Annotated in this window: 97 protein-coding genes and 1 pseudogene; 58 read left to right on the top strand and 40 right to left on the bottom strand. The window is 40.8% G+C overall.

The annotated features are described in order from the left end of the window. The 4 genes and pseudogenes from L1272_RS23215 to L1272_RS08175 form a co-directional block, all read left to right on the top strand. Positions 1-109: pseudogene (locus L1272_RS23215) on the top strand (bifunctional 4-hydroxy-2-oxoglutarate aldolase/2-dehydro-3-deoxy-phosphogluconate aldolase); the annotation flags it as partial. Positions 110-120: 11 nt separating this feature from the next. Continuing rightward, complete coding sequence (gene fbaA / locus L1272_RS08185) at positions 121-1,212, top strand: class II fructose-bisphosphate aldolase (protein WP_138618292.1); 1,092 nt, start codon at positions 121-123, stop codon at positions 1,210-1,212. Further along, on the top strand, positions 1,200-2,165 hold the full coding sequence (locus L1272_RS08180) for a class 1 fructose-bisphosphatase (RefSeq protein WP_235373178.1): 966 nt from the start codon (positions 1,200-1,202) through the stop codon (positions 2,163-2,165). Before fbaA ends, L1272_RS08180 begins: the two co-directional genes overlap by 13 nt. A 763-nt stretch (positions 2,166-2,928) precedes the next feature. Beyond that, complete coding sequence (locus tag L1272_RS08175; RefSeq protein WP_235373177.1) at positions 2,929-5,889, top strand: TonB-dependent receptor; 2,961 nt, start codon at positions 2,929-2,931, stop codon at positions 5,887-5,889. A 104-nt stretch (positions 5,890-5,993) separates the two neighbouring features. Here L1272_RS08175 and L1272_RS08170 read toward each other — a convergent pair whose 3' ends face one another. After that, complete coding sequence (locus L1272_RS08170) at positions 5,994-6,725, bottom strand: FadR/GntR family transcriptional regulator (RefSeq protein WP_054553975.1); 732 nt, start codon at positions 6,723-6,725, stop codon at positions 5,994-5,996. A gap of 255 nt (positions 6,726-6,980) precedes the next feature. Here L1272_RS08170 and L1272_RS08165 point away from each other — a divergent pair, with 255 nt between their 5' ends. Continuing rightward, complete coding sequence (locus L1272_RS08165; RefSeq protein WP_235373176.1) at positions 6,981-7,625, top strand: HAD family hydrolase; 645 nt, start codon at positions 6,981-6,983, stop codon at positions 7,623-7,625. Between the two features lie 41 nt (positions 7,626-7,666). Here L1272_RS08165 and L1272_RS08160 read toward each other — a convergent pair whose 3' ends face one another. The 5 genes from L1272_RS08160 to L1272_RS08140 all read right to left on the bottom strand — a co-directional run bounded on the left by L1272_RS08160 (position 7,667) and on the right by L1272_RS08140 (position 14,681). After that, positions 7,667-9,745 carry a TonB-dependent siderophore receptor gene (locus L1272_RS08160; RefSeq protein ID WP_235373175.1) on the bottom strand — a complete coding sequence of 693 codons (2,079 nt, stop codon included), beginning with the start codon at positions 9,743-9,745 and terminating at the stop codon, positions 7,667-7,669. Positions 9,746-9,980: 235 nt separating this feature from the next. Continuing rightward, positions 9,981-11,627 carry a hypothetical protein gene (locus L1272_RS08155; RefSeq protein WP_235373174.1) on the bottom strand — a complete coding sequence of 549 codons (1,647 nt, stop codon included), beginning with the start codon at positions 11,625-11,627 and terminating at the stop codon, positions 9,981-9,983. A 166-nt stretch (positions 11,628-11,793) separates the two neighbouring features. After that, positions 11,794-12,675 (bottom strand): EamA family transporter, encoded by an 882-nt coding sequence (locus L1272_RS08150; protein WP_138599398.1) that lies wholly within the window; start codon positions 12,673-12,675, stop codon positions 11,794-11,796. Between the two features lie 150 nt (positions 12,676-12,825). Further along, entirely contained in the window at positions 12,826-14,394 is a 1,569-nt protein-coding gene (locus L1272_RS08145; RefSeq protein ID WP_235373173.1) for a PepSY-associated TM helix domain-containing protein, read from the bottom strand. Continuing rightward, on the bottom strand, positions 14,391-14,681 hold the full coding sequence (locus L1272_RS08140; RefSeq protein ID WP_054553967.1) for a hypothetical protein: 291 nt from the start codon (positions 14,679-14,681) through the stop codon (positions 14,391-14,393). The genes L1272_RS08145 and L1272_RS08140 overlap by 4 nt, the downstream gene beginning before the upstream one ends. 444 nt (positions 14,682-15,125) lie before the next feature. On the opposite strand from L1272_RS08140, the gene L1272_RS08135 reads away from it, so the two are divergent. Next, positions 15,126-17,141 (top strand): TonB-dependent receptor, encoded by a 2,016-nt coding sequence (locus tag L1272_RS08135; protein ID WP_054554083.1) that lies wholly within the window; start codon positions 15,126-15,128, stop codon positions 17,139-17,141. A 36-nt stretch (positions 17,142-17,177) separates the two neighbouring features. Here the strand turns inward: L1272_RS08135 and L1272_RS08130 are convergent, their stop codons facing one another. From L1272_RS08130 to L1272_RS08100, 7 genes are all read right to left on the bottom strand, one after another. Next, positions 17,178-18,854 carry a methyl-accepting chemotaxis protein gene (locus L1272_RS08130; RefSeq protein ID WP_171041530.1) on the bottom strand — a complete coding sequence of 559 codons (1,677 nt, stop codon included), beginning with the start codon at positions 18,852-18,854 and terminating at the stop codon, positions 17,178-17,180. Between the two features lie 151 nt (positions 18,855-19,005). After that, on the bottom strand, positions 19,006-19,992 hold the full coding sequence (locus L1272_RS08125; protein WP_054553965.1) for a Gfo/Idh/MocA family protein: 987 nt from the start codon (positions 19,990-19,992) through the stop codon (positions 19,006-19,008). A 2-nt stretch (positions 19,993-19,994) separates the two neighbouring features. Continuing rightward, positions 19,995-20,795 carry a class I SAM-dependent methyltransferase gene (locus tag L1272_RS08120; protein ID WP_235373172.1) on the bottom strand — a complete coding sequence of 267 codons (801 nt, stop codon included), beginning with the start codon at positions 20,793-20,795 and terminating at the stop codon, positions 19,995-19,997. A 4-nt stretch (positions 20,796-20,799) separates the two neighbouring features. Then, the gene (locus tag L1272_RS08115) at positions 20,800-21,171 is read right to left on the bottom strand and encodes a hypothetical protein (RefSeq protein WP_235373171.1); all 372 of its coding nucleotides are present in this window, start codon (positions 21,169-21,171) and stop codon (positions 20,800-20,802) included. A gap of 54 nt (positions 21,172-21,225) precedes the next feature. Further along, positions 21,226-21,645 (bottom strand): DUF3429 domain-containing protein, encoded by a 420-nt coding sequence (locus L1272_RS08110; RefSeq protein ID WP_138618328.1) that lies wholly within the window; start codon positions 21,643-21,645, stop codon positions 21,226-21,228. 78 nt (positions 21,646-21,723) lie between these two features. Continuing rightward, positions 21,724-23,262: an AMP-binding protein gene (locus L1272_RS08105; protein ID WP_235373170.1), complete on the bottom strand. Its 1,539-nt coding sequence runs from the start codon at positions 23,260-23,262 to the stop codon at positions 21,724-21,726. Positions 23,263-23,354: 92 nt separating this feature from the next. Beyond that, complete coding sequence (locus L1272_RS08100; RefSeq protein WP_235373169.1) at positions 23,355-24,374, bottom strand: AraC family transcriptional regulator; 1,020 nt, start codon at positions 24,372-24,374, stop codon at positions 23,355-23,357. 141 nt (positions 24,375-24,515) lie between these two features. Here L1272_RS08100 and L1272_RS08095 point away from each other — a divergent pair, with 141 nt between their 5' ends. The 3 genes from L1272_RS08095 (at position 24,516) to ahpF (ending at position 27,532) form a co-directional block, all read left to right on the top strand. Further along, complete coding sequence (locus L1272_RS08095; protein ID WP_054553959.1) at positions 24,516-25,019, top strand: 2,4'-dihydroxyacetophenone dioxygenase family protein; 504 nt, start codon at positions 24,516-24,518, stop codon at positions 25,017-25,019. A gap of 207 nt (positions 25,020-25,226) precedes the next feature. Next, a complete protein-coding gene (gene ahpC, locus L1272_RS08090; protein WP_235373168.1) occupies positions 25,227-25,796 on the top strand; it encodes an alkyl hydroperoxide reductase subunit C in 570 nt (189 codons plus the stop codon). Positions 25,797-25,951: 155 nt separating this feature from the next. Next, a complete protein-coding gene (ahpF, locus tag L1272_RS08085; RefSeq protein WP_235373167.1) occupies positions 25,952-27,532 on the top strand; it encodes an alkyl hydroperoxide reductase subunit F in 1,581 nt (526 codons plus the stop codon). 88 nt (positions 27,533-27,620) lie between these two features. On the opposite strand, the gene L1272_RS08080 is transcribed toward ahpF, so the two are convergent. The 12 genes from L1272_RS08080 to L1272_RS08025 form a co-directional block, all read right to left on the bottom strand. Further along, a complete protein-coding gene (locus L1272_RS08080) occupies positions 27,621-28,091 on the bottom strand; it encodes a DM13 domain-containing protein (protein WP_138618337.1) in 471 nt (156 codons plus the stop codon). 2 nt (positions 28,092-28,093) lie between these two features. Further along, positions 28,094-28,900: a substrate-binding periplasmic protein gene (locus L1272_RS08075; protein ID WP_054553955.1), complete on the bottom strand. Its 807-nt coding sequence runs from the start codon at positions 28,898-28,900 to the stop codon at positions 28,094-28,096. Positions 28,901-28,938: 38 nt separating this feature from the next. Further along, the gene (locus L1272_RS08070; protein WP_054553954.1) at positions 28,939-30,564 is read right to left on the bottom strand and encodes a methyl-accepting chemotaxis protein; all 1,626 of its coding nucleotides are present in this window, start codon (positions 30,562-30,564) and stop codon (positions 28,939-28,941) included. Positions 30,565-30,758: 194 nt separating this feature from the next. After that, positions 30,759-32,957, bottom strand: coding sequence for a carbohydrate-binding family V/XII (locus L1272_RS08065; protein ID WP_235373166.1), 2,199 nt, complete (start codon positions 32,955-32,957; stop codon positions 30,759-30,761). A gap of 88 nt (positions 32,958-33,045) precedes the next feature. Next, positions 33,046-33,882, bottom strand: coding sequence for a patatin-like phospholipase family protein (locus L1272_RS08060; RefSeq protein ID WP_054553952.1), 837 nt, complete (start codon positions 33,880-33,882; stop codon positions 33,046-33,048). A 103-nt stretch (positions 33,883-33,985) separates the two neighbouring features. Beyond that, entirely contained in the window at positions 33,986-34,438 is a 453-nt protein-coding gene (locus L1272_RS08055) for an NfeD family protein (RefSeq protein WP_235373165.1), read from the bottom strand. 8 nt (positions 34,439-34,446) lie between these two features. Beyond that, positions 34,447-35,400 carry an SPFH domain-containing protein gene (locus L1272_RS08050; RefSeq protein WP_130052753.1) on the bottom strand — a complete coding sequence of 318 codons (954 nt, stop codon included), beginning with the start codon at positions 35,398-35,400 and terminating at the stop codon, positions 34,447-34,449. 171 nt (positions 35,401-35,571) lie between these two features. After that, positions 35,572-35,991 (bottom strand): DUF1801 domain-containing protein, encoded by a 420-nt coding sequence (locus L1272_RS08045; RefSeq protein WP_235373164.1) that lies wholly within the window; start codon positions 35,989-35,991, stop codon positions 35,572-35,574. A 19-nt stretch (positions 35,992-36,010) separates the two neighbouring features. Further along, the gene (locus tag L1272_RS08040) at positions 36,011-36,928 is read right to left on the bottom strand and encodes a sensor domain-containing protein (protein ID WP_138599411.1); all 918 of its coding nucleotides are present in this window, start codon (positions 36,926-36,928) and stop codon (positions 36,011-36,013) included. A gap of 222 nt (positions 36,929-37,150) precedes the next feature. Then, the gene (locus tag L1272_RS08035; protein WP_235373163.1) at positions 37,151-38,038 is read right to left on the bottom strand and encodes a bile acid:sodium symporter family protein; all 888 of its coding nucleotides are present in this window, start codon (positions 38,036-38,038) and stop codon (positions 37,151-37,153) included. Positions 38,039-38,047: 9 nt separating this feature from the next. Further along, positions 38,048-38,797, bottom strand: coding sequence for a class II aldolase/adducin family protein (locus L1272_RS08030; protein WP_206004254.1), 750 nt, complete (start codon positions 38,795-38,797; stop codon positions 38,048-38,050). 9 nt (positions 38,798-38,806) lie between these two features. Beyond that, entirely contained in the window at positions 38,807-39,127 is a 321-nt protein-coding gene (locus tag L1272_RS08025; RefSeq protein WP_054553946.1) for a DUF962 domain-containing protein, read from the bottom strand. 97 nt (positions 39,128-39,224) lie between these two features. Between L1272_RS08025 and L1272_RS08020 the strand changes: the two genes are divergently transcribed. Further along, a complete protein-coding gene (locus tag L1272_RS08020; RefSeq protein WP_235373162.1) occupies positions 39,225-40,160 on the top strand; it encodes an AraC family transcriptional regulator in 936 nt (311 codons plus the stop codon). A gap of 49 nt (positions 40,161-40,209) precedes the next feature. Here the strand turns inward: L1272_RS08020 and L1272_RS08015 are convergent, their stop codons facing one another. After that, on the bottom strand, positions 40,210-42,390 hold the full coding sequence (locus L1272_RS08015) for a TonB-dependent hemoglobin/transferrin/lactoferrin family receptor (RefSeq protein ID WP_235373161.1): 2,181 nt from the start codon (positions 42,388-42,390) through the stop codon (positions 40,210-40,212). 179 nt (positions 42,391-42,569) lie between these two features. Between L1272_RS08015 and L1272_RS08010 the strand changes: the two genes are divergently transcribed. From L1272_RS08010 to L1272_RS07990, 5 genes are all read left to right on the top strand, one after another. Continuing rightward, positions 42,570-43,097, top strand: a complete 528-nt coding sequence (locus tag L1272_RS08010; RefSeq protein ID WP_235373160.1) for a MotA/TolQ/ExbB proton channel family protein — start codon at positions 42,570-42,572, stop codon at positions 43,095-43,097. A gap of 1 nt (position 43,098) precedes the next feature. Continuing rightward, positions 43,099-43,443, top strand: coding sequence for a DUF2149 domain-containing protein (locus L1272_RS08005; RefSeq protein WP_054554591.1), 345 nt, complete (start codon positions 43,099-43,101; stop codon positions 43,441-43,443). Next, positions 43,440-47,342: a cobaltochelatase subunit CobN gene (gene cobN, locus L1272_RS08000; protein WP_235373159.1), complete on the top strand. Its 3,903-nt coding sequence runs from the start codon at positions 43,440-43,442 to the stop codon at positions 47,340-47,342. The genes L1272_RS08005 and cobN overlap by 4 nt, the downstream gene beginning before the upstream one ends. Positions 47,343-47,479: 137 nt before the next feature. Then, complete coding sequence (locus L1272_RS07995; RefSeq protein ID WP_187489459.1) at positions 47,480-48,373, top strand: cation diffusion facilitator family transporter; 894 nt, start codon at positions 47,480-47,482, stop codon at positions 48,371-48,373. Positions 48,374-48,952: 579 nt separating this feature from the next. Beyond that, on the top strand, positions 48,953-51,226 hold the full coding sequence (locus tag L1272_RS07990; protein WP_235373180.1) for a response regulator: 2,274 nt from the start codon (positions 48,953-48,955) through the stop codon (positions 51,224-51,226). Here the strand turns inward: L1272_RS07990 and L1272_RS07985 are convergent. Continuing rightward, positions 51,198-55,733: an EAL domain-containing protein gene (locus L1272_RS07985; protein WP_235373158.1), complete on the bottom strand. Its 4,536-nt coding sequence runs from the start codon at positions 55,731-55,733 to the stop codon at positions 51,198-51,200. The genes L1272_RS07990 and L1272_RS07985 overlap by 29 nt on opposite strands. A gap of 168 nt (positions 55,734-55,901) precedes the next feature. Here L1272_RS07985 and L1272_RS07980 point away from each other — a divergent pair, with 168 nt between their 5' ends. From L1272_RS07980 to L1272_RS07970, 3 genes are all read left to right on the top strand, one after another. Further along, positions 55,902-56,456, top strand: coding sequence for an isochorismatase family protein (locus tag L1272_RS07980; RefSeq protein ID WP_235373157.1), 555 nt, complete (start codon positions 55,902-55,904; stop codon positions 56,454-56,456). A 76-nt stretch (positions 56,457-56,532) separates the two neighbouring features. Beyond that, positions 56,533-57,999: a methyl-accepting chemotaxis protein gene (locus tag L1272_RS07975; protein WP_235373156.1), complete on the top strand. Its 1,467-nt coding sequence runs from the start codon at positions 56,533-56,535 to the stop codon at positions 57,997-57,999. Between the two features lie 13 nt (positions 58,000-58,012). After that, positions 58,013-58,498: a DUF6436 domain-containing protein gene (locus L1272_RS07970; protein ID WP_138599419.1), complete on the top strand. Its 486-nt coding sequence runs from the start codon at positions 58,013-58,015 to the stop codon at positions 58,496-58,498. Positions 58,499-58,551: 53 nt separating this feature from the next. On the opposite strand, the gene L1272_RS07965 is transcribed toward L1272_RS07970, so the two are convergent. Beyond that, positions 58,552-60,825, bottom strand: a complete 2,274-nt coding sequence (locus L1272_RS07965; RefSeq protein ID WP_235373155.1) for a CHRD domain-containing protein — start codon at positions 60,823-60,825, stop codon at positions 58,552-58,554. Between the two features lie 299 nt (positions 60,826-61,124). Between L1272_RS07965 and L1272_RS07960 the strand changes: the two genes are divergently transcribed. Beyond that, positions 61,125-61,541, top strand: a complete 417-nt coding sequence (locus tag L1272_RS07960; RefSeq protein ID WP_054554584.1) for a hypothetical protein — start codon at positions 61,125-61,127, stop codon at positions 61,539-61,541. Between the two features lie 57 nt (positions 61,542-61,598). Here L1272_RS07960 and L1272_RS07955 read toward each other — a convergent pair whose 3' ends face one another. After that, positions 61,599-62,297, bottom strand: coding sequence for a hypothetical protein (locus L1272_RS07955; protein ID WP_054554583.1), 699 nt, complete (start codon positions 62,295-62,297; stop codon positions 61,599-61,601). A 431-nt stretch (positions 62,298-62,728) separates the two neighbouring features. Here L1272_RS07955 and L1272_RS07950 point away from each other — a divergent pair, with 431 nt between their 5' ends. From L1272_RS07950 to L1272_RS07920, 7 genes are all read left to right on the top strand, one after another. Continuing rightward, positions 62,729-63,058: a type II toxin-antitoxin system PrlF family antitoxin gene (locus L1272_RS07950; protein ID WP_062565737.1), complete on the top strand. Its 330-nt coding sequence runs from the start codon at positions 62,729-62,731 to the stop codon at positions 63,056-63,058. A 20-nt stretch (positions 63,059-63,078) separates the two neighbouring features. Beyond that, positions 63,079-63,534, top strand: coding sequence for a type II toxin-antitoxin system YhaV family toxin (locus tag L1272_RS07945; protein ID WP_054554597.1), 456 nt, complete (start codon positions 63,079-63,081; stop codon positions 63,532-63,534). 310 nt (positions 63,535-63,844) lie between these two features. Then, complete coding sequence (locus tag L1272_RS07940; RefSeq protein WP_054554573.1) at positions 63,845-64,039, top strand: (2Fe-2S)-binding protein; 195 nt, start codon at positions 63,845-63,847, stop codon at positions 64,037-64,039. Between the two features lie 158 nt (positions 64,040-64,197). Continuing rightward, positions 64,198-65,730: a phospholipase D family protein gene (locus L1272_RS07935; protein ID WP_166340764.1), complete on the top strand. Its 1,533-nt coding sequence runs from the start codon at positions 64,198-64,200 to the stop codon at positions 65,728-65,730. A gap of 253 nt (positions 65,731-65,983) precedes the next feature. Beyond that, positions 65,984-68,239: an acyl-CoA dehydrogenase gene (locus tag L1272_RS07930; protein ID WP_235373154.1), complete on the top strand. Its 2,256-nt coding sequence runs from the start codon at positions 65,984-65,986 to the stop codon at positions 68,237-68,239. Between the two features lie 161 nt (positions 68,240-68,400). Next, a complete protein-coding gene (locus L1272_RS07925) occupies positions 68,401-69,192 on the top strand; it encodes an aminoglycoside phosphotransferase family protein (protein WP_235373153.1) in 792 nt (263 codons plus the stop codon). Between the two features lie 2 nt (positions 69,193-69,194). Continuing rightward, positions 69,195-70,166: a Gfo/Idh/MocA family protein gene (locus L1272_RS07920; RefSeq protein WP_235373152.1), complete on the top strand. Its 972-nt coding sequence runs from the start codon at positions 69,195-69,197 to the stop codon at positions 70,164-70,166. Here the strand turns inward: L1272_RS07920 and L1272_RS07915 are convergent. Continuing rightward, complete coding sequence (locus L1272_RS07915) at positions 70,163-70,981, bottom strand: ABC transporter substrate-binding protein (RefSeq protein WP_235373151.1); 819 nt, start codon at positions 70,979-70,981, stop codon at positions 70,163-70,165. The two genes, L1272_RS07920 and L1272_RS07915, sit on opposite strands and share 4 nt — an antisense overlap. 192 nt (positions 70,982-71,173) lie before the next feature. On the opposite strand from L1272_RS07915, the gene upp reads away from it, so the two are divergent. The 5 genes from upp to L1272_RS07890 all read left to right on the top strand — a co-directional run bounded on the left by upp (position 71,174) and on the right by L1272_RS07890 (position 77,927). Further along, on the top strand, positions 71,174-71,803 hold the full coding sequence (gene upp, locus L1272_RS07910) for a uracil phosphoribosyltransferase (RefSeq protein ID WP_054562437.1): 630 nt from the start codon (positions 71,174-71,176) through the stop codon (positions 71,801-71,803). A gap of 9 nt (positions 71,804-71,812) precedes the next feature. Continuing rightward, a complete protein-coding gene (locus L1272_RS07905; protein ID WP_235373150.1) occupies positions 71,813-73,051 on the top strand; it encodes a uracil-xanthine permease family protein in 1,239 nt (412 codons plus the stop codon). Between the two features lie 138 nt (positions 73,052-73,189). Continuing rightward, complete coding sequence (locus L1272_RS07900) at positions 73,190-74,932, top strand: HAD-IIB family hydrolase (RefSeq protein WP_235373149.1); 1,743 nt, start codon at positions 73,190-73,192, stop codon at positions 74,930-74,932. After that, positions 74,925-76,145 (top strand): glycosyl transferase, encoded by a 1,221-nt coding sequence (locus L1272_RS07895; protein WP_235373148.1) that lies wholly within the window; start codon positions 74,925-74,927, stop codon positions 76,143-76,145. The genes L1272_RS07900 and L1272_RS07895 overlap by 8 nt, the downstream gene beginning before the upstream one ends. 12 nt (positions 76,146-76,157) lie before the next feature. Further along, the gene (locus L1272_RS07890) at positions 76,158-77,927 is read left to right on the top strand and encodes a sugar phosphorylase (protein WP_235373147.1); all 1,770 of its coding nucleotides are present in this window, start codon (positions 76,158-76,160) and stop codon (positions 77,925-77,927) included. Positions 77,928-77,939: 12 nt separating this feature from the next. Here L1272_RS07890 and L1272_RS07885 read toward each other — a convergent pair whose 3' ends face one another. Next, positions 77,940-78,983, bottom strand: coding sequence for an ABC transporter substrate-binding protein (locus L1272_RS07885; RefSeq protein WP_235373146.1), 1,044 nt, complete (start codon positions 78,981-78,983; stop codon positions 77,940-77,942). Between the two features lie 170 nt (positions 78,984-79,153). Then, positions 79,154-82,084, bottom strand: a complete 2,931-nt coding sequence (locus L1272_RS07880) for a TonB-dependent receptor domain-containing protein (protein ID WP_235373145.1) — start codon at positions 82,082-82,084, stop codon at positions 79,154-79,156. A 300-nt stretch (positions 82,085-82,384) separates the two neighbouring features. Between L1272_RS07880 and L1272_RS07875 the strand changes: the two genes are divergently transcribed. Beyond that, positions 82,385-82,771, top strand: a complete 387-nt coding sequence (locus L1272_RS07875; protein ID WP_054554562.1) for a cytochrome b562 — start codon at positions 82,385-82,387, stop codon at positions 82,769-82,771. Between the two features lie 53 nt (positions 82,772-82,824). Here L1272_RS07875 and ykgO read toward each other — a convergent pair whose 3' ends face one another. Together ykgO and L1272_RS07865 are read right to left on the bottom strand one after the other, a co-directional pair. Then, positions 82,825-82,962: a type B 50S ribosomal protein L36 gene (gene ykgO, locus L1272_RS07870; RefSeq protein WP_054554561.1), complete on the bottom strand. Its 138-nt coding sequence runs from the start codon at positions 82,960-82,962 to the stop codon at positions 82,825-82,827. An 18-nt stretch (positions 82,963-82,980) separates the two neighbouring features. After that, entirely contained in the window at positions 82,981-83,232 is a 252-nt protein-coding gene (locus L1272_RS07865) for a type B 50S ribosomal protein L31 (protein WP_054554560.1), read from the bottom strand. A gap of 249 nt (positions 83,233-83,481) precedes the next feature. Here L1272_RS07865 and L1272_RS07860 point away from each other — a divergent pair, with 249 nt between their 5' ends. After that, positions 83,482-83,709 (top strand): hypothetical protein, encoded by a 228-nt coding sequence (locus L1272_RS07860; protein WP_220095044.1) that lies wholly within the window; start codon positions 83,482-83,484, stop codon positions 83,707-83,709. Between the two features lie 69 nt (positions 83,710-83,778). Here the strand turns inward: L1272_RS07860 and L1272_RS07855 are convergent, their stop codons facing one another. Together L1272_RS07855 and L1272_RS07850 are read right to left on the bottom strand one after the other, a co-directional pair. Next, entirely contained in the window at positions 83,779-87,558 is a 3,780-nt protein-coding gene (locus L1272_RS07855; RefSeq protein ID WP_235373144.1) for a S8 family serine peptidase, read from the bottom strand. A gap of 236 nt (positions 87,559-87,794) precedes the next feature. Further along, complete coding sequence (locus L1272_RS07850) at positions 87,795-88,448, bottom strand: DUF6058 family natural product biosynthesis protein (protein WP_138616485.1); 654 nt, start codon at positions 88,446-88,448, stop codon at positions 87,795-87,797. A gap of 160 nt (positions 88,449-88,608) precedes the next feature. On the opposite strand from L1272_RS07850, the gene dapA reads away from it, so the two are divergent. The 25 genes from dapA to L1272_RS07725 all read left to right on the top strand — a co-directional run bounded on the left by dapA (position 88,609) and on the right by L1272_RS07725 (position 111,270). Beyond that, entirely contained in the window at positions 88,609-89,523 is a 915-nt protein-coding gene (gene dapA, locus L1272_RS07845; RefSeq protein ID WP_187490015.1) for a 4-hydroxy-tetrahydrodipicolinate synthase, read from the top strand. A 105-nt stretch (positions 89,524-89,628) separates the two neighbouring features. Then, positions 89,629-90,339, top strand: coding sequence for a beta-ketoacyl synthase chain length factor (locus tag L1272_RS07840; RefSeq protein ID WP_235373143.1), 711 nt, complete (start codon positions 89,629-89,631; stop codon positions 90,337-90,339). Further along, positions 90,329-91,114, top strand: a complete 786-nt coding sequence (locus L1272_RS07835; RefSeq protein ID WP_235373142.1) for a lysophospholipid acyltransferase family protein — start codon at positions 90,329-90,331, stop codon at positions 91,112-91,114. The genes L1272_RS07840 and L1272_RS07835 overlap by 11 nt, the downstream gene beginning before the upstream one ends. Continuing rightward, on the top strand, positions 91,111-91,368 hold the full coding sequence (locus tag L1272_RS07830; protein WP_054554555.1) for a phosphopantetheine-binding protein: 258 nt from the start codon (positions 91,111-91,113) through the stop codon (positions 91,366-91,368). The genes L1272_RS07835 and L1272_RS07830 overlap by 4 nt, the downstream gene beginning before the upstream one ends. 25 nt (positions 91,369-91,393) lie before the next feature. Then, positions 91,394-91,639 (top strand): acyl carrier protein, encoded by a 246-nt coding sequence (locus tag L1272_RS07825; protein WP_054554554.1) that lies wholly within the window; start codon positions 91,394-91,396, stop codon positions 91,637-91,639. Positions 91,640-91,758: 119 nt separating this feature from the next. Continuing rightward, positions 91,759-92,214, top strand: a complete 456-nt coding sequence (locus L1272_RS07820; protein ID WP_235373179.1) for a hypothetical protein — start codon at positions 91,759-91,761, stop codon at positions 92,212-92,214. Beyond that, positions 92,201-93,559, top strand: coding sequence for an AMP-binding protein (locus L1272_RS07815; protein WP_235373141.1), 1,359 nt, complete (start codon positions 92,201-92,203; stop codon positions 93,557-93,559). The genes L1272_RS07820 and L1272_RS07815 overlap by 14 nt, the downstream gene beginning before the upstream one ends. After that, the gene (locus L1272_RS07810) at positions 93,543-93,896 is read left to right on the top strand and encodes an ApeI family dehydratase (RefSeq protein ID WP_119853021.1); all 354 of its coding nucleotides are present in this window, start codon (positions 93,543-93,545) and stop codon (positions 93,894-93,896) included. Before L1272_RS07815 ends, L1272_RS07810 begins: the two co-directional genes overlap by 17 nt. 3 nt (positions 93,897-93,899) lie before the next feature. Further along, on the top strand, positions 93,900-94,637 hold the full coding sequence (locus tag L1272_RS07805) for a glycosyltransferase family 2 protein (protein ID WP_235373140.1): 738 nt from the start codon (positions 93,900-93,902) through the stop codon (positions 94,635-94,637). Then, complete coding sequence (locus L1272_RS07800; RefSeq protein WP_235373139.1) at positions 94,637-95,605, top strand: LpxL/LpxP family acyltransferase; 969 nt, start codon at positions 94,637-94,639, stop codon at positions 95,603-95,605. Before L1272_RS07805 ends, L1272_RS07800 begins: the two co-directional genes overlap by 1 nt. A 1-nt stretch (position 95,606) precedes the next feature. Next, positions 95,607-97,151: an HAL/PAL/TAL family ammonia-lyase gene (locus L1272_RS07795; protein ID WP_235373138.1), complete on the top strand. Its 1,545-nt coding sequence runs from the start codon at positions 95,607-95,609 to the stop codon at positions 97,149-97,151. After that, positions 97,144-97,569 carry an acyl-CoA thioesterase gene (locus tag L1272_RS07790; RefSeq protein WP_138616499.1) on the top strand — a complete coding sequence of 142 codons (426 nt, stop codon included), beginning with the start codon at positions 97,144-97,146 and terminating at the stop codon, positions 97,567-97,569. The genes L1272_RS07795 and L1272_RS07790 overlap by 8 nt, the downstream gene beginning before the upstream one ends. Beyond that, positions 97,569-98,087 (top strand): outer membrane lipoprotein carrier protein LolA, encoded by a 519-nt coding sequence (locus L1272_RS07785; protein ID WP_138616501.1) that lies wholly within the window; start codon positions 97,569-97,571, stop codon positions 98,085-98,087. The genes L1272_RS07790 and L1272_RS07785 overlap by 1 nt, the downstream gene beginning before the upstream one ends. Continuing rightward, positions 98,084-100,303: an MMPL family transporter gene (locus tag L1272_RS07780; RefSeq protein ID WP_235373137.1), complete on the top strand. Its 2,220-nt coding sequence runs from the start codon at positions 98,084-98,086 to the stop codon at positions 100,301-100,303. The genes L1272_RS07785 and L1272_RS07780 overlap by 4 nt, the downstream gene beginning before the upstream one ends. A gap of 3 nt (positions 100,304-100,306) precedes the next feature. Continuing rightward, positions 100,307-101,548 carry an NAD(P)/FAD-dependent oxidoreductase gene (locus tag L1272_RS07775; RefSeq protein WP_235373136.1) on the top strand — a complete coding sequence of 414 codons (1,242 nt, stop codon included), beginning with the start codon at positions 100,307-100,309 and terminating at the stop codon, positions 101,546-101,548. Continuing rightward, positions 101,536-102,087, top strand: coding sequence for a DUF3261 domain-containing protein (locus L1272_RS07770; protein WP_235373135.1), 552 nt, complete (start codon positions 101,536-101,538; stop codon positions 102,085-102,087). The genes L1272_RS07775 and L1272_RS07770 overlap by 13 nt, the downstream gene beginning before the upstream one ends. A 2-nt stretch (positions 102,088-102,089) precedes the next feature. Beyond that, a complete protein-coding gene (locus tag L1272_RS07765; RefSeq protein WP_138616509.1) occupies positions 102,090-103,253 on the top strand; it encodes a beta-ketoacyl-ACP synthase in 1,164 nt (387 codons plus the stop codon). Next, positions 103,240-103,695: an ApeP family dehydratase gene (locus L1272_RS07760; protein ID WP_054554542.1), complete on the top strand. Its 456-nt coding sequence runs from the start codon at positions 103,240-103,242 to the stop codon at positions 103,693-103,695. Before L1272_RS07765 ends, L1272_RS07760 begins: the two co-directional genes overlap by 14 nt. Beyond that, positions 103,692-104,417, top strand: a complete 726-nt coding sequence (fabG, locus tag L1272_RS07755) for a 3-oxoacyl-ACP reductase FabG (RefSeq protein WP_063707666.1) — start codon at positions 103,692-103,694, stop codon at positions 104,415-104,417. The genes L1272_RS07760 and fabG overlap by 4 nt, the downstream gene beginning before the upstream one ends. After that, entirely contained in the window at positions 104,417-105,643 is a 1,227-nt protein-coding gene (locus L1272_RS07750; RefSeq protein ID WP_194441363.1) for a beta-ketoacyl-ACP synthase, read from the top strand. The genes fabG and L1272_RS07750 overlap by 1 nt, the downstream gene beginning before the upstream one ends. Further along, positions 105,640-106,470: a MipA/OmpV family protein gene (locus tag L1272_RS07745; RefSeq protein ID WP_194441364.1), complete on the top strand. Its 831-nt coding sequence runs from the start codon at positions 105,640-105,642 to the stop codon at positions 106,468-106,470. The genes L1272_RS07750 and L1272_RS07745 overlap by 4 nt, the downstream gene beginning before the upstream one ends. Beyond that, positions 106,471-106,902: a hypothetical protein gene (locus L1272_RS07740; RefSeq protein WP_054554538.1), complete on the top strand. Its 432-nt coding sequence runs from the start codon at positions 106,471-106,473 to the stop codon at positions 106,900-106,902. It begins immediately after the preceding gene. 67 nt (positions 106,903-106,969) lie between these two features. Beyond that, positions 106,970-108,271, top strand: coding sequence for a DEAD/DEAH box helicase (locus L1272_RS07735; protein ID WP_194441365.1), 1,302 nt, complete (start codon positions 106,970-106,972; stop codon positions 108,269-108,271). Between the two features lie 220 nt (positions 108,272-108,491). Next, the gene (locus L1272_RS07730) at positions 108,492-110,738 is read left to right on the top strand and encodes a carbohydrate binding family 9 domain-containing protein (RefSeq protein ID WP_235373134.1); all 2,247 of its coding nucleotides are present in this window, start codon (positions 108,492-108,494) and stop codon (positions 110,736-110,738) included. 25 nt (positions 110,739-110,763) lie between these two features. Continuing rightward, the gene (locus L1272_RS07725; RefSeq protein WP_138599449.1) at positions 110,764-111,270 is read left to right on the top strand and encodes an Sbal_3080 family lipoprotein; all 507 of its coding nucleotides are present in this window, start codon (positions 110,764-110,766) and stop codon (positions 111,268-111,270) included. 18 nt (positions 111,271-111,288) lie between these two features. Here L1272_RS07725 and L1272_RS07720 read toward each other — a convergent pair whose 3' ends face one another. The 4 genes from L1272_RS07720 to L1272_RS07705 all read right to left on the bottom strand — a co-directional run. Beyond that, a complete protein-coding gene (locus tag L1272_RS07720) occupies positions 111,289-111,807 on the bottom strand; it encodes a protein tyrosine phosphatase family protein (protein WP_235373133.1) in 519 nt (172 codons plus the stop codon). 19 nt (positions 111,808-111,826) lie between these two features. Beyond that, positions 111,827-113,563 carry an amidohydrolase gene (locus L1272_RS07715; RefSeq protein ID WP_235373132.1) on the bottom strand — a complete coding sequence of 579 codons (1,737 nt, stop codon included), beginning with the start codon at positions 113,561-113,563 and terminating at the stop codon, positions 111,827-111,829. 72 nt (positions 113,564-113,635) lie between these two features. Continuing rightward, positions 113,636-114,559, bottom strand: coding sequence for a Solitary outer membrane autotransporter beta-barrel domain (locus L1272_RS07710; RefSeq protein ID WP_328249988.1), 924 nt, complete (start codon positions 114,557-114,559; stop codon positions 113,636-113,638). Between the two features lie 52 nt (positions 114,560-114,611). Further along, the coding region (locus tag L1272_RS07705; RefSeq protein ID WP_235373130.1) for an IS30 family transposase at positions 114,612-115,068 on the bottom strand (457 nt) is incomplete at its 5' end.

Raw genomic sequence — 115,068 nt, 5'->3', positions numbered from 1 at the left:
AGATAATGTAATTGCAGTAGGAGGCACGTGGGTCGCTAAACAACAATGGGTTGAGCAACAAAACTGGCAAGCGATTACCGATGCATGTATTGCAGCGAATAAAGCATAACGGAGGCTGAAATGTCGTTGTTAGATACAGCTGTTAAAGCAGGGGTGGTTGTTGGTAGGGATGTTGCAAAACTATACGATGATGCTAGAGAGAACCACTATGCCTTACCGGCAGTGAATGTGGTGGGGACATCATCAATCAATGCAACACTGGCAGCTGCAAAAAAGGTGCAGTCTCCGGTTATTATTCAGTTATCAAATGGGGGCGCACAATTTTTCTGTGGTAAAGACTGTGGCTTGGAACCGCAACATGCTGCGGTTGTAGGTGCTGTCAGTGCCGCGCACTATGTGCATGGTGTTGCAGCGCATTATGGTGTGCCAGTTATGTTGCACACAGATCATGCCGCAAAATCATTACTACCTTGGATAGATGGCTTACTAGATGAGGGAGAACGTTACTTTGCAAAAACGGGCAAACCTTTGTTTAGCTCTCATATGATTGATTTATCTGAACAGTCCTTAGAGGAAAATATCGAAACATGTGAACGTTACTTAGTTCGTATGGCAAAAATAGGAATGACACTTGAAATCGAGCTGGGCTGTACTGGGGGCGAAGAAGATGGGGTTGATAATAGTCACCTTGATAGTTCAGCGCTTTACACCCAACCAGAAGATGTTGCTTATGCCTATGAAAGACTCAGTAAAATTAGTCCTAATTTTATAATTGCCGCCTCGTTTGGCAATGTGCACGGCGTGTATAAACCGGGTAATGTAGTATTGACCCCGCTTATTTTAAAACAATCTCAGCAGTTTGTAGCCAAGAAATTTAATTTGCCACATAACAGTTTGAACTTTGTTTTTCATGGCGGTAGCGGTTCAGAACCAGCAAAAATTACTGAGTCGCTAGGCTATGGTGTGGTAAAGATGAATATCGATACTGATACACAATGGGCATGTTGGGATGGGGTGTTAAATTATTACCGCCAACATAGTGCCTATCTGCAAGGTCAAATTGGCAATCCAGACGGCGACGATAAACCAAACAAAAAGTATTATGATCCAAGAGTTTGGTTGTACCAAGGCGAGCAAGCAATGACAACGCGGTTATTGCAGTGTTTTAGTGATTTAAATTGTATCAATAGGTACTTACCATGCAACGATTGATCCCTGTATTAAAAGAAGATGCTGTCGAGACTGAGCTGATCATGCTGATCAGAACTATTTTAGCGGCATGTAAAGAAATTGCTTTTCGCGTGAGTCAGGGAGAGTTGGCAGGGGTACTTGGCTCCACCTTGGATGAAAATATCCAAGGTGAGGTGCAAAAGAAGCTCGATGTAATCGCAAACCAATTACTTAAAGACATGTTACTTGAAGAAGCATCGGTTGCGGCTATTGCATCTGAAGAAGAAGATCATGCCGTAGCTGGTAACGCTAAAGGCCAATATATCGTTGCTTTTGACCCCCTTGATGGCTCTTCAAATATTGATGTTAATGGCCAAATTGGCACTATTTTTACTATTTATCGCAAACGTGATGATGTTCCCTTTGATAGCGATGAACAATTCTTACAGGCTGGTGAAAGTCAGGTATGCGCAGGTTATGTTTTATATGGAGCATCGACGTTATTGGTTATGAGTACGGGCGGACCAACTCGCTGCTATACCTTGGATTTAACCCATGGAGGCTTTTTGCTAACAAAACAGCAGATGCAGGTTGCAAATACACGTAATGAGTTTGCTGTAAACATGGCTAATTATCGCTATTGGCATGCTACGGTACAGCATTACTTTGACCAGCTTCTATACGCTGATGAGCAATTTGACAAAAGCGCTATGCGTTGGAATGCAGCCATGGTAGGAGATGTACACCGGATTTTAACGCGAGGTGGCGTTTTTATGTACCCAGCAGATCGCCGAGTGGGTAATGAGAATGGTAAAATACGACTACTTTATGAGGCAAACCCATTGGCAATGTTAATTGAAAATGCACAGGGACAAGCCACTACTCAAGGGCAGAGAATTATGTCGATAATGCCAACTAATTTACATCAACGAGTACCCGTAATTATTGGCTCACCTGAGCAAGTAAAAGGGTTTAATCAGACTGTTTTTGAATAAACTAATTTAGAGAGTAGGTTATGTTAGGATTCATTCGCGGATTAGCATTAGGGGCTTGTTAGTCTATTCGAACTGACTAAACCACCAAATGATAAAAGCGCTTTGTATTTTTTGGAAACATTCATTATTTATCGTTGGGATAACTGAAGTTGAATTAACTTAGGCTACTTTTACGCTGATGCAAACATTGAGTTTGAAGGTAGCACTTGTATTTATACTTATAATACCGATGAGAATGGAGACACAATTAACTAAGGCAACCATGGTGTCGTAAATAAATATGGTCCTCACTTATTTACTGGAGTGATATTTAAGTATTAACCTATTATTTATGGATAATACCAGCCTACACTAAGACATGTTATTTTGAGGTATAAAACTAGTCGCTTCTTGCGTTAAAAATACTATTTACGACCGCATAGGTATAAAAAGAGCGTATATTCGCTCTTTTTTTGTTTTAACTTATTGGTTAACCAATTTTTAGGTGTTTTTACACGAAGATCACATGTGAATTGTTATTGATATGTGTTTTTACGTACACCTAAACCATTTAAGTTTATGTTTTTTATCTGCTTGTTTGTTTTTGTTAGTTGTAAAAAATATTGGTAATAATTTTTATTGAATATTTTTTAAATAAAGTTATTACCAAAAGGTTGATCTTTTTTGTGGTGAGTGTAATTATTTGGTTAACCTTTTGTGGGGTAGTTAGCAATTTTACAACAACAATTATTTACATCATGCGTTTGAATACACAGGAAACACTATGAAACACACACTCTCTAGTATTACGTTAGCGATACTCTCAGCAAGTACACTCAATGTTGCATTTGCGCAGCAAGAACCAAGTCAAACAAAAACGGAAGAAGAATTTGAAGTGATTGAAGTCTCAGGTATTAGACAGTCACTTACTAACGCACTAGCGGAAAAGCGCTCAGCGGACAGTTTAGTTGAAGTTATTCAAGCCGTAGACATAGGTAAATTACCAGATCAGAACTTAGCTGAAGTACTAGAAAATGTTACTGGTGTTCAAATTACTCGCCAAGCAGGTGTTGGTACAGGTGTTCAAATTAGGGGAACTAATGCTAATAGAACAGAGATAAATGGTGTCTCTACTGTTGGCTCAGGTTCAGGTCGCACGGGCATTAGCTTTGAAGATGTGTCTGCCTCAATGATTTCTGCTGTTGAAGTTATTAAGTCACCGGAGGCGAAGACCATCGAAGGCTCGGTAGGTGGAACAATTAATCTACGTACAATTCGCCCTCTACAACTCAATGAAACACTTGCTGCAATTCGTGTTCAAGGTGAAGATAGTAGTTTATCTACCGATGGTATGAAGCCTAGAGTCTCAGCATCATGGGGCGATAATTGGGAACTATCTTCTGGTGGTGAGTTTGGTGCTGTTTTTAGTGCAAGTTATGCGGAGCAGGATGTCACGGCTTTTAGACCTCGTGCAGATAGAGATAACTCTGTAGCTGCCGAGAGTGGAGCTCAAAGCGCTCAATCATTTGACTTTCTACCAATTCAGTTCTTGATCCAAGATTACGATAATTACGAGTCCGAAACCGTAAACTTTGCAGGTACACTCGAATGGGCGCCAAATGATAGTACAAAATTTTTCTTTGATGCTGTTGTAAATGATCAAGATCGCCGTCAAGAAAGCTCTCGTGTTCAGGCTTCTGGTGTGAGTGATCTTAGGAATGTATCTGTTCCGACGGAATTTGAAACGATTCATTTTGGCACCTTAGACGGTCAAGACCTTGGTAGTATTGAGGCTGCTCTAAAGGGCGTTATTCCAGTAGAAGATGGCGGAGCAGATCCAAATCTTCGATTCTCAAGTGATACAAACTCACGTCAAACTGATAGTCAGATTTTCCGTTTAGGCGGCCAGTGGCAAGGAGATGATCTATTTGTTAGCGTTGAAGCATCTACATCTCGTTCAGATTCAACGACTCCAAGTTTCAATACAACATTGAATTTTATTAACCCGAATGTTGCTACAAATGACTCTAATGAAAATGGAACCCCCTTTGAGTATGACTTAAGTGGTGGTGCTTTATCCTTTGGTATTGCCCAAAGTGAAGCAAATGCGCCAACCAGCTCACAGTTACTCGACCCTGCAAATGTCGTCTTACGCGATGTAAACCAAGGTCGTGACACAACTGAAAATCAAGAAGATGCATTTCGCACTGATTTTGTTTATTACCTCGACGGTATCGTTACATCAGTTGATTTTGGTTATCGTTACAACAAATCTACAAGTACTTCAGACCAAATTCGCAACAATGTTGGTCTTCGTAAAATGGCTGACAGCCCATCGGGTGACCTATTCGCAGAACTTTTAGTTGCAGGCCCAGATAATTTTAATGCGGCAGATGGCCGCAAGCTATACATTAAAGATTTTTTACTTATTAACCCTGAATTAGCAGGTTCAAATCCAGACTACGTATTAAGCGTTTTAAATGATGCAATTGCGGCTAATAATGCCATTACCGGTTCTGATCGCGCACCAATCAGCTCGCCAACTTCACAAGTAAGTGCGTTTTTTGATATTGAAGAAGTTACTCATGCTTTGTATGCACAAGCTAATTTTGAGTATGAAATGTTTAGAGGTAATATCGGTGTTCGATATTTACAGACAGATATTACCTCTGTAGGTAATTCTGTCACTGTCGATGATGAAGGGAACCAAGTAGTATCGCAAATTGTTTCTGAAGCAGATTATGATTTTATTTTACCGCGTCTTAACCTAAGCGCGAATGTCTCTGAGGATGTGATTGTTCGTTTAGGGTGGTCAAAGGATATTCGTCGTCCAGATTACGATGACCTATCGACTTCAGTTTCATATAGCACAAGTCCGAACAGCGCGGTGTCAATTGGCAACCCAGGTCTTGAGCCAGAGGAAGTAACTTCGTTTGACATCTCTACTGAGTGGTATTTTGCCCCTTCAGCATTAGTGAGTGTTGGCTACTTTCATAAAAAACGAAAAGATTTACATGTAACTCGACAAGTTGACCCTTATGAAGACCCAGCTACAGGCTACCGTGATACCACAGGACCTGTTTGTGAAGAAGGTGGTACTTTTAATCCGATCGCCGATATTAATGTATTTGGCCCGGAACCAGGGGTTAGGCTTTGTGTGCCAACACAAACTACGATTAATGATTCAGATACGCGAACTCAGCAAGGTGTAGAACTGGCATTTCAATATGACTTGTCAGAGTTTGAGAATGATTTAGGTTGGGCTTCAGGCTTTGGCGTCATGGCTAACTATACCTATCAAAAGTCTTCTGGAGGAGAGGCTATAGATACGGCTACGAGTAGAGCTAATGCCATTTTCGCATTAACAACGGGTATTGAAGATATTACCGTTTCTGCTAAGCAGCCATTAATTGACCTTTCTGAAAACGCGTATAATTTTACTTTATATTATGAAAAATATGGGTTTTCAGCTCGTGCCCGCTACACGTGGCGTGAAGGTTATCGTTCAGAAGACTTTGGTAGTACATCAAGCTATCCATGGGGTTTCCCGGTTGTTCAAGAAGATCGTGGACAATTAAATGCGAGTGTTAGCTATGATGTGACAGAACAACTTAATTTAGCTGTTGAAGCGGTGAATTTAACTGAGTCAGAAGTTAGCCAGTCATGTGTCAATGAAGGGGCTTTACTTTGTTATCAAGGTTTAACTGACCGTCGTATTACATTTGGGGTAAGTTATAAATTCTAACAGTTCTATTTAGAAAAAAAGCAAGCTGAGTAGCTTGCTTTTTTTATATTTAATTAGGGGTGCTTGAAACTTCTAAAGAATCCGCCTTAAAGTTCTGCTTATCTTTATTGAGTTAAATGTGAGATCGAATACAAACCACGAGTCTCATTCGTTTTTCTTCTGATCTCTTCAAGTGCTTTCTTTTCACTTGCCGCAAATAGTGAGTTAATTAAACGATTAAAGTGGTTGTGCATTGCTTTACGAGCCGCAGATGAATCCTTATTCGCAATTGCCTCGTAAATACTTGTGTGCTCTTGAAGGCGTTGCTCATCACTTTGCGAACAAACATCTTCATAGGCAGCGATTATTTGCGGCTCAGAACGCCTTAATTTCCATAAGTTCTGAATAGACATCACAATGGCATTATTTCGAGTCGATTTAGCAATAATTTCATGAAAACGCTGATCAGCTTCAATTGCCATATCGGGCACTTTCATATCTTCTAAACTTTGCTTTAGCGCAGCAAGTTCTGGTTCTTGAATTGTCGCAGCTGCTAATGCTGCTGCTTCAGCTTCAACCAAAGCACGAGCTTGGGTTAGCTCAAATGCACTGATTGGTTGATCTACAGTCTCTACTTTGCAGTTATCGGTAACAAATACACCAGAGCCAGTTTTAACTTCTACACGGCCACGAACTTCTAACGCGATAATTGCTTCACGTATTGTTGGTCGGCTTACTTGATGAGTGTCGGCTAATTCGCGTTCTGCAGGTAAGCGACTCCCTACAGGGTAGATCCCACGATCTATCTGAGACTCTAATTTATCAACAACGGTCCAAAAACGTCTCCGTCTTTTCATTATATCTCTCCCGATCTTCAAATTAGTCATATCTATAAAAACGATTTTGAGTCTTAGATAACTAATGCGAAGAACGCTTATTAATTGGTAAGTTTTCTGGTAAAACAATAATTATAATTGGTAAATTACATACCTAAGCTAATCTTGTCAATTTGCTTTTATAAATAACTGAAAGTGCTGATAGGTAGTGGACTTTTCAATACACAAACTGATTCTAAATTTTAGTAATTGGCAATAATAAAACCGGAGCAATCAATGCAAAACTATGAAGGGTATCTTTTTGATATGGATGGCACATTGGTTAATTCTGAGCCGCTTAAAGCAAAAGCTTTAGCAATGACATGCTTAGAATTTAACGTAAAAATCAAAGCTGAAATATATAAAGAAGTAATGGGGCAAAGTTGGCAAGCTGTACTTGAATATATTTTTAGCCACGCAAAAATTAGCAAAGTACCAGAAAGCTTCAACCCGTGCTTTGAAAAAAACTACAAAACGTTATTGAGAGCAGAGCTAAAATTAAATAATGGAGCTAAAAAGCTCTTAAACGATGTTAAGAAAAATGAAAAAAAATGTGCCTTAGTAACCTCAGCGTCGCAGTGGATGGTCGATACTGTTTTATCATTAATAAATTTAGAGGATGTTTTTGATGTGATAATTACTAATGAACAAGTGACAAATTTAAAGCCTCACCCAGAAGCGTATCAACTCGCATTAAAAAAATTAGCTATAACCAGTAAACAAGCCATTATTTTTGAAGATTCTAGGTCTGGAGTAATTGCAGCACAAGCAAGTGGCTGTGAAGTAATAGGCTTTCTGCACAACTATAATCAAAAGCATAATCTTGCGGAGTTAGTCCCGTGTATTGATAGCTTTAACAACTATAGTTTGACTGACAGATAGATAAGTGTCGCCTACGAAGACGACACTGTTCTAAATAAGGTTTAAAACTTATAAGTCAGGGTGAGGCTACCGTTTGTTGGTGCGCCATAATAACCCACGGTTTGTAAGCTATTGATGTATTGCTCATCAGTAATATTATTAACGTTAGCCTGTACTGCAACTTGGTCATTAATATTCCAACGCGCGAAGGCGTTTAGCAGGGCGTAACTACCTTGCTTAACATTGTAATCAGTGCTTTCAATTTTAGATTGCCAACGGCCATTTAAACCAACCACCACTGCATCTGTTAGTGCATAATCCACTGTTACACCGACAACATCGCGAGGTGCCCATTTATTAGTGTCATCACCATTTTCATCTGTTACATCAATATGCGTATAAGATGCAACGATATTCATAGCGTCGGTGATTTTACCTGTCACTTCAAATTCATAGCCTTCTGACTCAATAGACACGCCTTCATAGTAATAAATACCATCTTCAGTGAGGCCCGCATATTGCGCAAAGTTATCTTGCTCAGCAGTAAAATAAGCAAATGTTGTCATTAGGGCATCATCAAACCAAGAAGCCTTAACACCGGTTTCAAAGTTAGTGCCTTTAGTCGGTGCTAAGTATTGGCCGTTGTAATCAGCTTGTTCTTGCGGCTGATAAATATCTGAGTAACTAGCATATAAGTTTAAATCATCGTTTAACTTATAGGTAAAGCCGATATATGGGCTTGTTTCGCTCTCGTCATTATCGATAGATGCACCGGCATTCATGCCTGAGCGTTCAAATTCAATAGCGTTAAAACCAACCACGGTAAATAATTTATCAGTAATATTTAACTGAGCAGAGCCAAAGTAACGGGTTAGCTTTTGTTCAATATCCGAATAAAGAACCGGCGTTAACCAATCCGGTTCTGGAATCGCATCTAAATCGTACGGGAACGCAGGCGTTGGTCCATAAGCTGGTGTATTGTCAAAATCAAACGGGTGTTGATACATCACATCATCACTTTTTGCATGGCTTACCCCAAAGCTTGCTTGGTGCTCTTTACCAAACAATTCAAAGGCACCAAATGCTTTGATTTCAAATAAATCAGCATCTACTTCACTGTCGTAACGACCCGGCCAACCACTTAGGCCAAGATTGGTGTCTTTATCAATGCTGCCACTGGCATAAAATAGTTTGTCTTGCTCTTCAAAACCACGGAAGTTGTAGCTCGCTTGAAGTTGCCACGCGTTTGCAAAGACATAGTTGTATTCAACAAATGCAGAGGTGTTAATGGTGTCCCACATTGTCCATTCTTGGGTGGTTGTGTCGCTTTCGTCCCATTTAGCTTGTGTGCCATCTGTGTAGTTATAAACAAGGCCGCCCCAAGTATTGCCATCGGTGTCTGCATCTTGATATGAATAACCAATAGTAACCGTTGAGTTATCTGTAAGCTGACCATCTACTACCGCAGAGAAAAACTCGCGGTTGTTCTCAAGTCCATCCAGATATGACTCTTTATCTTCTGCGGCAGCCACAAAGCGTGCAGCCCAACTACCTGATTCGGTTAATAATAGTGAATAGTCAGCTTGTAAACGTTTAAAATCCCAAGAGCCAACAGAGACACCGATTTCGCCGCCGTTTTCGTTTTTAGGGCGTTTGCGCACATAGTTAAGCGTACCCGAAGCATTACCTACACCAGTAAGTAAGCCATTAGCACCACGAATAACTTCAATTTTTTCATAGCCGTACGCTTCCATTGCGCCAGTGACAATACCCCAGTCATTCGGTAAGCCAACCCCGTCGATTTGTGTATTCTTAATTTCAAAACCACGTGATGTATAGTTAGTACGGTTAGTTTCCCATTCTTCAACATTGATACCAGGTGCTAAGCGTAAAGCATCATTGACGTTAAAAGCAGAGTAATTTTTTAATTGCTCAGCAGAGATCACACTAATTGATTGCGGAGTTTCATCAATTTCGAGTGCTAAACCTGTCGCGCCTTCACTAATACGGTTCTGACGTATGCCAACAATTTCGATTTTTTCGACATTGGCCTCTATGTCAGTCGTTTGTTCTGCAAAACTGATTTGAGGGTACAATGCACAAAGAATAGCGGTTGCAATAGGCAACTGAGTGAACTTCATTTTTATCTCCGCGTGTTATTTAGCAAATTTTTATAGGGTTATTGTTTTTAATAAGGAAACAATCGGCGGGTAAGTTATCACAACTGATAATAGTTATCATCACCATTTATCGCAAAAGTGATATGTTAATACAAATAAATGTAACAAATTATGTCAAAGAGTTTTGTGTATATGAAAAGGCGAGTTAATTTAAGGCATGAAAAAGACGCCCAGAGGCGCCTTGATTTAGGTGTATTTATTTTCTGCGGAGGGTATATGTGTCTTCATCACGAACAGTAACAGTTTGAGCAAGGCTTACTTCCTCAATATCCATAACATGTACTCGTTCTTTAGCGTGAAGTAATTCTTCATCCATAGATTGCTCTTCTTGAAGGAAGTAGAAATGCTTGCCTAATTGACCACCGTCATGATCAATATCGGCTTGGTATAGATTGTAATCTTTGTTACCTGCAACTGTTTCTAGTGTGCCCGAAGTACCCGAACCAGGTAAAATTGCAAAATAAGCCACTCGTTCAGGAACATGACCTTCATTCAAACTTTCTTGCTCATAAAATGCTGCTTTAAAGCCTGTTGTTGCTAAACTTTTGGCACGCGTATAGGCACTGTGTCCGCCATTGTAGGTTTGAATTTGCAAAAAGACGTAAGGTTTTGCGCTAAATGCTTCCGTAAATACAACATCTGTAAACTTTCTAGAGTTAGACAAGCTAAAACTACCAATTTCAACAATTGTACCGTCGCTCATTGTATAGCGACCTTCATTCATTGTTAAAAAGTCAAAAGACTCAGTTTCGTCATGTTTTGTGTTTAAATATTGCCAATTCTGGAATGAAATCTCAGAGCTATTCGTTTCAATATTCTTTAAACGAATAACACCACCATTTTCATCATGCACGGTTACTGCTGATGAAAACACTGCTGGTTTTGTAAAATACTGATCTTGAAAATCAAATGACTGCCATTCACCACCTAGTTGGTTATTAACTGTTTCTGAGTAGTAAGGAATGCCATCATTTGCAATAGCGCAAGGTGCTTCAGTGTAACAACTTGTTGAGTTTAATGTGTTTGTTGTTAAGTCACTGATGTGAATCGGCAAGGTTGCAACAAGGCAAGTTTTTCCTGAATAAGGGCTAAGTTTATAAAGTTTAGATTCGTTTTGATCACCATGATCATTGATAATTACACGACTGATTAAAACGTCACCTTTTTGGCTTAATGTTGCACCTGTGACATTAACAAGGTTGTGATTGGCTAATTTAGTATATGAATAGTCATTACGATCAATGCTATATACCGAAGTCGCTGTTACTAATAAAAGTTCACCATTTTTAACGACTAAATCAGCGCGGCTTAAGCCATCAACACCACTGAAGTCAGCTAGTACAGTTTCTTCGCCAGTGTATTTGTCTATGCGATATAGCTTTGAGAAGCTCACTGCAAAAAATGAATCAGTATCTGAAGCGTATGCCATACCGAAAACTGATTTAGTCTTACCTACAACAACATGCTCGCCTGTTGCGTGATCAAAATAGGCTAAGCGACTGTATTTATATTTATCACCTCTAATAGGTAAACTTGGAAATTGCTCATCACTGATATCAAGGTGGCTAACATCTACTTTGAATTCAAGTGGAATAGGTGAAGACACATAATAAGTGCGGTTAGTTGTTTCGTCATATGCAATTGCAGCAGAACTAAATTTTGCAACAGAGTCTGCTCTAGCGGTTTTTTGCAATTCATCGAGACCGAATACAACACCTAATTCGCCTCTGCCGGCATTCATTGCTACTAATTCCCCTTGACAGCTATTAGCGACTGCATAAGAAGTCAAAAAGCTACTTGAAAGAGCTAGGGTTGATAGAAATAATTTGGCTTTTATCGACATAAGTAAATCCCACTGTTAGGTTTCTAGCGACACAAAGAGATAAGACCACTTTGTATTAATAGTGAGCATTATAGTGAGAACTCTCACTTTACGAATGCCGATAAAAGCTGTTTTTAAGTCTGAAATTTAATCTTTAAGTACTAAAAAATGCATGTTTAATGTTAAATTAGCTGTTTTTCTGACTTTTCTGATCTTGTGAATCACTCGACATCGAACTGCCAACCGAGGCGGTAATCACTAATAAAATGGCCAGCCATTGCCATACACTTAAAAATTCAGAGAGAATTATAAAACCAGCCAATGCTGCGATCGCAGGCTCTAAACTCATCATGATGCTAAAGCCTTGTGCGGGCATATTGCGAAGTGCCACCATTTCTAACGTATAGGGTAGTGCGCTAGACATAATAGCCACTAAAATACCAAGTGGTAATACTTCCCAACTCAATAATGCAGCGCCTTGCGAAACGGCGCCGTAAGGCACAAGCACAATCGCGGCGACGCTCATCCCCATGGCTACAGTCATCCCGCCAGAGCCTTGGTTTCCAGTTTTTTTGCCAAACAATATATAAAACGCCCAACATGCACCTGCTGCAAGGGCTAAGATCACGCCCACAGGATCGAGGCTGTCTTCGCCTTTCATGTCAGGTAGCAATAAAATAATGCCAACAATGGCGCAGGCTACCCAAAACAGATCGCGCTTTTTACGAGATGAAAGTAGGGCAACAGCAAGGGGGCCAGTAAACTCCAGAGCAACACCAATGCCTAAAGGAATGCGCTCAATCGCGTAATAGAACAGGATATTCATGCCACCTAAACTCAGTCCATAAACGATGATCGGCATGCGTTGCCCTATCGGCGGAAAAGCTCGCCAAGGCTTAAAAACCAGGCACAAAATAGCAGCTGAAAAACCTAATCGAAGTGCTGTGGTACCTTCAGGGCCTATTAAAGGGAATAATTGCTTTGCAACAGAGGCACCAGATTGAATGGTAACCATTGCAAGAAGCACGCAAATAACAGCAATAAAAAACGGTGGAATGGTGCGCTGCATCACTGTCCTTATGAAAGTTAATAGTTCAAGTTTGCGGCGATTCTACTGATGTTTTGAGGGAGAAGAAATGTTTTTCGTTAAACGGACACAGATTTTCGATAAAGCAAAATTATGGGTATCAAATTGCTTTGATACCCATAAAGAGAGTGCTTAACTTTGTCCTGCTTGTTCAAAGGTCGGCATGATGGTTTGCGTGGCCTGTTTTTGCTGCTGGCGTTTTGCCACTTTAAAGAAAGTAGCCGCAAAAATAGCAGCGACAATATCAACTAAATAGCTTGAGTAAAATAGTGAATTGGTGTCGCTGGCAAGTTTTACTAGCGTAGATAACACCATTAATGCACACAGACTTGCGAGTAAATAAAACCCAACCGTGGTTGCCTTTTGCACAGGTTTTAAGAAGCTATATATTACAAAAACAAAAAAGGCTGCATAGTAACTGTATAGGGTAGCGTAGTTTGTGTTGCTAACAAATGCAGGTAGCCATTTGGCAGCGACGAGTGTAAAAGCAACGGCAATCATAGACCCTAAACAAACGCCAATGGTGAGTTTTGCCATAAACAAGGTACTGCGTTTATTAGGATCTTTTTTGAAGCGTTTGTCTATCCACAATAAATTACCTGAATAGAATAAAAAGGCGCCAAGTAATCCCATAATGAAGTAACCCCAACGACCCCAGTCTCCTCCATAGGTGCCAAAATGGAGTGAGAAAATACTGGCAACCATGTTACCCCACACTGCATCTTCGCCTTGCGGGTAGCTTGAGTTAACCATTTCTAGTGTGTACGGGTTCATAAATAAATAATCAGTATCTGGTCCACGCACTACCGCATTATTGTTACTCATCATAAACACCGCAGAAGGTGATGCTGAATTTAAATTACTATAGCGAATATGGATTGGCTCATAGCCGGGGGCATAGTTTTTCGCTGCGAGTACTTGCTCATCAATGCGTGGCAAGTTTTCAATATGAAAACTTTGCGCCGCAGGCGTAGGGCGCTGAAATAGCGGCTTACCATCATAAAATTGCGATAAACCTCCATAAATAAAGTCATGAAATGCAAACACCACCACGGTAAAAGCAATGACTAAATGAAACGGTAAACTCGCTATACCGACAAGGTTATGGCTATCGAGCCAGAGTCGACTAGGCCCTTTTTCTTTTCGCAGTGCAAAAAAAGTTTTAACTAATGTCGGCAGTAAAATAATCACTCCTGAGACCAAAGCTAAAAAATACAAAATACAGGCAATACCAAGAATATACACCCCTGATTGATCATGACCAATTTCGCCTATAAAGCCTGCTGTACGGTGTAAATAATCAACTAAATCAGCAAGTTCATTTTCGGTTTGTACGCTGACGTTTAAACTGCCATCAGCATTTAGGTGGGCGAAGTTCAGTTGTTTATCAAGCTCCATGCCTCGGGCATTGCCTTTGATATACCACGAAAGAGGTGCATCTTGGGTATGTAAATCAAGGTTAAAGCCTTTAGCAAGTTGTTCGCCTTGCTCATTAATTGCCGTATCTACCAGCGTTTGGTAGTCATAATTAGAGCTGGTGACTTTAGGAGCTTGAATGGGGGCAGCCCATTGCTGGATTTCGTGTTTGAACATGGTCAAGCTGCCAGCATAAAAACCTATGAATAGCACTAAACCTGCAATGATGCCTGTCCATGTGTGTACTCCTTGATAGGTGCGAAGAATATCCGATCTGACTTTCATAATGCGTTCCTTAGCATAAAAAATACGCCATAAAGCAGCACAGTTAACCCACCAAGTACAAGCCAAGCTTGTTTTGCTGAGTTGAACAAATAACTAAAACTAAAAATGGTTAGCCAAACCGGCGTGATCATCCACATGTTAAATTGCACTTTATCGCGAGCATCAATGCCTCCAGGGCCATACCAAGCAAAAAAAGCAACGAAAATAAATGAAAGTGCTAACCCTAAAATTGCACCTGCTAGCGTTTTCCCTAACCAAGTTGGTTGGCGTTTAGCTGAACTTGTCATGAGTTATCCTTTTCTTCGCAGCAGGCTCGCAAAAGGGAGCAGCATCAACATTAGCATCACACTAAAGATGATGTAGAACACGGCCGCTGTGACTGAGAATTGTTGAAGGGCAAGTATTGATGCGCAAATAGTTAACGCAATTGAAAGTAATCGCCATTGTTTTTTAATTGGTTTTTTTAAGAATCGCTGCTGTTTTCTGGTGCAATATAAAATACTGACAGCGAAAAAGATAAGCAAAGTAACAGTAAAAATGAGCATGAGATTATAGTTGTAGTTGATATTAAATCTCATTGTAAATGATAACTAAACTCAATTGCAATATCATTAAGCTTGTGTTAATTTCCTAGCGCTTTTTTATCAAACTCAATTTGTTTAATTCTAATAATCTCTTACGGGGAAAGGACATTGGCTACAGCATTTAAACTTAATTCACTCACCAAAGTTATGCTTGCATCATTACTTGTTACGCAAGGCTCAGCGTGGGCCGACGACGATCAAAACAGTCGAAAATCAATGGATACCATTGTTGTTACAGGTGAAAAAACTGAGAAGTCACTTAAAGAGACGATGTCGTCAGTGGCAGTTGTTGATAAGTCGCTATTAGAAAACGGCCAACTTGCATCGATATCTGAAGCACTGTCAGAAATGGCGAACGTTGTTGTGTTAACGGGCTCGGTGCCAGATATGCGAGGTGTGTCTGGTAATGGTGGCGCAACGGGCTTTAACTCATTTAGTGGTGGTTCAAAGGCTCGTGTCTCAACCTTGATTGATGGTGTAAGCCAGCCGTTTGTAGCTGATTTAACTGGTGATACGGGTCTGTGGGATGTAGAACAAATTGAGGTTTACCGAGGGCCGCAATCAACCAGCAATGGTCGTAATAGTATTGCGGGTGCTGTCTACATGACAACTAAAGCGCCAACTCAAGATTTTGAAGGCGCTGTGCGCGTCGGTTATCGCAACCAAGATAGCTACCTAGACACTGCCGCAGTGGTATCAGGAGCGTTAGTTGAAGATGTATTAGCATTTCGTTTATCAACTCAGTACGTTGATGGCGAAACATTTTCAAATCCGCCGGTATACGAAACAAACCCAACTGATCGTGAATTAAACAAGTTAAATACCAGTAGCACACGCGCTAAATTACTTTACACACCAAGCCAAGATTTATCAGTACAGCTAACATATTCAACTTATAGTGAAGAGGGTAACTCGGGTCGTAAGTACTTTTTAGCGGATGAGCCATTTGATTATGAGCCACTATATCAACGTATTATGGATACTGAATCTGACACCACGCAAGTGAATGTTGATTACAAAATTAACGATGATTTTTCGCTAGATGTTTTAGTTGCTTATATGGATTACAAATGGGGCTTTGAAGCATATGAGCCACTTGAAAGCGCAGAATCTGATGTATCAATGGATGAGAGTAACATCACTGTCGATACCAAATTGAACTTTGGTTTAAGCAATGATTTTTACTCTGGTTTTGTGGGTCTTGCCTATTTTGACCGCGACCAAGACTTTGAAAGTGTTGGAGCGACTAATTATTACGGTGACGATAGTAGTAAATCGACGGCAATATATGGTGAAACAAGCTTTAACTTAAGTCGCGATTTCACATTAACAGCGGGTCTGCGCATTGAGCGTGAAGAACAATTACGTAATTTTAATATGGCATTTCGCGGTGATATGCTGGTTGAACAACTTGATAACTCTCACACACTGCGTTTACCAAAGCTCGCGATTCAATATGATATTAGCGACGAAACGACTTTATTTGCTAGTGCTCGTCGTGGTTACAATGCAGGGGGCGGCGCCCTTGATTTTACCGCAGAAGATTATTACTACTACGATGAAGAAACGGTTAATACCTATGAAATTGGCTCACGCAGCGTTTTAAATAATGGCGATATTAATATTAGTGCCAACGTGTTTTACAACAACTTCAACGGTTATCAAGCGCTAAGCTCTGAGCGTAAAATCACTAATATTGAAGATGCCCATAGCTATGGTTTAGAAGTTGAAGCTTACAGCATGCTGGGCGAACAGTGGCAATTACATGGCGGTTTTGGTTTATTGAAAACTAAAATAGATGAATCAATTGCGTTCCCAGAAGCCGTTGGCAATGAACTAAATTCTGCGCCGGAGTTAACCGCGAGTTTGGGTGTATCTCACTGGTTTACTGATAGTTTAAAAGTAAATTTAAGTGCTAATTATGTTGATGAGTTTTATGGCGATTTAACCAACACTGAAGAGCGCGTTGCAGGTGATTACACCATTACGCGTTTATCGATGAGCTACGATACCGAACAGTGGCTGATCAGTGCTTTCATCAACAACGCCTTAGATGAAGAGGCGTATACTGCAAAAGAGCCTGCTAGTGGCCGTTACCCACAAGGCTACGTTGCAGTTGTAAACCCACAAACAATCGGTGCATCTGTTACTTACCGATTTTAAATAAACTAATCGCTAGTCGCTGAGGAGAACCAGCGACTAGCCCAATTTAAAGCGGTTAATCTGCCCGTTTAAGTTATTTGCTAAGTTAGCCAATTTGCTTGAAGAATCTGAAATACTTTGTGTTTGTTGCTGCGACTGACGACTTGTATCTTGGACTTCGTTTAAGCGCTGGGCTATTTCTTCGGTCACTTGAGATTGCTGCTCAGATGCAGAAGCTATGGTCATATTGGCATCAGAAATCGCTTTTGCTTGAAGGCTAATTTCATCAAGCATATGGCCTACTTTTTCTGAATTGAGCACCGCCTCTTTAATTTGCGCATCGCTTGAACGGATCCTTTGCGTTACTGCATTGGTTGCAGATTGTAATGAGTCAATTTTATCTTGGATCTCAAGGGTTGAGCTCTGTGTGCGGCTAGCCAATGTTCTTACTTCATCAGCAACCACTGCAAACCCTCTGCCTTGTTCACCCGCTCTTGCGGCTTCGATTGCAGCATTCAGTGCTAGTAAATTAGTTTGTTCGGCAATGTTACTTATTACACTTAAAATAGCAGTGACTTCATTTACTGAGGCTTCCAGCTGATTAAGATCTGTTAGCGATTTGGTTAAGGTGTCGGCCACTGACTCAACAGAGCTTACCCCTTGTTGGACAACCTGTAGGCCTTCTTTGGTTTTTTGATTAGCAGCGGTGGCACTGCTTGCCGCTTCTGCACAGTTTTGAGAAACCTCTTTTACGGCCGTTGAGTTTTCATAGACTGAGCTTGAAATTACCTCAATAGCTTGGCTTTGAATATCATTGAGTGTTTTAGCTTGCTGTGATATTTCATCTAAACTTTTCGCCGCCACTTGTGCTTGCTCTGATTGATTATGTATTTCTTTTAGAAGCTGGGAGAGCTTATCAACCATAATGTTGAAGCTGACCGCAAGTTGGCCTATTTCATCATCAGCTTTATGGTCAATATAGCGAGAGAGATCTCCTTCAGAGATACGCTTGGCCTCATTAATTAAAGCATGAGTTGCTTTAATCACTTTTTTCTCTAATTGCCAATAACACACTATCAAGGTAGCAATGATGGTTAGAACTAAAGCGGTGCTAACTAGGCTTAAAGTTACCACACGGTCATGATTATTTTTTACCTCTGCTGCACTTTTTCCCTCAATTGAATTTAAAAAGGCCTGTACAGGCTGCTGAATTTTCTCAACTTCGGCCATGTAAGCATCGTTGGTTAAAAGCGTAATAGCTTGCACCCATCTTTTATGCTCGCTGACGGTTAAGTTGTTAGTATCTCGACCAAGTAAATCACTGACTAAGCTAAATGCTTTTTCTTCTGTTTCGACTAGTTTGAGTGATAAGTCGTTGGATTTTTGTAATAAAGCCAAATCATCGGTAGCGACATTAAAGGCTTTTAAGCGCTGCACATAGTTTTTTTTCTGACCATTGAGCCAAGCTGCTTTTCCTTGAATTTGGTCAACAAGATGATGGTATTCAACTTCATAGCGAGGATCTAAGGTTACGACATGTTGACGAGCAAGCTCAGTAAGGCGAATCGAATTTGAAGATGAAAACTGAGCAAGATGGCTTAGCTCATAACGCTGTTGAGCCGACTCCATACTCTCATCTTGGCCTGATTGTAAAAATAAAATAATGAAGAGAAGTCCGGCTGCAAGGGTAATGGTTGCTGCGAAAACGGTTCTGAGTAAAAAGCGTATAGTCAAAGTATTACCCTTCATATTGAAAGTAAGTACTATTAACCATAGTACAAAATTTTTGATTCAATAAAAATTACGGGTAAGTTATTTAGAGGTGGTCATTTAAGCTTATGTTGAAAATGAAAAGGGCAGAGTCAACCACCCTTGAGTAATGCATTTATTGGTCTGCTGGATACACGACGCCAAGCTGATTTCGTGCTTCATCAAGTACAGCCATAACTTGTTTTGACAGTGTATGAGTATTAACAGATGACTCAATTTGTCCTGCATTCGCAGCTTGAATAAAGTGGCTGACCTCATGGCGCATAAAATGATCATCAAATGGCTCAGACAGTTCTTCAACCGTGCCATCGTTACCAATAAATTGCATGCGCTTTAATAATGACACCGCTTCAATACGTATTCGGCCTTTCTCACCTTGAATTTCAGTAAAATTATCGCCTTGAGAGATTTTCGAATAGCTGATCACCGCTTGCTTATCAGCGTAATTCAAAAGCACATCGCCAGCCCCATCAACACCGGTTTCAAGTAACACTCCACTGGCTTTTACACTCTGAGGCGCGCCCCATAATGCGAGTAAAATATACAGCGGATAAATACCTAAATCGACTAATGCACCGTTAGCAAATTCTGGCAAGAAGGTATTTGGGCGTTCGCCGTTTTTATATTTATCGTAACGCGATGAGTACTGACTATATTGGCCAATATATTTGCGTGGCGTGCCTATCTTTGCCATGGCACTTTTTAAGCGTGCAAAGTTTGGTAAATGGGTAGTCATCATCGCTTCCATGTATAAGCGTTGATGTGTTTTTGCTGCTTGCACGATGGCCTCAAGCTCTTTGCTATTAGCAGCCGAAGGCTTTTCACCTAAAACATGTTTACCAGCTTTTAAACACATTACAGCATAGTCTTTATGTAAGCTATTTGGTGCAGCAATGTAGACGGCATCGACTAATGGGTCTTCGCATACTTGCTCAATATTGGTAAACACTTTAGCGTTTTGAGCATCGTGCTTTATAAGGAAAGCCTCGCCTGTTTGCTGCTCTCGAGAGCACACACCATATAAGGAGAAATGTTCAATTTCTTTAGCTGCACTCAGTAGTGTATCGCTTATAAAATTGGTACCTACAATCACAAAGTTCATGGTTACTCCTCGCTGTATTGTACAAGCCATGCTTGCCAATTCTGTTCAAATTTTTCCATTTGTTTATGTTTTTTGCTTAACAAATGTTTGTCTTCATCTTCTTGGGCCATATAAGGGCCAACGCGGCATAATGCACAGTATTTTTCACCTAAATAAGCAGGAAAACTAAGCTTAGGGGTAATTTCATTGTTAGTTTTTTCGCTAAATACATAGGTAATGCCGCTAGTATCTTTAACGTGTTTATCGCGATCAACATTGCGAATTTTATAGCCCGGAAACACGCTAATATCGAATGGCATTTGGCCAAGGTATTGGCAATTAAGCCCTTGATTTAAGCTGCCCTCAATATTCCATTCGCGGTAAGGTTTTACATCTTTAGAGGTGATGTAACATAACATCGGGCCGTTTTTATCTAATGCAAACTGGCTAGCGTAGTCTAGGTAGCGATGCAACAAAGCACGGTTTAATACATTCATACCCCCTTGTTGGGTGTGTGCTTTAAATGCGGCTTCACCTTTAAATGCAGGTATCAGCGGAAATTGAAAAATAACCACATCGAAACAAGCGCCATCTAAGCGCTGCCATGAGTCTGGCCTTGTTACATCAAACTCAGTGAGTGTTTCAATATTAAGTTGTTGCAAGGCGCTAAGTGCATTGTCGGCATATTTTTGTTCTATGGTGTTTGCATCATCATAAGTTGAAGCAACAAGCTTGGCTGGTTTTATATAACGAGCAACAGAGTGTGAAAATGATAAATCACCATCGCCTACCGTTAATATGCGCCAACTAGGGTCTAAATACATGGGGTTATTTGCCTTGTTCTGGCGCTGTTTCAACTGAAATTTTAGGGCAAAGGGCTAAGCGAGTTTTAAGGCCTTCTATGGCTATTTGCTTAAAAATTAGATTGAAACTAATTAAAACAGCAATAACGATATGAATAGGGCCATGGGTAAAGCCTGCATCTGTATCAAAAAGCATTAAGCCGAATAATAAAAACATGATTGCTAAAAATATTTCAATCAGCTGATTTGAGTATAGCTTTAAATTGCCTTGGTTTTTATGATCTTTTTTGATGTGAATTGCACAAAAAAATGGGATCACTTTTATTTTAAAGTGAGCGTTTTTTTCTACGTAATTTTCACCTAAGTGATCTAGTTTAGCGCGCAGTTGATCTATCATAGCAAGTCCTTAAAAAACTGAGCCGCGGATGTTACCGCAAACGCAAGAAAAGGGCTACTCAGGATAGATACTCATGCCAATTACAAATATGTGGCATACAAACACAACCGAGGTTAAAACGAATCGCATTTTTTGATAATCAACGTGATAGGTTTGCCACTGCGGTGTGCTTTTCTCAAACAACAGCACGAGCCAAAAGCTCGCAGCAAGCCAAGCCAGTATCCAGCTTGACGGTAAAAAGCTTAAAAAACCAATCGGTAAGATAGGAATAATTGCTTTAATGGCATCAGCATGCGTTTGCTGGCCTGCATGCCATAAATTACCAGCCATAAAGGCTAAAATGGCGATGCTATAAAAAGTGAAAAAGTCTAAGTTAACAGCATTACTACCTGCTATAAGCGGCCAGCCTACACAGCCTAAAAAAGGCAGTAAACCTAAGTAACCAAGTTGAATGTGATTAATAAACTTTTCCATAATGACCTTTAAACTACCTAACTGGTATAAAATAACTCGTAGTTATTTTATACCAGTTAGGCGGCTAAAACGATCGCTTTATTGCTGACGTAACTCTCGACGTAGAATTTTGCCAACCGTCGATTTAGGCAATTGTTCCATAAAAATGATTGATTTAGGCACCTTATAAGCACTTAAGTTTTCGCGGCAGTAGTCACTCACTTGTTGTTCATCAACCTGCTCTTTTAAAGTAATGTAGGCACACACACGCTCACCGGTTTTTTCATCTTTTGCACCAATAACAGCCGCTTCGCAGATAGCCGGATGCTGACAAAGTATGTTTTCAACTTCGTTAGGGTACACGTTAAAACCAGAGACAATAATCATGTCTTTTAATCGGTCTACAATTTTGTAATTACCACTTGGTAGCTTCAGACCCACATCACCGGTTTTGAAAAAACCACGTTTCATGCATTTATCGGTTTCATCTTGGCGTTGCCAGTAGCCCATCATTACTTGCGGGCCTTTAACAACTATCTCGCCAGACTCACCGTCTGCAACGGGCTCGTCGTTTTCATCCCAAATTTCCACGGTGGTGTTTGATAGTGGGAGGCCAATGCTGCCAATTTCTTCATTTTGAAAATCGTTTAATGTCACAACAGGCGAGGTTTCTGATAAGCCATAGCCTTCTGTGATTGTACAACCTGTGGTGCTCATCCACGCATCAGCTGCAGCATGCGTTAAAGCTGCTCCTCCTGACACGGTCATTTTTAGGTTTGAAAAATTCAGTGCCCTAAACCTTGGGTGCATACACAGACCAATAAACAAGGTGTTAATCCCTGAAAAGTAATTAATATCAAAAGGTTCGATTTGCTTAACTAAGGCATCTAAATCACGAGGGTTTGGAATAAGTACATTAAACTGCCCCATGGCAAATAAGCTAACCATGTTCACCGTAAAGGCGTATATATGATAAAGCGGAAGCGGGCAAATACCGGTTTCTTGACCAGGCGTTAAAATGTTGTCAAAGCGCTCATTCATTTGCTCGGCATTGGCTAAGATGTTGCCATGACTAAGCATCGCTGCTTTGGCAACTCCTGTGGTACCGCCGGTGTATTGTAAAACAGCAATATCGTCACGACTTGCTTGATGAGCGTCAAGAGGGGCAAGTCTTTCACCTTGGCGAATGAGTTCGTTTAACGAAAATTGATTCTCTTGTAATGCTGGCTCAGCTAAAGCGGCTGCAACAATAACGGTTTTAATGGATGTATCATTAATAATTGTTGCTAATTTTTCGCTAAGGGCATCAAGAATAACAATGGCTTTTACATCTGCATCATTAAACTGGTGTAGCATTTCACGGGCAGTATAAAGCGGGTTGGTATTGACTACGATTAATCCTGCACGAAATGCTGCATAAGTTACGATAGGGTAATCAACAATATTAGGTAGTTGAATAGCAATTCTGTCTCCTGCAACAAGACCACTTTGCTGTTGAAACCACTGGGCTAAATAGCGAGATTGTTGTTCTACTTGAGAAAAAGTGAATGTTCTTCCCACACTTGTGTAGGCAGGAAAGTCAGCATAAGTCTTACAACTATGCTCAATTAATTGCGTGAGGTTATCATGTGTGTTCATGGTTATTCCTTAGCTTGTTTGACTAATGAATATATACAATTTGTTAACGTGAAACTTAGCTTTAAACGACTTGTTTTTGACTTTTTACGCCATTAATGGGAATGAAACTTGCGGTAATCTCTAGGTGGAATACCATACCAACGTTTAAAAGATCGAGTAAATTCGCTGTAATTAGAAAAGCTCAAGATATCTGATATGTTTGATAAAGTGAGGCTAGATTCAATTAAATATTGATGTGCCAAATGACAGCGTACATCATCGACTAATTCACGAAACGTTGTGCCATGCTTTGTTAAGTGGCGCTGTAAGCTACGGGTACTCATCGATAACTTTTCGGCTACAAGGTTTACCCCAAACTCCTCGTGTAGTAAGTACTGCTTGATCATCACTTCAACATGATCTGAGATATTTTCACGTTTGGTGTTTTGAATCAGCCCAAGCTGTTGGCTGAGTATAGAAAACAACTGCTTATCTGAGTTCTTAATAGCGAGTTTAAGGTATTTTTTTTCAAACACGACTGCTGTGTGTGCACAATTAAACACAGGAACTTGACCTAATGCTTGGCGATAAACACTCGGATTTTCATTACCACTATGGGGAAGTTCCAAACGGTGCAGTTTTATTTGATCATCGGTTAGTTTCTTTAATAAATTAACCCCAACACTCAGGGCTAGATCAGCGCCATGATAGACACTCACTTTTAAGCTACTACGAACTAAAAATGATAGTTTTACATAGTTTTGGTCTACTTCAAGGAGTAAATCAGCGCTATTTTGATGAATGTGATAATACTTAGTTAAATTTTTAAGTGCCAATTCAAGGGTGTCGCAATTACCCACCAAATAACCAACAGAGCCCAAAATGTTCAAGCTTTGCCAACGCCCTAATTCTAACCCAAAATAGGGCAGGTTTAGTTCTTTCGCCGTGGTCTCTAACAGTTGAATGAGTTGCTGATACTGCACAAAGCTATTGGCATCTTGTAGTTTTTTTCTGTCTAAACCAACGTGTGATAAAAGTATATCAGGGTTCACCAATTTGCTTTCGATCAGCTCAATATAGCCATGTAGAGCAGATACTCTAATTAGATCAGGTGCTTGTGTTAATCGGGGCATAGTATGCTCTTTTTTGTGCTCTGGCGTAAAAAGTAAAAAAAATTGCGTACAAAGTAAAGTAATACAGGTCAGTAAAGTTTAACAATGTATTAACGTAAACAATACGCTGATTTACTAACACGCATTAAAGAGGGCACACACATGGCATTACCAGATATTATTAATCATCAAGATTTTTTACTCACTATTCATACCAATGATGAAAAGCTAATTAAAAACGCTTTACCAGGCGTGCACATTTATCCACTCATGCTGGATTCTGAGAATGGGGTATGGGTTTTACGCGTTTTATTTGAACCGGGTACAGTTTTGCCAAAGCACTTTCACACTGGTGTTGTGCATTTATATACCATGGCGGGCAGCTGGCACTACACTGAGTACCCTGACGATTTACAAGTAGCGGGTAGCTATTTATTTGAACCAGGCGGTTCGATTCATCAATTTCAAGTCCCAGCAGACAACACTGAAGTGACCGATACCTTTATGATAGTAATGGGAGCCAATATTAACTTTGACCCTGATGGCAACTATATGAACATTATGGATGCAGGTTGGATTGAACAAGTGATGTTAGCAGCTGCAAAAGAGCAAGGAATTGAGCCTAACTACATAAAACCAAAGAGTTTATACGGTTTTAGTAAGTAATTTTATTCCCTGAAATGAAGGCCCTTGATTGCGTAAGTTATTGAGGGCTTTGTAGTTTTTGCTATTTCCAATCTTTCAATCTAAAAAACAAATCAATTTAATCTAAACAATCAATTTTATTTTAATCGCTCAGGCCTCTATTGTATTAATCAAGCAGACGCAAGGCTGCGTTAATTAAACTTTTTAAATACATCAATGAGGAATATTATGAGCACTTCATTAATTAACACAAAACTACAACCATTCAATGCAACAGCTTACCACAACGGTGACTTTGTAGAACTAACAGAAAAAGACGTGCTAGGTAAGTGGTCAATCTTCTTCTTCTACCCAGCTGACTTTACTTTCGTATGTCCTACAGAGCTTGGTGATGTTGCTGATTACTACGAGCAGCTTCAAGAAATGGGTGTTGAGGTTTACTCAGTATCAACTGACACGCACTTCACTCACAAAGCATGGCACGATACGTCTGACACAATTGGTAAAATCAAATTCCCAATGATTGGTGACCCTACAGGTCGTATTACTCGTAACTTCGGTGTGATGATTGAAGACGAAGGTCTTGCTCTTCGCGGTACATTCGTAATGAACTCTGAAGGCGAAATCAAAGTAATCGAAACTCACGACTTAGGTATCGGCCGTAGCGCGAAAGAGTTAGTACGTAAAGTACAAGCTGCACAGTACATTGCTAACCACGACGGTGAAGTATGTCCTGCATCATGGCAGCCAGGTGAAGAGACACTTGCTCCTTCACTAGACCTAGTTGGCAAAATCTAATTTGCCACAGCATTAAACGATAGCAAAGCTTTGCTTTGCTATCTCAATGCAACCCTAATTGCCCATCACAACTCACATTAAGCACATTAGCGGGTGATGGGCAGTTATATTTAAAATTTTTCTAGATTATTTATTCTGAACTCAAGGGCTAAGCCATGTTAGATACGAATATCAAAAACCAATTAACAAGCCACTTTGCTTCTATTACCAGCCCTGTTGAGCTGCTTATCGCCTTGGATGACAGCAATAAATCAACAGAACTAAAAAACTTAGCAAACGATTTAGCATCGTTAAGCGACAAATTCTCGGTGCGAGATAACCCTAACCAAGACGTACGTCGTCCGTCTATGGTGGTATCTTCACCTATTAACAATACGCAAATCACATTTGCGGGTGTGCCTATGGGCCACGAATTCACAAGCTTGATCCTTGCACTTCTTCACACTGGTGGTCATCCAAGCAAGGCATCAGAGACTGAAATTGAACAAATTAAATCATTGCCTGGGCCACTCAACTTTGAAGTATATATTTCATTAAGTTGTCAAACATGTCCGCAAGTAGTGCAAGCACTTAACTTGATGGCGGCACACAATGAAAATATTACGGCGACTATGATTGATGGCGCCTTGTTCCAAGACGAAGTGAACGAGCGTAATGTGTTAGCAGTACCGGCTGTGTACTTAAATGGAGAGTTATTCAGCCAAGGCGCTGTTAACCTGACCGACATTCTAAATAAAGTAGATACCAAAGCGGCTGCACGCCAAGCCGAAGCACTGAACGATAAAGAGTTATTCGATGTACTTGTTGTTGGTGGTGGTCCGGCAGGGGCTTCTGCGGCAATTTATTCGGCGCGTAAAGGCTTAAATACCGGTGTTGTGGCAGAGCGTTTTGGTGGTCAGGTTTCAGACACGTTAGCAATTGAAAACTTTATCTCAGTAAAAGCGACCGAAGGTCCTAAATTAGTTGCTCAACTTGAAGAACACGTAAAAGAATACGACGTAGATGTGATGCAAAACCAACGTGCGGCATCGCTTACTAAACAAGGTAATTACCAAATCACGCTAGAAAATGGCGCGGTGTTAAATGCTAAGTCAGTGGTATTAGCAACTGGTGCACGCTGGCGTGAAATGAATGTACCCGGTGAAAAAGAGTATCGCGGTCATGGCGTTGCTTACTGCCCTCACTGCGATGGCCCGTTATTTAAAGGTAAAGCGGTTGCGGTTATCGGTGGTGGTAACTCAGGTATTGAAGCGGCAATCGACCTTGCAAACATTGTAGAGCATGTCACTGTGCTCGAATTTGCTGATACCTTACGTGCTGACGAAGTACTTATTCGCAAAGCAAATAGCTTAAACAACATTACGATTATCAAAAACGCGCAAACAACAGAAGTTGTTGGTGATGGTAAACGAGTAACAGGCTTAAGCTATATTGACCGCATCTCTGGCGATGAAAAATCACTTGAGCTTGCAGGTATCTTTGTGCAAATCGGCTTGGTGCCAAACACTGAATGGTTAAAAGGTTCAGAATTAGCACTGACTCGCTTTGGCGAAATCGAAATAGACAGCAAAGGTGCAACATCATTACCGGGTGTTTACGCGGCAGGTGATGCAACAACAACGCCGTTTAAGCAAATCATTATTGCCATGGGCAGTGGTGCAACGGCAAGTTTAGGTGCATTTGATTACCTAATTCGCCACAGCGATGAGATTCAAAACACCGAAGATGCAGCTTAATTAGCGACTCTTGATTAGGCAGCTCACACCCATAGCTGCCGCTTTAAAGCCGCCCTCTCCAAAGGCGGCTTTGTTTTTATTCATCCAGCTACTGATACTGTGCTGCAGTTATAAATTCCTCAAAACTTTCACACCAAATAATCACAGTATTGTAATCGCTGACATCAATACCTTGTGGCACAACTAATTTAAAGCCGTTGAACGAACGCACCCCTGCAACACGCTGCATGGTGCCTTTTTGTGCTAAAAAATCGGTTTCGTTATCAATAAAGTTTCGCGACAGATAAAGTTGATAGTCAGGCCCTGGTGATAACGTGCCTTGCATTGAAATAGCATCATTCGTTAGATACACCATACCATCACCATAATGAAGGCGATCTGAGCCTTTAAGATCAGGTTTAAACTCTGCACTAAACAGAGCTCTCGTTTGATGTTGTTCAAGAGTCTTGATTTCAGGGGCTGGTTGCTCAGTTAAAATTGGCAAACTGTATATCCCAGCCATAAAGCCCGCAGCAAAAATAGCCAATGCTATGATGAAAATTAACAGTGCTTTTAGCATTATTATTCCCTATTTTTTAAGTTTATGATGTGGCGTTGACTTAAAGAAAATTGCTTTTCAACATCACCAAAGTGTTGTAAATAAAGCTGCTCAAGTTCACCCGATTGCTGTATCTTTTGCATGCCTTGTTCTAGCAAATCCCTAATATTTTGATTTTCTTTACTTAAGTAAAAGTAATAGTCATTGGGGTATTGCAACATAATGTCTGGCGCAATGACAAAGTTTGTTTGTTGTAGTCGCTGAAGTTCTACACCTATTGCTAATGCAGAACGAGGAAAGTAATCTGCTAGACCACTTTCAAGTGCTTTGACCATTCCTGCGTAATCAAGCTCTCCATTTACAGATAAACCATTTGCTTTTAGCACATCATAATCTGACCAGCTTTGTTGTTGCACAGCAAGTAGCGGTCTTAATTGTTCCAAGTTTTTGATAGCTTTAAATTTTAGTTGCTCTTTTTTATGAATAATTAGTAGCCGCTTACCGTGTAAGCCTTTATAAATAGGAATAGTTGTTTTTACTAAGGTATTACTTAACTGAGAAGGTAAAGACAGCCAGGCGAGAGTTATAGCTTTGTTGTGGCTAAGTTGCTCTACTATTCGTTTATCATTCATTGGTTGCGAATCATATCGGATGATAATATCAGCATTTACCGCGGCAAAGCTTTTCGTAAGTATTTTATGAATGTACTGCTGTTTGACTGCATCAGTATAAATAGGTTTAGCAAGTTGGATTACAATTTGACTTTGCGCGATTGCGTAAGAACAATGCAAAGCTAAAAATAATAAAAACAGGCGCCAAATTGTAGTCATTTATAAGGTTCTCTGTGTGCAAAGTAATCAGTTGCCCATCATACTTTGAATACATGGACCTGTTGCTGTAATCGCGACGCTAATGAAGCTAATTCTTGACTTGCTTGAGCGTTTTGCTGCGAGCTTTCGCTAACTAGTGAAATACTACTGCTAAATTCATTGATATTACAACTAAGTTCGTTGGCAACGATTGTTTGCTCATCTGTTGCGGTAGAAACTTCGTTGTTCATATCGGCAATAAGTGCCATTTCTTGAGTGATTTCAGTCAGTAATTGTGATGAGCGTTCTGCGTATTCAACACTTTGTTTAGCACTTTCGTCGGCATTGCCCATGGCGGTCACTGCTTGCTGCGCCATTGCTTGTAGTTTACTGATCATTTCGTTAATACTCGCTGTGGCTTTTTGCGTGTTGTGCGCAAGTTGCCTTACTTCATCAGCCACCACAGCGAAACCGCGACCCGACTCACCTGCGCGTGCTGCTTCAATGGCCGCATTTAACGCAAGTAAATTGGTTTGTTCAGCAACCCCTTGAATCATCATTACCACTTGGTTGATATCTGTTGATTGTGTATTTAACTCATTGATAAGTTGAGTATTGGTATTAACTATATGCGACAAGTGGTTAATTGCATCGATATTTTCTTGTACAGACTGTTGGCCAAGCTTCGCTGTCTTATCTGTGTGGGTGGCTTTTTCTGAAGTCGCAAGCGCATTAGCTGCAACTTGTTCAATAGCACTGCTCATTTGCGTAATAGCAGTAGCAATCATTGCCGATTGTTGTTCTTGTTCAGTGGCAGTGCTGGCAACTTGGTCGCTAATTGAGTTCATTTGCTCAGCGGCAGATGAGAGAGTAAGTGTTGCGCTGGTTACATCATTTACAAGAGCATGAATGCGCTCCATCATAGCGTTAAAGTGGTTTGCTGCCTGAGCTATCTCATCATTACCATGGGTTTTTGCGCGGAGCCGTAAATCAGCGTTTTCAGAGATTGATCCTATTGTTTCGCTCAGCGATAACAGAGGGTTGTGAATAGAACGATAAATAACAAAAGCGATAAACAACAAGATAATAATTAAAATAGTTATCGAAGCTGTCATTGCGATAGTGACTTGGGAAAAGTCTTTATCTGCCGCATTTTTAAATTTGTTGGCTTCATTGATCTGTAAATTAATCAGACCTTGATAACTTTCACTGAGAGGATCAAACACGTCGTAAAGTTCTTTTACAAACACCTCATTAGGGATCGCTTTTAGCTGGTTACTGTTAACTTGGTTTAAAAACCTGCTAAGTTCACTTTCGACTACAGAGAGATTCTTTTCAACAATATTAACTAAGCGTTGTTCTTCGGAAGTGAGTTTTGTTGCTAAATAGCTTTTCCATTTATTGTCAGCAACATTCTTTGCGTTTTCAACTGCGGCTAGAAAGTCAGCTTTGGAGATTTGATCAGCGCGGTATTTATGAAATAAATCAACAATGTTAACAGCGTAATTGTCCGATACTGTTTTTATTTGCTCTAACGGAAGTACTCTGTCTCTATACAAACTATCAATTCCTTTGACCATATTAGACATCATCGACATCGTGAAAATAGATGTGATCACAAAAACAGCAACTGGTAACAAAGCTAAGACAGCTAATCTCGTACGAACAGTGTAGTTATTTAACATGAGCGAGCAAACTTTTGTAGGGACTTATTATTAAAACTAATAGAGAAATGGTTTTAAGCAAGTTTTTGCAATTGTTTGATGGGTTTTTCTTTTGATAGACCTCATTTAGTTAGTAAAGTCACCATATGCAGCCTTTATATTGTAGGCAACAAAGCCAATTTTCACGTTGGCTTTGTTTTGTTCCTATTTTTACATTAATGGCCGCGATTAGGCATTTGCCTTGGTATCTGTCTTTGTGTATTGCGGCGCATTTGTTGACGCTGCATACCTTGCTGACGTGCTCTGTTCGCGCGATTTAATTGCTGTATACGATTTTGCTGCCTGTTTTGCATATGCTGACGCTGCTGTAATGTTTGTTTCGCTTTACTTTTATCTATGCTTTGCAATTTATTTTGCACTTGCTGGCGGTCAATGTTTTGTGCCCGATCTTTGATTTGTTGCTGTTTATCAGAAGGTAATGTTTGCCATTTTCCCTCAACACGCTGTTGCCATTTATCGGCATCATGCTTGAGCACGTTTCCATTTTTATCCGCAAACACGTTGTTTGCCTTATCGCGTTGGCTGATGGCGGTTTTTAAATCGCGTTTCACTTGCTGCTTTGAAGCTAAACGAGATTTACTTTTATCGCGTTTATAAATGTTATGTCTTGGCTGTTTATTAAGATGACCAGGTTTATGGCCGACATTAATCTTGTTACCAATATTGATGTTGCCATTGTTAATAAAAACTGGGCCGCGGTAACCACCCCCATACCAGCCATTACAGCAATGATAAGGTCGGTAATTTGTTGGCCAGCCGACATGCCAATTCATACCTAGATTCAAAAAGCCATTGCTCCAGCTCAAGCCAAACGACCAACCTGTCCAGTTGTTATAGCCAATATTAAAACCCCAAGTCGGTGGGCGAGGGTAGTAGTAGCCACCGCCCCAGTATGGCGGGTAATACCAACCCGTTCCATACACTGGCACGCCATAATAAGGGTATGACCACATGTAACCTGGGTAATAACCAACATACACCACCTCAGGAGTTGACTCGTATATCTCGACGTAAGTGACGTTGTAAACGGGGGAGCTTGGAGGAATTTTTGCTATGTCGTCTTTTGGAATGCTATCAGCAACAAGCCAAGGCCCTTGTGCGGAATCTGCCTTAAACCACACCGCATTATCGACTGCATAATATTTGCCTTTAATTTGCAGCACTTGTGCATCGGTATTAATAGCATAAGAAACTTGCGTGCCCGGGATACGTTCAAACTTAGGTTTGCCATCATAGTACACAGTTAAACTGGTATCTTTACGGCTGATAGCCGCTGTTTGCGGCACTTTTGCATCTAGTACAGCTTCGTCAGCTTCTTCTGTGCCGGCAACTGAAACTCTTAGACCAGCTAAATCTGATTCAGGTGGAATATTGGCAAAGCTTTCGGGTAGTTCGTCGCCGCGTACAAATGTCCACGGGCCTGTTTGTTGTTTTGCGCGATACCAACGCCCAGATAACAAGACATACATGTTATTCGTTTGCATTTCACGTAGCCAAGGGGTTTCAGTGTTAAACACATACATGAGCTCGCCACCGGTTAAGCTTTTCCATTTAGCTGCGCCATCAGTTGCAATAAGTTCGGTGGGTTTAGTGGCTACAACAATGGCTGGTGGCGCACTAAGACCTGAACTTTCAGTATCTTTAGGGAGCATTTTTACAAGTTCGGTAGGTGGCGTTTGAGTGAATTCATAAGGCCCTTTGGCTTGTTTTGCCTGATACCAAAATTGCCCATCGGTGAGATAACAAAGTTTACTTTTGCTATCTTTAATCACTGTCATGGCGGTATTTAAAGCACGCTCATATTGGCTGTTTTCAACTTTACTAAACTTAGGTTCACCATCAAAACTCAGCAGTACCGACAGTTGCTCTTTGAATATAATCGTTGGAGGGTCGGTTTTTAATTGCGTTAAACTCTGCTCTGCTGCTTCTGCACTTTCAAGGCTGGCGGTGAGTTGCGAAAGCGAGGTTTCGAATTGGCTGGCTTTTATTGCTTCATTAACGACAGCAGTAAATTTTTGTTCTCCAGCATCTTTTGATTCAGGCCAGCGTACATCGGTGACTGTTATATTGCGAACGGTGACGGTATCGTTTTCGCGGTCAGTATCTAATTTAGCTCTAAACCAAAACACGCCGAACACAGCATCATTGCCTGAAAGCGAAAAAGACATTGCTGCACGGGCTGTTAAGGTATTACCCTTTAGTTTCTCGGGTTGTGGCTGGTAAACAATGAGTGTGCCTTGGTTTGTTTTTACTTGTTGAGGCCACTCAATAGCTTTGCTAAAAAATGAACATAAACATAAAGAAGAGAGTATTAATACCCTGAAGGCAGTGATAAAAGGTAGGAAGAGTTTCATGGTCAATCCTTGGCTAACGTAACTCTTTAAAGTATAGCCAATGGCATCGAAAACGCTTGAAAACAGCGCCTATTTTTAAAGCGTTAGCTTAGGCGCCTTGAGTTAAAAATTGCGAGCCCGCATTTAAGCCCATCTCATAGCCTGCACTGAGTTTTTCAAATGATTTCGTTGTTCGACCAACAGCAAAGTCGGGTGGTGGTGCAATAATATTAATTTTACAATCGCTTGGTGGGTTGGCAATAAAATCAATACTTTGATTGTAATTTTCTGCACGTCTTAAGGTGGCTTCTGCTAATGCCGGGGTGTTCTTATAAAGACGTTTAACAAACCATGGCGCTTTTGAAGGCTTTTTCTTATAGCCAAGAGGCTGAGATAAAATCACGGTGATTTCTTTATTGCCCATTTCGTATGCTTTACGAATTGGAATCGAATCTGCCACGCCGCCATCAGTGAGTTGTAAATTATCGATAACGGGGAATTCTCGATAAGCAATGGGTAGTGCGCATGAGGCTTTTAATTGCTCTTCAAGAAGTGTTGTACTTGCTTTTAAATACTCAGCCTGACCAGTTTTTATATTGGTTGTGACAATATAAAACTCACTGGCTTGTTTTTCGAAAGTGTCGAGATCAAGGCGAATATCACGCATGGTTTCTTGCCACAGCCAGTCTAAATCAAATAGGTGGCCACCTTTAATAAAACGAACAAAGTCGATGAACTCAGGTCTGCAAGAGTAATCGGTGATCACCGCATGGTTACGTTTGTATTGCGCACACAAATAAGCGGCAATGTTAGTGGCTCCGGCAGAAACACCATAGCATTGAGTAAAAGGTTGGTAATTAGCTTGAATAAAAGAATCCAGTACGCCAGTGGCAAAAATACCACGCATTGCGCCACCTTCTACAACGAGAGCCCTGTTATTGTTCATTTTCGCAACCTTGCTTGTAACCGTGAATGCTTCTAACCATAGCAAACACGGTTACAAAACGAAATAGAGTTTTGACTCTAAGTGAAGTTTGGCCTAAGCAGAGTTACACCGCCTCTACCCAAAGTACACCGACTTGTTTATCGGTGACTTTTACTGTGCTACCCGCCGCAATGGGAAAGTGACTTTTCAATTGCCATGTAATACCCGAATATTGATGCGTGGTTAATCCTTTATCATCCACATCAGCGTTAACGACAAAGGTGAGCTCAGCAAAGTCACTATGTATCGGCTTAGTATCGGTTTTATCTTGCATGCGTTTGAGTGGTTTCCAAAGCACGAGTGCAAAACCAAGAGTAAACACGATATTGCTCCAAAGCGCGGTAGTGTAACTCGTATCAAGTAGACCTATATTCATTAGTAAGCCACTGGCAAATAAAGATAAGCCTAAAAACAGTAATACATAAGTACTCATACCTAGTACAGCAACTTCAACAATGAGCGCGATAACACCTATAATCATCAGTGCTTCGGCTAAATGGGTATCTAAAAATGCCATTAGCTCACCTAACTTTGTTGCTTTTTATTCAAAGAGTTAATAATAGACATGCCTTGAGCTACAAGCGAGCTTGCATCTGTGCCACTCTCTGGCAGTAATACTACAGATGACTCACGGGCAATGGCCTCTTTAGCAGCAATAGCTTTAGTAGCAAGGTCAAGTTGAATTGCTTTTTGGCCTTGCTCTGTATCGGCGGCTTCACCTACTTTACGAAGTGCATCAGCTTGTGCTTCAGCAACTGCGATAATCGCTTTTGCTTCACCTTCAGCGCGTAAAATTTGCTCGGCTTTTTCAGCTTCTGCTGCAAGGACTTGGGCTTGCTTTTTACCTTCTGCCACATTGATAGCAGACTGACGATCACCTTCTGATTCTAAAATTTGTGCACGTTTTACACGTTCTGCTTTCATTTGTGCTTCCATCGCTTCCATGACAGAGTTAGGTGGCACAATATCTTTAATCTCGTAACGTAAAACCTGAATACCCCAAGGCTCAGAAGCTTGGTTAATCGCGGTAACTATGTTGGTGTTTAACATGTCGCGCTCTTCAAAGGTTTTATCTAGCTCCATTTTGCCAAGCTCAGAGCGCATTGTTGTTTGTGATAGTTGAGTAACCGCAAACACATAGTCATCAACACCATACGTGGCTTTATAAGGGTCAAGCACACGGAAATACAGCACACCATCGACGATGAGCGAGATATTATCTTTCGTGATCGCAGACTGCGAAGGTACATCTTGCGCTTGTTCTTTTAAACTGCGATCAGCGGCAATACGGTCAATAAATGGCACAATAAAGTTTAAGCCCGCTTCTTTGGTTGAATGGTATTTACCAAAACGTTCGATTAACCAAGCACGGTTTTGTGGTACAAATTTAACGCTGCTTTTAAGAAGCACTAAAACAAAAATTAGAAGAAAGACTTCTACATTTAACAACAGGTCTAAAATGCTAGAAATGGGATCCATGTACTTTCCTTAGATACAATTAAAATTATTTTTCACTGCTCAGATTACCACCACAAAGCAACCTGCGCCAATGATTTATAAGGCTAAATTAGCGAGTAATAGTAACAGCATATGTCACTACATTCAGAAAACTAGACATCAGATAGATAGATTTTAAGCAGTTTATAGTCATTAACTACATTGGTACTTTGCTCGCATATCTGCCACAACTTTAATTAGAAATTGCTCAAGCGCATTTAGATCTATATCGCTGAGCTTATTAATGTAAAGGCAAGATTTAGCGTGCTTTATTTTGCCTAGCGTTAAAAGTTCATCGCTGTAAGTGCTAAATCCTTGCATTATATATAGGGTTAAATTGCTTTTTCGCGGCGAAAAGCCAGTCATCAACCAGTTGTATTCACCTTTTGAGTTGCGATAACTGTAGTTACCAAAACCGATGATTGAGTCGCCCCACATGACGGGAGTTTGTTTGGTTACTTTACTAAATAGTTCGAGTAACACGTTTGCATCTGCCTTTCTGGTTGGATGTTCAATACGGCTAATAAATGTATCTACATTGGCATCATTGGGTTGTGTTTTTAATTCGCTCATTAAATTTTTGTCCTAAAAACTAACAATTAGCATGGTGAGGCAAAGTTCGTTTTATAAGGTACATTTTTTGGTCAGCTTGTGCGACAATTTCATTGGCCGATTTTTGAGTTCCAAAAAACATAGTAACCCCAACACTCGCAGAGCCGAAGTAATTGACATTTTGGTATATAAATTGGGTTTCAATTGCTGATTGTAGTTTATCGGCAACACGATGAGCGTTTTTTTTGGCGGCTTGTTCATCACGGCCAAGCCTTTCAAGCATGATTACGAATTCATCCCCGCCGATGCGCGCTAAACAGTCTTTGTCGCGAACGACCGCTTTCATCCTGTTAGCAACTTCTATAAGGTATGCATCTCCAATGAGATGACCATATTGGTCGTTTAACTCTTTAAACTTGTTAAGATCGATAAAGATGACAGCACCATAGTTTAGGTCTTGTTTACTAACTTGTAACGCAAGTGATAGGCGAGAATAAAAATATCGGCGGTTTAAGAGTTTTGTTAAAGGATCTGTAGATGCATCATAGAGGAGCTGTTTTTCAAGTTGTTTTCGTTCAGTAATATCTGTCGAAATACCTAAAATCCCAATAACCTTATTTGGCTCTGTGTCACAAAAAATTGGAGTTTTTACTTCCCAAAAAATATATTTGTTTCCATCAGGGAAATTTAACTCCACTTCTTCTCGGGTGCGCTCTCCTTTGATCACACGCGAATCGATTTTAGCTAGTTTCTTAACATCATTAAGCGCAAAGAAATCTTTATCGCTTTTGAATTGAAGTTCCTGTTCTGTGCACGCCAGTAGACTGAGTGTAAGTTTATTAGCATATACATAATGGGATAGTTCGTTTTTTATATAAACGTATGCAGGTACGTTATCAAGTGCAAACTTTAATTCAGCAATATGGACAGGCAATTTAGTGTTAGTAAGTTCGGCCACAATATGTCCTTATATGACAAGCCATAAATTGATAGTGAATGAAAAAATGCTATTAAACAAGACTGACCACAGTGTTAATCTCACAACTAATAATTTAGGTATAGTTTTGAAAAATAAATAGAAAGTTATTAGTTAAGATGGTTGATGAACTTTGTTATTACTTTTGGGGGATGTGCTCTTCATGCTAAAAACATCCTTGTTTTTAGTCATCACTTTTGGCTTTTAAGCTTTGTTGAGAATGGCAAGGTGCTTTGTATGATGCGCGCTAAATAAGCGACAAAATATATAGCCCGTTACGAACATAGATAAGCTATATGTTGCACCAGGAATGGCCATAGCTGCATTGTTGATTAAGGTGCTCGCAATTAAAATGGCAAGGGTGCCATTTTGTAGTCCAACTTCAACCGCAATGCTCATTTGTTGCTTGTGATCTAAGCCCGATATTTTTGCAAAAAACAGCCCAAGTAACAGCGTGCTGAGGTTTAATGTCAGCGTTGCAATGCCACTGGTCGCAAAAAAGCTCAGCATTTGGTCAGCATTTTTATGAATAATGCTAAGTACTATCACAATTAAGAATACACTCGAAAAACGACGAATAAAGGGTTCTATTTTCAAGCTCAAATGGGGTTTAAAGTAATTAAATACCATTCCTAAGCAAACAGGAAGTACCGTTATCATTAGCATTTGCACTATGGTTTTAATCACTGGCAAAGCGAATTCGTGGCCCGGCACACTCAATGTTTGCATGGCAAAATGCATAATTAGTGGCAAGGTAAACGGTGAGATAAATGTAGCTAGCGTTCTTAGACTTATTGATAGCGCAACATCCCCTTTGAATAAATAGGTATAGAGATTTGAAGTCACACCACCCGGGCAGCAAGCCACTAAGATCAGGCCTATAGCGAGCTCAGGGGTTAGGGTAAAACTCATTGCTATTAAAAACGCAACGCTTGGCAATAACAGTAGTTGGCAGCTTAAGCCTATTGAAAGTGCTTTGGGGCTAATAAATAACGCCCCAAAGTCTTGCTTTTTAAGCCCTAACCCCATGCCAAACATGATGATAAATAGTGCTAAAGGCAGCACTATTTTAGTCATGATATCAATTTGCATGGTGTATCCTTATTGATCGTAACCTGGACTTTTATTGTCGAGTAAGCGCAGCAGGGCAGGCCAAGCGATTGCGCCACCCAATCCCTTCGTAGCAACTTCAGTTTGCCCTTTGATACCCTCAATAATCGCGCTAGGTACTTGTACGAGGTGCTCGGTATTTTGTGAAGTACGAGTTTGTACAGCACATGCAGCTTCAAAAACATACATAAACAAAAATGCATCAGCGACCGTTTTACCCACAGTTAATAGGCCATGATTACGTAGCATTAAAAAGTTATTAGAACCTAGGTCATTCACTAAACGGTCTTGTTCTGCAGGATTAAGAGCAATGCCTTCGTAGTCGTGATAACCCAGACCTGAGTGCACAACAACAGCTTGCTGAGAGATAGGCAATAAGCCGTCTTTGTTGGCAGACACTGCCGTGCCATTGAGTGAGTGGGTGTGAATAACGCAATGGGCATCATCACGCGCCATATGAATACAGCTATGAATATTAAACCCCGCAGGATTAACTGGGTATTCGCTGTCATGCAGCTTATTACATTGTTGATCTACTTTGATAAGACTTGATGCGGTAATTTCGTGAAACATCATGCCATACGGGTTTATCAAAAACTCGTTGTCTGTGCCGGGAACGCGCATTGAAATATGGGTAAAAATTAAATCATCCCAGCCATATAAAGCCACTAGGCGATACGCGGCAGCGAGCTCAACACGGGCTTGCCATTCTTGTTCTGATACTGTGTGTTTCATGGTCATGGTGTTTTCCTAAAATGGTACTTTGCGAATAATAATGTCTTTAAACATCACCCAATCACCAATAAAGCTATAAAAAGGGTGTGTAAAAGTAGCGGGGCGATTTTTCTCAAAAAAGAAATGACCAACCCAAGCAAAGCCATAGCCCACAACAGGGCATAAAATTAACCAGCTATATTGCTGCTGATAAATAGCGGTAAACAAAATAGCCAAAACAACCCAACTGCCAAAGAAGTGTAAGCGTCGACAGACTTTATTTTTATGTTCTTGTAAGTAGTAAGGGTAAAACTCTTTAAAGCTCGCGAACTCGCGTTTACTTGCTACAGTGCCCATATTGTTGTCTCCGTTGTTAATTACAGGTTAACAATAGGCTTTTATTCTTTTATTTACTTGATAGTATAGGTCATTAAATTGTTTGTTTAGGACGCGCATGAGAACCTTATCAAGCTGGTGGCTTCGTGCTATGGCTGAGTCGTTTAAATGGCAGGGCTTACCGATTAATGAGTTGTTTGCAGCGGCAAATATTCCTTTAGCAGAATTAAGTAGCCAAACAGCCCGATACCCGCAAGCGAGTGTCAGTAAGCTTTGGAAGCAGGCGCAAGCGATGTTACCAAACACGCATTTAGGTCTTTATGTTGGCAGTAACATGAATGTACGGGCTATTCCGGTAGTAGGTATGGCTATTATTCAGTCAACACAGCTATTGAGTGCTTTTCGGCTGATATTGCGTTATCAAAAATTGATGGGCGATACACATAATGTGTCTCTAATCGATCACGGTAGTGAGTATGAACTTCGCTTTAACTTTAGTGATGGTGAGCGGGATATGTCACTGCTAAGCTACGAGGCACCCATGGCGTTTTGTGTGAAAATAGCGCGCACTGTGAAGGGAAAAGATTGGCACCCAACGCGAATTTGCTTGCAACGTAAAGAGCCTCATAGTGAGATTAATGCGCACTTTAATTGCAAAATTGAATACGGCGCTACGACCCATAGCCTATTTTTTAGCGAAAATACCGATAGTGAACCTGTGTTATCAAGCCAGATGAAACTGGTGACGCAAACGAATGTGACGCAGGTGCTGAGAATTTTACTTGAAGAGCATTTAATTCAAGGCCAAACCACCAATAAAGCAATGGCAAAAGCACTTAATATGAGTGAAAAAACGTTGCAACGGCGTCTTGCAAAAGAGGGCACAAATTTTAGTAAAGAATTGGCAAGATTAAGACAGCTAAAAAGTGTGTCATTGTTAAACGAAACAGACTTATCAGTCACAGAAATAGCCTTTTTATGTGGCTACTCTGAAATTAGTGCATTTCATCGCTGGTATGGCATGTCGCCAAAAGTGTACAGGCAAAAAAATTAATGCCATAAGTCGAGTGCATTGCTGCACTCGACAAGGTTTTAAAAACTAATTAGAAGCTATAACTAATGCTTGCAGAAATACTACGACCAGAACTTTCGAGCCCTTCTAAGCTATCTGATGCAGAGTGGTTCGCAAGGCTGCCATGCTGATAATAAGTTTTGTCGAACAAGTTGCGAATAGCTAAGTTTAGATTAGCTTGACCAAAGCTTGCTCGTGCTAACCAATCAACCGTACCATAGCCTGGTGTTTCGTAATTGCCTTCGTTCACTTTGGTCATTTTTTTAGCAAAGTTCACGATTAAATCACTACCCAATGTTTCACCTTGGAAGCTAACACCCAAGTTACCTGATAGAGGGTTGATTGAGCTGATGTATTCATCGGTTTCGTCATTTTTACCGTCTTGATAACTTGCATTCAAAAACACAGAAATAGCATCTGTTGCATAGTAAGTTGTTGAAAACTCTGCGCCTTTGATGGTTACTGAGTCAATGTTCTGATACTGATATTTATCGTGGATATATCCAAATGAGCCGTCGTCATTAAATACAGTTTCACGATCTATTAATTCGGTTGCTAAAAAGTCATCAAACTTATTGTGGAATACCGCTGCTGTAACCGTAAAATCGCCTATGTGGCCACGTAAACCAAGCTCGAAAGTATCGCTTTTCTCTGGATCTAAATCATCCGCAGGTAATACTTCATAAATGTATTCAGCGGTAGGTTGGTTATAATGCTCAATGTAAGCTAGGTCATAAGCAGGTACTTTAAAGCCTTGCCCGTATTGCGCATAAGCGCTCAACATATCATTGATATAATATAAGCCACCTAAATTAAATGAGAGGTTGCTTTCATCAATTTTAGCGTATTCTTCACCATCTGTTTTTAAAGCGCCGTTTGGATCCATACTGTAATAATCAAAACGAACACCTGGCGTTACAACCAGTTTGTCGTTGAGTAATGAGATTTCGTCATTGATGAATAAACCAGCACGAAGAGTATCATTTTTAGGGAACTTATTGGTGGTATCGTCTTTGGTTGTTTCGCCTTCAACTTCACGATATTCATGCACAGTGCGTAAGCTTTCGGTTGTTTCAACATCAATACCATAACCAAGAGTGTGTTGTTTGTTTAAGGCTTTACTAGCATGGGAGATCAGGCCATAGGTTGTTTGCTCGTAGGTGCCTGTTTTCCACATGTCACGCATTTCAACGGTACCAAACATTGGCGCATTGATGTCTAATAACGCATATTCTTGGTCGTCTTGGCGGTTATTAGTGTAGTAAAGGTTAAACTGAGCGCTATCCCATAAGCGATTGGCTGAATTATTGTTGTAACTAAAGCGATATGAGTCGCTATCTTTTTCGGTTTGCGTGTTTTCGGTGGCAATATTGTAGCCATATTCTGCTAAGCCACGGAAATAGGTAAGTAGGCCATCAGCACTGTCGCCATTGACATCTTGGCGCCACAGATCAGCAGAGAAGTTAATGTAATCTTTATCGTTTATGTTGTATTTAAGTTTGTAAAGAAGGCTTTGTGAATCAATTTCGAATGGCGCATTGCTTTGGTGTTTATTTTGCTCTTCCTCGCCATCACGAGCGGTTACACTTAATAGGTGATCAAAGTTACCATGCTGAGCATAAAGTGTTGCACCTAAACTGGTTTGATCATCTAAGTCGCTGTAACCTAATTTCACACGGCCGCCAAACTGCTCACCGTCTTGTAAATAGTCGCTTGCATCTTTAGTTGTAAACACCACGATTCCGCCCAGTGCATCAGAGCCATAAAGCGAAGATGCAGCACCCTTTGCTACTTCAACTTGCTTTAAAGTATCGGTATCAATAAAGCCACGACCCACAATATCGTTCAAGCCGTTTGCACCGTAGCCTTCGTTCATTCGCATGCCGTCTTTAATCATCAGAATACGATCAGAACCCATACCTCGTACTTGAATGTTTTGTGCACCGCCAACACGGCCAGTTACCTGAATACTTGGGTCATATAAGAATAATTGACTCATATCAGTGACAACTTGTTTTTCAATATCGTCATTTGTGATTACAGAAATACTCGCAGCAACATCTTTTAATGGTTTTTCAGTACGCGAGCCACTAACAACAATTACTTCTAAATCGTCAGCTTTGATTGATTCATCGGCAATGGTAGGTGTTGCAGAAGCTGCAAGAGTCGCAGCGATTAAAATGCGTAAAGAATGTGTTTTAGCTAGGCGCATTATTGGTTTCCTTAGGAGCTTTATATTATTTGTGTACAGAGAACTGTTTAATTTTTGCCAGAATAATACGCCTATTTTTATAAAGATCAATATAAATGCAAATTGTTCCTATTTGCATTATTGTAATGGTGTGTGTTTTCACGTACATTTGAGCTCGTCAAATTTACTGGGGCAATAATGTGAATATCCAAATAATCGAACAACTTATGGCTGATGTGTCAGCTCTTCTAATGGCACCTGTGATTTTAGTGATTGTAGTGCTCTTTGTTTATGCGTTTTTCGCAGCAGGGAGGTTTGTATCTGAATATCTAATCAGAAGAAGAAATCAGCTTGCGTATCAGCGAGATATCGATACTAAAACGGCCACGAATTACAGAGGCTTTTATGTCCATAATTACTATGTAGCGAATCCAACTGCATCTGAGGATGAGCTTGAAGTGTTTGCGTTAAAACAACTAGAAGTACTTAGAGTTGTTACCCGTATCGCACCTATGCTTGGTCTAATTGCGACGATGATCCCAATGGGACCTGCATTAAAAGCCCTTGCCGATGGCAACATTCAGGGGATCAGCGAAAATTTAATCATTGCCTTTGCAGCGGTTATTTGGGGCTTGGTTATTTCGACCCTAACGTTTTGGCCAGCTTCGGTTAAAAAACGTTGGTGCGCTCAAGAACTTATCAATATTCGTAAATTAAGAGGGCAATAACATGCGCTTTTTAGACGAAGATGAAGAGTTAAACCCAATTGTCAGTGCCGTTAATCTGGTTGATGTATTTCTGGTGATTATTGCTGCACTTCTTATTGCAATTGCACAAAACCCACTCAGCCCTTTTACTGCAGAAAACGTGACTGTTGTTAAAAATGCCGGTGAGCCAAATATGGAAGTAATCGTTAAAGAGGGCAAGGAGATTAAACAATATAAATCTAACGGTGAAATTGGTTCTGGCGAGGGCATGCGCGCTGGTGTGGCTTATAAAATGGCTGACGGTAGCTTTGTTTATGTCCCCGAAAGTGATGGCTCAGCAACGGGCAAACAAGAGAATACACAATGATAAGAATAATAACGTTTGCGCTGCTTTTATTCAGCGCACTGACTTCACATGCAGCACAAAAGCCTGAAGTACTTATAATGATGTCGGGTCATGTGGCTAAATCGAAAGGGGCATTGCTAACAAGCCTTGCTGAAGATCAACCGTTCACCTTTACTAATTTTAGTACTAAAGGCAAAACTGACGAAGAGATTAAACAAGCTTGGCAAAATGCCGAGTTGATTTTGTTGGATGGTATCAATCCTGCGCTTTCAAAATATATGTTTGCTAAGTATCAGCCATATTTAACTGAGTACCCCAATGTGCCAGTGATCTCACTCGGTGATATGGATAACTCAGCAATGAATAGCGGTTTATCTGAGCAGCAACATACTCACCTTGGCGGTTATTACAATAATGCCGGGCGCGATAATTACCGTAATATGATGCTTTATATTGCAAATGCCATTTTTAAACTCTCAGATGTGCCAGCAGAGCCAGTTAAAGTCATTCCAAACGTTGGTTTATATCATCCTGAGTTTGACGGCCATGTTAGTGCTGATGAAACGCAGTTTTTTAATTGGTTAGATGCTAAGCCAGCTCAAGCAGTTATAGCGATAGCGATTCATCGTTCAGTCATTGATTATGAACAGCAACAAATAGTTGATGCATTAATTACAGGTCTTCAGAACAAAGGTGCGAAAGCATTGGCGTTTTTCTTTGAAGGCAATGACGAAGCACTAACTTACCCAGAGCTACTGAGTGATGAAACTGGTTCACGGGTAGATTTAATCATTAACTATCGTTCATTACACTATGTTGAGAAACGCCGCGCAGAGTTTATGCAAATTGGTGTGCCTGTTATTCATGCACTTAACTATACTGAAGGCGATGAACAGGCTTTTAAAGAAGATCATGCGGGTGTATCACCAGCACTCACTCCGTTCTTTCTTGTAATGCCAGAAGATACGGGTAGTACCGACCCAATTATTATTGCTGCCAATGAAAAGGGCAGTAAGGTGGCAATGCAAGCACAACTTAATGCGTTGGTTGAGCGTGCATTTAATCATGCCAATTTAGCGCACATTAAAAACACAGATAAAAAAGTCGCCACCTTTATTTGGAACTACCCGCCGGGTGAGAAGAATATTGGCGCTGCATTTTTAGATGTACCGAGTTCGATTGCTAACATCGCAAGAGCGATGAACGAGAAGGGTTACCAAGTAAAACAAACGGATACAGCCACGTTAGTTGAGCAAGCGGGTAAATTGCTTCGCCCTTATTATCGTGGTGAAGATGCTGAGGCTTTGGTAAAACTCGGACTCGCAGATTATTTACCGCTAAGTATCTATCAAACTTGGTTTGATAGCCTACCTCAGGATGTCACTCAGCCAATTATTGATAAATATGGTCAACCAAGTGAAAGCGCTATGTTGCGTATGCACAATGGCGAAATGATGTTTGTCATTCCGCGCATGGAACTGGGTAACATGATTGTACTTCCTCAAGGTGTGCGTGGTGAAACGGCAAAGCAGCATGCTGCCCAGTATCACAATACTAAATCGGTTATCAATCATAGTTACTTAGCTATTTATCTATACGCACGTGATGTTTTTAATGCTGATGCGGTGGTGCATTTAGGTACTCATGGTTCACAAGAGTGGCTAAGTGGTAAAGAGCGTGGCTTATCGGTTTATGATGCGCCAAACTTAGCGATAGGCAATATTCCTGTTTTCTATCCGTACATTATTGATAATGTCGGTGAAGCGATGCAGGCAAAACGTCGTGGTCGTGCCACTATGATCAGTCACTTAACCCCTGGCTTTGCAAAAGCAGGGCTATACACTGAAGTGGCAAAATTAAACGAACTGATCACCAACTATTTAATGTTGGATGAAGGGCAAACAAAATCAAATACGCAGCAAGAAATAATTAAGCTTGCTAAGCAATTGAATATGTTAAAAGACCTCGATCTTGATGAAGCTACTTTAGCAGCTCAATTTGCTGACAAGATTACCGTCTTACAAGATCACTTAAACACACTGGCACAGATGAGCCAGCCGCTGGGAGTTCATATTTTTGGTGAGCTACCAATCAATGCCCATCTTTACAGCACTATTTTGCAAATGCTTGGTGATGATTTCACTAAACAAGCAGGTGAATTTGAGCGAGAAATAGGTATTGCTATTGGCGAGCCTGAACGTGAGGACGAGCGCAAGGTTGTAAAGTTAGAGGCATTAGAAGGATTTCAGTTACTAGCGCGAGTGCTGGGCGAAAATAGTAACTTAGCCATCCCTGAGTCGTTACAAAGTGATATCGCGACAGCTAAAGAGTACTGGCTAAACTTTCACAAAAGTGAAGAAATCACCGGTTTGCTAAATGGTTTAAATGGTCAGTATATACCAGTAAGCCACGGTAATGATCCTATTCGTAATCCGGCGGCTGTACCAACAGGTCGAAACTTAATTGGCTTTAACCCAGCGAAAGTACCTTCGAAAGAAGCTTATCAGGCTGGGGTTAAGATGCTTGAACAAACTGTACAGCAGTATCAAGCAGAACATGGCCGCTACCCACAGAAGCTTGCTTTTTCACTTTGGTCACTTGAAACAATGCGTCATCAAGGTGCATTAGAAGCACAAATTCTCCATGCAATGGGGATAAAGCCGAAGTGGAATAATCAGGGCAACATTGTTGGCACAGAAGTGATCCCATACTCAGAGCTTGGCAGGCCACGTATTGATGTAGTGGTCTCTGCGACAGGCTTGTACCGTGATGCATTTCCTAATGTCATGCTATGGATTGCTGAGGCAATAGATAAAGTGGCAAAGATGAAAGAAGATAATAACTTTGTTTATCGTCACTCAATGATCCTCAAGCAAACATTATTAGACGAAGGTAAAAGTGAAGAAGATGCAGATTACTTATCTTCTGTGCGTATTTTCTCTAATGAAAGTGGTGCATACGGTACTGGGCTTGCGGGGGGAGCGCTTGACTCTGATAGCTGGGAAAATGATAGTAAGCTGGCTAATTTGTATTTAGATCGAATGGGCTTTGGTTTTGGTAAGGATGAGGCTCGCTGGAGCGAAAATTTATCAGAAACAGGGCTATACAAAAAGGTGTTGTCGGGCACAGATGGGGTGGTGTTTTCTCGTTCAAGTAACCTTTATGCACTCATGACAAATGATGATCCGTTCCAATACTTTGGTGGCATCGGCCTAGCGGTTCGTAATATTGATGGTAAAACACCACAAATGTATGTCTCTAATTTGCGCCGTAAGGGGCAGGAGAAAATTCAAACTTTAGATCAGTTTATCAGTAACGAGATGCGCAGTCGTTATTTTCACCCTCGCTGGATTAAAGCGATGCAAGATTCAGGTTATGCTGGGGCTACCGCTATTTTAGACCGTATGAACAACATGTGGGGCTGGGAAGTTATGACCCCCGACGCGGTAAGAGATGATCAATGGCAAGAATTCTTTGAAGTGTATGTTGATGATAAATACGATATGCAAATGCGCGAGTTTTTTGAGCAACATAACGCTGAAGCATTAGCACAAATCATTGAGCGAATGTTAGAGGCAGTTCGCAAAGGTTATTGGCAAGCTGATGCCGAGACGCTGAAGAAAATGCTTGAAACCTACACTGAAATTGCTAATCAACATGATGTAGTTACAGACAATGAAACATTTACCGAGTTCGTAAAAGAACAAAATGCTGGCTTTGGCCTCGCACCTTTAGTTCCTGGGCAAGCGGCACCAGAACTTGCCAACAGTGTAAGTTCTGCTAGCCAGCAAGTGAGTGGCCAAAAACTCGAACAGGTTGAACAAGGTAAACCGACAGAATCTGACTATACATTATGGTGGCTATTAGGCGGGATTTTCTTTACTGGAATGATTAGCCCCTTTATAAGAGTGAAACAATAGCATTACCTTACAAAAGGCGGTCGAGGCTAGGTTTTTGGCCGCCTTTCATAACTTTTTAGTGCGTTTAGCCGCGTCACGTATTACAATTGCGACTTTATATCATTTCCATCTCCAGCGAATAGGTTTTCCACTTCTTCATGACAGATATTACAACACACCAAGCTTCTAGACGCCGCTTGTTAATTGCTTTAGCCATAACGTGCTCGTTTATGGTTATTCAGATCATTGGTGCCTATTATTCTAATTCGCTTGCTGTACTTGCTGATGCTGGGCATTTGTTTGTTCATAACAGTTCTTTATTTATTGCACTTATTGCTTCAAGCATGGCGATTTACTTTGCAAAAAACTTTAACGATGGTTACCAACGAGCTGAACTGACCGGTGGCTTGATCAATGGTGTTTTGTACTTGAGCATTAGCTTAATTATTCTTTACGAAGGTGGAGAACGTTATTTCCATCACAGTGATGGGCATGAACTACAAATCAATAGCTATTTGATGTCAGTTATATCTGCTATTGGATTTTTGTTTCATGGCGCAGCTGCATGGGTTTTGTATAAAGGGCGTAAGGCAAGTATTAATGTATATGCGGTATTTCTCCATTCGTTCTTTGACTTAATTTCGACAGTTTCTACTTTCTTTGCTGGAATTTTAATCTACTTAACCGGGTGGGCAGAAATCGATATTATTTCGAGTATGCTCATAGCGATCTTTGTATTGTTCACTGGGGTTAAAGTGATTATTCGCTGTATTAAAGGGTTACTGGAAAACCGTAGTAAGCTTCCTGATGTAGCAGCTATTGAGCAAAGTATTGCATCAATAGAACACGTTCAAAATGTGCATAATGTAACGGTAATGCGCCAAGACAAAGATATTGTTGTGGGAGCACATGTGGTGTTAAAGCAGCATTGTACCGTGGAAAAGCATGATGAGGCGTGTCGACTTAAAGTAGAACAGCTATTGCTTTCACGCTTTAAAGTAAACAAAAGTGTTTTACAAATCGAAAGTCATGAATGCCATTATGTTAATTAAAGTGGCAAAATGTTTAATTTTCTTTTAATTTAAAGGTATCGCTAGGGTGTTAGGATGCCTTTTTTGCTTCAAAATAAGCCATTTTATATTAACTTTTTAGCTGCGCTGTTGCTTGGTTGCATTGCAGGTCTAGTTAATTTATTGCCAGTATTTTTTTTGGATAGCTCTGAGTTTCTGCTTGGGCAATTTTTTGTCATTTTAAGCCTGCTTTTACTCGGTTGGCGCTATGCAATTATCACCTTTATTATTAGTACTGGCTTCATATTTTATCGCTGGGGCCATGCTTGGCCATCCATTGTTTTTGCCTTAGAGCTTATATTTTTACAATTATATTGCCTGTCTAAGGCGCGTCCTGTCTTTTTGAGAGGGATGCTTTTTTGGTTTGTTATAGGTTCACCCATTCTTTGGGTATTTGGGCACTATTTTTTAGCATTACCCACACTCACTCTGTTGATAGCATTGGCTAAGTACTGTTTAAATGCAGTTATTTACTTGTCTGTAATAGATTTATTGAGCTTTTTCTTTAGTCGATACTCTTGGCACAAATATTATTCCTCTTTGGATAAAATACTTAATTACGTGGTTAGCTTGTTAGTCATTTTAGTGGTAATACTCACTTCAATTGTTTTGACTAACAATCACTATGCTCGCATAGAGTATGAGGTTAACGCTCAACTTAATGAAAAAGCGAATGAAATAGCGCGAGTTATCGATTCGCATTTAGAGCACCATAAAAAAGGAGTGGTTCTAACCGCAAAAAGTATTGCTCATGGGCTACCCAAACAGGTTGCACTTGAGAATATGGCTAATCTGTATCCAGATTTTAGAACTCAAATCATCACTGATGCTTTTGCAGATGTTACTCATTTTTACCCCCAATCATTAGCTGTAAGTTTGCAGCAGTCAAACATTCGCGCAAATGTTGCAGATCGTGATTACTTTATTCATGCACCGTCCAATAAGCAGGGTTATATCTCGACTATTTTTAAAGGGCGTGGTTTTGGTTCTCTGCCCATTGTTGCGGTTTCAGCGCCTATTTATATTGAGGATACGTTTACTGGCGTGGTCGAAGGCTCGCTGATGTTTGATTACTTTGCTAGTTTACGTCCAAGTTTATTTAGTCATCAAGGTGATTTACTAATACTCGATGCGGCTAATAAAGTTGTGTTTAGCACCATCGATGATTTTAAAGAGATGCAACAACTAAGCAATGAAGAGATTGATTCATTTGCGAATGAAGAGCGTTTTATCATATTTGATGCACAAAATGAGCAGCAATATTATGCTAAGCAAGCGCGCTTAGCTGACCATAATTGGATGGTTATGACCATGCTAAACCGAAAACACGCGAATGATGTCGCTGTAAATGCATGGGGACAATCATTGGTTATGATCATTTTTATTATTTTACTGACAAGCGTTTTTATCACTCAACTAAGTCGTTGGCTCACAACACCGATACGCAAACTTGCTGAACAAATTGATAAATTTGAGCCAGAAAATGCTGATACTGACACGTATTTACCGCAAACTTGGTTAGAAGTGAGCCGCTTGCAATCACAATTTTCCAGCCTTGCGAATAAGCTCGCACTGAGCTTCAATCGTCTACATCAAGCGAACCACGAAAATGAATTACTAAACGTAAGACTGAAAGACTTTAATGCACAACTAGAAAAACAGGTTGATGATAAAACCAATGAGTTGGTTGAAGCTGTACGGGCTGCAAATAATGCTAACCGCACTAAATCTCAGTTTTTGGCTAATATGAGTCACGAAATTCGAACTCCGCTAAATGGTATTTTAGGGATGACTCAGCTGTTACTAGATAATAAAGATTTAGCAGAAGAAGAACACGAAGAGTTAGTGATGATCCATCAAAGTGCGAATAACTTACTGCTGATTTTAAATGATATTTTAGATTTCTCCAAAATAGAGGCGGGTGCTTTAAAATTAGAGTATCGTGCAGTTGAAATAACTAAGTTACTTGAACAAATTGCCAAGGTGTTTAGTAGTACAAGCGTAAAAAAAGGGGTGACGTTTAAGCTTAACATTAGTGACTCTGTACCAAGTTGTATCAGTTTAGACCCTTTAAGGTTTAGCCAAGTTATAAATAATATTTTGAGTAATGCCGGCAAGTTCACAGAGTCGGGCGACATTACCATGAGCTGTACTATGGTTAATGACCGAATGCAGATCAGCATTCGTGATACAGGCATCGGGATTTCAAGTGAGCAGCAGGCAAAACTGTTTACCGAGTTTACTCAAGCCGACATTTCTACCACACGTAAATATGGCGGAACGGGACTTGGGCTAACCATTAGTAAGCGAATTATTGAGTTAATGGCAGGGGAGCTTAAGCTAACAAGTCAAGAAGGCGTTGGTAGTGAGTTCACCATCACGATGCCTGTAATTATTAGTAATTCAGCCTCAGTGGATAACCAAAGTACTGCGACTCCCCAATTAGCAGGTTTGAATATCTTACTAGTTGAAGATAACCCTGTTAATCAAATTGTATTGAAAAAGATGCTGCGTTTTACTCAGTGTAATCTCAAACAAGCAAATGACGGCCTTGAAGCACTTGAGATACTGCAGAGTTATCAAGCTGATATTATCCTTATGGACTGCCAAATGCCAAATATGGATGGCTATCAATGTACAAAAGAAATAAAACAGAACCCGCACTTGTATGGTCAGGCTATAATCATTGCCATCACTGCGAATGCATTTGAAGAGGATCAGCAGCGTTGCCTTGTTGCTGGCATGGATGATTTTATCTCAAAGCCAATTAATAAAGACCAATTATATGCGTGTTTAAACAAATGGCTTAAAGCTCTTTTAAACGAGCAACAATAGATTGCAAGTTTTGTTCTGCAAGTAGGTCTTCAGAAAGCATAGGTTTTGCAAAGTAGTAACCTTGAAAGTCATCACAGCCCATGTGTTGTAAAAATTTAATTTGCTCAATAGTTTCAACGCCTTCGGCAATACAATAAAGGCCTAAATTAGCGGATAACGCATGGATTGTTTTGATAATTGATTCGTTACTTCGATCATGCCCAATATTGCGCACAAAACTTTGGTCTATTTTAATGACGTCAATTGGAAACTGACTGAGGTAAGTCAGTGAAGAATATCCGGTACCAAAGTCATCAAGTAATAGTTTAAAACCCGCATTTTTTAACTTTCGTAGCTGCTTTGAGGCTTTATCTTTGTCTTCTAGTAATGTGTTTTCAGTAATCTCTAAGCGCAATTGCGCAGGCTTAATGCGAAAATTATTCAGGATCAACAAGAGTCTTTCGGTTAAGTTCGCCTTTAATATGTGCGTTGGCGATACATTTAAAGAAAGGTAAAAACGAGGGTTTGATCTTAAAATTGGCTGCAATTCTGTTAAAGCTCGATTTAAAGCCTGTTCTGTAAGTACATCGATTAAACCAATTTCTTCTGCAATAGGGATAAACTCAGCAGGTGAAATAAAACCTTGTTCTGTCTTCCAGCGCATTAATAATTCAACACCATTAATTTGCTTCGTTTTAGCATTAACAATTGGCTGATAATTATTAAAAAGCTCATCATCTTTAAAGGCATCTTTTAACGCATTTTCGAGTAATAACTTTTTAGTGAGCTGGTTATTCATCTGCTCGGTAAAGTATTTGAAATTGTTCCGCCCAGATTGTTTGGCATGCATCATGGCAATATCAGAATTGCGTATTAACTCATCAGCTGTTTTAGCATCAAAAGGATAGAGTGCAACCCCAATACTGGCTGAAATATTGATAGAAAAATCGTCAATAATGACTTTATTTGCTAATTCTTGTGTAAGTTGCTTAACTAATTCGCTCAACGTTTGAGGCGAATGAAGATCTTTGACTAACACTAAAAACTCATCGCCACTTTGTCTACCAACCGTTGCATTATTAGGTAAAAGTAAACTTACACGTTGCGTAATATTGCACAGCAATTGGTCACCAACAGCATGGCCAAAAGAGTCATTCACTGGCTTAAATTTATCTAAATCAATAAATAACAAGGCTGCTAACTTGTTATGCTTTTTAGAATGATTTATACAATTATTGATTTTTGAATGCATTAATGAACGATTTGGTAAGCCCGTTAATGGGTCGTAATTCGCTAAATAACGTAACTCATCTTCAGCACGCTTTTGTTCTGTAAGATCTGAAATAACAATCACATAATGACTAATCGCTTGATTATCTTTCGCAACTGCAGTAACACTGATATGAACAGGGTGGGATGGATTTTTTTGAGTGTGTATATAAGCTTCTGTTTTCCAGTTTTGTTTTGGTTTTAATGTTTTTAACACATTGATGTATCTTAAGAACTGAGCCCTACCTATTGTGCGAACAAAGTCCTTAATTGTTAGATCAGTTATATTGCCTGTAATAGCAAATGTATCACTGAAGCTTGTATTTGCTGAAAATGGTTTTAACTGGCTGTCTAAAATTAAAAGCCAGTCATTTATCTGGCTGAAAGCTTCACCGAGCACACTTGCTTGTAGTGCATTTGCTCTTTGTTCGGTAATGTTGGTATAGATACCTGTTACTTTTATTGGCTTATTTGCTTCATCAACTTCGACGACACGGCCAATGTCCTGATACCATAACCACTTACCATTTTGATGATTTAAACGGTAGGTGATATTCCATTGTTCTTGATTTGATTGTTTTGCAAAGGCATTCCAATGGTTTAAGTAGGCACTACGGTCTGCTGGATGAATAAAATCAAGGAACTCAATGAGGGCTAAACTCTCGTTACTCTTGTGGTAACCCAGCTCTGTCACAAAGCGATTATTTAAAAGCGTTTGCTGGCTTAAATTGGCTTCCCATACCCCACTTTTGTTACTGCTCAGTGCTAATTCAGTTTGTTGTTGCGATTTAACAACATCAGCATGCGCTTTATTCAGTACTTGTTGACGTGCTCTGTATTGCCAAAAAAAGAAAAAGAGTATGGCAAAAATGAGCAGCACATAACCTGTTATCGCAACTGGTGAAGACCAAGGCGCATAGGCAATATTAAACTGTAGTTGTCTTGTTGCTGAACTGACTTTGGAGCTCTCGGAGTTAGAAGCAACAGACAAGATATATTGTCCGGGAGGTAGCTTGGTAAAAAATACTTTGTTAGTGGTTAATTTGTCGTAATTTAATGACGTTGGTCCCTCTAAAGTTACTTTATAAGTTGTTTTATCCTTATTGATAGTATCAAAGTTAGAAAAGCTAACCTCAAGACCGATGTCTTCAGCAGTCATTTGAAGAGGGTTATTGATATATTTGTATGGATGATAGTTCAGCTCGCGAGAGAGCAAAGAAACATGAGTAATTTCAGTATTTATCGCATCTAATTCTGTTGGTGAAGTTAAAAAGTCTTCAGGTGCGATTAACAATAAGCCCCTTGTCGAACCAAAGCCAATTTGGCCATTGTCTAGCGTTGCATCGGCATCAACATTAAACTCATTAGCTGAAAGGCCATCACGGATAAAATACGAATTGACACTTCTTGAACTTAAATCAATTCTATACAGGCCATTTTGCGAACTAGCCCATAAAAAACCAAAGCGGTCGATTTGTAAGCCATACACTGATTTTGCATTGAGACCAGATTGAGTGCCTAAGCGATGTTTAATAGCGTAGGAGTGAGAGTCAACAGCAATTAACCCTTCGTTAGATGAAGCCAGCCAAAGTGTATCATTGTGGTCAATAACCCAATCATCAATCACAGAAAATGTGAGTGGATTAAAGTTTTCGACTTGATAAACAAGTGTCAATTTTTCAGTTTGCTCATTATAACGATACAAATGGCCAGACATACTTAACAAATAGTCGTTAGGGTGACTCGAGAGTGGCTTTAAAAAAGAGTGCGCATTGATAATATCGACTTGTTCTTTTAGTCCCTTAATAGTTCGTAATTCACCTGTTTTACCATTGTAGCGATAAAAGTTTTCTTGAGTAATAAATGCAAATTGATCTGAACCTAAAGTATGAAAGCCCCAACTTGGCTCATTTTCTAATATATTAATCACTTCTTTACTGCCTTTTAAAGGCACTAAATCACCGCTGATCTTATCAAAGAGCGCTAAGCCTCTGTACTTCATAAGCCACAGAAAGCGTTCAGATGGTTCTATTTCTGCCTGTGCAATGCCATATACAGCATGTTCTCCATGAAAGGCTTTTATATCGTCATTAACTAGGTAAGGGCTGATGGAGTTTGTTAATTGGTTATACTTCAGCATGCCATTTTCGGTGCCGATCCAAATAATGTTTTCGTTGTCTTGCAATACCGCCCAAACACTATTGTTGACATTACCAGAAGTAGACGTTGATTCGATATGCTTAAAACGTCTTGCTAAGGTGGACCATGTAAAAACTCCCTGCGAACGAGAAGCAAGCCATAGCAATCCTGTTTTATCAATCATCACATCGACAATTGTATTGTCGGTCATTAAAAATTTACTTTGCTCATAGCTCAAAATAAATTCGGCAGATAGAGTTTCCCTATTAAATTCGAATAAGCCTTTTTCAGTGACAATATACTCACCAAATTTACTAGATGCGAAATCCCAAATATTTAATTCAGGAACCAATAGTTTGGTTTTATCTACTGCGAGGAGTTTATCTGCATTAAATGGAATGTTGTACATTCCTTCGACTGTACCAACTAACAGACCTAATTGAGGATCAAGGTGCAAAAATTTTGCGTTTTTATTATCGTTATTTAATTTATTTTCATCAGCAAGCTCAATACGAGAAACATGATCATCCACTAAGTTTTTTGAAAAAAGTCCTGCGGTTGTTCCAATGTATAAAAAATTATCATGCAGAGCTAAAGCACGAATAAAGTCATCTTGCTTATCGATTGAAAACTCATGCAAAAACTTTTTGGTTTGCTTATGGTAAGAATAAAGGTGCTGATTGATTGCGAAAAAGAAATGGCTGTCATCTTCTTCGAGTGCAAGAATAGGGGAAAAATAAACATCTTCAGGGGTTAGTTTTCCTGAATAGACTTTTTCGACACTGAGTGTTTTTGGGTTTATGAAGTAAGCACCTGAAAACTCAGTACTCACAAAAATCTTGCCATCACTGGTTTTAGTCATAAAAGTGATCTGTCGTTGATCAAGCATATATTCGCCAGCAAAAGCGGCTACTTGATAGCCGTCATATCTGTTCAAGCCTTGATAAGTGCCAACCCAAATAAAGCCTAAATCATCTTGCACGATTTTAGTTACACTACCTTGGGTTAACCCTTCATCTGTAGAGATCCGCTGCATTTGCAAAGCATAGTTTTGTGCATTCACTGAAAAGGTGAGCGTGAAGAACAGCAAATTGAATATCAAAAGAAAAAGTTTAGGCACCGACTGATTAACCCTAAATTATTATTTGCATATAATTTTTAACAAAATATAGCACAATTATGAATGTTATTGAGTCAGCTGAAAAGATAAATTAGTAAATGTTTAATTAAGGTACAACATAGTGTTAGCTGTGCTATAAATAGCCCATAGGCAACCTAAGGGAAAGTTATGCGTCATTCATTTATAAGTCAAAAGAATCATGCCTTGTTATTAATTATTGACCTTCAAGCAGGGCTTGAGCCTGTCATAAGCGACTTTGGCCAAGCTGTTAATTACACCGAAAAGTTGATAAATGCAGCTAAAGCTTTAGACATTCCGTATTTATTTACTGAACAAAACCCAACCAAGTTAGGTAAAAGTAGTGAACAGCTTTTACCCTTCATAAATGGTAATAATTGCTATCACAAAATACATTTTAGCGCGTGCCAAGAGGCGCAATTTACCCGTCAACTGGCTGACTTTAACCGTCAGCAAATAGTGGTGACGGGTACAGAGTCGCATGTGTGTGTACTGCAAACCTGTTTAGACTTAATTGCTAATGGCTATCAGGTGTTTGTGGTTGAAGATGCCATTGCATCACGCAACGAAAAACACAAAGAGTTAGCAATTAAGCAGCTATTGGCAGCAGGTGCTATTATTACCTGTGCAGAAAGTGTGATATTTCAATGGCTAGAAAAAGCAGGGACCGATCAATTTAGAGCATTATTGCAATTAATAAAGTGAACCACGATGCGGTTCGAACCGTATTGGCTCGATTAATTGTATTTTTGTAAATTATTTAATAATTAAGGCTTTATCTATGACGAGTGTGCGCCGCCTTTTTACTTATTTGTTCCTTTTATTGTTTGTTGAGTCTTTGGTTTTAGGCTTTATCTATTCGACCCTAATTACCGGTGTGGTAACGGGTTTATTATTGCTGTCTTTACCACTTTGGATGCTCCATCAATACCCAACGAGCAAATTAACAGCCCACGTTGTTGCTGCCGGTTGCATGATGTTTTCGTTTTTACACATCCAACAAAGCTACGGCCTCATTGAAGTACATTTTGAAATTTTCATTTTAATGGCCGTATTGATCATGTTTGTTGAATGGCGCGTGTTTATAACTGCACTTGCTTTTGTGGCCGTTCACCATTTGAGCTTTTATTTTTTACAGATCAACGAAGTTGGCTTATATGTTTTTGACCCAGACAGGTTGTACTTTAGCACCGTACTTATCCATGCTGTGTATGCCATTGTTGAAGCAATTGTAGCGGGTTACATTGCTAAAACCCTTCACCGCGAACGTAGTTCTGGCTTATCGTTAAGCACAACGACAGAGCAGATAATGGCCGACGAAAACAGCATTAATATTAGTTTAAGAGCGGATGATAGTCACAGTGAAGCTGTAGCGGGTTTTAACCGTTTACTGGGTTTTGTATCGAGTGTGATAGGTGATGTTCAAAGCCAAAGTAGTGTTTTAAAAAATCAGTCTAAACAATTACTTGAAGTACACGACGAGTTACATGAGCAAGCACTTCATCGTGAGCAGTTATCGACGGATATCGCGCAGTCAGGTGAACGAGTTGCCGAAGGCTTTGCCCATGTTGAACAAGAAAGTAATGAACTACAAACACAGTTTGAGCAGCTCCATTTAAGTGCCACTGAGGCACTCAATGAAGTGGCGAATACCGACAGCAAAACGGCGGAGCTTGCTAATAACCTTCAAGAGGCTGACCAAAATATTAGCCAGCTGGTGAGTGCATGTTCGCATATCTCAGAATTACTCAATGAAATATCGTCAATTGCTGAGCAAACAAACTTACTTGCACTAAACGCTGCAATTGAAGCTGCGCGTGCTGGAGAACAAGGTCGCGGCTTTGCAGTGGTGGCTGATGAAGTGAGAAACTTAGCAACACGCAGCAAAAACACCACAGATAAAATCACCAATACGCTTGAAAGCTTGATGCAAAACAGCGCCTCATCAACTAAGTCGATGCAGGGTAGTGTTGCGCTTATAGAGCAGTTGTCGGCCATTAGTTCGCAGATGAAACTGCAAATTACCGAGATGACAGAGCAGGTGAATGTTGCTGCAAGTAGCTCACAATCGGTTGCACATGTAGTGCAAAATCAAGCGGGTAATACGCGTGCTATAGCCGAGAATTCACAAGCCTTAATTGCTAACCAAGCCAACGATAATCTGATGATTGAAAAACTCACCGATCGCGTACAGTTAATTGATGTAAGTATCGATGTACTGGAGCAAGGTATTGCTAAATTCAAATAGCAAATGGCTGATAATGGCAACTCTACTTTGGGTTGCCTCTGTGGCATTAGCCTTGGTATTTGCTTATTCTCAACAAGCAAGCACCTTTGATCCAGATAAAAAGCTGGCAACAGCTAACTGGCTGACTACATTTCAACAAAGTATGGGACTTGGCATCACCCATACAGATACCTTGTACATTATTGATGAAAATACCTGTGTATGCTCAGAGCGCTCACAACCGCACATAACAAGCCTTAGCAGCTATGCAGCAGAGCAAGGTATTGAAGTAATAAAACTTAAACCAACATCTGCGGTTGCTGCAATATTACCCGCTCAACCTGCCGCAGTACTTGTTTCTGAAAATCAACAGCTTGTGTATGCAGGGCCATTATCAAAAGGACTCGCGTGTTCAAGTCAGAATGGCTTTGTTGAGTTAGTAATTGCAAACTTACGAGCGGGTTTTAATAGCCAGTTTATTAATTCAGACGCCGAGGGATGTTATTGTGAAATTAATTGAGCTTGAAAGGTAAGTAAAAGAGGCCAAAAATATTGGCCTCTGATTTTATAAAATTATTGAATTTGGCCTCGAATCTCACCGCTTGGGTTTGCAGGCGTATGAATGTTTACATAATGACCGCCTGAAGCTAAAACTGAAAAGATATCGGCGTCTATCATTAAGCCTGTGCTACTCATCCAGCGATTCATATCATCACTGTCTTGTACAAGTGGAGCTAACACAGGGCCATTTTCACCTGCTACACCGGTATGAATATGGGCAGCAGTTGCATCGCTTACACCTGATGTAAGCACTTGCAACTCAACACTGTAATCATTGGTATTCACTAGCGCATAACCATCGCCAGACGCATCCGTTGTGACCGCAGGTACTTCTTGTTCACCACTTAGCGGAAAGGTGACAAACACATAGTTGTCGGTAAGGATTTGACCGCGAAGTTCGCCACTTGGGTTAGCAGGAGTATGCACATTAACGTAATGACCACCTGATGCAAGTACTGCAAAAATATCTGCATTAATCATGGTATTTTCAGGTGTTTGCCACAGGTTCATGTTATCGCTTGATTGCTCTAACGCTGCAAGTACGTCGCCATTAGTGCCTATACGACCCGTATGAACGTGAGCAGCAGTGGCGTCACTCGCACCTTCGGTTAACGCTCTTAATTCTAAATGGTAGTTATCCATGTTAACTAATGCATAACCACTACCTGATGCCATCGAATCAACCGCTGGAACTTCTTGCATTCCACTGAGTGGGAAAGTAACGAGTTGATAGTTATCTGTTAGGATCTGACCTCTAATTTCGCCACCCGTGTTAGCAGGTGTATGTACGTTAACGTAATGGCCGCCTGATGCAAGTACCTCAAATATCTCTGCGTTGATCATGGTATTTGCTGGCGTCATCCACATGCTTGCATCAGTTGTTGACTGCTCAAGCGCTACTAGAACGTCGCCATTGGTGCCAATTCGTCCAGTATGAATGTGTGCACCTGTCGCATCATCAACACCCATTGTGTTTACTAATAGCTCTAAGCCATAGTTATCCATGTTAATTAATGCATAGCCTTCACCACTTGCATCAGATTCGACTGCAGGAACTTCTTGCTCACCGCTTAGTTTAAAGCTCGTAAAACCATAGTTACTGGTTAGGATTTGCCCACGAAGCTCGCCGCCAGCATTAGCAGGTGTATGAACATTGACATAGTGACCGCCAGAAGCCAGCAATGCAAAAATATCCGCGTTGATTTGTGTGTTGCTTGGTGTCATCCAGACGTTACTGTCGTCCATTGATTGTTCAAGAGCCACTAATACATCGCCATTAGTCCCGATACGACCTGTATGAATATGCGCAGCACTTGCATCGTCTAAGCCTGATGTTACAACAGTAAGCTCTACGCTGTAGTCTGTTGTATCAACAAGGGCATAACCATCACCATCAGCCATGGTGCTGACCATAGGCACTTCTTGATTACCACTTAAGTCAAAGGTCGCAACTGCATAGTTGTCTGTTAAGATTTGGCCGCGAATTTCGCCACCGGCAAATTCAGGCGTATGAACATTAACATAGTGACCGCCGTCTAAAAGTACTGCCAGAGTGTCGCTGTCAATCATGGTATCTTCTGGTACAACCCAGTCAGTCATGAGTTCGTCGTCTTGCTCTAAAGTTACGAATACGTCACCATTTGAGCCTAATTTACCCGTGTGGATATGAGCTGCTGTTGCGTCATCAACACCCATAGTCACCGCGCGAAGCCGTAATTCTGTCGTGGCGCTATCATAAGATGCATAGCCATAACCCATTGCGCCACTGTCGTTCATAGGCACTTGCTGATCGCCATTTAAAACAAACGTGATGATACTCGTTGTATCTGGCACAATTTGCGCACGAAGCTCGCCGTTTGCGTACTGTTCTGTATGAAGGTTTATATACCAATCGCCATCCATTAAATCAGTAATTAGACTTTCATCAAGGTCGGTAATTGCGACTTCATACATACCATCGGTAGTGGCTTCAAATGCAAAAGCAACATCACCATTAGCGCCTAAATCGCCGTCATGGATGTGTGCTGCGCTATAACCTTCGACTGAGCTTGCATCAAGTGTTGCACGAAATTGCATTAAACTTTCGTCAAGCTCTACCGTTGCAGTCGCTGTTTGCATTGAGTCATTCATTGGCACTTCTTGTTTGCCACTTAAAGTTACAGAATAGGTTTTACTTGGAGTGAATTCTTGAACTGGGGGAGGGGTAACAACTTCGGTATTATCGTCATCATCATCGCTACACGCGGTGAGAAAAAGTAAGCTGCTAGCCAGGAGTATGTATTTCATCGTTGTTCCTTATATCTTTGTATGTTCGGACGTTACGACGTGTCCACTTCAATAAGGCGTACGGGCGGTGTTTAAAAAAAGATCAAAAAAGGTTGTTTAAAAGTTAAAAAGTAGTTCTTTAGTGTTGGTTTATTTGAAGTGAGGATTCAAAAGTTAAAGTTTAATAACGCTAACTTTAGAGGATTTGACATATTTAGCCGTATAATGGCTTTTGGGTTCCAAATGGGTACGGATCGTGCATCTAGTTTGATTTTAAAAAGTTTATAGCTAAACGCCAAAAAATTAACGATAGGAAAACTATGCAGCTAACTTCGTACACATCTTCATTCCTAAAAGAGCCATTATTAGATCAGCAAAATAAAAATGAGCTAAACCCAGCAAGTGAAAGAGCAACAAACCTTCAAGGCTCTAAACAACAAGAAGCGGGCGTTGATTCTGAACCGGAAGTTGAGGCTCAACCAAAGACATCACAAACACAACAAGAGATAGTAGTAAAAATAAAGGAGTTACAAAATAAGATTAATAGTTTAAAAAGTAACGAAGACCTAGCTCCAGAACAACGAGAAAGTGAGTTACTAGAGCTTAATAAACAACTTGATGAAGAAATAAATGCAGTCCAGCTTGCCGTAAAAAGTAATGTTTCTACGATGATAAACTCTTTGTTTGCTCCTACGTCTAGTAATCACTCTGGTATGCTGTTTAACAATAAAGCGTAAGTTTAAGGCAAAGCGCTTGTTCGCAGTTACTTTGCCAATTGCATATTTATAAGTCCGCTAAATTACATACTTTATAAGTGAGTAGATGAGAGTACATATAAAGGTAAATAGGAAGAACCATTTTATGTGAACTGTTATTGGTGACCCGCGTTTGGCTGTTCTGATCATAGTGACTGGGTAATCATACTCAACAAGTGTCTTGAAAAGCTCAGGATGTTCTAAGCTCCAGTCATTTAAAGGAATTGAATCACCATAGCGAGTTTTAAAAATAACAGAAAATAGATAGGCACGCCTAGGTTGTGGATCGTTAATATCGTAGCCGCTTTTGGTGCGTGTAAAATTCCATACGGCCTCAACATTAAGTAAATCTTCTCTTTTAAGTGTTCGTGCTTTTCTGTCATCGAATAAAAGTGCAGGCAGGTAAACCTCTTCTTTGTTTATTTTAATTTCGCACAAGGGAGATTCATGGATGAAATAACGCTTATTGGCAATAAACATCTGAATTAAAAAATAACTAAGATAAGTAATGACCACAGCGGCAATTGCACCTGCACCGGATTGTGTTTTCCAAACAAGGTGACATGCAATAATGAAAATAACGGCAGTAATTAATTTTGCCTTGAATTTCTGTGCTTTCGGTAAAGGCACTGCGCATCTTATGATAGGTATTTCAGGTTGCACTTTCGTTTTTATGAAAGTCTGAAAAAAGATTGAGTTAAAGTTATCACGGGTTAATTCAAAAGTAGGCGCTTCCATGTGTCCTCGATTACTGATTTAGTGTTAGACGTAAAATAGCAAACGCAGTGCTTTATTACCAACTAAAGGGTTGGCTTTGTTGTGTTATTTAAAAATGGTTTATTTATCATAACGAGTAGCCAACAGGCTCAGGTCTTTCTTTTTGCCCTTTAGCATATTGAAGCCTAATTTTTAGTTATTAACTAACCAAGATTGATACGTGCAAGGATGGCTAGGCTACTACGATTAGAGTTTGCAGGTGCTTTGTATCATGTTACACCGTAAGGGAATGAGCGCACACTCAGCTAGCTGAGGTCTAGACAAGTCCCCCCTTACAGCATTAAGCAACTTGAGTATTTTCTAGCTCATTTTTAAAGGGTAATGCATTTGCATTGCCTGTTCGTTCGTACTAAAATCAAAGCTAATGAAGCAAATAAAAGACAGAGGTTGTTATGGCACAAGTTGCTTTAGAAACTGAATCAACATTGACAGACCGTTTTCAAACTACGGTGCCTAGCCCTGTTCGTAAGGCGTTGCACTTAGGTAAAAAAGATAAAATTAAATACACGATTCAATCTGATGGCAGCGTTGTTATTTCGCGTGCAGCAGTGCAAGAAAGCGATCCTGTACTTGGCGAGTTTTTATCATTCATAGCGCGTGATATGCAGGCTCATCCTGAAAGAATAGAACCGTTATCAGCAAGTATGCGAGAAAACGTTGATGTGTTGATTGAAGGTGTTGAAATCGATTTAGATGCTCCGTTATTGGATGAGGACGAGTAAGTTTGCAAAAAACGATACCAATGGTCGTAAATGGTTGGACACTTTACACTCATCCATTGTTTAAAGAGCAATACATAAGCCTTAAAGTTCAAGTTGAGGCTCTTCGGAATAAAGATCCAAAGGGCTACCTTAAAAAAAATGCCACGAAACGATTAGCCGCTATTCAACGGTTAATCTTTGAACTAATACCGCACGATCCTACCAGCCCTGAGTTTCGTCAAGGAAGCACATTAGGTGATGATAACAAGCACTGGTTTCGAGCAAAGTTCTTCCAACAATACCGTTTGTTTTTTCGATATCATTTAGGGTCAAAAATCATCGTTTATGCATGGGTCAATGATGAAAATAATAAACGTGCATACGGTAGTAAAACCGATGCCTACAAAGTATTCGAAAAGATGTTAAATTCTGGTCATCCACCTGAGGGATGGGATGAACTTTTAAAAGCAGCTAAGGACGAGTTGCTCTTCCCATAATCAAGGCGCGTGTTTTTCCAGTTGTTGAAGTGTTGGGTTCTTTGTTTTTTCATCGCCTAATGCTCTGTATCTGAGCCATCCTCTCTTTTTCTTTCAACTGCAACACTAACCACCCCTCAAAAAAGTTAAAAATTTTTCTTTACTCGCCTTTAACTAACTGCCCAAATCATAAGGGAAAATTTTTAGCTGTGTGCCATTTATGAAATTTCAGTATAAAAGTTATGCAAATATTGCCTATAACACTATTGCGAACTATTACCGTTTAGATTAATATGCTGACCATCAAGAGAAATGAGAGTGGTTTGCATTCATGTATATCTGTTTATGTCATGGTGTGACTGATAAAAAAATCGAACAAACAATTGATGATGGCGCTATGACAATGCGCGATTTATCAAAAGAGCTGCAAGTGGGTAGCCAGTGCGGCAAGTGTTGCGGTTGTTGTAAAAAAATTCTTAATCGCAAACTGATCGAAATTGCAGATATCACTGAGCAAGTAGCGTAATTACTTGCTCTTAAGCATGCGTGCTTAACAATTTTTCCTTCGTTTAATTGTTCTAATTAATCCCCATACTTACGAGTTTTTATTTGCTTTTAACCCCTTCATTTATTAGGGTTATAACAAAGCAGATACGTGTATCACACGGTCATTGGTAGGAAGCCATGATAATAGACTCTTCAAAATCACTTTTTTGTGCAGTACTCATTTTAATCACCGCGGGCTGCGCGCAATTACCTTCACGAGAGTCCATTCAACCAAGCTATGCCATTGCAGCAGATACACCCAGTACCATAGGAGATGCAGTGGGTAATAATCATCCTGGGTTATCAGGGTTTTATCCTTTAGCAGATGGGGTCGATGCCTTTGTAGCTAGGTTGGCGCTCATTGATTCTGCAGAGCACACCATTGATGTGCAGTACTATTTATACCACAGGCAGCAAACCACCATTTTATTTACGGCCTTTTTATTAAAAGCCGCAGATAGGGGGGTAAGAATTCGCTTGTTGCTCGATGACTTATCGCAAGCCGACAGTGAGCTTGATTTAGCCGCACTGGCTGTACATCCAAATATTGAAGTTCGATTATTTAATCCATTCCCTAACCGTCGTTTTAGGGCGCTCGGCTTTATTACCAACTTTAGACAGCTTTCTAGGCGCATGCATAATAAGAGCTTTATAGTCGATAATCGTATTTTTATTACTGGTGGGCGAAACATTGGTAATGCGTACTTTTCGGCTGAAGATCATTCTGAGTTTATTGATTTAGATGTTATGAGTGTTGGTGAAATTGTTCCAAATGCATCAAAAGCATTTGATTTATATTGGAATCATCAATTGTCTTACCCAGTTGAAGATTTACACGGTAAACGTGATGAACAATCACTCATAGATATCACTAAAACATTGTCGAGCTATGTTGAACAAAACCGACAGAGCAATTATGTTCAGCAGCTGCATGAAAGCGAGTTTGTTAAACGCTTGCTTGATGACGAAATTACATTTGACTGGCAAACCTCAGAGCTGTTTTTTGACCATCCTGATAAGGTTTTAAATGATGTACGTGAAAAGTCGTCAAATATGTCGCCACGTTTACTTAAAAGACTTGGGCAACCACAGCAAAGAGTTATTATCATTTCGCCTTACTTTATTCCCAAAGAGCAAGGCGTTAAGTTGCTAACAAACTGGGTGCGGCAGGGCGTTAACGTTACTGTGCTAACAAATTCACTAGCCGCCACGGATGTCTCAGCTGTGCATGCAGGATATAAAAAGTACCGCAAAGATTTAATTTCTGGAGGGGTAAAACTTTGGGAATTAAAGCCAAGTGACTTGATGGCCGTTAAGCGCAAAGCAGGGCGTAAGGTTACTGGGTCATCACAAGCAAGCCTACACGCAAAAACCATGACCTTTGATGATGAAAAGATCTTTGTCGGTACCATGAACCTTGACCCTCGCTCACTTGATTTAAATACTGAAATGGGTGTATTGATCAACAGCTCTAAATTAAGCCGATCACTATCAAAGTGGGTTGATACTGATATGGCTGAGTATGCTTGGAAAGTTGATTTAAAGGATGATGATTTAGTTTGGCTCGACACAGTGAGTAATGAGCAATTTGATGAAGAGCCACAAACTTCTTCTTGGCGACGCTTTCAAGTGTGGTTTATTTCGTTATTCCCTATCGAGGATGAGCTATAAAGCATTCCTTCAGCATTTACACCTAAGCCCAACTTTTTAGTTGGGCTTTTTATTGTCAGCCATTAGTTGTTAACCATTTTGGGATAAAAAATAGCGTTTGAGCTTACACGTGTAAACCCATTGTATTCAAGTGCTTAGCATGCAAAGAAAAAATAAATATAAAAAAATGTTAAAAAAACTGGTTGGACCAATTGATCTATTGCTTATTTTATGACGTAATGTAGGTATTACTATCTGGTCGGATGAGTTTATTATGAGCTTACGTACAAAATTAAAAAAAGTATTACCTAGTATTTCAATTACAGAACAAGAAGCGTTAGATGCGGGTGATGTTTGGTTAGAAGGTTCAATCTACCAAGGTAAACCTGATTTCGATGCACTTCGTGACGTGCCAGCAGCTAAGCTGAGCGCTGAAGAGCAAGCATTCTTAGATGGCCCAGTGAAAGAATTATTATCAATGATTGATGATTCTGAAATTCAAAATGGTGTTCATCTTCCTGACTACATTCTTGATTTCTTGAAAAAAGAGCGCTTTTTCTCGCTTATCATTCCTAAATCATTCGGCGGTTTAGAATTCAGCCCATATGCAAACTCAACAATCGTTGCGACTATCGCGACTAAGAGTTCTGCGGTTGCGGTAACCGTGATGGTTCCTAACTCATTAGGCCCAGGTGAGCTATTACTTCACTTTGGTACTAAAGAGCAACAAGAACACTACTTACCGCGTCTTGCAAATGGTCGTGATATTCCATGTTTCGCACTAACTAGCCCAGAAGCGGGTTCAGATGCGGGTGGTATTCCAGATATCGGTGTTGTTAAACGTGGTCACTTTAATGGCGAAGAAGTATTAGGTTTAGAAATTACCTGGGACAAACGCTACATCACACTTGCGCCAATTGCGACAGTATTAGGTTTAGCATTTAAAGTAGTTGACCCTGATGGTTTGCTCGGTGGCAAAGAAAACCTCGGTATTACCTGTGCGCTAATTCCTAAAGATCACCCTGGTGTTGAACTTGGTAATCGTCATGATCCTATGGGTATCCGTTTTTACAACGGTACGACTCGCGGTGAAAAAGTATTTGTACCAATGGACTTCATCATTGGTGGTCAAAAGAACATCGGCCGTGGCTGGCAGATGCTGGTTAGCTGTTTAGGTGCAGGCCGTGGTATCTCGTTACCGGCACTAGGTGTTAGTTCATCACAGGTAGCATTTAAAGGTGCTTCTGAGTACGCAGCAGTACGCGAGCAGTTTGGTCTGGCGATTGGTCAATTCGAAGGTATTCAAGAGAAGCTTGCTGATATCGCAGGTAAAACTTATCTTCAAGAAGCAATGCGTGTATTAACAACAGAAGGTTTAGGCATGGGCTTAAAACCATCTGTCGTCACTGCGATTGCGAAATACCACATGACAGAAATTGGTCGTAACGTGCTTGATTCAGCAATGGATATTCAAGCAGGTAAAGCAATTCAAAATGGTCCGCAAAATACATTAGCTAGTGGTTATGTTGCACAACCAATCGCAATCACGGTTGAAGGTGCAAACATTCTTACTCGTAACCTTATGATTTTTGGTCAAGGTGTAATGCGTTGTCACCCTTACCTGCAATCTATGGTTGAGTCTATCCACAGCGAAGACAAAAATGCAGATAAAGAATTTAACAGCATTTTACGTAAAACAGTGGGTTACAGCGTAGCTAACAGCTTACGAGCTTTCCGTTTAGGTGTATTACCGTTTACTGCGGGTGCTAAATCGTCACTACCAGAAGTACGTGCTTACGAAAAAGCAGCGCACAAACTATCTGCAAAACTTGCAGTTTACGCTGACTTCTCGTTATTGGTACTGGGCGGCAAACTTAAGCAAGCAGAAATGCTATCTGCACGTTTAGGCGACGTAATGAGCTTCTTGTATGCGGCGATGGCATCAATTAAATATTACGAGCAAAAAGTAGCAAGCAGTGAACGTGAGCAAGCTGCGCCTTACTTCCACTATGCGACTCGCTTTGCACTACAAAGCGCTGAAGAAGCATTGCATAAGTTCTTAGATAACTTCCCTGCAAGTGGTACTCGTAAGTTTATGCGTTTCATTACGATGAACTACTCATTGAAAATGCCTAAGATCAGCGATGATTTAATCCGTGAACTTGCCACTCAAGCGCAAATGGATACGGCATTTAAAGCGCAAATCACTCACTTGGTTAATCCAATTGAAGGTGATGGTCATTACATCAATGAGCAAGCGTACAAAGCGAAAATGGCGTGCCTTGATTTACTTGCAAAAGTTAAAAAAGCACTGCGTGCTAAAACTATTAAGCCGGGTGTTCGTTTTGCAGAAACGCTTGATAATGCACTTGTTGCAAGTGTTATCAACGAAGAAGAGTATGCAAAACTGATTGATTACAACAAGAAACGTGAAAAAGCGATTCGTGTTGATGAGTTTGACTTTGACATGAACTTACTGGATGACAATGCAAAGCCAGTAAACCCACTTAAAAGTGTGGTAAACGAGTAATTCAACAATGCAAGTCCTGAGCAGTATTAGGACTTTATCTTCGAAAACCCGTGCTTAGCACGGGTTTTTTATTGTTTATAGGTCGTTGTACCAATAGCCAATATCACCTACCATTGCCATCGGTTTATATAAATTACAGAGCGTTATGGATCTTAGGCAATTTGTTACTTCTCACTTTTCAAACATTACAGAGCTACAGCAAGCGGCAATCTTACTTAGTCGAATTTAATTGGTATAGGCATTACGCTGAGCAATTACCCCATGAAGCTGCGGCTATCCACTGTATTGAGGCAATCCAAGAGGGCAGTAAGCAAGCACTGCTATTTAGTGATTTCAGTGCACTTGGCTACCTGCAAGCAAGTGCTACACACAGCGACATTCAAGCAATTATAAACTGGCTTGCACACTTTCATGCTTTTCATTTAGCAAGCTCTGCCGATGGCCTTTGGCCGCGAGGTAGTTATTGGCATTTAGCAACACGGCCCGATGAGCTAAAGCGTATGAGCGATTTAAGTTTAAAAGCGCAGGCACACGCTATTGATACTGCGTTGAATGAGTCACCTTACCAAACATTAATTCATGGTGATGCTAAGCTTGCCAATTTTGCTATTGCGCCACAAAACCAGCATGTTCTTGGCTATGATTTTCAATATGTAGGCAGGGGTGTTGGGGTGATTGATGTCATGTATTTTTTAGGCAGTTGCTTAAATGATACGGCATTAAAATCAGTTGCAGATGACTATTTAAATCGCTATTTTGACACCCTCACACAGGCACTAAAACGTTATCAACCAAATGTAAACCCAGCGCATGTTGTTAGCAGTTGGCGAGCGCTTTGGTGTTACGCATGGAGCGATTTTTATCGCTTTTTAGCAGGTTGGAGCCCTGCTCATGCAAAAATAAACGGCTACATGCAGCAGCAATTTGTAACGTACTTAAAAATAAAGGATTAGCAATGAATAAGCCAATGCGATTTGCCATTATCGGCTGTGGTGCTGTAACCGAAGTGAAAAGTGGCCCTGCTTATCAGCAAGCAGAAGGTATTGCGCTTATTGGGGTAACACGCCGCGACTTAGAAAAAGCCCATGATTATGCTAAACGCCACAATGTTGCAAAGGTGTTCGCATCGCCGAGCGAACTCATTAACGATAACAGTGTTGATGCCGTGTATATTGCCACGCCGCCAGATAGCCATAAAGCGTTTGCTCTTGAGGTTGCTGCGGCAGGTAAACCGTGTTGTATCGAAAAGCCACTGGCGCCAAGTTATCAAGATAGCCTTGACATTGTTACAGCATTTAAAGAGGCTAAACAGCCGCTATTTGTGTCTTATTATCGCCGTTCATTACCACGCTTTAATCACGTTAAACAATTACTTGAGCAAGGTGCCATTGGTAAGCCTCGTCATGTAAGTTGGCATTTAAGTAAAGCTCCTAACGCTCTTGATTTGTCGGGTGAATACAACTGGCGCACAGATCAAAACGTGGCACGAGGAGGTTACTTTGACGATTTAGCCAGCCATGGTCTTGATTTACTTGCTTACCTTTTAGGTGATTTTAATAAGGTGCATGGTTTATGTGCTAATCAACAAGGCTTATATTCTGCGTTCGATGCTATTATCGCGCACTGGCAGCATCAATCTGGTGTTACAGGCACTGGGAGCTGGAACTTTGCTTCATCTAATCGTTTTGATGATGTGATGATTTTTGGCAGTGAAGGCGAGCTTAGCTTTAGTGTTTTTGACGAAAAACCGATTTTGCTTAACAACGCACAGGGCAAACTAGAGTTCGTAATTGATAACCCTGCACATATTCAACAATATCATGTTGAAAACATGGCGAACTATTTTCATGCTCAGCAACCCCACCCATCAACTGGTGAAACTGCATTACACACAAGTTGGGTTATGGAGCAGATTTTATCGGCTTAGTGCTCAAACGCTGCATTGAAGGCATTTACAATTTGTGTGTTTTCACCTTCATGAAATAGCGCCATTAAACGATCACTAATTAAAGTGCGTACTTTTTCTGTTTTAAGCGCTTTATCGAACAGTGCGATTGCTTGTTTGCCGACCTCTGTTGGTGAGCATGCAATATAACCAAACACCGCGGCTTTTTCTGGTTTAAGGCTGATGTAACGAATACTACTCAGACCGGGGAAACGTTTATAACGGTTGCTAAATACAGTTTGGTATTCTAAAACGGCATCAATTTTATTTTGAAATAACATTTGCCCGAGCCTTGATGCATTTGTTGCCCCGTCGAGTATAAAAAAGTGCTCATCATTTAAACGGACAAACTTATCAATCTCTTCTGAGTATGAACGACCTTTAGTGACGCCAATTGTTAAGTCATAGTAATAGATAGCTTGTAGTAGGGTAATGGCGTCTGGAATGGTGGGCTTATTAAATACCACCAGTTTATTTGAAGGAAATGCCATTAGAGGGTACTGGCTAAACACTGCATGAGCTTCACGCTCTGGGGTTTTTAATTTATTGTACAAGCAAACATTGTTCATTTTTCTTAATTGTTGCCACTCTCTTAAGCGGCTTGCAGGTATAAAATGTAGGCTGATTTCATCGCCTAATTCAGCTGCGGCAGCCAGCAAAAAGGTGGTGGCCTCATTTTCAGGGTTACCGCCATCTTGCGGAACAAAGTCAGCCATAACTTGAATATCGAGTGTTTCACTGTGGACCGGTAGGCAAATACACAAAAGTAGTATCGAAGTGAAGATAAACGTTTTCATTACTGCGGGCCCAAAATAAATAAAATGTTAAACATTGCCGGTGCGTGTTGTTGCAAAAAAATTAATATTTGCAGCTGATAGTGTGATTTTAGACCAATTCAAAGAATTAATGCGGTGAGCATGCATTTTTTGCAGTCGAGAAGACTATTTTGCGCTAAAATAGGCGTAATTTATCTCATTTAGGTTCTACTTATGTCTATCCATGTAATTACTCATCCGTTAGTTCAACACAAACTTGGCCTTATGCGTGCAGAAGGTATTAGCACAAAAAGTTTTCGTGAGCTGTCGTCTGAAGTAGGTACCTTGCTTACTTACGAAGCAACAAAAAACCTACCATTAGAAAGCGTTCAAATCACAGGGTGGGATGGTTCAACATTAGATGTAGAACATATCAAAGGTAAAAAAATTACTGTTGTGCCTATTCTTCGTGCCGGCCTTGGTATGATGGATGGCGTAATGCAGTTATTACCTGCTGCAAAAGTAAGTGTTGTTGGTCTTCAGCGTAACGAAGAAACACTTGAGCCAGTACCTTACTTTGAAAAGCTGGTTGGTAAAATTGATGAGCGTTTAAGCCTTGTTATTGACCCAATGCTTGCAACCGGTGGTTCAATGATTGCAACTATCGATATGCTTAAAAAAGCAGGTTGTAAAGATATTAAAGTGATTGTATTAGTGGCAGCACCAGAGGGCGTAGAAAAAACCCTTGCAGCCCACCCTGATGTTGAAATTTTCACAGCATCTTTAGACAGTCATTTAAACGAAAAAGGATATATCATTCCAGGCTTAGGAGATGCCGGTGACAAGATTTTTGGCACAGTGTAAGGCGCTCACGTGGAAAATCATCAAACATTTTCGTTAAAAACCATTCTAACTGGCGCACAAATGCTATTTGTAGCATTTGGCGCACTAGTACTTGTGCCGTTACTAACAGGCCTTGATCCCAATGTGGCTTTATTTACCGCAGGTTTAGGAACCTTGTTGTTTCATGTGGTTACCAAAGGCCAAGTTCCTATCTTTTTAGCATCGTCTTTTGCTTTCATTGCACCTATTATCGCCTCGGTACAAATGTGGGGCATTCCCGCAACAATGGGCGGTTTAATGGTGGCAGGTTTTTGCTATGTTGCGCTTAGCTTGATTGTAAAATTTAAAGGCGTCAATGCACTGCATAAGGTGTTACCGCCTGTGGTTGTTGGCCCTGTGATCATGGTGATTGGTTTAGCCTTAGCCCCCGTCGCTGTGAATATGGCAATGGGTAAAGCAGGGGATGGCAGTGCACAATTAGTTCCTTATGAGCAAGCAATTTGGGTGTCTGGTTTATCATTACTGGTTACGCTGATTTTTGCGGTATGGGGTAAAGGTGTATTTAAACTTATTCCTATTCTTGCTGGTGTTGTAGCAGGTTACCTTGCTTCGTTATTTATAGGTATTGTTGAGTTTAATGCGGTCACCGAAGCAAACTGGTTTGCAGTACCGGCATTTACTTATCCTGAGTTTAAATGGCAGGCTATTTTATTTATGGTGCCTGTGGCTATTGCGCCAGCAATTGAACATATTGGCGACATGATGGCTATTAGCCAAGTAACAGGTAAAGACTATTTAAAGAAACCGGGTTTACACCGCACTTTACTAGGTGATGGCTTAGCAACCTCTGCGGCATCGGTTTTTGGTGGTCCACCTAATACAACGTACTCTGAGGTAACGGGGGCGGTAATGCTTACACGTAACTTCAACCCTCGAGTGATGCTTTGGACTGCAATCATCGCTATTGTGCTGGCGTTTGTGGCAAAAATGGGTGCTGGTTTACAAACGATTCCGGTTCCTGTGATGGGCGGCATCATGATTTTGCTATTTGGTTCAATTGCCGTTGTTGGTTTAAATACCTTAGTAAAATCAGGTGAAGAGCTTACCGCGCCTCGCAACTTGACTATCATCGCACTGATTTTAGTGTTTGGTATTGGTGGCATGCATATCGGTGGTGATGAGTTTAGTTTGCAAGGTGTGAGCTTATGCGCAATTTTGGGGATTATCTTAAATGCTGTTCTCCCCAAAGCAGTGCAACAAGCTGATTAGAACTTAAAAACTGCTTTAATATTGCACCAAAAAAGCGCATTAAATATGCGCTTTTTTTGTAACTAACTAAAATTTAAGGAATTATAAAACTGGTCTACTAACTGCATTTATCTCTATGTCATACTGGTAGGAGCGATTATGCAAGAGGCAAATGTTGTGGATATTACCCCGTTTTTAGCGAAGCATCAGTTACCACTCAAGTATCAATACTTAAGTGAGCAGTTTTTTATACCCCTCGCGCACGATATCTTAAGCGCAAAAATGACCGGCCAACCTATGCTGGTGGCGATTAACGGCTGCCAAGGCTCAGGTAAAACGACCCTCGCTGACTTCTTAGTGACTTGGGTTAATAGCAATACCGAATTTAATAGCGTGTCATTATCAATCGATGACTTTTATTTAAGTCGTGATGCACGCAACGAGCTTGCTAAAGATGTTCATCCTTTGTTTGCGAGTCGTGGTGTACCGGGTACGCATGATACGCAATTAATGGAACAAACCTTATCAGCTTTGTTGGCTGGTAAAGTGGATGTGCCATTACCTCAATTTGATAAGCTAACTGATGATCCAGTGCCAAAAGAGCAGTGGCCTAGTAACCAAAAGCCGATTGATATCGTGTTTTTTGAAGGCTGGTGTGTAGCCAGTACGCCCCAACAGCCTTATCAACTGCAAACTCCGGTAAATGAATTAGAGCAACTAGAAGATGCTGACGGCATTTGGCGCCGCTGCGTAAATAGTTGCTTAGCGAATGAATATCAACATGTATTCGCAATGGCCGATTACACCATTATGTTAAAAGCGCCTTCATTCGAAGATGTGTATGCGTGGCGCTTAGAACAAGAGCATAAGTTAATTGCCAAAAAAGGCCAAGGGCAGGGCACATATGACGAAGTGAGTTTAAAGCGTTTTATCTCTCATTTTGAACGTATTACGCGGGAAAACTTAGCCACGCTTGCGTACAGCGTTGATGCGTTACTATTGCTTGATACTGAGCGTGATATCACCAAGATGGAACTTCTCGCAGACCAGATTGCTCAACCACTTATTTTTACTGATTTAGACGGCACATTGCTCGATCACGACAGTTACGAATGTGGAGTGATCAAACCATTTTTGGCAAAGTTGAATGATACCGGTGTCAATGTGGTTTTTAATACCAGCAAAACCTTTGCTGAAGTTACTGATATTCAAAAAGGTTTGGATCATCACCAACCCTTTATTGTGGAAAATGGTGCGGCTGTTTATATCCCGAAAGACTATTTCAAAGTAAAGCCAATTGGCTGTGATGAATATAAAGGTTATTGGCGCTTTGCCATGACGCAAAGTACCGATAAATTGCATGACGACCTTAAACAATATGCCAGTCAATTTAGCCATTGTGTACGCTTATTTAGTCAATTTAGTGCACAAGAAATAGCCAAATTAACAGGACTCCCCGTCGATAAAAGTGAATTGGCTCTACAAAGACAGTACTCAGATCCGGTTTGTTTTTCGGGCAGTGATGAAGAAAAGCAAGGTTTTATAGATGCAATGAGCCAAGCAGGCTACGAAGTGCTTGTTGGCGGCCGTTTTATCCATTTAACTAAAGGTAACAATAAAGGACTTGCACAAAAGTGGCTGTTAAATCAGTTCAAAAAAGCCTATCGCAATCCTTTTACTGTGATAGCGCTTGGCGACAGTCAAAACGATGTAGCCATGCTAAAGGCGGCCGACACCGCTATTTTAATCAATAACCCTGGCAGCCAAGTGCAATCACAAATATTACAAAAAGCATGGCAGCTCAGCGAAAAACCAGCCCCAGCAGGTTGGGTTCAAGAAGTTTCTGCGTTAACTATCATCAAAGCGCGTTTTGCAGCAAAACAGGAGCAATCTCATGGCTGATTTTTATCAAAATGGCATTATCACGACCTTACACAATATTGCTGACCGCCCAGTAGAAGAACTAGAACAAGAGTTACTGAGCTTTTCAAAACAACGCCCAATGGGCCTAATTTTACCCTCGCTTTACAGTGAACTAGAGGGACCCGCTTTGCAAAATATAATTGCAGAGCTGAAACATGTGCCTTATTTATCGCAAATTACCATTGGTCTAGATCGCGCTGATGAAAGCCAATATCGCCATGCACTGCAGTTTTTTGCGGAGCTTGATCAGCCTCATAAGGTACTTTGGAATGATGGCCCGCGTTTACAAGCTCTTGATAAAGAACTACAAAAATTGGGTGTTGCGCCACGAGAACTAGGTAAAGGTCGCAATGTTTGGTATTGCATGGGCTATAAGTTGGCAACCTCAAAAGTAGAGTCAATTGCACTGCATGACTGTGATATTTTGACTTACGACAGAGCGCTTTTAGCACGCTTAATTTACCCCGTTGCTCACCCTCGTTTTAACTATGAATTTTGTAAAGGCTTTTACCCACGCACCGCTGAGGGCAAAATTAATGGCCGCGTGTCACGTTTGCTAGTAACGCCGTTATTGCGTTCATTCAAAACAATATTAGGCAGCAACGATTACTTAGAATATATGGATTCGTTTCGTTACCCGCTAGCGGGTGAGTTTTCATTCCGCCGTGATGTACTCAACGATATTCGTATTCCAAGTGACTGGGGCTTAGAAATTGGCGTGTTATCAGAGATGTATCGCAATTACTCGCATAACCGTTTATGTCAGGTCGATATTGCTGATAACTATGATCATAAACACCAAGATTTATCGCTAGAAAACCAAGCGGCGGGCTTGTCGAAAATGTCGATTGATATCACCAAAGCTTTATTCAGAAAGCTCGCTACCCAAGGCGTTACCTTTACGACAGAAACGATTCGTTCATTAAAGGCAACCTATTACCGAATTGCACTCGATTTTATTGAAACCTATCACAACGATGCGTTAATGAATGGCTTAACACTTGATATTCACCACGAAGAAAAAGCCGTTGAAATGTTTGCTCAAAATATTATGAATGCGGGTCAGCACTTTTTAGAAAACCCAATGGAAGCACCCTTTGTGCCGAGTTGGAACCGAGTAGCTTCGGCAATGCCGGAGGTGTTTGCTCGTTTAGAAGAAGCCGTAGAGCTTGATAACAAAGAATATATTTAACGGGGAAGGCACGTGACTTTAGAGCTTTTGCAACAAAGGGTTATTCAGCATTTAACCTGTATCTACGGCGAGGTTGAGCTATCAACAACGCTTGAACAACTCGCAGATAGATTAATCAATACCATGTTAGGTGATGATCCTGTTCGAGACCCAACGCCGCATAAAAACCGTTGGGATGAGCAAGATATGATTTTAATTGCCTACGGTGATTCGATTATTCGTCATGCTAATACGGATGACGCCGTTGCTAAGCCTGAAGAGCCTCCTTTGCTTACGTTACATCGCTTTGTAAAAAACCAATGCTTACCTGAACTTAATGCACTGCACATCTTGCCGTTTTACCCATATAGCTCAGATGAAGGCTTCGCGGTAATGAATTATGTGCAAGTGAATGAAGCGTTAGGTAGTTGGCAACATATCCGTGATATTTCAGCGGATGTTAGGTTGATGGCAGATTTGGTGATCAACCATTGCTCTAGCCGCAGCGTTTGGTTTGAAAACTTTATTCAGGGCAAAGAGCCGGGAAAAGGGTATTTTAAAACGGCAAGCCAGAGTGATGACCTTGTGCAAGTTGTTCGCCCGAGAACATCGCCCCTTTTACAGGCGGTTGAAACTAAAGACGGTTTGCAACATGTGTGGTGTACCTTTAGTCATGACCAAGTCGACTTTGATTTTGCTAACCCAGATGTGCTTAATGAATTTGTCAGCATTATTCGTCATTATTTAGATAACGGTGTACGTATATTCCGCCTTGATGCGGTGGCTTTTTTATGGAAAAAACTCAATACCCGCTGCATTAACCTGCCTGAGACACACGAAGTGATCAGGCTGCTTCGCACCCTTATTGAGCATTTTGAGCCTAATGTGATTATTATCACAGAAACTAATATCCCGAACCGCGAAAACCTATCGTACTTTGGTAATGCCAACGAAGCGCATTGTATTTACAACTTTTCATTACCACCGCTGTTATTACATACCTTACTCAGTGGCGACAGTACCGCATTAAAACACTGGATGATGAGTATGCCACCTCCTCAAGAAGGGACGGCATACTTTAACTTTATAGCTTCACACGATGGTATTGGCTTGCGCCCCGTTGAAGGCTTGTTGGAGCAAAGTGAAATTGCCAAAATGGTGAATACGACTGCGAAATATGGCGGTAAAGTCTCATTACGAACCGCACCAGATGGCACCAATACTCCTTATGAGTTAAATATTGCCTTATTTGATGCACTGCAGGGCACCCATAAAGGCCCAGATAAATGGGGTGTTGCACGCTTTTTATGTGCGCATGCAATTATGTTTGCGCTTGAGGGTATTCCAGGTTTGTATATTCATAGCTTACTCGGCACTACCAATGATTATGAACGCTTTGAAAACAGCCAACATAACCGAGCGATTAATCGTCACCGCTGGCAAGAGTCAGATTTACTGGCAAAGTTAAGTAACGAAAATGCCCATCATCGTACTGTGTTTAAAGCGATGAAAAACCTAATGGCTATTCGTAAGGCGCAAAGTGCATTTCACCCCAATGCGACGCAATATACGTTACATTTAAGCGAAGGGCTCTTTGGTTTTTGGCGACAAAGCATCAATCGTTCGCAAAGTATGTTTTGTGTTTATAACATTAGTGACGAGCCGCAAACGCTTACGCTTGCCGACTTAAATTTGATTGGTACCGAGCAATGGCGAGATTTAATTAGCGGTGAGCAAATTACCGAGCAGACAAAAACAATGTCGCTAACCCCATATCAAGCTGTATGGCTCAGTAATAAGTAATGTAAACGCCCTTTACAGTGCGCTTCTGGTTGCTTCTAACAGAAGTGATTCAACACTGAAGGGAAGGGGATTTTCATTTGATTTACTGAAAACGCGAAAGTTAATTGCTAAGTTATCACTGTGAATTTGTTCAACAAGCTTGAGTGTTTGTTCGTTATGTTGGCTGAAAATTGCCACTTCATGATGCATAGGTGCGGTTTCGTGTTTATTCAATAAATCATAAATATTTACCAAAGCAAACGCCCCCAACGTAACATGGCCGCCGATAGTGACGTCTATCTTCTCTGCTACGGCTCTGAGCGGCCAATTTATTGCTCCAACTAATACATCTTTGCGTTTGTTTAACTCATCAAGCGCAGTAATTGCTCCTAATGCCATAGCATCGTTGGCTGCCCAGACAATATTCATGTTTGATTGATGGCTAAAGTAGCCAAGACTATGGCGATACGCTTGTGTTGCTGACCAGTTGGCAACCGTTTTTGCGGTGATATTAGCATTCTCATGCGTTTGAACACTTTGATTTAAACCTTCTTCTCTATCAAGTGCTGCATGGGTGGTGTAATCACCATTTATAACGAGAAAATTGGCCGCGTACTGAGCTTTTTCAATCAGTTTATCTGCGAGTAATTGCCCTGCTTGTTTGTTGTCGGGTTCCACACTACCTGCGATTTTAATGCCATGATCAATCAAACGTTTTAGTTCTAATTCTGATGGGCGGTTAAGTAGAAAATAAATAGGTGTAGAGGTGCTATTTAAGCTTAAAAGTTGTTGGGTGAGCACGCTTTTTTCGTCAACTAAAATCAGCATATCAGGCTTTGCTTTAATCGCCTTAGCTACTAATGACTTCATTTCAATATGATTTCGATTGGCATAATGAATCGTTAAATCGAGATCAAAGTCTTTGGCAGCATCACGCATCAACTGAGACACTTCAAACCAAAATGGGCCTGTGACATTCGTATTTTCATAGCCAGGGTTTATAAAAATAATACTTTGTTTGGCAAAAACACTTGGTAAGTAAAATAGGCAAATAATGAAAAATACTGTTCTTGGCATAATCTGATTAGGTTAAAAGGTTGGTATGGTTAAGTATAGCGCGAATCGTTTGCTTTGAAGTAAATGATTGGAGTAGGCTTTGAGGGCTCATACAAAAAAGGGCTGCACGAATGTACAGCCCCAAGAGAATCAAATTTGTATATTGTTACTTTTTAAAATAAAATCGTTATTTAAAATTCGTAAGTAACATTTGCGAATACGCGGCGTCCTATAGTGTCGTATTGAGAATACAATGCGGCATTACCTACTTGGAACTCTGTGCTTGATAAGCGAGGAGGCTCTTTATCAAATAAGTTTGCAACACCTATCGTTGCACTCCAACCATCTGAGAAGTTAGTAGAACCTGAAAGCGTGTGGTACGTTGTCCATCTAGTTTCACCAACGAAACGAACTTCTTCTCCACGGTATGTTGTCAAATTTGAATCATTGTTATATTCGTAATCGTTTGTAGAGTCGAAGTAATTCGCAGTCCATGTCAGGCTGTAATCATCCCAGCTATAAGTTAGTGATGCGTTACCAACATGCTTAGGTTCACCCATCTCGCCAACTTCATTGTTTAGCTCACTATTTTCGAATAACTGATAAGTACGCTCAATTTGCATTGTGTGTTCTAATCGGAATCGAATTGAGCCAAAGTCAAACATGTCTTGGTATGTGAAGTTATAATCGACACCACGAGCATTTTGGCTCGCAACATTTACATAGCCACTATAGATTTCATCAATACCGTAGTCGTTGTTAGAACCATCTCGGCGAGTGAAAAGGTCACACAACGGCTCATTTGCAAAATCTTTAGATTCATAACATTGAGACGTAATATCACCACCACTTAAGCTAGTTACTTCATCATCAATCGAAATGTTGTAATAATCGATTGAAAGAGCATAGGTGTCTTCTGGACTTCTCCATACAAAACCAATAGTTTCTGTGACCGCAGTTTCAGCTTTTAATCGTCCTTCACCACCACTTGTATAAATAGTTGCAGAGCTACCGCCTAAAGCATAATCAGCTGGAATACCATCTGCTTGACAGTTATTAGCAACTGTTTGAGTAATATTGCCTGCGGCAAACTCTTCAGACCAATTTAAACAAGGATCGACTGCTAACTGGCCACCAAAACCAGATTGGTTCGCTAAATATAGTTCATATAATGCTGGCGAACGGAAAGAACTGCCTCGGTTTGCTCGAATATTAAAGCCTTCAGCTACTTCCCAATTTAGTCCTAATTTATATGTCGTATCGTTCCCATAAGTATTTACGTCTGTCCAACGAAATGATGCTGATAAATCAAGTGAGTTCATTAAGAATAGCTCTTTTACAACAGGTATTTTAACTTCACCGTATACTGCTCTAGTGACTTGTGAACCTGCAGTGATGCCTGCACCTGTAAGGCCCCAAGAGTTGCCCTCTAATGTATGTTTTCCAGGTGTGTCTTTGATTTCATCCTTTTGTATTGAAAGACCAAATGCAGATCCAACTGTTCCTGCAGGTAGCTCAAATAAGTCACCAGTAATGTAAGCATCTAAAGTTTGTTGCTTATAAATAGTATTACCGATATCTTCACCAAAGATAAAATTTCTAACCTCTTGAGATGGGTTTCCTGCTAAGAAGCTCGGATCTGTCCAAGGGATATCCACACAGGTTCTTTTTGAAATCTCAGTTACTTCACCATTACATTGAACATCATTCGCTAAATTTAGCTGTGACATTACAAGCGAATCTCTTAAAAAGATTTGTTGCTGATATTCACCATCATTGTAACTATTTTGGTAAGATACATCCCACAACCAATCCCCTAGGCTACCTTCTAGACCAACTACAGCACGCGTGTAATCAACAGTTGTCTCAGAACCGTAGTGATCAGATAAAGCAACAGGCATTAAAAATGCGTCTCCAGAGAAACCATCAAATAGGTCTGCAGCTTGAGGGCCTATATCACCAATCCAAAACTGTCTATAACTACTCATTGTAGTCGTTCGTGAGCTATGGATTAATTCGCCGTATAATTTCATATCATCAGTAATTGCATAATCACCTTGGGCAAATACAGACCACACTTCCGTTTCTGGACGCATACTTTCATTATCTAAAAATGGATGTTGTAGATTCCACCAGCCATCACTTTCTTTGTCATAAGAAACAGGATACCAACCATCTGGCGTAGTTAAATCACCGGGCTGAGAAGCTGTAGTATTATAATTATCAAAGCCATTCGCACCAAAAAAACCATCATAATCATATGCTAAGTTTGGTCCACTACCCACAATGTTTGATGCACCCGCACCATATACCCAAAGGCCATACCCAGTTTCATTACAGTTAGCTTTACCCGTTCTAGGATCAATTGGATCAGCTTGAGTGCCATCCTCATTATATAAAAGTCGCTCGGTACAATTTAGAAAGTCTCTATCACCGCGTTTAAGCTCTTTTGAAATTTTATAATCGGCTGTTACACGAAAAGAACCTTTGTTGAATTCTTCACCATAGCTAACATTGAAGCGTTGTTCTTCACCACCCGATTCAAATGGTTGGCTAATATCAATATTTACAGATTTATCGTCACCTTTCTTAGTAATGATATTGATAACACCTGCAATCGCATCTGAACCGTATAATGAAGATGCACCATCTTTAAGGATTTCTACACGTTCAATTGTAGATAGTGGAATAGTATTAAGATCAAAAGCAGAAACTTGCCCACGAGTACCCGCAGGGCCAGCTCTACGACCATTTAGAAGAATTAAGGTCCGTGATGCCCCTAAGCCTCGTAATGATGCAGTTTCAGTGCCTTTACCACCTGCAGTAACATAACCTACACTCATTGCTGAGGTGATTTGATTTGAACCTGCAGCGGCAGTACTTGTTCTAAGTAAATCAGCTAGCGTTTTAATACCTTCATTTTTAGCATCTTCTACCGTAATTATATCTATAGGGGTTTCACTTGCGAAACTGTCCGTTCGAATACGAGAACCGATCACTTGTACTTTTTCGATAGCTTCAGCACCTTCTTTTTCTGCGGAAAGTGAATACCCAGAAACAGAAAGTATTGAAGAATAAAGTGCGAATTTTATACTTGCAGTTAATAAACTATTATTTCTCATTAATAACACCTGTTGTTTTTATTTTACCTAAAGGTTTTTTGTTAAATGTTTGTTTACACACAATTAACTAATGGAATCTAACATTGGCGATCTTTGATTCAAATTAAATCTATGTAGCAATTTGTACGTAGCTTCTTTTTGAAATGTGGTTATTAACGGTTGCTTTCTTGTTTCACTACCATCTGAAAAGATGTTGCTTAAAAATCCTTATTTTATTTTTACGTTAGTTAATCAATACAAGGTGGATGGGCTTTATTTTTGGGTTTAAAATACATCAATATCTTTTTGAATTGGGATTTTATGAAAGCCATTATTATTAGTATTTTAATCGTTTTTTCGAGTGTGAGTGTAGCCTCTGATATTGATCTTGAGGCCAATATGAAAAATATGGGGCTTGCTTATAAAAACTCCGTACGGGCTACTGATTTAGCTACCTTTAATGCTGCTATTGATGAGTTTATTGTGTTGTTAGAGACAGCTAAAACAGCTGATTTTAAACAGCATAAAACAGCGTCTCTAGAAGGGCTTGATAAAGTCATAAATCAAGCAAAACAAGCGAAGCAACTTGCAACGACTCGTGGCCTTGAAGCTGCAAAAGCACCGCTTAAATCTATTGATGAGTTACGTAAAAAATACCATGAGCTCCATGAGCCGCCAGGCTTTTGGGAGTTGTTATTTGGCAACTAAGCTATTGAGTTAGATTTACTTTAATTCAAAAAAAAGGTGCCGGGGCACCTTTTTTAACGCTTTTTCTTTTTACCTTGAACTGCTTTAAAACGCGGGTTGTCTTTATTAATAACATAGACACGACCTTTACGTTTTACGATTTGGCAGCCCGGGCGGTTCTTCGCGCTTTTTAATGAACTTAATACTTTCATGTTCTTTCCTTATAGCAACTATTTGCTCGCCAAGTTTTTGAAACGACGATTAAACGCTGCAACACGGCCATCGCTCGCAACGGCTTTTTGTTTACCGGTATAGAACGGGTGCGAATCGCTTGATACGTCAATTGGTACATAAGGATAAGTTTTGCCTTTAAGTTCGATCGTACGTGTAGTTTTGATGGTCGAACCAATAATAAAGTAGCTGTCTGCCGCTGTATCATGAAAAGCGACTTGCTGGTAATCAGGATGGATATTTGGCTTCATAATGCATCTATTTGTTATGTGATAATGTAGCAATTATAGGGTGGTTGATTATTTAGATCAAGATAAAAATGATTCTTATTTATATCGTGTTGTCTTAAATTTGTACAAGCTGAACAATCAATAAGCAGTTAGATTTAAAAAGCTGGATATTGTCGATAAGGCTGTTATAACTAGGAATGCGTGCTTATTTTTAAGAGGGATATGGAAGTGAATGATAAAACTAGCCGTGAAGAACTAGATCAAAATGTAATGAACACGCTTCGCGATAAAGACCATTCTGTTTTAGCTAATCATGTAGACACCTTGTCGTGTACTCACAACGATATTATTGAATTATTGGCCCAGTATTTAGCGTTAAGTGAACAAGATGATGATGAGCGTTTCGATACCTGGTTTGATAATCTAAGTAAAGAGCAACACACTGTTGTGAAGACTTTTGAAGTGTATCGAGGTCAGTACGAGCATTTAGATTCTTAATACTTGATCATGTTGTTTTTACATGAAAAAAGCCACCCGAAGGCGGCTTTGCTGATTAGCGCTAACTAATTAATCTAACATGTAAGCTCGCATGGTAATTTGCTCTGCTTGGCTTGAACCATAATCTGAAACAATTGTTCGAATATGGACAAAGTCACCGACGTTTCCAGTATTAGGGATCGTAGCTACCCATTCACCGTCAATGTGTTCAACTTGTGCATCTAACCAGTTTTCGCTTGAGAACTTCGTTGATACAGGGCAATAGATATAAGCAGGCACGTTAGCAATCGTACATTCTTGGCCGTATGCATATTGTAACTGTACATCTGCCAGCGCCACTTCACCTACACCGTCTAGTAAACCCGTTAACTTAACTTGAGCGGCTTCATCTGCTTTCATGCTGTTGTTAATATCAACCGGTAAATCAACCATAGGCACTAAAATTGGCTGAACACCTTGTTGCTGCTCGTCAGCGGTAAATGTATAGAAACCTTGGTAAAGAGAACCTAGCTTATCATTTATTGGAGAGCGCTCACCAACACCACGGGCATAAGAACGCATTTCTAAGGTAATTTGATGAGAGCCCGGCTCAAGTGTTAACGTACCTTGATACGGAGATGCTGGCTCACCATTTACTTTTAAACCAAAGGCTGAGCTACCCATAAAGCCAAAAATACCATCATGGTTTGCGGCATCGCCAAACGAAGCAAGGTTAAAGTAAAGGACATTGGTATCGCGGCTAATAATCGCCGAGCCACTGCTGCCTAAGCTACCAGCACGTGGACCTTTAAACCAAGTGGTACTTTGCTCAGCACCTTCAGTCATAGCGCGTGGACCATCAAAATAAGCGCCTGCGCTTTGAATTTGATAGTTTGGCATAACGACATTCGTCCATGCATTTTTTGTACTTGCTGTGTAATATTCATCACGCTGATGAGGTAACATAATTAACTGTGAGCTACCTGTTGAGTAGAACTCCCCTGTACTGTTGGTCATTGCCATAACATCAGTCCATGCCGGGCGCTCATCATTTTGCGAGTGATAAGACGCACTTATTTTATGCATTTTATGTTCAGCAATATTGATTTGCCCAGATTGAATTCGGCCATCAACAATATGGTTTATTGAATAAGCATAAGGTGAGCGTTCAGCCGCAATACCAGACCAGCTAACAATATTGTTGCCAGCCTCTATTTCTGCCATTAAGGCTTCACCTTGTTCGGTACTAATACCAATCACGGGGACTTTTGGTGTGCCTGTGATCGCGCCTTTATATCGGCCACCACGATCAGGGCGATAAAAAATCACGCCACTGGCGCCATGTTTCATCGCGTTACCGACCATGTACGACGTGAGGTAATTAGGGTTAGCAATAAGCGCAATTTTTCCGTCTAACTCAAATTGGCTCCAATCAGTGCTGTAGCCTGCATCACCTACAGGTACTACTTCTGCAGAGCCTTCACCATGAAAAGACAGTGCTAAACCTTGTTTGATGTAATCAAGTTCAACCCCGTTTTGCATAGTGACGGTTGTTTCTGGAGCTACCGCGCGGGTGGTGATAAATGAACGAAAACGGTCGTCATGACCTTGTGACCATGCATACATATCATTTACGTAATCAGGTGCCATTTCGATAGCTGCAAGCTTCGCAACTTCTTGATCGTCAATCGCGTAAGTAAAGCCAAATGAATAACCTTGTGGATCAAGAGGCAGGTCAGCTTTAAAGGTAACAGGCTGAGCGTTACGTGCATCAAAGTTAATCTCTGTTTTGCCATCAATCTTACGATTTAATACAGCCATTTGTGCCGCTGATTCAACTAAACCAGAGCTGGTTTGCGGGTTATCGTAAGTCATAATGTTAGCAATCAACGTATAGTAACCAGCAGGTATATCGATATTGGCTTTACCGCCAGTGAGCCTAACAAGACTGCCCCAATCATCTTCTTCATTAATTAAGTAAAGCTTAGATGGAGAGCCTGCTTGATTACCCCAGCGATCAGTCAGGTTTACCGTTAAATTAACGTGAGGCTGGTCAATCCAAAACGACACTGGTACAGTCACTTGTTGGTCGGTATTGCCAACGGTTGTGCCTGTGATACGACCTGTAATTGCACCATAAGCACTGTTATTAAGTGCCACACTTGGGTCAATCCACATAGGAACTTGAGCAACACCTTTGGCTGGGATTGTCACAGATTTAATATCTAATCCTGCCAGAGTCGCTGGCAATTGTGTTTTGCCATCTTCGCCAATTAAGTCTAATTTCAATTTTAATTTAATACTCTCATCAGACGTATTTGTCAGCGTGATCTGTGTTTCGGTAAATTCATTATTAGTAGCGCTATCAAAGTAGCCAAGTTCACGGTTTGCAGGGGCTACAATAGCTTGGTCAATGGCACGGTTGATATTCATAGCACCGGCACCTTGCTCAAGTACGTGAGAGTTACCACTAAATACAGATGATGTAAGCACGTCTTTAATTTCTTTTGGCGTAAGGTCTTGGCGGGCTTGCATAACAATTGCAGCACCACCGGCAACATGAGGGGCTGCCATCGAAGTACCTGAATAGACGCGGTAAGCCGTATCACCTAAGCCACCAGAAGCCGCGGCAACAACAGATACACCTTGCGAGGCAATATCCGGTTTTGCTGAATGGCCATCTGGCGATGGACCGCGTGAAGAGAACGACGCCGTATTGCCATCACGGTCAATTGCACCTACGGTTAGTGCACTTGGCGCGCAGCCCGGTGAACCAATCGTTTCACGGGTAAAGCTATTGCCCGCAGAGATAACAAATAAGGCCTTATCGCTCAGCGCTTCAACCATCTCAACCAGTGGGCCACTACAGGTTGTTGCCGTACCACCCAACGACATATTTACAATGTCAGCGTGCTCTGAAAGCACCGCCCATTGCATGCCATTTAAAATACCGTAAGTTGATCCTCCTCCTGTATTGCCAAGTACTTTACCGATTATTAAATCGGCAGCAGGCGCCACACCGACCCATTTACCTTCTGACTCATGGCCATTGCCTGCAACGGTTGAGGCTGTATGAGTACCATGACCATTTAAATCATCTACACCGTTGCTTGAGTAAGTAAAGTCTCGTGATGCTATTACTCGCCCTTGTAAATCAGGGTGCTCAATGTCGTATCCTGAATCGAGTACGGCAACTTTAATACCTGCGCCATTATAGTTAATCGCTGACTCACCATATGCGCCGGTAAGCGGGACTGTTGGAGTGAGTGTCTCTGACTGTGTGACCTTGTGAGCATGAACGACAGCATCAAGCCAAATACCTTCAACGTCAGCTTGTGCAACCAAGGTTTGCCAAGTTTGCGCCGCTTTGTCTTTGCTGATTGCAAATGCGGCGCTATCGATTAGCTCAATTTCACCGGTTAATGACATACCAGCAAGCGTTGCTGGGACTGCAGGTCCTGCAAGGGTGCCGTCGCGGTATTCAACAATGACTGGGAGGGCGTCTGTTGATGCATCATCGTAACCCGATTCATATAACTTATTAATATTAAATAGCTCTAAATCAATCGTATTTGAATCAACTAAGGCTTGAGCATGGTTTGGAACAACATAGGTGTTGTTACCATGTTTAAAGATACTGGTGAACGTATCTGAACCATCTGCATTCACTAATCGAATGCCGCCTAGCTTGCCGTCTTTATTGACAACAGCCGATACTTTGTCCCCAGTGATCAAAGTGAATGTAAGGGCATCAGCTTTACTTTGTTGTGTAACAAATGATTCTTCTGCGGTTGCTGGTTGGGCAATCGATAAGCCGAGCATGGCTAAGTAGGTCGCCTTTAAGCAACCAAGCCTTGGAAAAGGTTTCATTTTTTCATCCTGTATTTTGATGTAATTAGTTTGGAAGAAAGAAGTTATTGCTAGGTGTCAAAATAACAAATATGACAAGAGCAATAACTCGACCAGACCAATCTATCGATCAAGCAGATGAAAACCTACAAAACAAAAGTAGCAAATTGTATTAACCTATTTACAACAAAATAAACATAGTTGCAACTTTGTGCGGTCATTCAGTTTCGCTTCATTTTAAGCGCAAAAATGAGAGGTTATTTTACCGATAGATCGTATTTTGCCACTACGTCATCAATATAACGATGGCGTAAGGTATTTTTACCTTCGTTGCCCGTACCATGGCTTAACGCGCGATTTATTAGTTTTAGTGCCTTATGCAAGCTTTGACGTTCATCCATGTTTAAACCTGTTTTAGTGCGCATTTCAGTAATATCATCAATCAATAACTTGGCCACATCTAGCTGAACGGCTTCTTCAACTAAGCCATTTTGTGTGAGCACACCGTATTTACTGCATAAAAACTGTTGCCAAACTTGCTGTAAGTGCTCGTCAATTTCACTGCCAAATAATTCTTCATTGATAGCAAAGCCTTGCTCGGCAAGCTTACTAAGTTGATTCGAATATTGCTGAGCAAAATAATTAAACGCTTGGCAGGATGAGGTTATGTCATGTTTGATAATTAATTGCCCCCAACTAGCGGCGCCACGAGGGTAATAGTCTTGATATTCTTCGCATTGATAAATGCCAGAATACGAACTGCATTCTAATTGACTCTGCAAACAGTAACTCGGTTTTGGAAATAAACTACTTTGTTGCCATGCCGATAGCGTTTCCTCATCAATTGAGAGGGTATGGCACAGCTCTTCGGTAGTATAAAAGTAGGTTGCCAAAAATTTAGAAAGTTGCATTATCAAATACTCACAATAAATACTGTTAATTTATACAGTGTTTGATTTTGGCTTAACTTTGATTTTTTCTCAAGTATTTTTATTTATTGCAGCTCATTACTCGGAAAATGCCTGTGTTTATGATACAACTAGCGCAAATTTTCCAAACATTAAAAAAGTTATGCGCAACCTAGAAACAATTAAACAAGCAAGTTTGATCACCGCTATAAAAACACCGTATTTAACCAATGGTGACATTGATCTTGCATGTTATGACGACCTTGTTGAGCAGCAAATTGCAGCTGGTGTTGATGGCATCATCGTCGGTGGTACCACAGGTGAAGGCCAATTAATGAATTGGGAAGAACACTTAATGCTAATTGCACACAGTGTTAGCAAATTCTCTGATCGTTTATTAATTGTTGGTAATACAGGTAGCAACAACACGCGTGAAGCGATTAAAGCAACCCAGTATGGTTTTGCCACCGGTATGGATGCCGCGCTACAAATCAACCCTTATTACGGGCGCACGTCACTGGCGGGTGTGAAAGAGCACTTTAACCGTTTACTTGATATTGGTCCTGCGTTTATCTACAACGTAGCAGGGCGTACAGGCCAAGATTTAACACCAGATATCATTGAGCCACTCGCTAAGCACGAAAACTTTATCGGTGTAAAAGAGTGCGGTGGCAATGAGCGTATTGCTCATTATGAACAGCAAGGTATTGCTTGTTGGTCTGGTAATGACGATGAAGCACATGATGCACGGCACATTCATAATGCTCACGGTGTTATTTCGGTTACATCTAACATTATTCCAGGCTTATTCCGTCAGTTAATGGATGAGCAAAATGATGCACTTAATGCAAAACTGCAGCCACTTATGGGCTGGCTATTCTGCGAACCTAACCCAATCGCGATTAATACGGCGCTGATGATGACAGGCGCGGTAAATCCTGTGTTCCGTCTTCCTTATGTGCCACTAACAAGTGCTCAGCAAGAAATCGGTTTAGGTTACATTAACGAACTTGATGTTGCTGATATAGTAGGCGAAAAAGCTCAACTTTTAGACGAAAAAGACGTTATTTTACGATAAAGATGAATGGGTGCTTAATTTCACTGCAATTAAGCACCATTATTTTACTTTTTTATGCCTTATGGGTAAAATTAGCAATCGTTTGGCGCTAAAAGAATAATATTTGTGAAATTTGTTGTTAATAATTTGTGTGTATGGGTTGCGCCCGAGCAACAAATTGCAGAATTAAGCCATCTTGATCACCCTGACCTTGATTTAAGCTGGGTTGCACCAATGCAGCGCCGCCGTCTAAGCCCGTTTATGAAAATGGCACTTCATACTATGCATCAAGCGCAAGGTGAGCATCACCAGTTAGCCGTTAATTTTTCATCTCGTCATGGAGACTTACCTAAAACAGCGCAGCTATTGCATTCACTTGTTGAACAAGAACCGCTTTCTCCGACCGCATTTGGTTTGAGTGTACATAATGCTGCAACAGGCTTGTTCTCGATTATTGCAAAAAACAAAGCCCCGATGAATGCCATAGCAGGTGGTCAAGACAGCATTATTTCAGCCATGATTGATGGTTTTGCACGTGTCCAGAGTGGTGTTGAGCAGCAAATTTTAATTGCCCATGCCGAAAGTGTATTACCTGATGAATACTTACCATTTAGCGATGAGCAACAAATTGCTCATAGTGTGTCGTTCATATTATCCAAAGTTCAGGTAGACAAACCGTATTTTGAATTAACACAACTTCCTGAATCTGAACACTCTCAAAGTGACTCGTGTTTACCCTTGAGTCTACAGTTAGCAGCTGCTTTAGCAAGCAAAGGATCACAATCGCTGCTGACACATCAACAATCAGCTTGGATGCTACAGTACCATGGTGGCTAATTTATATAAAAAGCTGAACAAAATTTGGCGTGTATTAGCAACTGGTTTTTGCTTTGCAGTTTTTGGGTTTGGCGGTATTTTACTTACCTTGTTAGTTTTACCTATTCAACGATTTTTGGAACCTTGTGAATTTAAACGTAAGCAGAAAGCCCGTTTAACTGTTCACTATAGTTTTAAATTCTTTGTTGCTTTAATGCATTACACCGGTGCTATCCATTTTTCTGTGCAAGATAAACAGAAATTTCATGATCTTAAGGGGCAGCTAGTGCTTGCCAATCACCCCTCATTAATTGATGTTGTGGTGCTGATATCTGTGATTAAAAATGCTGATTGCGTGGTCAAAGCGCACTTATTTAAAAATCCATTTATGCGCGGTGTCATTAAAGGCACAGGTTATATTAGTAATGAAGACCCGCAAGAGTTACTGAATGATTGTGAAGCATCACTCGCTGCTGGAAATAACCTGATTATCTTTCCTGAAGGCACCCGCACAACCCCAGGTGAACAGTTAAAATTTAAGCGTGGTGCGGCAAATATTGCTGCGCGTTGTAAAGCCCCTATAACCTCAGTGCTGATTAGTATGAAACCCAGCACTTTGACCAAAGGCACACCATGGTATTGCGTTGCCGCAACAAAAGCGCATTTTGAGATGCGCTTTGCCACTGACCCATTTACGTTTAACGACACATTTAATAATGAACAACCCGCCATGCAAGCACGACAATTAACCCGTGATTTGCAACATTACTTTTCAGAGGAACTCAGGCACCTATGACTGAACTAAAGAACAAAATAAAACAATTAATCATTAGCAGCTTAGATCTTGAAGATATTACCGTGGATGATATTGAAAATGACCAACCTTTGTTTGTTGATGGTTTAGGCCTAGATAGCATCGATGCGTTAGAGCTTGGCTTAGCCATTAAAAAAGAGTTTAACGTTAAAATTGACGCAAACTCAGAACAAACAAAAGCCCATTTTGCATCAGTAGATGCACTGGCAGAATTTATTAACCAACACCAATCATAATACAGACTTAGAAGTAGGAATAAGCATGAAAACCGCTGCTGACATTTACAACGTTTTACAGGGCATTTTAGTAGATGAATTTGAGATTGATGCTGATGATATCAGCCTAGATGCGCACCTGTATCAAGACCTAGATCTTGATAGCATTGATGCTGTTGATTTAGTTGTAAAACTACGCGAAATCACTGGCAAGAAAATTGAGCCAGATGCATTTAAACAAGTGCGTACTGTGCAAGATGTTGTAAATGAAGTAGAAAAACTCGTTTCATAAACATTACTATGCTCAAAGCGATAACCACAACACTGCTTTTAGTGTGCTTATCTTTATACCCATTTATTGTGTATTTTGGATTACAGCATATCTCAATAAGGCAAGTGAGCTTGGTACTGATGGTATTGTTAGGTCTAAGGCTTTTGCTGAGCAAAAAGCTGCTCACATCTATGCCATGGATAAAGCCAGCCTCAATATTAGCTATTATCGCTTTAGCAACAACGGAGTTTTTTAACAATGATCTGGGCTTGAAACTTTACCCGGTCATTATAAATACAGTAATGGCCATAACCTTTGCTTATTCGCTGAAAAGTGGCCCAACAGTCATTGAGAGTTTTGCTCGAATTAAAGAGCCTGAGCTTGATGAAAAAGGGGTTAATTACACGCGCCAAGTTACTAAAGTATGGTGCGCGTTTTTTATTATTAATGGCAGTATTGCGTTATACACTAGCCTATTTACTTCGTTACAGACATGGACACTGTACAACGGACTAGTAGCCTATATTTTGATAGCTCTCTTGGGCCTTGTGGAATGGTTTGTTAGACAAAAGGTTAAAAATAATGGTATCGAGTAACCTGAAATTTCACCCAGATGCTGCATTTGTTATTGCAGGGCAGCCAATAACACACACACAGTTTTTTGCTGATATTGCCGCTTATCAAAGTAAGCTTACGGCGCTTAAAGCTGGCAGTCATGTGGTGTTATTCCACCCCGATACCTACCAATTTGCAGTGCGCTTATTTGCCTTAGCCTGTAGTGGTCATAATGTTATTCTTCCGCCTAATGGTCAGCACGAAACCTTAAGTTTATTGCTTGCTCAGTCTGCTTTTTTTGCAGGCGATGCGACCAATATCGATGATGATGTGCTATTTACCAACCTTGAACACAGTCTGGGTCACACGCCTTTGCAAACTAACCGTTTACAATGGCCAACAAACACAGCGGTTATATTTTATACGTCAGGCTCATCAGGACAATCTAAACCAATAGTAAAACCGTGGCGGGTATTAAATCGAGAGCTTGCAGTATTATCAATGTCATTTGACTTACCCAGCCAATTTACGTTTTTAGCAACTGTTTCGCATCAGCATATTTACGGTTTATTGTTTCGCTTACTTTGGCCGTTGGCGAAAGGCCATATAATTGATAGTGAACAAATTCAGTACCCTGAGCATATTGCGCAAAGGCTAAAAAATATTCGTTATGCAGCGCTCGTTTCAAGCCCTGCGCAACTTGGTCGTTTATGTGCTGATAATGTGTTAATTCCTGAACGTGACAAAATTAAATGGTTATTTTCTTCTGGCGGACCGCTCAATAATGAGCATGCCGAAACTTTATTTAACCAGTTAGCTCGCCCAGCTACCCAAGTATTTGGTAGTACCGAAACTGGCGGTATTGCTTATCGACAAGTTACACAAGCCGCGGTTGATGTACCATGGCAGCCGTTTAATGGTAATTTTTTATCGCTGAATCATGAAGGGCGCTTGATGCTAGATTCTGCGATTTTAGAGCAATCAAATTTCCCTTTAGACGATAGAGCACTCGTTCATAAAAATGGTCAATTTAAACTGTTGGGCCGTATAGACAGAACGATAAAAATTGAAGAAAAACGTTTAAATCTTGATGAGCTTGAGGGTTATCTACAAAGCCATGACTGGGTAAAAGAAGTTAAAGTAGTGGTTATTCCAGCTAAGCGCGTGCAAATTGGTGCGGTGGTTGTGCTCAGTGATGAGGCAAATAAAGAGCTTGAACAGCAGGGGAAATTGGCAATTAACCGCACATTACAAGCGCACCTCTCAAACCGCTTTGAACGTATTTGCTTACCACGCAAATGGCGCTATATCGATGCACTTCCTTTTAACAGCCAAGCTAAATTAAGTTTAAAAACATTGGAGCAGTATTTTGCCAAGCCTGAATAACGTGACCCCAGAGGTGGCCGTTTTATCACAAACAGAAACTAGCGTGAGTTTAGCGTTAACCATTGCGGCTGATTTAGATTATTTTCGCGGCCACTTTCCTGATGCTCCAATTTTAGCAGGCGTAGTACAGCTGGATTGGGCAGTAAAATATGCTCAGCAATATTTGGGTTTTGGCAAACTAGTACAAGATTTAGAAGTGTTAAAGTTTCAGGTGGTAACAACCCCCGATATGACGGTAAATCTCACCCTTGAGCGCAATGCAAAAGGCAAGTGCCTGTTTAGCTATCACTCAGACAAAGGCCAACATGCGTCTGGTCGAATTGTATTTTGTGATTAAGCCATGAACCAGTTTTGTATTGTTATTCCTAATTACAATCACACCCATGCTATTGCTGCTGTACTCGATGAGCTAAAAGAGCTACAGCTGCCGATAATCATGGTTGATGATGGCAGTGACGCTGATGCCAAGCAAGTATTTGCAGAGCTTGACGCACAGTACGATTTTTTGACCTTGATAAGCCATGCTCAAAATCAAGGTAAGGGTGGGGCAGTTCAAACTGGCTTGCTGGCTGCCTATCAGCAAGGGTTTAGCCATGCCATTCAGGTTGATGCTGACGGCCAGCATTCGTTAGCAGATATTAGTAAGTTGATTGAACTAAGTAATGCATCACCTAACAAGGTGATCAGTGGTTGTCCTATTTATGATAGCTCCGTGCCTAAGCACCGTTATTTAAGTCGTTACATCACTCATTTTTGGGTTTGGGTAGAAACACTCAGCTTTGATATTGTTGATTCAATGTGTGGTTTTCGGGTTTATCCCTTAACAGCCGTTGAGCAATTAATGGCTAAGCAAACGCTTGGCAAGCGCATGGACTTTGATATTGAAATTTTAGTCAGGCTTTATTGGCAAGGTGTTAAAGTCACGTTTTTGCCAACCCAGGTTATTTACCCTGAAAATGGCGTATCTCATTTTCGAGCTTTACACGATAACGTGGGAATTTCGTGGCTGCATACGCGTTTATTCTTTGGTATGTTGCTACGCTCTCCCAAGCTACTTTGGCGTAAGGTGGCTGGCTAATGGCTGTAAAGCACTGGTCAAAAATGCAAGAACGTGGCAATCGCTTTGGCATGCAAATATTGCTCGTGTGCTATCGCGTATTTGGTCGTAAAGGCTTGTGGTTGGTGTTGTTTCCGGTGGTGTTTTATTTGTTTTTAACAGGCAAAACTGCCCGTCAAGCGTCACATGCATTCTTAACCCAAGCGCGTAAAGTGAATGGCAATAACAAAGCGGTTACTTGGCGCGATAGCTTCCGTCATTTTCGCTGCTTTGCTGACAGCGCCTTTGACAAAATAGATGCATGGCTTGGACGAATTCAGCAACATAATATTCTTTACACCAACGAAGCGCTGTTTAAACAACTCGATGAGCAACAGCAAGGGGCTATTTTTATTGGCTCACACCTTGGCAATTTAGAGGTGTGTAGAGCCCTTAGCCAACACCGAAACAGTAAAACGATCAATGTATTGGTGTTTACGCATCATGCTGTTGAATTTAATAAATTACTGAAAAGTATCAATCCGGATGTTGCAGTAAACCTCATTCAAGTAACCGATCTTGGCCCAGATATGGCAATTATGCTCAAAGAAAAAGTCGAGCAGGGTGAAATTGTGGTGATTGTCGGTGATAGAACCAGCACCACCACCGCAGGAAGAGTGATTGAAGCTGACTTTTTAGGTAAGCCAGCCCCTTTTTCACAAGGGCCATTTATTTTAGCTGCGCTGTTAGATTGCCCGGTGTTTCATCTGTTTTGTTTAAAAGATAAAAAGCCCAATGGCGAAACATTTTACCGCGTGATTTTTGAAAAATACGCCGACAAACTCGTTTTACCCCGTAAAACGAGGCAACAAACATTACAACAAATTGTTAGCGATTATGCGCAAAGGCTCAGTTTTTATGCTGCGGCCTATCCGTATCAATGGTTTAATTTTTATGATTTTTGGCAAAATGACGAGCAAGTGTCTCGTAGTCAAAACAAGGAGAACTAAGGTGTCAGAGCACTCGACTACCGTTTTTGGCCAACAGCGTTTATCAATCGAAGATATTGTTCATATTGCATTAGAGCAAGGTGCTGTTGCGTTAACATCAGACCGTCAATTTGCTAATAAAATAGACAGCGCCGTGGCCTTTTTAGATAAGTTGCTTGAAGATGATGGCGTGATATATGGCGTAACCACAGGTTATGGCGACTCGGTAACCGTAAAAGTGCCACTTGATTTAGTCAATGAATTACCACTGCATCTTACTCGATTTCATGGTTGTGGTCTTGGCGATGTGTTTAATCAAGCCCAAGGGCGCGCTATTTTAGCGACTCGTTTAACCTCGCTTTCACAAGGTTATTCTGGCGTTAGCTGGGAGATGTTGAATTTATTACGTGACTTTTTAAATCACAATATCGTACCGGTGATCCCGCAAGAAGGCTCAGTGGGAGCCAGTGGTGATTTAACACCGCTTTCGTATGTAGCCGGTGCTATGGTTGGCGAGCGCGATGTGTATTACAAAGGCGAAATTAAAAACAGTTTAGAGGTGATGCAAGAACTTGGCTTAAAGCCATTAAAGCTGCGCCCGAAAGAAGGGCTGGCAGTCATGAATGGCACGGCTGTGATGACAGCTTTAGCATGTCTTGCTTATGATAGAGCTGATTACCTAGCCAAACTGACCAGCCGTATAACAGCCCTTGCAAGCCTTGCATTAAAAGGTAACAGTCATCACTTTGATGATATTTTGTTTTCGGTGAAGCCACATCCAGGGCAACAGCAAGTAGCTGCATGGATCCGTGGAGACTTAAACCATGTAGAACACCCGCGTAATGCTGACCGCTTACAAGATAGGTATTCAATTCGCTGTGCTCCACATGTTATTGGTGTGCTGCAAGATAGTTTGCCGTGGTTTAGGCAAATGATTGAAAATGAACTAAATTCGGCAAATGATAATCCAATTATCGATGGTGAAGGTGAGCACGTATTGCATGGTGGTCACTTCTATGGTGGTCATATTGCAATGGTAATGGATAGCATGAAAACCGCTGTTGCTAATTTAGCCGACTTAGCAGACAGACAAATCGCATCCTTAGTTGATACGCGCTATAACAATGGTTTGCCTTCTAATTTATCGGCGAGTAATGATGAGCGTCGCTACATTAACCATGGTTTTAAAGCGGTCCAAATTGGTGCCAGTGCATACACGGCTGAAGCATTAAAACTAACCATGCCAGCAAGTGTGTTTTCTCGTTCAACCGAGTGTCACAACCAAGATAAAGTGAGCATGGGAACCATCGCTGCGCGAGATTGTTTGCGTATATTGCAACTTACCGAGCAAGTGGTTGCTAGTACCTTGCTTGCGAGTATTCAAGGTTTGCGTTTACGTATTAATAGTGGCGAGCTTGAGTTTGCTAGTTTAACCCCTGATGTACAAAGTATGTATCAAGACATTAGCGAGTTTTTCCCGCTGCTTGATGAAGACCGTCCTCTAGAGGCTGTTCTTCGTTTTACAGTTGACGCTATTCAAACAAAACGTTGGAGTTTATATGCATAGTCGTGGCTCGTTGCTGAGCACTCATGTTGAGATTGAAATTCCTTTTCATGATTGCGATCCAATGAATGTGGTATGGCATGGTAATTACCCGCGCTATTTAGAAGTCGCGCGCTGCGAATTACTGCGTTTGTTTGATTATGATTATGTGCAAATGCAAGAATCTGGCTATGCGTGGCCGATTATTGACATGCATATTAAGTACGTCGGCTCAGCATTGTTTACACAAAAAATCCGCGTTGATGCCTACTTAAAAGAATATGAAACACGATTACGTATCGATTACGTCATCACTGATTGCGCTACAGGTAAAAAGTTAACCAAAGCAACGACTATCCAAGTTGCGGTTGATATAGAGAAAAAAGAAATGCAGTTTGTTTCGCCGCCTGTGCTACAAGAAAAACTTCAAAAGGTGATTTAATGCGATTAAGCGTGTTGTTACTGAGTGTGCTCGTTTTTTTTCCTGTGTTTGCATCGAGCGCAGTGACAGAGCAAGGCACATTTAGCCAAGAAAAGCATTTTAAAGGGTTTAGTAAACCTTTTATATCAACAGGTTCGTTTGAACTTGCTGAAGATGGCCTCACTTGGCAGGTTGAATCTCCGGTTAAAAGCACGCTATTAATCAAGCAAGGGCAAGTATATACCCTTAACGCTAAAGGTGAGCCGCAGCTACAAAAAGGCGCTGAGCCTTACGTTAATTTACTGCAAGCGATTTTAAAGCATGATGAAGTGGCACTTGCTGAGCAATTTACGATGACAGATCATGCAGAGCCCGGTTGTCAGACTTTATTGCCTAAAGATGACTTGCTAAAACAACTATTTAGTCAGTTCGAATTATGTGTAGCAGCAAAGCAAGTGAGCCGTGTGCGTCTTCAAGAAGCAAATGGTAACTTTACGGTATTACGCTTTGCGTATCCTCAAATTGAGCAAAAACAGTGAAAGCATGGGGCCTAACGCTTGCTTGGCTGAGCCTATTAGTTAGCGCCTTAGTGGTTGTTTTTATTCTAAAACAGCCTACGTTGAATAATGATATTTTGGCTTTGTTACCAAAGTCAGAGCCGCGTTTACAGCAAGTCGAAGAACACTTTTTTGCGGCTAATAAACAGCAGTTGAGCTTTTCTTTTCGTGGTGAGAATGCAGTAAAAGCTTATGATGATTTAGAACAGTGGCTTTCTAGCAAACATATTGAGCCTCGTTTTAAGTTACCAGAAATATCCCAGTTGGCAGCATTTTACGGTCAGTACGCCGGGCATTTAGTGTCCGAGGAATATAAGCAAGCGATTGGCGACGCTAATCGCTTTCAACAGTATTACTTTAGTCAGTTGAGTAAAGTCGCTGATCCTTTTGTTTCAAGTACTATCAACCAAGACCCAACACTTGCTACAGCAGGGTTCCTATCTGAGGCTATGGCACACATGCAGCAATTTGAGCTGCAAGATGGCCGAATTAACATTAACTATCAAGGTGATGAGTATTTAATGTTATTCGTGCAAAGTGCTGACAATGCCTTTTCAATAAATCAATCAATAGCGTTGAGCAATGAGATAGTTGCCTATATCGCTGAGCTTGAAAGCCGCTATCCCGATACACAAATTCGCTATGCCGGTGCTTTATTTCATACCGCAGCAAATGCGCAGCAAGCCAAATTTGAAATGACCTTGTTTGGTTCGGTGAGCTTGCTGGCGCTTATTGTGATGGTGGTGTGGGTGTTTCGCTCAATAAATGCATTGTGGCTGGCCTCTGTAACCGTGATAAGCGCCGCTATTGGCGGCACCATCGCGCTGATCAGTATTTTTAGTCAAGTGCATGTATTAACCATGGTGTTTGCCGTGACACTGATTGGTATTGCTATCGATTATGCATTTCATGGCATGCTTGATTTAACCGAGCAGCCACAAGGTTTTAGTAAAGGGCTCAAACTGGCGCTGGTGTTGTCGTTACTAACCACCACACTCGGTTACGCGAGTTTGTTTTTCTCACCGGTGCAGTTACTCAGTCAAGTGGGCGTGTTCGTTGTTGCAGGGCTAGTTACAGCTTGGCTTTGCACCCGTATTTTATTGCCTTATTGGCAAGCTGGTTTAACCATTAACACTGCTGCGCATCGATTAGCAAACATGTTAAGTGGTTATTTAAAACGATTAACGCATTATCGCGTCACACTCAGTATGTTGACGTTAGTGCTATTGAGTGCTTTTGCCTTACTAAAACCCCCTGTGATTAATGATGATGTAAAGCTTTTAAATGCAAGTCCTGCTGATTTAATGCAAAACGAAGCGCTGCATATGTCTTTATTAGGTAAAGATAATGGCCAAATCATGATTTTATTTGCCGATAATGCGCAGCAGTTATTAGTACAACAAGAAACATTAAAAGCAACTATTCGCGGCCTTAATGGCACTGCTGTGATGCTTAGTGACTTAGTGCCTAGTAAACAATTACAACAGCAAAACTACGAGCAACTGCATTCGGCCCAGCAAGCCATGAGTGTGGTTAGCCAAATGACAGGGACGCCCGTTGAGCTCTCAACATCAATGCTTGATTTAAACGCGGCACTTAATTCGCCGTTAGCGCCGTTAATTGCTAACCAAGTGATCTCAAACAATACACTAACCGCAAGCTGGTTTATGGTAAACGGTGTAAATAAATCCGAGCTGATGGATTTAGCCAACGCTTACCCAGATTTAATTGTTTACGATAAAGTCGCGATGATAAGCGAAGGTTTAAGTCATTACTCAAATTCGTTACTGGTGACACTGACCATAGCGATAACCTTTGCGTTACTACTCTTTAGCGTTAAATTTGGTTTTAAAACGGCGTGTAAGCAAACGTTAGTGCTTGTACTAACTACCGCAGCTGTACTGCTACTCTGCAGTGCGCTGCAATCTCAGCTGTCGATTTTTAATTTGTTAGGCTGTTTATTGATATTAGCGCTGGCAATTGATTACTTGGTGTTTTATCAAGTCAATAATTTAAGCCCGAGCAATGTACTCGCAATTAGTTTGTCAGCGGCATCATCGATGTGGGTATTTGGCATGTTGGCTGTCTCGAAAACGCCGGCCATTTTCAGTTTCGGATTAACGGTATTAGTGGGGCTAATATGTATCTATATCTTTGCGCCGCTCAGTATTGCATTACCTAAAAATAAGGAAAAATAATAGGTGAATAATCAAGTTCAACAGGCTGATGTTGTTATTATTGGTGCGGGCCCTTCCGGTGCCGTGGCTGCTAGTTTACTGGTGAAAAAAGGTTGGCATGTGGTGGTGTTAGAGCAGCAAACCTTTCCGCGTTTTTCGATTGGTGAAAGTTTATTACCCCAGTGCATGAGCTTTTTAGCAGAAGCAGGCCTTGAGCAAGCGGTGCAAGCACAGGCACAATCGCTTAGTTTTCAGTTTAAAAATGGTGCGGCGTTTCAGCGTCGGGGTGACCACACAACAATCGATTTTACCGAGAAATTTAGCGACGGCCCTGGCACGACTTTTCAGGTAAAACGCGCTGACTTTGATAAATGCTTAGCCGATGGTGCCATGCAGCAAGGGGCTGAAATACGTTACCAACATAGCGTGTTAGCGTTCACCGATTGTGAGGATGGCGCTTTACTTGATGTTACGGATGAAAACCAGCAAGGCTATCAAATTAAAGGGCGCTTTGTCCTTGATGCCAGTGGTTTTGGCAGAGTATTACCTCGCTTACTTGATTTAGAGTCAGCATCAAATTTCCCTGTACGTTGGGCTTTTTTCAGCCATTTTAAAGATAATATTAGCGATCCCCTGTTTGACCGCGAAAAAATCTTAATTAATGTTCATCCAGAGCATAAAGATATTTGGTATTGGCTGATCCCATTTAGTGATGGTACGGCAAGCATTGGTGTGGTCGGTAAACCAGAGCAACTTAATGATAAACAACCACTCGCTGGTTTAAATGAATTTATTGAACAAGATAGCTATTTAAGTGAGTTATTAGCCAATCGTGAAGCAATTGGTGAAGCGCGCGCTATCAAAGGCTATTCGGCTAATGTGTCGAGCTTGTATGGTGAGCATTTTGCACTACTTGGTAATGCTGGTGAGTTTTTAGATCCGGTGTTTTCATCTGGGGTGACGATTGCATTAAAATCAGCTTCATTGGTTGCTCCTTTAGTTGATAGCTACTTACGTGGTGAGCAAGTTGATTTCAAAAACGATTACAGTGAACCTTTGCAACAAGGGGTTAATTGCTTTAGAACCTACGTCAGTGCTTGGTATGATGGCTCATTTCAGGACGTGATTTTTTTCAGTGAGAAAAACCAACAAGTGCGCGAGATGATCAGTGCTATTCTTGCTGGTTATGCATGGGATTTACGAAACCCATTTGTAAAACAAAGCAACAAACGCTTAAATACGTTGGTTGAATTATGTCGCGATTAACACGCTCTTTGCTTTTAACCTTGAGCATATTAGTGGCAAGTTGTGCCAGTGAATTTGCAGTAAAAAAGGGTGTTGATTTAGCGCCAAATGCAGGGATTTATTTGCTTGACCCACCGCCATCATTAGTTGCCGATAATTGGCAGCAAGTACTTGAAGTACACCATGGCGATGAGCAGCATACATTACTAGCTCAGCTGAGTTTAAACAGTGAAACGGGTATTAACTTGGCTGTTATGACGGCTCAAGGTATGCCGATATTTCAGTTAGAAAAAGCGCTACTAGGGCCGATTAAAAGCGAAAAAATGCTCCCTATCAACGCGGTTGATCCTCGCTATATTCTTGCTGATATCATGCTAGTACACTGGCCGGTTACTGTGCTTAACTCGCAACTGTATGGTTTGAGCTTGGTTGAACAAGGCTCAACGCGACGCTTATATCAAGGTGAACAGTTAATTAGTGAAATTCGCTATTTAGACGGTGCAACAGAACTTGTAAACTTTCAGCGAGATTACAAAATTAAATTTCAAAGGGTTAATTGATTATGCCATTTTGGCTTAACGACTTAGGTATTGTTAGTGCATTGGGGGTTGGTCATCAACAAACAATGCAAAGTATCAGCTTGCAACCTAAACAAACACTCACAGAGGTGACGTCGCTTGCATTTGAGCAGCGCCCAACGTTTGTGGGTTTGGTTAATGAACTGCCATTAACCGCATCAATGCGGTTTTATCAGCTAATCGATTTAGCGCTGGCGCAAATTACTGACACATTGACAGGCATAAACATTCCGAGTAGCCGTATTGCTGTGGTTATTGGTACCAGTACTGCTGCAATTCAAGAAGGTGAAAGAGGCCGAATTGCCCATGCAGCGAAGGGAAAGTGGCCAGAGGAATTTGATTATTACGACCAAGCACTCGTTGCACCCGCCAATTATATTGCCAAAAAACTCGCTGCGAAGGGGCCAAGTTACAGCATTTCAACTGCGTGTAGTTCAAGTGCCAAGGCGCTTATTAGTGCGCGCGCCTTACTCAGTGCCGATTTAGCCGATGTAGTAATTTGTGGTGGGGTAGATAGCTTGTGCCAACTTACTATCAATGGCTTTGATTCGTTATCTTCTATTAGCGATGAAATTTGTAAGCCGTTTAGTGGCGACAGAGCTGGTATCAATATTGGTGAAGCCGCAGCGTTATTTATTATGAGTAAAGAGCAGCACACAAAACAAAGTATTGCCTTTTTAGGTGGTGGTGAAAGCTCTGACGCTCACCATATTTCAGCACCGATTGCAGACGGTTCTGGTGCAATCGCAGCTATGACAATGGCATTGCAAGACGCGAATTTAACACCTTCAGATATCGACTACATTAATGCCCATGGAACAGCCACACCGCAAAATGATGCGATGGAATCTCTGGCAATCAGTGAGGTATTTGGAAAAAATACTAAAGTGAGCTCTTCTAAACATTTGACCGGCCATACTCTAGGTGCTGCAGGTGCCTTAGAAGCGGGCTTATGTTGGCTCTATTTGGCCTACCCGGAATTTAATCAATTAGTATGTAATCAGGTGATAAAAGACGACTCTTTGGCTGAAATTGGTTTAATAACACAGCCAGAAAAGGCAGTAATTAACACCTGTTTATCAAATTCGTTTGCCTTTGGTGGCAATAATGTCAGTGTAGTACTAGGACATCTAAATGAATCACTATAAAATTGAGCAAGTCGTCCCTCATAGCGAACCAATGATATTGCTCAATCGCCTATCTAGTTACAGCGAAGAGTCAGGTTGCTGTGAAGTGGATATTAGTTCTCAAAGCCCGTTTTATGACGAGAGCTTAAATGGGGTTGCCAGTTATATTGGCTGTGAATATATGGCGCAAACTATCGCAGCTTACGCGGGTGCGCTGGCAAAAGACAAAGGAAATGAAGTACAAATTGGTTTTTTAATTGGCACGCGCAAATATAAAACCTATGCACCGGTATTTAAAAACGAGCAAACGCTTAAAGTCTCGGTGACAAAATTATATCAAGAAGAATCAGGGTTAAGTGTATTTGAGTGTCAAATACACAGCGATGAAACATGCTTAGCAGAAGCAAAAATCAATGTGTTTCAACCACAAGACCCCATGCAGTTTATAAGAGAAAATCAATGACAAAACGTATTTTAGTCACCGGCTCAAGCCGTGGTATTGGCAAAGCAATCGCACTTAGATTAGCTAACGATGGCTTTGATATTGCTGTTCATTGTCGCAGTGGTGTGGCTGAAGCAGAGCAAACCTGTGAAGAAATTAGTGCGCTTGGTCGTCATGCAAGCCTATTGCAATTTGATGTTTGCGATAGAGAACTAGCTAAACAACAAATTGAAGCTGATATTGCTGAGCACGGTGCGTATTATGGGGTGATCTGTAATGCCGGTATCACAAATGATATGGCGTTCCCTGCGATGCAAGGTGATGACTGGGATAAAGTGATCCGCACTGGCCTTGACGGATTTTACAATGTGGTGCATCCAACGGTGATGCCAATGGTGCAAGGTCGTAAAGGTGGCCGTATTGTCACTATGGCGTCAGTGTCGGGGATTGCCGGTAATCGCGGGCAAGTTAACTACAGTGCCGCTAAAGCGGGCATTATTGGTGCGACCAAAGCGCTTTCGCTTGAGCTTGCAAAGCGTAAGATCACCGTTAACTGCGTGGCACCAGGGTTAATCGAAACCGAAATGACAGACGATTTACCGGTTGATGAAATGCTAAAAATGATTCCATTAAAACGTATGGGTTCAGTTAATGAAGTAGCTGGCACTGTGTCGTTCTTGTGTTCCGATGACGCTGCGTATATCACCCGCCAAGTTATTTCTGTGAATGGCGGTATGGTGTAATGAAGCGTGTTGTTGTTACAGGCATGTCTGCCATCACTGCATTAGGTGATACCTGGGGCGAGTTTAAAACCGCTTTGCAAAAAGGTGAAAATGCCGTTCAGTACATGACTGACTGGGATGTGGCGCCAGAACTAAACACTCGACTAGCGGCACCTGTTACTCATTTTACTAAACCAAGTCATTATAAGCGTAAACAAGTTCGCTCAATGGGGCGTGTTGCTATGATGTCGACCCGTACTACAGAGCTTGCTTTAGAAGAAGCTGGGCTATTAGAGCATCCTAGCCTAACCGATGGCTCTACAGGGATTGCTTTTGGCTCGTCAACGGGGTCAACACCACCATTATTGGCTTTTGCAAAAATGATGGAAACCGGCGAAATGACGGGCGTAACGGCCACCAGTTACATCCAGATGATGGCACATACGGCGCCTGTGAATGTGGGTGTCTTTTTTGGTTTAAAAGGTCGCGTGATCACCACCAGCTCTGCCTGTACATCGGGCTCGCAAGGTATTGGTTATGCTTACGAAGCGATTAAGTATGGCCGTCAAAAAGCCATGGTGGCTGGTGGCGCAGAAGAGTTATGCATCACAGAAGCCGCGGTATTTGACACCTTGTACGCGACCAGCACAAAAAATGATGCTGCGAAAAGCACGCCACGACCATTTGATCAAAATCGTGATGGTCTGGTTATTGGTGAAGGTGCAGGCACACTCATTTTAGAAGATTATGAGCATGCCCTTGCCCGTGGAGCGACCATTTATGCGGAGCTAGTTGGTTTTGGTTGTAACTCAGATGGTCAACATGTTACGCAACCTACCGCAGAAACAATGCAAGTGGCTATCGAAATGGCCCTTAATGATGCACAGCTTACTGCCGACCAAATTGGCTATGTGAATGCTCATGGTACGTCAACAGATCGAGGTGATATTGCGGAGTCTCTAGCGACTTTCAATGCCCTTGGCAAGAAACCTATTAGCTCATTAAAGAGTTATTTAGGTCATACCTTAGGTGCGTGTGGCGCCATTGAAGCATGGGCGAGTATCAATATGATGAATGATGGTTGGTTTGCACCTACTATTAATTTAACAGATGTCGATGCTGAGTGTGCTGACCTAGATTATATCAAGGGCAATGGCCGTGAAATGCAAACAGATTACATTATGAGTAATAACTTTGCGTTTGGTGGTATCAATACCTCGTTAATTTTTAAAAAGTGGCAAGCATGATCAAGCGCTGCATCATAAGTATTTTATTTATTCTAACTTTTAATGCTTATGCTGCAGAAGATAGTGGAGAAAAGGGCACTGCAAAAATGGAGTTCGGTGCAGGCCTTTTTTATGCAGATATCCCGCATTATTTAGGTTCAGATGAAAGTGAGCAATACCTATTGCCTGTGCCTTATTTTCGTTATCAAAGTGACACAATGGCCATAGACCGTAATAGTTTCACTGGCTTTTTGTGGCAGCAAGAAAATCTCCATTTAGATTTATCTGCAAGCGTAGGTCTTGCAGTTGATAGTGAAGACAACAAAGCCCGAGAAGGTATGGATGATCTAGATTGGGTGTTTGAATTAGGACCTTCACTTAATTACTACCTAATAGGTGAACCAAACGCTAAACAGCATTTGTATTTAAGCCTGTTTGCACGCAAAGCCATTGCGACAGATTTCTCAGGTATTGATGATATTGGCTGGCGTTATGGGCCAAGTGTGTATTATCGAGTGCCGATCATCGAAAAAGCGGATTCACAATTTTCATTAGCGTTTCGTGGCAATATCAACTTTGCTAGCGATAAATACCTTGATTACTACTATGGAGTGAGTGACTTACATAGCAATGAAACTCGCCAAGCATACTCAAGTCGTTCAGGTTTTTCTGGCGCTGATGTATCAATTGGGGTACATTTTGACACAACACAGTATTGGTTAGGTGGTTTTGTTAAATATCATCACCTTGCTAACAGTCAACAAGATGCAAGCCCACTCGTGAAGCAAGATTATAATGTTTCGGTCGGTTTTGGCGTTGCATGGAAATTTTATAGAAGGAATTTTTAAATGAAGTTATTGACCCTTGCATGTGTTTTAGTAGCTTGTTTGTTTTCAGCAAACAGTTTTGCACGTGATGATTTACAAACACTACCTGTACAAGCATTACTTGAAACCACCAAAGCGAAACAAGCATTGTTAGATATTCCGCTGTATTTTGCTGATCAAAGTCATAACACGATTAAAACAACTTATGGTGAAGTGATCACCAACAAGAAAACCAATGCATTTAATAAAACTGACCGAGAGGCGTGTGAATGGGTAATGCTCAGTGCTTTAAAAGCATTACAAGAGCGTGCTGTTCGTGAAGGCATGAATGCAGTTGTAAATATTCAGTCGTATTACAAGAAGCGTGAGTTTGTTAGCCAAACAGAATATCAATGTGGTGCGGGTACGTTTATCGCTGGTGTGGCATTAAAAGGCACTTTAGTTAAGTTATAACTAACTAAAGTCATTTTTTTTCTGTATAATTTGCGACCCTTGATATGATGGCCGCAGGTTATACAGCATGAATTTTAAATCATTTAGTTTTTCTTCTGAGCTTTTACAGGCATTAGAAGAGCTTAACTTCGAAACGCTTACTCCCGTTCAACGTAGTGCAATTCCTGCAATAAGAAAAGGCAAAGACGTACTTGTTAGTGCGCAAACAGGCACGGGCAAAACCGCTGCATTTGCTTTACCACTTATCCAAAAATTATCAGAATCAGCGGTTAACGAAAATAATGCACCGAGTGCACTAGTGCTTGCACCTACTCGCGAGTTAGCTGAGCAAATTGCTAATAACTTTAAAGCGTTTGCAAAATACACTGAACTCAAAACAGTGTGCTTGTTTGGTGGTATCAATCTAGCGGGTCAAGCTAACGATTTGAAAGCGGGTGTTGACATCGTAGTTGCAACGCCAGGGCGCTTACTTGATCATATTCGTTTAGGTAACATCAGCTTAGCTAATGTTAAGCATTTAGTGCTTGATGAAGCTGACCGTATGCTAGACATGGGCTTTATCAGCGATATGCAAACGGTTATTAATGGCTGTGATGAAGCGCGTCAAATCTTATTGTTCTCTGCCACTTTCCCGGCGGCAATTAAACAATTTGCGAGTAAAGTACTAAAGCAGCCTGAAATCATTCGTGTTGATCAAACAAACAGTACTGCAGAAACAGTGCAACATGTTGTGTATCCTGTAGAAGAGCGCCGTAAGCAAGAGCTTTTATCTGAATTGATAGGAAAGAAAAACTGGCAGCAAGTACTTGTTTTCGTAAACATGAAAGAAACTGCCGATGAGCTTGTAAAGGAGCTTAACCTTGATGGTATTCCAGCAGTTGTTTGTCATGGTGATAAAACCCAAGGTAACCGCCGCCGCGCTTTACGCGAGTTTAAAGAAGGTAAAGTTCGCGTGCTGGTCGCAACCGAAGTAGCTGCCCGAGGTATTGATATTGAAGGGTTACCACGTGTGATCAACATCGACCTACCTTGGCTTGCAGAAGACTACGTACACCGTATCGGCCGTACAGGTCGTGCTGGTAAGCCGGGTCAAGCTATCTCGTTTGTGAGCCGTGAGGAAGAAAACACTTTATTCGATATCGAAAAGCTAATCGGACAGCGCATCAAGCGTGTTGTTTTACCAGGTTATGAAGTAAGCAGCCGTGAAGTACTGATTGATAAAATTGGTAAAAAGCCGTCGCATTTACGCCGTAGCCGTACAAATAAGGCTTCAGGTCAGGCAACGGGTGAAGCGCGTGCGAAGAATCGTTCACGTATCGCAAATGTTCGCAAATCTTTGAAAGGCAATAAATTAAGCCTCAAAAAGTAATAAATTTCGATATTAAACAATAAGAGTTTCTATAAGATAGCCCTATTGCTGTTTAGCGATAGGGCTTTTTTGGCTCTGCTAATCGTACAAATGGAGTATTTTGTTAATTTTTATACAGTTAAATGCAAAATTAGATTAACAAATGTACCTTGATGAATTACAATCGCTTTGAAATCAGTCAAGTAGCGTTTCTAACGCGTTAGTGTCTAAATGGATGTTTATGCAGTACATAAAAAGAATAATAAATAAAATAATCGCCCCTACTTTTTTACTCAGTGTTGCTAGTGTGCCTTTTTCTGCTAATGCATTTGATAAGGCTGAGTTCTCCCTTGCCCATATTAAAGAGTCTATTAGTGTTGATGGTGTGATGGATGAGCCACACTGGCAATACGCCACTAAAGTGCCATTAAAATATCAGAACGAACCAACCGAAAAAGGCACACCGCTCGTGCAAACCGATGCTTACATGTACGAAGATGGCACGTACTTGTATGTGGGTTTTATTGCAAAAGATAATGATCCTTCGCAAATTCGTGCCGCTCTTCGAGATCGCGACACACTTTGGCAAGACGACAATGTTGCCTTGATGATTGATACTTTTAATGATGAACGAACTGGCTATGAGTTTTATGTAAACCCATTGGGTGCGCAAGGTGATATGCGCATGACAGATATTGATGATTGGGTGGAAGACCCATCATGGGATGCTATTTGGGATAGCGCAGGGCAAATAACAGAGGACGGCTATGTTGTTGAAATGCGTATTCCATTCACTGCACTTCGCTTTCCAAAAGACCAGGCCGAATTAACGTGGAGTTTTGCAGTATGGCGAAATTACCCGCGTGATGTGTATTATCAAATGTCGAACGTTGGTTTTGACCGAGATGTAAAATGTAGCTTTTGTCAGTTTGATAAACTCACAGGTTTTGCCAACATGACAGAAAGCCAAAATATTCAGCTTACACCCACTTTAACTGCGCTTCGTCATGATAGCAAAGACACAGTGCCGGGTGATTGGCAAAATGGCGATATTGATACTGAAGCAGGCTTGGACTTACGTTGGGGTGTGACGCAAGATGCGGTTATCAATGCCACTATTAATCCTGACTTTTCGCAAGTCGAGGCAGACTCACTCGAACTTGATGTAAACACCACTTATTCAATTTATTATGCTGAAAAGCGCCCATTCTTTTTAGATGGCGCCTCTTACTTTAATACCAGCCAACTAGAACTTTTATATACGCGAATGATTGCTGAACCTGATGTAGGTTTAAAATTAACAGGTAAAACCGGTGCGCACAGCTATGGTTTTATGTACGCTGATGATCAGAATACCAGTGTTTTACTTCCGACAAATCAAGGGTCGGGCTTTGCTAATCTGGCAGATAAAACGCAAGCAGTAGCGGGGCGTTATCAATTTGATATTGGCCAAAAAGGCACAATTGGTGTGATGAGCACTCACCGTGAAAATGATGATTACCATAATACCGTGTTATCGATTGATGGTAGTTATTGGTTTAACCAATCAGATAGTTTGCAGTATCAAGTTGCAAGCACAGATACCACTAATTCAGAATTTTTAGTTGATTATTATGGCGTTGATAAGAATCAATCCGATCAAGCTTATGCTATTGAATTTACTAGAACTAAGCGTGATTACGAAGTCTACGCTAATTACGAAAATATAGGTAAAGAATACCGCTCTGATTTAGGCTACCAAGCTAAAGTTGATTACGAACAAGTACAATTAGGTGGTGGGCAAACTTGGTATCGTGATGCTGATGATGCAATCACAGAGTACAGCTACAATGTTGAGTGGGATAAAACGTGGGCACAAAATGGCGACTTACTCGAAGAAGAATACGATGGCTTTATTACTTTTAAAGGTAAGATGCAGTCGCAAACAGAAATTGGCTTTATTCATCGTAATGAGTTTTATGCCGGCGAGTTCTTTAATCAAAATATAGGCTATATCTACGGTGGTTTTAGACCTATTCGTGATGTGCGGTTCTTATTGTATGCTCAATATGGCAGCAAAATTGATTACAGTAATGCAGCTTTAGGTACCATGGTTCGTATTGAACCTGAGATGACATGGGATATTAACGATCATTGGCAGGTTCAACTAGAGCACAGTTACAGCTATCTAGATAACGAACAAAATGATCGTGTTTATACTGCAAATTTAACTGATTTACGTGTTTATTATAAATTTAATATGCGCTCAATGCTAAAACTCGTTTTGCAGTTTGAAGATGTCGATCGAAACAACGAAGCTTATCGATTTGATGTCAGTCAAACTAACCGCGATTATGGCAGTCAGCTGGTGTATTCATACAAAATTAACTCTCAGACGCTGTTTTACTTAGGTTATTCAGACAAAGGATATCAAGACGACTCTTTGAAAAGTCTTGAGCGTGACGAGCGTACCTTTTTCACTAAACTAAGCTATGCATGGCAGCTCTAAGTAATTATAAAAAAGGAAAATCATAATGAAATATTTAAAAATGTCAGCTGTTGCTGCTGCGGTAACTATCCTTGCTGGATGTGCGGCGAAACAGGATGTAAGTCGTTTTGAAGCGGAAAAACCAAAAACTGTGTGTATTGCAGAGCATCAAGCAGTTAAAGAAGGTGTTGTAACATCATTGCAAACAGGTTTTGCAAAACATAACGTGCAAACACGCGTGATACCGGCTAACTATGTTATGAAACACCAAGCGTATCAAACAGACATCTCAACTGCTAACACAGACGGTTGTGATGCAATTGCATTTTATGTTGCGAACTGGCATTGGGATTTAGCTCTTTATATGGCCTATGCCAATATCTGGGTCACTAATGTTGACCAATCTAAAACAATTGCGCAAGCAAGCTATCGAACGGGGGGTGGTTTGGATAAATTTATTGATGCAAACGATAAAATTATCGAATTAGTGGATTCAATGTTCCAGCAAGTTGAAGCCAAGAAACAACAAGAGAGTCAGAAAAAAGCAATATAAACTAATATGTTGGTCAGCTTATGGCTGACCAACCTCTTCGTTAACTTTGCTTCTTACCACCCCTTCAAGGCTTTTTAAGCCCCATTGTTTACCAATCTCAACAGCTTCATCAATTGGCTTTTTCAAGGTTACCGCATTGTATAGCGCAACGAGAGCACCGACACGGTTGCTGCTCGCGCAGTGAAGTAAGGTAGTTTGCTGTTGCTGTTTATTGAGTAAGGCCTGAAGTTTCGTAGCATTTTCAATGGTAATATCAGCTTTAGATTGCACAGGAATATGGTAATAGTTCATACCAAGCTCAGTGACTAGCTCTTGCTCAGACCAATTCGTTTCGTTATCACCGCGAAGGTTGATGATGTTCTGAACACCAAGTTGCTTTAACTTGGCAAAATCAGTTTGACTTGGCTGCCCTGAAGTTAGCACATTCTCAGACTGCGCCTTAAGATTTAAAATATCCAGTTTTGTAGTAACGGTTTGTGCTGCAAATGCAGAAAAAGACAGCAGCGCAGTACAGGCTAATTGTATGAACTTATTCATGTTACTCCTTGAAAAGTATTTAATTTTTGCTGTAGACGGTTTCACCACGACTAATGGTTTCTAACACTTGTAAGTTATGTAGCTCTACAGGCTTTATCTTTAGCGGATTCTTATCAAGAATTATCAAGTCTGCTTGCATCCCTTGTTTTAATTGCCCTTTAGAGTTTTCTTCAAAGTGTTGATACGCAGGCCATGTGGTCATTGCTTGTAGTGCAGTATACACAGAAACACGTTGCTCTGGCCCTAATACTTGATCTGTACGGGTTGTGCGGTTAACCGTTGCATCTAATACACGTAGTGCATCAGGTAGGGCGACTGGTGCATCATGATGGGTGCTAAACATTAATCCTTGTTTGCGAACAGCTTGAGTGGGTGAAATAAAATCGGCACGGGGGTGACCTAGCACTGAATTTACATGCCAGTCGCCCCAATAAAACGTATGCATTGGGAAGAGCGATGGAAATATGCCTAATTCTTTAAGACGATTTACCTGATCTTGACGAATTGTTTGACCATGAATGAGTACTGGGCGGCGATCTTTTTTGCCGAGCTTGTTATTGGCACTTTCAACGGCATTTAAAAACTGCTCAATGGCGGCATCACCATTTGCATGCGTCATTACCTGCCAGTCATTGGCAAAGGCCGTTTCAATATACTGATAAGCTTGCTCATTATTAAAAGTAGGGTAGCCTGCATAACCTTGCTCTTGGCCTTCGGGGGCTTTTAAGTATGGCTGAGATAACCAAGCGGTTTTACCTTGCGGTGAGCCATCAAAGTTCAGCTTTACACCCCCAATGCGAAAATGATTTGTGTAGTTTTTACTGTTATAGGCTGAGTCCATAAATCCGCTGCTGGTGGCCATATCGGCATAGGCAACTATATCAATCACGAATTTATCTGCCTTTGATGCTCTTACCATCGAGTCATAAGCTTCTTGGGTAGCACGTCCTTCTTGGGCCGTTGTGTAGCCGTATTTTGTATAGAGTTTTTGCCCTTCTTGCAGCATTAAATCTTGTAAATCAGGATCAACAGATTTCATAAGTTTAAACAGTAATCCAAAGTGCGCGTTTTCTTCAAGCACCCCATTGGGCTCTTGTGAGTTTGTCATGCGACGAATTATCCCGCCGTCAGGATTTTCTGTGTTTTCATCGATGCCAGCCATGGCTAACGCTTTAGTGTTTGCCACACTTAAGTGCCCTGAGGTATGAATGATGATCACAGGCTTTTCGGTGCTAACTCGGTCTAAGTCCATTTTTGTAGGGTATCTATCAAGCTCAGCATCATCGTATCCAAATCCTAAGATAGCGCCGGTTTTTTCAATAAAAGTGGTGTAATCAGGGTTGTTCTGTGCAGCTGTGAGAATATTAACGATTTGCTCAACGCTGTTAGCATCACCATCTGGACTAGGTAATACATTGGCTACCATGGCTTGCAAGCCTACCGCGTACACATGACTGTGGCCATCTACAAAGCCAGGCATTAGGGTCTTGCCTTGTAAATCAATCAGCTTCGTTTTACCAAACTTATGCTCAAGGGCTTTAGTTTTATCACCCACAAAGATAATTTTGTCGCCTTGCGTTGCGATTGCTTGCGCATACTCTGGTTCATCGCCAGTCATTGTAAGAATATCACCACCATAATAAATGGTATCTGCTGCACTCACTTGCAGTGGAAGCGTTTTAGCTGTTTGTTCAGAGGTTTTATCGCAAGCCGTTAAGGCAAGCAATGAACATGCAATTGCGAGGTGATGTTTCATATAATCTTCCTTGAATTCTAATTATGTTTAATAATATAGTCTGTTTGCTCAGTTTGTGTTTTTATATTGGACTTAAATTTCATTAAAGTACAAGACAATAGTAGCGCCATCTAGGCTACTGCCATTATGAATGTTGATACCAATACCAAAGTTATCGAACCATGACGTCCATTTTCTGCTATCCCATAAAAAGCCAATACCGTATTCATAAAAGTGATCGGTCCCAAATGCTACCCGACTATCGCCGCCTAAATCGATACGTTGGCCTTTGATGTAAAAAGCTTGCTCAAAAACCCCGATTTTGAACATGTTAAATTTAGCTTTAATACCATTGAGTGTGCGCCATGTTTCAGGCGCCGCATTATTTATTCCATCAGGGTGAGAGAGTGCCCAGCCATAGTAATAATTAAAGTTAAGTTTGTACTCGTAATAGCCCCAATGCCTAGGTAAGCGATAGATCATGGTCGCATTAGGGTTTAACACCAGTGCATTACTATTGAGGTTGGTGTAAAGATTTTCAGCTAAAGGCTTAAAATTACGTCTAGACTCGGGAGAGTTGTACTCATAATCATTGTTGTAATGTAAGTAGTGAGTATTAAAACCAAATTGATATGACCATTTAGAGCCAAGTGCTTTTTCGGCATTAAAACCGATCATCCCGTTATACACTGTTTCTGAAATATAGTCGTCAGCCACATTATCAAAAAGCGAAATGAAATCTGATTGATTTAAATAGCTTACTTTGCTGGTCAGGCTTAGTTTGTGTTGATAAACAGGCTCATCAAGCTGCCAAGTGTAAGGAATACTGTAGAGTTTGAGTTCTTTTCTAAGCGCAATACTGTCTTCATCTTTGTTGGCATGTTGCGAGTCAAACAGTGTTTGTGGATCAAAATCACCAAAACCTAAGGTAATACTATCACCATCGGTTAAAACCAACGACGTGGCAAAGGCCGATTCGAGCTGCTTAGTCGGGTTTGCAAAAACCGCTGAGCAGATAAAGAAAATAATAGGGGCGCGAATTCAACCCCGAAGTGCACCACTCGCTAAATTAGGCCGCATTGCGTAATTCGTTAAACACAACGACAGGCTGTTTGTAACCTAGGCACTTTCTAGGTCTGGCGTTTAGCGCACGTTCTATATCGGCCACCTGCTTATCCGTTACCGTTCTTAAATCCGTGCCTTTGCGTATGTACTGGCGCAGTAAACCGTTGAAGTTTTCATTCAATCCGCGCTCCCATGAGGAATACGGATTCGCAAAATAAATATCAGTGTTGAGCTTATCTGCAACTAGCTCGTGGTCACAGAACTCGCTGCCATTATCAGCGGTTATCGTATGCACATGACGGCGATATCGCCACAGCATGCCTATCATGGCTCTGCTTACGTCTGCCGCGCTCTTTGCTGGCACTTTACGTATTAAATAAAGCTTGCTTTGGCGTTCAACTAGGCTGACTATGGCACCCGTTCCATGCTTACCCAGTACGGTATCAGCTTCCCAGTCACCG

Source organism: Pseudoalteromonas sp. PAST1 (assembly GCF_021532515.1).
GTDB classification, from domain to species: Bacteria; Pseudomonadota; Gammaproteobacteria; order Enterobacterales; family Alteromonadaceae; genus Pseudoalteromonas; species Pseudoalteromonas simplex.
This window is presented reverse-complemented; position numbering and strand designations above follow the sequence as displayed.

Excerpts from the sequence above, each read along its gene's own strand:
- L1272_RS07715 (WP_235373132.1), bottom strand. The coding sequence starts at position 113,563 with ATGAAACATCACCTCGCAATTGCATGTTCATTGCTTGCCTTAACGGCT.
- L1272_RS08115 (WP_235373171.1), bottom strand. The coding sequence starts at position 21,171 with ATGATAGATCAACTGCGCGCTAAACTAGATCACTTAGGTGAAAATTAC.
- L1272_RS08135 (WP_054554083.1), top strand. The coding sequence starts at position 15,126 with ATGCTTGCATCATTACTTGTTACGCAAGGCTCAGCGTGGGCCGACGAC.
- L1272_RS07785 (WP_138616501.1), top strand. The coding sequence starts at position 97,569 with ATGCGATTAAGCGTGTTGTTACTGAGTGTGCTCGTTTTTTTTCCTGTG.
- L1272_RS07970 (WP_138599419.1), top strand. The coding sequence starts at position 58,013 with ATGGCAACTCTACTTTGGGTTGCCTCTGTGGCATTAGCCTTGGTATTT.
- L1272_RS07770 (WP_235373135.1), top strand. The coding sequence starts at position 101,536 with ATGTCGCGATTAACACGCTCTTTGCTTTTAACCTTGAGCATATTAGTG.
- L1272_RS07805 (WP_235373140.1), top strand. The coding sequence starts at position 93,900 with ATGAACCAGTTTTGTATTGTTATTCCTAATTACAATCACACCCATGCT.
- L1272_RS07955 (WP_054554583.1), bottom strand. The coding sequence starts at position 62,297 with ATGGAAGCGCCTACTTTTGAATTAACCCGTGATAACTTTAACTCAATC.
- L1272_RS07935 (WP_166340764.1), top strand. The coding sequence starts at position 64,198 with ATGATAATAGACTCTTCAAAATCACTTTTTTGTGCAGTACTCATTTTA.
- L1272_RS07885 (WP_235373146.1), bottom strand. The coding sequence starts at position 78,983 with ATGCCAAGAACAGTATTTTTCATTATTTGCCTATTTTACTTACCAAGT.
- L1272_RS07760 (WP_054554542.1), top strand. The coding sequence starts at position 103,240 with ATGAATCACTATAAAATTGAGCAAGTCGTCCCTCATAGCGAACCAATG.
- L1272_RS08100 (WP_235373169.1), bottom strand. The coding sequence starts at position 24,374 with ATGCCCCGATTAACACAAGCACCTGATCTAATTAGAGTATCTGCTCTA.
- L1272_RS08105 (WP_235373170.1), bottom strand. The coding sequence starts at position 23,262 with ATGAACACACATGATAACCTCACGCAATTAATTGAGCATAGTTGTAAG.
- dapA (WP_187490015.1), top strand. The coding sequence starts at position 88,609 with ATGCGCAACCTAGAAACAATTAAACAAGCAAGTTTGATCACCGCTATA.
- L1272_RS07820 (WP_235373179.1), top strand. The coding sequence starts at position 91,759 with ATGGTATTGTTAGGTCTAAGGCTTTTGCTGAGCAAAAAGCTGCTCACA.
- fbaA (WP_138618292.1), top strand. The coding sequence starts at position 121 with ATGTCGTTGTTAGATACAGCTGTTAAAGCAGGGGTGGTTGTTGGTAGG.
- L1272_RS08120 (WP_235373172.1), bottom strand. The coding sequence starts at position 20,795 with ATGTATTTAGACCCTAGTTGGCGCATATTAACGGTAGGCGATGGTGAT.
- L1272_RS07850 (WP_138616485.1), bottom strand. The coding sequence starts at position 88,448 with ATGCAACTTTCTAAATTTTTGGCAACCTACTTTTATACTACCGAAGAG.
- L1272_RS07930 (WP_235373154.1), top strand. The coding sequence starts at position 65,984 with ATGAGCTTACGTACAAAATTAAAAAAAGTATTACCTAGTATTTCAATT.
- L1272_RS07995 (WP_187489459.1), top strand. The coding sequence starts at position 47,480 with ATGACAGATATTACAACACACCAAGCTTCTAGACGCCGCTTGTTAATT.
- L1272_RS07730 (WP_235373134.1), top strand. The coding sequence starts at position 108,492 with ATGCAGTACATAAAAAGAATAATAAATAAAATAATCGCCCCTACTTTT.
- fabG (WP_063707666.1), top strand. The coding sequence starts at position 103,692 with ATGACAAAACGTATTTTAGTCACCGGCTCAAGCCGTGGTATTGGCAAA.
- L1272_RS08015 (WP_235373161.1), bottom strand. The coding sequence starts at position 42,390 with ATGCGCCTAGCTAAAACACATTCTTTACGCATTTTAATCGCTGCGACT.
- L1272_RS08055 (WP_235373165.1), bottom strand. The coding sequence starts at position 34,438 with ATGGCATTTTTAGATACCCATTTAGCCGAAGCACTGATGATTATAGGT.
- L1272_RS07800 (WP_235373139.1), top strand. The coding sequence starts at position 94,637 with ATGGCTGTAAAGCACTGGTCAAAAATGCAAGAACGTGGCAATCGCTTT.
- L1272_RS07735 (WP_194441365.1), top strand. The coding sequence starts at position 106,970 with ATGAATTTTAAATCATTTAGTTTTTCTTCTGAGCTTTTACAGGCATTA.
- ahpC (WP_235373168.1), top strand. The coding sequence starts at position 25,227 with ATGAGCACTTCATTAATTAACACAAAACTACAACCATTCAATGCAACA.
- L1272_RS07900 (WP_235373149.1), top strand. The coding sequence starts at position 73,190 with ATGCAAGAGGCAAATGTTGTGGATATTACCCCGTTTTTAGCGAAGCAT.
- cobN (WP_235373159.1), top strand. The coding sequence starts at position 43,440 with ATGATAAGAATAATAACGTTTGCGCTGCTTTTATTCAGCGCACTGACT.
- L1272_RS08180 (WP_235373178.1), top strand. The coding sequence starts at position 1,200 with ATGCAACGATTGATCCCTGTATTAAAAGAAGATGCTGTCGAGACTGAG.
- L1272_RS07855 (WP_235373144.1), bottom strand. The coding sequence starts at position 87,558 with ATGAAACCTTTTCCAAGGCTTGGTTGCTTAAAGGCGACCTACTTAGCC.
- L1272_RS07745 (WP_194441364.1), top strand. The coding sequence starts at position 105,640 with ATGATCAAGCGCTGCATCATAAGTATTTTATTTATTCTAACTTTTAAT.
- L1272_RS08155 (WP_235373174.1), bottom strand. The coding sequence starts at position 11,627 with ATGTCGATAAAAGCCAAATTATTTCTATCAACCCTAGCTCTTTCAAGT.
- L1272_RS07980 (WP_235373157.1), top strand. The coding sequence starts at position 55,902 with ATGCGTCATTCATTTATAAGTCAAAAGAATCATGCCTTGTTATTAATT.
- L1272_RS07725 (WP_138599449.1), top strand. The coding sequence starts at position 110,764 with ATGAAATATTTAAAAATGTCAGCTGTTGCTGCTGCGGTAACTATCCTT.
- L1272_RS07765 (WP_138616509.1), top strand. The coding sequence starts at position 102,090 with ATGCCATTTTGGCTTAACGACTTAGGTATTGTTAGTGCATTGGGGGTT.
- L1272_RS07830 (WP_054554555.1), top strand. The coding sequence starts at position 91,111 with ATGACTGAACTAAAGAACAAAATAAAACAATTAATCATTAGCAGCTTA.
- L1272_RS07895 (WP_235373148.1), top strand. The coding sequence starts at position 74,925 with ATGGCTGATTTTTATCAAAATGGCATTATCACGACCTTACACAATATT.
- L1272_RS07835 (WP_235373142.1), top strand. The coding sequence starts at position 90,329 with ATGGTGGCTAATTTATATAAAAAGCTGAACAAAATTTGGCGTGTATTA.
- L1272_RS08140 (WP_054553967.1), bottom strand. The coding sequence starts at position 14,681 with ATGACAAGTTCAGCTAAACGCCAACCAACTTGGTTAGGGAAAACGCTA.
- ahpF (WP_235373167.1), top strand. The coding sequence starts at position 25,952 with ATGTTAGATACGAATATCAAAAACCAATTAACAAGCCACTTTGCTTCT.
- L1272_RS08165 (WP_235373176.1), top strand. The coding sequence starts at position 6,981 with ATGCAAAACTATGAAGGGTATCTTTTTGATATGGATGGCACATTGGTT.
- L1272_RS08065 (WP_235373166.1), bottom strand. The coding sequence starts at position 32,957 with ATGAAACTCTTCCTACCTTTTATCACTGCCTTCAGGGTATTAATACTC.
- L1272_RS08145 (WP_235373173.1), bottom strand. The coding sequence starts at position 14,394 with ATGAAAGTCAGATCGGATATTCTTCGCACCTATCAAGGAGTACACACA.
- L1272_RS08110 (WP_138618328.1), bottom strand. The coding sequence starts at position 21,645 with ATGGAAAAGTTTATTAATCACATTCAACTTGGTTACTTAGGTTTACTG.
- L1272_RS07880 (WP_235373145.1), bottom strand. The coding sequence starts at position 82,084 with ATGAGAAATAATAGTTTATTAACTGCAAGTATAAAATTCGCACTTTAT.
- L1272_RS08025 (WP_054553946.1), bottom strand. The coding sequence starts at position 39,127 with ATGGGCACTGTAGCAAGTAAACGCGAGTTCGCGAGCTTTAAAGAGTTT.
- L1272_RS08070 (WP_054553954.1), bottom strand. The coding sequence starts at position 30,564 with ATGTTAAATAACTACACTGTTCGTACGAGATTAGCTGTCTTAGCTTTG.
- L1272_RS08080 (WP_138618337.1), bottom strand. The coding sequence starts at position 28,091 with ATGCTAAAAGCACTGTTAATTTTCATCATAGCATTGGCTATTTTTGCT.
- L1272_RS08150 (WP_138599398.1), bottom strand. The coding sequence starts at position 12,675 with ATGCAGCGCACCATTCCACCGTTTTTTATTGCTGTTATTTGCGTGCTT.
- upp (WP_054562437.1), top strand. The coding sequence starts at position 71,174 with ATGTCTATCCATGTAATTACTCATCCGTTAGTTCAACACAAACTTGGC.
- L1272_RS08170 (WP_054553975.1), bottom strand. The coding sequence starts at position 6,725 with ATGAAAAGACGGAGACGTTTTTGGACCGTTGTTGATAAATTAGAGTCT.
- L1272_RS07965 (WP_235373155.1), bottom strand. The coding sequence starts at position 60,825 with ATGAAATACATACTCCTGGCTAGCAGCTTACTTTTTCTCACCGCGTGT.
- L1272_RS08005 (WP_054554591.1), top strand. The coding sequence starts at position 43,099 with ATGCGCTTTTTAGACGAAGATGAAGAGTTAAACCCAATTGTCAGTGCC.
- L1272_RS07720 (WP_235373133.1), bottom strand. The coding sequence starts at position 111,807 with ATGAATAAGTTCATACAATTAGCCTGTACTGCGCTGCTGTCTTTTTCT.
- L1272_RS07860 (WP_220095044.1), top strand. The coding sequence starts at position 83,482 with ATGAACACGCTTCGCGATAAAGACCATTCTGTTTTAGCTAATCATGTA.
- L1272_RS08075 (WP_054553955.1), bottom strand. The coding sequence starts at position 28,900 with ATGACTACAATTTGGCGCCTGTTTTTATTATTTTTAGCTTTGCATTGT.
- L1272_RS08160 (WP_235373175.1), bottom strand. The coding sequence starts at position 9,745 with ATGAAGTTCACTCAGTTGCCTATTGCAACCGCTATTCTTTGTGCATTG.
- L1272_RS08045 (WP_235373164.1), bottom strand. The coding sequence starts at position 35,991 with ATGAGCGAATTAAAAACACAACCCAATGATGCCAATGTAGATACATTT.
- L1272_RS07750 (WP_194441363.1), top strand. The coding sequence starts at position 104,417 with ATGAAGCGTGTTGTTGTTACAGGCATGTCTGCCATCACTGCATTAGGT.
- L1272_RS08095 (WP_054553959.1), top strand. The coding sequence starts at position 24,516 with ATGGCATTACCAGATATTATTAATCATCAAGATTTTTTACTCACTATT.
- L1272_RS08020 (WP_235373162.1), top strand. The coding sequence starts at position 39,225 with ATGAGAACCTTATCAAGCTGGTGGCTTCGTGCTATGGCTGAGTCGTTT.
- L1272_RS08050 (WP_130052753.1), bottom strand. The coding sequence starts at position 35,400 with ATGGATCCCATTTCTAGCATTTTAGACCTGTTGTTAAATGTAGAAGTC.
- ykgO (WP_054554561.1), bottom strand. The coding sequence starts at position 82,962 with ATGAAAGTATTAAGTTCATTAAAAAGCGCGAAGAACCGCCCGGGCTGC.
- L1272_RS07790 (WP_138616499.1), top strand. The coding sequence starts at position 97,144 with ATGCATAGTCGTGGCTCGTTGCTGAGCACTCATGTTGAGATTGAAATT.
- L1272_RS07825 (WP_054554554.1), top strand. The coding sequence starts at position 91,394 with ATGAAAACCGCTGCTGACATTTACAACGTTTTACAGGGCATTTTAGTA.
- L1272_RS07815 (WP_235373141.1), top strand. The coding sequence starts at position 92,201 with ATGGTATCGAGTAACCTGAAATTTCACCCAGATGCTGCATTTGTTATT.
- L1272_RS07975 (WP_235373156.1), top strand. The coding sequence starts at position 56,533 with ATGACGAGTGTGCGCCGCCTTTTTACTTATTTGTTCCTTTTATTGTTT.
- L1272_RS07740 (WP_054554538.1), top strand. The coding sequence starts at position 106,471 with ATGAAGTTATTGACCCTTGCATGTGTTTTAGTAGCTTGTTTGTTTTCA.
- L1272_RS07960 (WP_054554584.1), top strand. The coding sequence starts at position 61,125 with ATGCAGCTAACTTCGTACACATCTTCATTCCTAAAAGAGCCATTATTA.
- L1272_RS07875 (WP_054554562.1), top strand. The coding sequence starts at position 82,385 with ATGAAAGCCATTATTATTAGTATTTTAATCGTTTTTTCGAGTGTGAGT.
- L1272_RS08175 (WP_235373177.1), top strand. The coding sequence starts at position 2,929 with ATGAAACACACACTCTCTAGTATTACGTTAGCGATACTCTCAGCAAGT.
- L1272_RS07915 (WP_235373151.1), bottom strand. The coding sequence starts at position 70,981 with ATGAAAACGTTTATCTTCACTTCGATACTACTTTTGTGTATTTGCCTA.
- L1272_RS07920 (WP_235373152.1), top strand. The coding sequence starts at position 69,195 with ATGAATAAGCCAATGCGATTTGCCATTATCGGCTGTGGTGCTGTAACC.
- L1272_RS07945 (WP_054554597.1), top strand. The coding sequence starts at position 63,079 with ATGGTCGTAAATGGTTGGACACTTTACACTCATCCATTGTTTAAAGAG.
- L1272_RS08035 (WP_235373163.1), bottom strand. The coding sequence starts at position 38,038 with ATGCAAATTGATATCATGACTAAAATAGTGCTGCCTTTAGCACTATTT.
- L1272_RS08030 (WP_206004254.1), bottom strand. The coding sequence starts at position 38,797 with ATGACCATGAAACACACAGTATCAGAACAAGAATGGCAAGCCCGTGTT.
- L1272_RS08125 (WP_054553965.1), bottom strand. The coding sequence starts at position 19,992 with ATGAACTTTGTGATTGTAGGTACCAATTTTATAAGCGATACACTACTG.
- L1272_RS07940 (WP_054554573.1), top strand. The coding sequence starts at position 63,845 with ATGTATATCTGTTTATGTCATGGTGTGACTGATAAAAAAATCGAACAA.
- L1272_RS07865 (WP_054554560.1), bottom strand. The coding sequence starts at position 83,232 with ATGAAGCCAAATATCCATCCTGATTACCAGCAAGTCGCTTTTCATGAT.
- L1272_RS08060 (WP_054553952.1), bottom strand. The coding sequence starts at position 33,882 with ATGAACAATAACAGGGCTCTCGTTGTAGAAGGTGGCGCAATGCGTGGT.
- L1272_RS07950 (WP_062565737.1), top strand. The coding sequence starts at position 62,729 with ATGGCACAAGTTGCTTTAGAAACTGAATCAACATTGACAGACCGTTTT.